General features: G+C 71.5%; 90 protein-coding genes, 1 pseudogene and 1 riboswitch (1 of these 92 only partly in view). Of the genes and pseudogenes, 58 read left to right on the forward strand and 33 right to left on the reverse strand.

Annotated features, from left to right (window positions below):
- The 12 genes from ACWEN6_RS18740 to ACWEN6_RS18795 form a co-directional block, all read left to right on the forward strand.
- Positions 1–146, forward strand: the 3' end of a protein-coding gene (locus ACWEN6_RS18740) for a type 2 lanthipeptide synthetase LanM family protein (protein WP_452571424.1). The gene continues 3,061 nt to the left of window position 1, outside the view; 146 of the gene's 3,207 nt are visible here — the last part of the coding sequence; its start codon lies beyond the left edge, outside the window; it ends in the stop codon at positions 144–146.
- The gene (locus ACWEN6_RS18745) at positions 136–381 is read left to right on the forward strand and encodes a hypothetical protein (RefSeq protein WP_452571328.1); all 246 of its coding nucleotides are present in this window, start codon (positions 136–138) and stop codon (positions 379–381) included. The genes ACWEN6_RS18740 and ACWEN6_RS18745 overlap by 11 nt, the downstream gene beginning before the upstream one ends.
- Before the next feature lie 41 nt (positions 382–422).
- Positions 423–3,386: a helix-turn-helix transcriptional regulator gene (locus ACWEN6_RS18750; RefSeq protein WP_452571329.1), complete on the forward strand. Its 2,964-nt coding sequence runs from the start codon at positions 423–425 to the stop codon at positions 3,384–3,386.
- An 86-nt stretch (positions 3,387–3,472) separates the two neighbouring features.
- Positions 3,473–6,787 carry a type 2 lanthipeptide synthetase LanM family protein gene (locus tag ACWEN6_RS18755; RefSeq protein ID WP_452571330.1) on the forward strand — a complete coding sequence of 1,105 codons (3,315 nt, stop codon included), beginning with the start codon at positions 3,473–3,475 and terminating at the stop codon, positions 6,785–6,787.
- 175 nt (positions 6,788–6,962) lie between these two features.
- Positions 6,963–9,128 carry a peptidase domain-containing ABC transporter gene (locus tag ACWEN6_RS18760; protein WP_452571331.1) on the forward strand — a complete coding sequence of 722 codons (2,166 nt, stop codon included), beginning with the start codon at positions 6,963–6,965 and terminating at the stop codon, positions 9,126–9,128.
- A gap of 58 nt (positions 9,129–9,186) precedes the next feature.
- The gene (locus tag ACWEN6_RS18765) at positions 9,187–9,369 is read left to right on the forward strand and encodes a hypothetical protein (protein ID WP_354841130.1); all 183 of its coding nucleotides are present in this window, start codon (positions 9,187–9,189) and stop codon (positions 9,367–9,369) included.
- A gap of 92 nt (positions 9,370–9,461) precedes the next feature.
- Complete coding sequence (locus tag ACWEN6_RS18770) at positions 9,462–9,647, forward strand: hypothetical protein (RefSeq protein WP_452571332.1); 186 nt, start codon at positions 9,462–9,464, stop codon at positions 9,645–9,647.
- 30 nt (positions 9,648–9,677) lie between these two features.
- Positions 9,678–9,848, forward strand: a complete 171-nt coding sequence (locus ACWEN6_RS18775) for a hypothetical protein (RefSeq protein ID WP_354919954.1) — start codon at positions 9,678–9,680, stop codon at positions 9,846–9,848.
- A gap of 24 nt (positions 9,849–9,872) precedes the next feature.
- Positions 9,873–10,055, forward strand: coding sequence for a hypothetical protein (locus tag ACWEN6_RS18780; protein WP_354841138.1), 183 nt, complete (start codon positions 9,873–9,875; stop codon positions 10,053–10,055).
- 51 nt (positions 10,056–10,106) lie between these two features.
- Positions 10,107–10,286, forward strand: a complete 180-nt coding sequence (locus ACWEN6_RS18785) for a hypothetical protein (RefSeq protein ID WP_354919960.1) — start codon at positions 10,107–10,109, stop codon at positions 10,284–10,286.
- A gap of 41 nt (positions 10,287–10,327) precedes the next feature.
- Positions 10,328–10,504, forward strand: coding sequence for a hypothetical protein (locus ACWEN6_RS18790; RefSeq protein WP_452571333.1), 177 nt, complete (start codon positions 10,328–10,330; stop codon positions 10,502–10,504).
- A gap of 132 nt (positions 10,505–10,636) precedes the next feature.
- Complete coding sequence (locus ACWEN6_RS18795; RefSeq protein ID WP_452571334.1) at positions 10,637–11,857, forward strand: cobalt-precorrin-5B (C(1))-methyltransferase; 1,221 nt, start codon at positions 10,637–10,639, stop codon at positions 11,855–11,857.
- A 277-nt stretch (positions 11,858–12,134) separates the two neighbouring features.
- On the opposite strand, the gene cobG is transcribed toward ACWEN6_RS18795, so the two are convergent.
- A complete protein-coding gene (gene cobG / locus ACWEN6_RS18800; RefSeq protein WP_452571335.1) occupies positions 12,135–13,640 on the reverse strand; it encodes a precorrin-3B synthase in 1,506 nt (501 codons plus the stop codon).
- 86 nt (positions 13,641–13,726) lie between these two features.
- A riboswitch (cobalamin riboswitch) is annotated at positions 13,727–13,852 on the forward strand.
- Positions 13,853–13,907: 55 nt separating this feature from the next.
- On the opposite strand from cobG, the gene cobN reads away from it, so the two are divergent.
- The 3 genes from cobN (at position 13,908) to ACWEN6_RS18815 (ending at position 20,393) form a co-directional block, all read left to right on the forward strand.
- A complete protein-coding gene (gene cobN, locus ACWEN6_RS18805) occupies positions 13,908–17,795 on the forward strand; it encodes a cobaltochelatase subunit CobN (RefSeq protein WP_452571336.1) in 3,888 nt (1,295 codons plus the stop codon).
- A 72-nt stretch (positions 17,796–17,867) separates the two neighbouring features.
- On the forward strand, positions 17,868–19,700 hold the full coding sequence (locus ACWEN6_RS18810) for a glycoside hydrolase family 15 protein (protein WP_452571337.1): 1,833 nt from the start codon (positions 17,868–17,870) through the stop codon (positions 19,698–19,700).
- A 117-nt stretch (positions 19,701–19,817) separates the two neighbouring features.
- Positions 19,818–20,393, forward strand: a complete 576-nt coding sequence (locus ACWEN6_RS18815) for a nucleotidyltransferase domain-containing protein (RefSeq protein WP_452571338.1) — start codon at positions 19,818–19,820, stop codon at positions 20,391–20,393.
- A gap of 71 nt (positions 20,394–20,464) precedes the next feature.
- On the opposite strand, the gene ACWEN6_RS18820 is transcribed toward ACWEN6_RS18815, so the two are convergent.
- From ACWEN6_RS18820 to ACWEN6_RS18835, 4 genes are all read right to left on the reverse strand, one after another.
- Positions 20,465–21,451, reverse strand: coding sequence for a cation diffusion facilitator family transporter (locus tag ACWEN6_RS18820; RefSeq protein ID WP_452571339.1), 987 nt, complete (start codon positions 21,449–21,451; stop codon positions 20,465–20,467).
- Positions 21,444–21,848, reverse strand: coding sequence for an ArsR/SmtB family transcription factor (locus ACWEN6_RS18825; RefSeq protein ID WP_452571340.1), 405 nt, complete (start codon positions 21,846–21,848; stop codon positions 21,444–21,446). Before ACWEN6_RS18825 ends, ACWEN6_RS18820 begins: the two co-directional genes overlap by 8 nt.
- 163 nt (positions 21,849–22,011) lie before the next feature.
- Entirely contained in the window at positions 22,012–22,596 is a 585-nt protein-coding gene (locus ACWEN6_RS18830; protein WP_452571341.1) for a carbonic anhydrase, read from the reverse strand.
- Between the two features lie 81 nt (positions 22,597–22,677).
- On the reverse strand, positions 22,678–23,085 hold the full coding sequence (locus tag ACWEN6_RS18835; protein WP_452571342.1) for a hypothetical protein: 408 nt from the start codon (positions 23,083–23,085) through the stop codon (positions 22,678–22,680).
- 238 nt (positions 23,086–23,323) lie between these two features.
- Between ACWEN6_RS18835 and ACWEN6_RS18840 the strand changes: the two genes are divergently transcribed.
- Complete coding sequence (locus ACWEN6_RS18840) at positions 23,324–24,550, forward strand: esterase-like activity of phytase family protein (RefSeq protein WP_452571343.1); 1,227 nt, start codon at positions 23,324–23,326, stop codon at positions 24,548–24,550.
- 146 nt (positions 24,551–24,696) lie between these two features.
- Here ACWEN6_RS18840 and ACWEN6_RS18845 read toward each other — a convergent pair whose 3' ends face one another.
- Positions 24,697–25,269 carry a TetR/AcrR family transcriptional regulator gene (locus ACWEN6_RS18845; protein ID WP_452571344.1) on the reverse strand — a complete coding sequence of 191 codons (573 nt, stop codon included), beginning with the start codon at positions 25,267–25,269 and terminating at the stop codon, positions 24,697–24,699.
- 122 nt (positions 25,270–25,391) lie between these two features.
- Between ACWEN6_RS18845 and ACWEN6_RS18850 the strand changes: the two genes are divergently transcribed.
- Positions 25,392–25,982 (forward strand): hypothetical protein, encoded by a 591-nt coding sequence (locus tag ACWEN6_RS18850; protein ID WP_354919989.1) that lies wholly within the window; start codon positions 25,392–25,394, stop codon positions 25,980–25,982.
- A 110-nt stretch (positions 25,983–26,092) separates the two neighbouring features.
- Here the strand turns inward: ACWEN6_RS18850 and ACWEN6_RS18855 are convergent, their stop codons facing one another.
- Together ACWEN6_RS18855 and ACWEN6_RS18860 are read right to left on the reverse strand one after the other, a co-directional pair.
- Complete coding sequence (locus ACWEN6_RS18855; RefSeq protein WP_452571345.1) at positions 26,093–28,390, reverse strand: sialidase family protein; 2,298 nt, start codon at positions 28,388–28,390, stop codon at positions 26,093–26,095.
- Positions 28,391–28,624: 234 nt separating this feature from the next.
- Positions 28,625–29,758 (reverse strand): lytic polysaccharide monooxygenase, encoded by a 1,134-nt coding sequence (locus ACWEN6_RS18860; protein ID WP_452571346.1) that lies wholly within the window; start codon positions 29,756–29,758, stop codon positions 28,625–28,627.
- 429 nt (positions 29,759–30,187) lie between these two features.
- Between ACWEN6_RS18860 and ACWEN6_RS18865 the strand changes: the two genes are divergently transcribed.
- Positions 30,188–30,823: a uridine kinase gene (locus tag ACWEN6_RS18865; RefSeq protein WP_452571347.1), complete on the forward strand. Its 636-nt coding sequence runs from the start codon at positions 30,188–30,190 to the stop codon at positions 30,821–30,823.
- A gap of 256 nt (positions 30,824–31,079) precedes the next feature.
- Positions 31,080–32,936 (forward strand): asparagine synthase (glutamine-hydrolyzing), encoded by a 1,857-nt coding sequence (gene asnB, locus ACWEN6_RS18870; protein ID WP_452571426.1) that lies wholly within the window; start codon positions 31,080–31,082, stop codon positions 32,934–32,936.
- Between the two features lie 4 nt (positions 32,937–32,940).
- Here asnB and ACWEN6_RS18875 read toward each other — a convergent pair whose 3' ends face one another.
- Positions 32,941–33,393, reverse strand: coding sequence for a Fur family transcriptional regulator (locus tag ACWEN6_RS18875; RefSeq protein ID WP_452571348.1), 453 nt, complete (start codon positions 33,391–33,393; stop codon positions 32,941–32,943).
- Positions 33,394–33,680: 287 nt separating this feature from the next.
- On the opposite strand from ACWEN6_RS18875, the gene ACWEN6_RS18880 reads away from it, so the two are divergent.
- Complete coding sequence (locus ACWEN6_RS18880; RefSeq protein WP_452571349.1) at positions 33,681–34,160, forward strand: hypothetical protein; 480 nt, start codon at positions 33,681–33,683, stop codon at positions 34,158–34,160.
- 193 nt (positions 34,161–34,353) lie between these two features.
- Here the strand turns inward: ACWEN6_RS18880 and ACWEN6_RS18885 are convergent, their stop codons facing one another.
- Positions 34,354–34,932, reverse strand: coding sequence for a DUF6461 domain-containing protein (locus ACWEN6_RS18885; protein ID WP_452571350.1), 579 nt, complete (start codon positions 34,930–34,932; stop codon positions 34,354–34,356).
- Positions 34,933–35,129: 197 nt separating this feature from the next.
- Between ACWEN6_RS18885 and lysS the strand changes: the two genes are divergently transcribed.
- The 11 genes from lysS (at position 35,130) to ACWEN6_RS18940 (ending at position 47,463) form a co-directional block, all read left to right on the forward strand.
- A complete protein-coding gene (gene lysS / locus ACWEN6_RS18890) occupies positions 35,130–36,848 on the forward strand; it encodes a lysine--tRNA ligase (protein WP_452571428.1) in 1,719 nt (572 codons plus the stop codon).
- Positions 36,849–37,115: 267 nt separating this feature from the next.
- Positions 37,116–37,922, forward strand: coding sequence for an SAM-dependent methyltransferase (locus ACWEN6_RS18895; RefSeq protein WP_452571351.1), 807 nt, complete (start codon positions 37,116–37,118; stop codon positions 37,920–37,922).
- Between the two features lie 358 nt (positions 37,923–38,280).
- A complete protein-coding gene (locus ACWEN6_RS18900) occupies positions 38,281–40,065 on the forward strand; it encodes an ABC transporter substrate-binding protein (protein WP_354920009.1) in 1,785 nt (594 codons plus the stop codon).
- 3 nt (positions 40,066–40,068) lie between these two features.
- Positions 40,069–41,106, forward strand: a complete 1,038-nt coding sequence (locus ACWEN6_RS18905; RefSeq protein WP_452571352.1) for an ABC transporter permease — start codon at positions 40,069–40,071, stop codon at positions 41,104–41,106.
- Complete coding sequence (locus ACWEN6_RS18910) at positions 41,103–42,011, forward strand: ABC transporter permease (protein WP_354841207.1); 909 nt, start codon at positions 41,103–41,105, stop codon at positions 42,009–42,011. The genes ACWEN6_RS18905 and ACWEN6_RS18910 overlap by 4 nt, the downstream gene beginning before the upstream one ends.
- 3 nt (positions 42,012–42,014) lie before the next feature.
- Positions 42,015–43,100, forward strand: a complete 1,086-nt coding sequence (locus ACWEN6_RS18915) for an ABC transporter ATP-binding protein (protein WP_452571353.1) — start codon at positions 42,015–42,017, stop codon at positions 43,098–43,100.
- The gene (locus tag ACWEN6_RS18920; protein WP_452571354.1) at positions 43,097–44,104 is read left to right on the forward strand and encodes an ABC transporter ATP-binding protein; all 1,008 of its coding nucleotides are present in this window, start codon (positions 43,097–43,099) and stop codon (positions 44,102–44,104) included. The genes ACWEN6_RS18915 and ACWEN6_RS18920 overlap by 4 nt, the downstream gene beginning before the upstream one ends.
- Positions 44,101–45,258 (forward strand): GNAT family N-acetyltransferase, encoded by a 1,158-nt coding sequence (locus ACWEN6_RS18925; protein WP_452571355.1) that lies wholly within the window; start codon positions 44,101–44,103, stop codon positions 45,256–45,258. Before ACWEN6_RS18920 ends, ACWEN6_RS18925 begins: the two co-directional genes overlap by 4 nt.
- Positions 45,259–45,325: 67 nt before the next feature.
- On the forward strand, positions 45,326–46,234 hold the full coding sequence (gene murQ / locus ACWEN6_RS18930; protein ID WP_354841219.1) for an N-acetylmuramic acid 6-phosphate etherase: 909 nt from the start codon (positions 45,326–45,328) through the stop codon (positions 46,232–46,234).
- A 143-nt stretch (positions 46,235–46,377) separates the two neighbouring features.
- A complete protein-coding gene (locus ACWEN6_RS18935) occupies positions 46,378–47,022 on the forward strand; it encodes an N-acetyltransferase family protein (RefSeq protein ID WP_452571356.1) in 645 nt (214 codons plus the stop codon).
- A 63-nt stretch (positions 47,023–47,085) separates the two neighbouring features.
- Positions 47,086–47,463, forward strand: a complete 378-nt coding sequence (locus ACWEN6_RS18940; RefSeq protein WP_452571357.1) for a DUF488 domain-containing protein — start codon at positions 47,086–47,088, stop codon at positions 47,461–47,463.
- A gap of 93 nt (positions 47,464–47,556) precedes the next feature.
- Here the strand turns inward: ACWEN6_RS18940 and ACWEN6_RS18945 are convergent, their stop codons facing one another.
- Together ACWEN6_RS18945 and ACWEN6_RS18950 are read right to left on the reverse strand one after the other, a co-directional pair.
- Positions 47,557–48,738 carry a zinc-dependent alcohol dehydrogenase gene (locus ACWEN6_RS18945; protein ID WP_354841226.1) on the reverse strand — a complete coding sequence of 394 codons (1,182 nt, stop codon included), beginning with the start codon at positions 48,736–48,738 and terminating at the stop codon, positions 47,557–47,559.
- A gap of 118 nt (positions 48,739–48,856) precedes the next feature.
- Positions 48,857–49,306, reverse strand: a complete 450-nt coding sequence (locus tag ACWEN6_RS18950) for a DUF4383 domain-containing protein (RefSeq protein WP_452571358.1) — start codon at positions 49,304–49,306, stop codon at positions 48,857–48,859.
- A 296-nt stretch (positions 49,307–49,602) separates the two neighbouring features.
- Between ACWEN6_RS18950 and ACWEN6_RS18955 the strand changes: the two genes are divergently transcribed.
- From ACWEN6_RS18955 to ACWEN6_RS18965, 3 genes are all read left to right on the forward strand, one after another.
- Positions 49,603–50,025 (forward strand): DUF2795 domain-containing protein, encoded by a 423-nt coding sequence (locus tag ACWEN6_RS18955; protein ID WP_452571359.1) that lies wholly within the window; start codon positions 49,603–49,605, stop codon positions 50,023–50,025.
- Positions 50,026–50,137: 112 nt separating this feature from the next.
- Positions 50,138–50,716: a hemerythrin domain-containing protein gene (locus ACWEN6_RS18960; RefSeq protein WP_452571360.1), complete on the forward strand. Its 579-nt coding sequence runs from the start codon at positions 50,138–50,140 to the stop codon at positions 50,714–50,716.
- Positions 50,717–50,804: 88 nt separating this feature from the next.
- Entirely contained in the window at positions 50,805–51,875 is a 1,071-nt protein-coding gene (locus tag ACWEN6_RS18965) for an NAD-dependent epimerase/dehydratase family protein (protein WP_452571361.1), read from the forward strand.
- Between the two features lie 119 nt (positions 51,876–51,994).
- Here the strand turns inward: ACWEN6_RS18965 and ACWEN6_RS18970 are convergent, their stop codons facing one another.
- Positions 51,995–52,969, reverse strand: coding sequence for a YbgA family protein (locus ACWEN6_RS18970; RefSeq protein ID WP_452571362.1), 975 nt, complete (start codon positions 52,967–52,969; stop codon positions 51,995–51,997).
- Positions 52,970–53,129: 160 nt separating this feature from the next.
- Between ACWEN6_RS18970 and ACWEN6_RS18975 the strand changes: the two genes are divergently transcribed.
- Complete coding sequence (locus tag ACWEN6_RS18975) at positions 53,130–53,774, forward strand: FMN-dependent NADH-azoreductase (protein ID WP_452571363.1); 645 nt, start codon at positions 53,130–53,132, stop codon at positions 53,772–53,774.
- Between the two features lie 109 nt (positions 53,775–53,883).
- Here the strand turns inward: ACWEN6_RS18975 and ACWEN6_RS18980 are convergent, their stop codons facing one another.
- Positions 53,884–54,915, reverse strand: coding sequence for an aldo/keto reductase (locus tag ACWEN6_RS18980; protein ID WP_452571364.1), 1,032 nt, complete (start codon positions 54,913–54,915; stop codon positions 53,884–53,886).
- A 182-nt stretch (positions 54,916–55,097) separates the two neighbouring features.
- Between ACWEN6_RS18980 and ACWEN6_RS18985 the strand changes: the two genes are divergently transcribed.
- From ACWEN6_RS18985 to ACWEN6_RS18995, 3 genes are all read left to right on the forward strand, one after another.
- On the forward strand, positions 55,098–55,961 hold the full coding sequence (locus tag ACWEN6_RS18985; protein ID WP_452571365.1) for a helix-turn-helix transcriptional regulator: 864 nt from the start codon (positions 55,098–55,100) through the stop codon (positions 55,959–55,961).
- A gap of 142 nt (positions 55,962–56,103) precedes the next feature.
- Positions 56,104–56,889: a hypothetical protein gene (locus ACWEN6_RS18990; protein WP_452571366.1), complete on the forward strand. Its 786-nt coding sequence runs from the start codon at positions 56,104–56,106 to the stop codon at positions 56,887–56,889.
- 214 nt (positions 56,890–57,103) lie between these two features.
- Positions 57,104–57,676, forward strand: a complete 573-nt coding sequence (locus ACWEN6_RS18995) for a Pycsar system effector family protein (RefSeq protein ID WP_452571367.1) — start codon at positions 57,104–57,106, stop codon at positions 57,674–57,676.
- Here the strand turns inward: ACWEN6_RS18995 and ACWEN6_RS19000 are convergent.
- The 5 genes from ACWEN6_RS19000 to ACWEN6_RS19020 form a co-directional block, all read right to left on the reverse strand.
- The gene (locus tag ACWEN6_RS19000; RefSeq protein ID WP_452571368.1) at positions 57,657–58,502 is read right to left on the reverse strand and encodes a hypothetical protein; all 846 of its coding nucleotides are present in this window, start codon (positions 58,500–58,502) and stop codon (positions 57,657–57,659) included. The two genes, ACWEN6_RS18995 and ACWEN6_RS19000, sit on opposite strands and share 20 nt — an antisense overlap.
- 2 nt (positions 58,503–58,504) lie before the next feature.
- Positions 58,505–60,559: a hypothetical protein gene (locus ACWEN6_RS19005; RefSeq protein ID WP_452571369.1), complete on the reverse strand. Its 2,055-nt coding sequence runs from the start codon at positions 60,557–60,559 to the stop codon at positions 58,505–58,507.
- Positions 60,556–61,329: a hypothetical protein gene (locus ACWEN6_RS19010; protein ID WP_452571370.1), complete on the reverse strand. Its 774-nt coding sequence runs from the start codon at positions 61,327–61,329 to the stop codon at positions 60,556–60,558. Before ACWEN6_RS19010 ends, ACWEN6_RS19005 begins: the two co-directional genes overlap by 4 nt.
- Positions 61,330–61,391: 62 nt before the next feature.
- On the reverse strand, positions 61,392–62,033 hold the full coding sequence (locus ACWEN6_RS19015) for a Crp/Fnr family transcriptional regulator (protein WP_452571371.1): 642 nt from the start codon (positions 62,031–62,033) through the stop codon (positions 61,392–61,394).
- A 229-nt stretch (positions 62,034–62,262) separates the two neighbouring features.
- Positions 62,263–62,481, reverse strand: a complete 219-nt coding sequence (locus ACWEN6_RS19020; protein ID WP_452571372.1) for a hypothetical protein — start codon at positions 62,479–62,481, stop codon at positions 62,263–62,265.
- Positions 62,482–62,544: 63 nt separating this feature from the next.
- Here ACWEN6_RS19020 and ACWEN6_RS19025 point away from each other — a divergent pair, with 63 nt between their 5' ends.
- On the forward strand, positions 62,545–63,450 hold the full coding sequence (locus ACWEN6_RS19025; protein WP_452571430.1) for a M23 family metallopeptidase: 906 nt from the start codon (positions 62,545–62,547) through the stop codon (positions 63,448–63,450).
- A gap of 174 nt (positions 63,451–63,624) precedes the next feature.
- On the opposite strand, the gene ACWEN6_RS19030 is transcribed toward ACWEN6_RS19025, so the two are convergent.
- The 5 genes from ACWEN6_RS19030 to ACWEN6_RS19050 form a co-directional block, all read right to left on the reverse strand.
- Positions 63,625–64,170 carry a hypothetical protein gene (locus tag ACWEN6_RS19030; protein WP_452571373.1) on the reverse strand — a complete coding sequence of 182 codons (546 nt, stop codon included), beginning with the start codon at positions 64,168–64,170 and terminating at the stop codon, positions 63,625–63,627.
- A 209-nt stretch (positions 64,171–64,379) separates the two neighbouring features.
- Positions 64,380–65,738, reverse strand: coding sequence for a glycosyltransferase (locus ACWEN6_RS19035; protein WP_452571374.1), 1,359 nt, complete (start codon positions 65,736–65,738; stop codon positions 64,380–64,382).
- A 230-nt stretch (positions 65,739–65,968) separates the two neighbouring features.
- Positions 65,969–68,200, reverse strand: coding sequence for a glycoside hydrolase domain-containing protein (locus tag ACWEN6_RS19040; RefSeq protein ID WP_452571432.1), 2,232 nt, complete (start codon positions 68,198–68,200; stop codon positions 65,969–65,971).
- Positions 68,201–68,291: 91 nt separating this feature from the next.
- The gene (locus ACWEN6_RS19045; protein WP_452571375.1) at positions 68,292–68,591 is read right to left on the reverse strand and encodes an antibiotic biosynthesis monooxygenase; all 300 of its coding nucleotides are present in this window, start codon (positions 68,589–68,591) and stop codon (positions 68,292–68,294) included.
- A 74-nt stretch (positions 68,592–68,665) separates the two neighbouring features.
- Positions 68,666–70,144 (reverse strand): MFS transporter, encoded by a 1,479-nt coding sequence (locus ACWEN6_RS19050; RefSeq protein ID WP_452571377.1) that lies wholly within the window; start codon positions 70,142–70,144, stop codon positions 68,666–68,668.
- 369 nt (positions 70,145–70,513) lie between these two features.
- Between ACWEN6_RS19050 and ACWEN6_RS19055 the strand changes: the two genes are divergently transcribed.
- Entirely contained in the window at positions 70,514–71,596 is a 1,083-nt protein-coding gene (locus ACWEN6_RS19055; protein ID WP_452571434.1) for a sigma-70 family RNA polymerase sigma factor, read from the forward strand.
- Here ACWEN6_RS19055 and ACWEN6_RS19060 read toward each other — a convergent pair.
- Positions 71,568–72,491, reverse strand: a complete 924-nt coding sequence (locus ACWEN6_RS19060) for a hypothetical protein (protein WP_452571379.1) — start codon at positions 72,489–72,491, stop codon at positions 71,568–71,570. The genes ACWEN6_RS19055 and ACWEN6_RS19060 overlap by 29 nt on opposite strands.
- A gap of 357 nt (positions 72,492–72,848) precedes the next feature.
- Between ACWEN6_RS19060 and ACWEN6_RS19065 the strand changes: the two genes are divergently transcribed.
- The 3 genes from ACWEN6_RS19065 to ACWEN6_RS19075 all read left to right on the forward strand — a co-directional run bounded on the left by ACWEN6_RS19065 (position 72,849) and on the right by ACWEN6_RS19075 (position 74,312).
- The gene (locus ACWEN6_RS19065; RefSeq protein ID WP_354841281.1) at positions 72,849–73,370 is read left to right on the forward strand and encodes a TrmH family RNA methyltransferase; all 522 of its coding nucleotides are present in this window, start codon (positions 72,849–72,851) and stop codon (positions 73,368–73,370) included.
- 178 nt (positions 73,371–73,548) lie between these two features.
- A complete protein-coding gene (locus ACWEN6_RS19070) occupies positions 73,549–73,989 on the forward strand; it encodes a cupin domain-containing protein (protein ID WP_380828522.1) in 441 nt (146 codons plus the stop codon).
- A complete protein-coding gene (locus ACWEN6_RS19075) occupies positions 73,986–74,312 on the forward strand; it encodes a cupin domain-containing protein (RefSeq protein ID WP_354841287.1) in 327 nt (108 codons plus the stop codon). The genes ACWEN6_RS19070 and ACWEN6_RS19075 overlap by 4 nt, the downstream gene beginning before the upstream one ends.
- Positions 74,313–74,404: 92 nt before the next feature.
- Here the strand turns inward: ACWEN6_RS19075 and ACWEN6_RS19080 are convergent, their stop codons facing one another.
- Positions 74,405–75,139 carry an SDR family oxidoreductase gene (locus tag ACWEN6_RS19080; RefSeq protein ID WP_452571381.1) on the reverse strand — a complete coding sequence of 245 codons (735 nt, stop codon included), beginning with the start codon at positions 75,137–75,139 and terminating at the stop codon, positions 74,405–74,407.
- A 359-nt stretch (positions 75,140–75,498) separates the two neighbouring features.
- Between ACWEN6_RS19080 and ACWEN6_RS19085 the strand changes: the two genes are divergently transcribed.
- Positions 75,499–75,984, forward strand: a complete 486-nt coding sequence (locus ACWEN6_RS19085) for a MarR family winged helix-turn-helix transcriptional regulator (RefSeq protein ID WP_452571383.1) — start codon at positions 75,499–75,501, stop codon at positions 75,982–75,984.
- 164 nt (positions 75,985–76,148) lie between these two features.
- On the opposite strand, the gene ACWEN6_RS19090 is transcribed toward ACWEN6_RS19085, so the two are convergent.
- Positions 76,149–76,604 (reverse strand): DUF4276 family protein, encoded by a 456-nt coding sequence (locus ACWEN6_RS19090; RefSeq protein ID WP_452571385.1) that lies wholly within the window; start codon positions 76,602–76,604, stop codon positions 76,149–76,151.
- Positions 76,605–77,335: 731 nt separating this feature from the next.
- Between ACWEN6_RS19090 and ACWEN6_RS19095 the strand changes: the two genes are divergently transcribed.
- The 4 genes from ACWEN6_RS19095 to ACWEN6_RS19110 all read left to right on the forward strand — a co-directional run bounded on the left by ACWEN6_RS19095 (position 77,336) and on the right by ACWEN6_RS19110 (position 83,800).
- Positions 77,336–77,926: a DUF6461 domain-containing protein gene (locus ACWEN6_RS19095; RefSeq protein ID WP_452571387.1), complete on the forward strand. Its 591-nt coding sequence runs from the start codon at positions 77,336–77,338 to the stop codon at positions 77,924–77,926.
- Between the two features lie 207 nt (positions 77,927–78,133).
- Positions 78,134–79,462: an SWIM zinc finger family protein gene (locus ACWEN6_RS19100; protein ID WP_452571389.1), complete on the forward strand. Its 1,329-nt coding sequence runs from the start codon at positions 78,134–78,136 to the stop codon at positions 79,460–79,462.
- A complete protein-coding gene (locus ACWEN6_RS19105) occupies positions 79,459–82,653 on the forward strand; it encodes a DUF7824 domain-containing protein (RefSeq protein WP_452571391.1) in 3,195 nt (1,064 codons plus the stop codon). The genes ACWEN6_RS19100 and ACWEN6_RS19105 overlap by 4 nt, the downstream gene beginning before the upstream one ends.
- A 637-nt stretch (positions 82,654–83,290) precedes the next feature.
- Positions 83,291–83,800: a GIY-YIG nuclease family protein gene (locus tag ACWEN6_RS19110; protein WP_452571393.1), complete on the forward strand. Its 510-nt coding sequence runs from the start codon at positions 83,291–83,293 to the stop codon at positions 83,798–83,800.
- 272 nt (positions 83,801–84,072) lie between these two features.
- On the opposite strand, the gene ACWEN6_RS19115 is transcribed toward ACWEN6_RS19110, so the two are convergent.
- Positions 84,073–84,498, reverse strand: coding sequence for a methyltransferase family protein (locus ACWEN6_RS19115; RefSeq protein WP_452571395.1), 426 nt, complete (start codon positions 84,496–84,498; stop codon positions 84,073–84,075).
- Between the two features lie 840 nt (positions 84,499–85,338).
- Here ACWEN6_RS19115 and ACWEN6_RS19120 point away from each other — a divergent pair.
- The 6 genes from ACWEN6_RS19120 (at position 85,339) to ACWEN6_RS19145 (ending at position 89,405) form a co-directional block, all read left to right on the forward strand.
- Complete coding sequence (locus tag ACWEN6_RS19120) at positions 85,339–85,845, forward strand: hypothetical protein (protein ID WP_452571397.1); 507 nt, start codon at positions 85,339–85,341, stop codon at positions 85,843–85,845.
- Positions 85,845–86,747 (forward strand): DUF4097 family beta strand repeat-containing protein, encoded by a 903-nt coding sequence (locus ACWEN6_RS19125; protein WP_452571399.1) that lies wholly within the window; start codon positions 85,845–85,847, stop codon positions 86,745–86,747. The genes ACWEN6_RS19120 and ACWEN6_RS19125 overlap by 1 nt, the downstream gene beginning before the upstream one ends.
- 11 nt (positions 86,748–86,758) lie before the next feature.
- Positions 86,759–87,724: an ATP-binding cassette domain-containing protein gene (locus ACWEN6_RS19130; RefSeq protein ID WP_452571401.1), complete on the forward strand. Its 966-nt coding sequence runs from the start codon at positions 86,759–86,761 to the stop codon at positions 87,722–87,724.
- A gap of 5 nt (positions 87,725–87,729) precedes the next feature.
- Entirely contained in the window at positions 87,730–88,524 is a 795-nt protein-coding gene (locus tag ACWEN6_RS19135; protein WP_452571436.1) for an ABC transporter permease, read from the forward strand.
- Positions 88,521–89,018: a DUF1707 SHOCT-like domain-containing protein gene (locus tag ACWEN6_RS19140; protein ID WP_452571403.1), complete on the forward strand. Its 498-nt coding sequence runs from the start codon at positions 88,521–88,523 to the stop codon at positions 89,016–89,018. The genes ACWEN6_RS19135 and ACWEN6_RS19140 overlap by 4 nt, the downstream gene beginning before the upstream one ends.
- Positions 89,019–89,267: 249 nt before the next feature.
- Entirely contained in the window at positions 89,268–89,405 is a 138-nt protein-coding gene (locus tag ACWEN6_RS19145; RefSeq protein ID WP_452571404.1) for a hypothetical protein, read from the forward strand.
- Positions 89,406–89,658: 253 nt separating this feature from the next.
- On the opposite strand, the gene ACWEN6_RS19150 is transcribed toward ACWEN6_RS19145, so the two are convergent.
- On the reverse strand, positions 89,659–92,505 hold the full coding sequence (locus ACWEN6_RS19150; protein WP_452571406.1) for a LuxR C-terminal-related transcriptional regulator: 2,847 nt from the start codon (positions 92,503–92,505) through the stop codon (positions 89,659–89,661).
- 350 nt (positions 92,506–92,855) lie between these two features.
- Here ACWEN6_RS19150 and ACWEN6_RS19155 point away from each other — a divergent pair, with 350 nt between their 5' ends.
- Positions 92,856–93,212, forward strand: a complete 357-nt coding sequence (locus ACWEN6_RS19155) for a VOC family protein (RefSeq protein WP_452571408.1) — start codon at positions 92,856–92,858, stop codon at positions 93,210–93,212.
- A 112-nt stretch (positions 93,213–93,324) separates the two neighbouring features.
- Positions 93,325–93,957 (forward strand): glyoxalase, encoded by a 633-nt coding sequence (locus ACWEN6_RS19160; protein WP_452571410.1) that lies wholly within the window; start codon positions 93,325–93,327, stop codon positions 93,955–93,957.
- A gap of 223 nt (positions 93,958–94,180) precedes the next feature.
- Here the strand turns inward: ACWEN6_RS19160 and ACWEN6_RS19165 are convergent, their stop codons facing one another.
- From ACWEN6_RS19165 to ACWEN6_RS19175, 3 genes are all read right to left on the reverse strand, one after another.
- The gene (locus ACWEN6_RS19165; protein ID WP_452571412.1) at positions 94,181–94,972 is read right to left on the reverse strand and encodes a ricin-type beta-trefoil lectin domain protein; all 792 of its coding nucleotides are present in this window, start codon (positions 94,970–94,972) and stop codon (positions 94,181–94,183) included.
- A gap of 187 nt (positions 94,973–95,159) precedes the next feature.
- Positions 95,160–95,714 (reverse strand): hypothetical protein, encoded by a 555-nt coding sequence (locus ACWEN6_RS19170; RefSeq protein WP_452571414.1) that lies wholly within the window; start codon positions 95,712–95,714, stop codon positions 95,160–95,162.
- Positions 95,715–95,948: 234 nt separating this feature from the next.
- Complete coding sequence (locus tag ACWEN6_RS19175; protein WP_452571416.1) at positions 95,949–96,122, reverse strand: hypothetical protein; 174 nt, start codon at positions 96,120–96,122, stop codon at positions 95,949–95,951.
- 241 nt (positions 96,123–96,363) lie between these two features.
- Between ACWEN6_RS19175 and ACWEN6_RS19180 the strand changes: the two genes are divergently transcribed.
- On the forward strand, positions 96,364–99,360 hold the full coding sequence (locus tag ACWEN6_RS19180; protein ID WP_452571418.1) for a tetratricopeptide repeat protein: 2,997 nt from the start codon (positions 96,364–96,366) through the stop codon (positions 99,358–99,360).
- Positions 99,361–100,264: 904 nt separating this feature from the next.
- Positions 100,265–101,428 (forward strand): hypothetical protein, encoded by a 1,164-nt coding sequence (locus ACWEN6_RS19185; RefSeq protein WP_452571420.1) that lies wholly within the window; start codon positions 100,265–100,267, stop codon positions 101,426–101,428.
- 316 nt (positions 101,429–101,744) lie between these two features.
- On the opposite strand, the pseudogene ACWEN6_RS19190 reads toward ACWEN6_RS19185, so the two are convergent.
- Positions 101,745–102,976: pseudogene (locus ACWEN6_RS19190) on the reverse strand (IS110 family transposase).
- Positions 102,977–103,529: the final 553 nt, after the last annotated feature.

Below are 103,529 nucleotides of genomic sequence, written 5' to 3' on the forward strand. Positions count from 1 at the left end.
GCACTCCCCGCCACGCTCCGACCCCGGGCCTGCTCGACGGCCTGGCCGGCATCGGCCATGGACTGCTCAGGCTGGCCCTTCCGGAAACAACGACGTCGGTGCTGCTGCTGCGGCCCGCTGATGAAGGAGAGATCCGTGGAATGTGACGACCGTGAGACCGCCGGGGGGCCGGCCTCGTCCTGGCAGGAGCGGGTGGGCCGTCCGGCCGGCTCGATCATGATCAGGCTGGCCGGGGTCTCCCCGGTGACCCGCGCTCTGGTGCTGGCCGGGCTGACGGCCGGGACGACGCTCGTGCTGGGCTCGCCCGACACGGCGGCGGGCGTCGTGCTGGCCGCCGGCGGGGACGACACCGTCCTTCCCGTCACCATCAGCACCTGCTAAAAGCCCATATTTCGTGACATGGCGGCAGATAATCTGTCGTCATGTCATTCACCTCCCCCATTCTGGTCGGGCGTGAGCGCGAAACCGAACAACTCGACCGGCGCCTGTCCGCCGCCCGTCAAGGGCGCGGCGGCGCGGTCTTTCTGCTCGGCGACCCCGGGATAGGCAAGTCCCGCCTTTCCGCCGAATGCGCGTACCGGGCATTCGACGCTGGAATGACCGTGTTACGGGGACGCGGTGGCAATGTCAGCGCGGACATCCCGTTCAAACCGTTATGCGAGGCGCTGCTCTCCTACAGCAGGACCAACCCCCCGCCCGACGACCCCGCGCTGGCGCCCTACCTGCCGGCGCTGACCCGGCTGGTCCCGGAGTGGCGGCGGGCGGGGATCGCCGGCCACCTGGAGTCGGTGGTGGTCCTGGCCGAGGCCATCCTGCGCCTGCTGGCGGTGATCGGGCGGGACGGCGGCTGCCTGCTCATCCTTGAGGACCTGCACGAGGCGGACGCCGACACGCTCGCCGTCGTGGAGTACCTGGCCGACAACCTCGCCGAGACGCCCGCCCTCCTGCTGGCCAACCTGCGCAGCCACGCGGGACCCGCCCGCGCCGTCGCGGAGTCGTGCCACCTGCGGCGCACCGCGGGCCTCATCGACCTGGCGCCGCTGCCGCCCGACCAGCTCGCACGCCTGACGGCCGCCTGCCTGGACGTCTCGCCGGAGGACCTGCCCCGCCAGTTGGTCGGCCGTTTGGAACGTGACACCGCGGGCGTCCCGTTCATCGTCGAGGAACTGCTCGCCGCGATGGCCGGCGTCGGCGCCCTGGAGCGCGACGGCCGGCGCTGGCGGCTGAACGGCGACCCAGCGATCGACGTGCCGACCACGCTCGTCCGTAGCATCACCCTGCGCGCCGCGCACCTGGGTCCCTCGGCCCGGGATCTGCTGCACACGGCGGCGATCTTCGGCTCCCGCTTCCCGGTCCCGGTGATCCAGGAGGTCGCCGGCCTGGACGACCGCGAGGTCATGGCCTTCCTGCGGTCGGCGACCGACGCGCGGCTCATCACACCGGACGACTCCGCCAGCGACTGGTACGCCTTCCGCCACGCCCTGATGGCCGAGGCCCTGCTGTCCGCGCTGATCCCGGCCGAGCGCAAGCTGATCGCGCGCAGCGCGGCCGACGCGCTGGAGCGCCTGCACCCCGGGCTGCCCGGGGAGTGGTGCCAGATGGCGGCCACCCTGCGCCTGAGCGCGGGGGACGCGCTCGGCGCGGCCGGTCTGCTGGCCGACGCCGGTCGCCGCCTGCTGGGCGACGGCGCCGCCGACCTCGCCGTCACGTTGCTGGACCGCGCCTACGGCATGCTCGGCTCCGCCCCCGCCGACCTGCGGGCGAGCGCCATCCAGGGGTTGTTGCACGCGCTGACCGAGAGCGGGGAGGCCGACCGCGCCTACGCGCTCGCCAAGGACCTGCCGATCACCGGCGACCTGGCGATGACCATCCCGCACGAGATCGACCTGCGCACCAAGCTGGCGTGGGTGGCCGCCGAGATCGGCCAGACCGCCGACGGCCTCGCGCACGTCGCCGCGGTCCGCAGGCTGCTCGACATCGGCCCCGACGAGGCCAGGGCCGCCGCCATCGACGTGATCGAGGCCCAGCTCATCGTCCCCGACCACGGCGTGCTGCAGCAGAGCCCCCAGCGGATGGCCGCCGCGGAGACCCTCGTGCGGCGGGCGGCCGAGGTCGCCGAGCGCGTCCCGCTCCCCGAGGTGGCCTGCCAGGCGTGGGAGCGGATGGCGCTGTTCTCCCGGGTCCGCGGGTTCGACGAGCCCGACCGATGCCTGACCCGGGTGCTGACCATCGCCGACGCCCACGGGCTGAGGCTGTGGAAGCTGCGGGCGATGGTGCGCCTGGCCGCCAACCACGCCCTGCGCACCGGCGAACGAGACCGGCTGGAGGAGGTCGGCAGGGCGGCGGAGCGGGCCGGCGCGATCAGCCTGGTCCACACCGCCCAGGCCTCCCTGGTGATGATGGCGGTCCTGCGCGGCGAGTACGGCGAGGCCCACGAGCTGGCCGTGCCGTGCGTCGAGACGACCATCCGCCTCGGCCACACCGCCTACACCCAGTACCTTCTGCTCGCCCAGGCCACGCTCGCCGCCCATCAGGCCAAGCGCGCGGACATGGAGCTGGCGCTGGAGCGGTTCCGCCGGTGGGGAGGGGAGAACAGCCTGCACATGCCGGTCGTCCACGGCCTGTGCCAGGCCACGTGCGCCCTGCTGGAGGAGGACCGCGACCTGTGCGCCGAGATGCTGGCCAAAGCTCGGGACTGGGAGGAGCGCAACCCCACCGTCTACTACCTGACCGGCAGGTACGGCATCGGCGTGCTCATGGAGGTGCTGGCCGGGAGGGCGGGCCGCGCCGAATGGCGGGCCGCGGACGCCACCTCGGCCGCCGAGCTGGCCTGGAACCGGCACTTCCTCCACCTGGCCGACGCGGTGTTGCTGGGCCGCGACGGCGACGCGGACGGCGCGCTCGCCGCGTTCGCGGCGGCCGCGGAGAACGGCCGGCCGTTCCCGCTCGCCCGGAACCTCGGGCTGCGGCTGGTGGCCGAGGCCGCCCTGGCCGACGGCTGGGGAGAGCCGCTGGTCTGGCTGCGCACCGCCGAGGAGTACTTCCACCAGGCCGGCATCCCCGCCGTCACCGGGGCCTGCCGGGCCATGTTGCGCCAGGCGGGGGCCGCGGTGTCGCAGCGTCGCACCGGACGCGAGCAGGTGCCGAGCCGGCTGCGCGGCCAGGGCGTCAGCGTTCGGGAGTACCAGGTGCTGACCCTGCTCGCCGAACGGCGCGGCAACGTCGACATCGGCAAGCGGCTGTTCATCTCACCCCGGACGGTGGAGAAGCACGTCGCGAGCCTGCTGCACAAGACGGGCCTGCCCGACCGCGCCGCCCTGTACGAGCACGCCGCCGAGCTCATGCGCCGGGCTGACGCGGCCGACGCCCCCATGACGCCCCCGTGAGCCCCCACCGCGCCCCCACGAGACCCCGGGAATTTGGGGGCGCCGCCCGCATGTGACGCGCGCCGCGGATCGGCACAGTGCTTGTCATGAGCGGACACGGAAAGACGTCGCGGGCGGCGCCCGCCGGGCTCGGCCCGGCGTGGTGGGCGGACGGCCTGACGCTGGCGGAGCGGCTGGACCAGGCCGGCGGGCACCTCCCCGCCGGCCGGCCACCGGAGACGACGGGGGAGACCGCGCGCTGGCGGCTGCGGGAGTGGCGCGACGCCCACGGGCCGCTGGACGACGGGCGGTTCGAGCGGCGGCTGGCCGCGGCCGGGCTGAGCGTCGAGGAACTGGCCGCGCTGCTCGACGAGGAGCCCGCCGCGCTGGCGGGCCGCGCCGGCCGTCCCGCCTGGGCCGGGCAGGCCGCCGAGGCGGTCGCCGCCGCGGACACGGCGCCGGCCGGGGAGGGGTTCACGGCGGTCGTGGCGCCGTTCGCCGAGGGCGCGCTGCGGCATTTGGCCGGCGCGCTGGCCGAATGCGGACCGGCCGTCGAAGCCGGGGCCCTGCTGGCGGGCTGGGGTGGGGAGCTGCGGCAGCGGCTGGCCGCGCTGGCGGCGCGGACGCTGGTCCTGGAGCTCAACGTCATGCGCGTCGCCCGGCGGCTGGCGGGTGAGACGCCCGAGGAGCGGTTCGCCGGGTTCGTCCGGCACTTCCGGCGGCCCGAGGCGCTGGCGGCGCTGTGCGAGGAGTACCCGGTGCTGGCCAGGCTGCTGGCCGAGACCGCCGACCGGTTCGCCGCCACCCGCGGCGAGATGCTCGCACGCTTCGCGGCCGACCGCGACGAGATCGTCCGCACGCTGCTGGGCGGGGCCGACCCCGGCCCGCTGACCACGGCCGCCGCCGGCGGTGACACCCACCAGGGCGGCCGGTCGGTGAGCGTCCTGGGCTTCGACGGCGGCGCGCGGGTGGTGTACAAGCCGCGCCCGCAGTCCGTCCACCGCCACTTCAACGACGCGCTGGGCCGGCTCAACGAACGCGTCCCCGGCCTCGGCCTCACCCGCCTGGCGGTGCTGGACCGCGGCGCGTACGGCTGGGTGGAGTTCGCACCGCACCTGCCGTGCCGCGACCAGGAGGAGGTCGGCCGCTACTACCACCGGCTCGGCGCGCTGCTCGCGCTGCTGCACGCGCTGGACGGCGCCGACTTCCACTGCGAGAACCTGATCGCCTGCGGGGACCAGCCCGTGCTGGTCGACCTGGAGGCGCTGCTGCACCCCGTGGTGCCGGGCGCCGGATTCGACGGCCTGATGGCGGACCCGGCGGCGCGGGCACTGGAGGCCTCGGTGAGCCGCAGCGGCCTGCTCCCGGACCTGATGCTCGGCGAGAACGGCGTGATCGACCTGTCCGGGATGGGCGGCGACAAGGACGCCACCATGCCCGTCAAGAGCCCCGCGTGGGCAGGCCAGGGCACCGACGAGATGCGGCTGGTCCGCGACCACGCGACCTTCCCGGGAGTGGGCAACCGCCCGCGCGTCGGCGACGACGAGACCGGCGCCGCCGACCCCGCCGACCATGTCGAGGACATCCTGGCCGGGTTCGGGCGGGCCTACGAGGCCATCGTCGCGGACGCCGCCGGCCTGACCGGGCTGCTGGCCGTCTTCGCCGACGACGAGGTGCGGGTCGTCCCGCGCGCCACCCGGACCTACGGCAAGCTGATGATGGAGTCCACCCACCCGGACGTGCTGCGTCACGGCCTCGACCGTGACCGCGTCCTGGACCACCTCTGGGCGCTGTCCGGCGGCGACCCGCTCCGCGAGCGGATGACCGAGTACGAGACCGCGGACCTCTGGGCCGGCGACATCCCGATCTTCACGACCCGGCCCGGCGGCCGCGACCTGTGGACCTCCGGCGGCGTCCGGCTCCGCGGCGTGCTGCCCGAGTCCGGCCTTAGCCGCGCCGTCCGCAAGATCCAGGGCATGGGCGAGGCCGACCGGCGCCGTCAGGAATGGGTGATCCGCGCGTCGATGGCCTCCCGCGACCGCACCGGCCTGGCCGGCGTCGTCACCGGCGTCGTCACCGGCGTCGCGTCCGCGGCGCCCGCCGGCGGTGGTCCGGCGGACCGGGACCGGCTGGTCGCCGCCGCCCAGGACATCGCCGACCTGATCGACCGGCACGCCTGCGCCGACGACGGCCGGGTCAACTGGCTCGGGCTGGACCTGGTGGAGGACAAGTACTGGATGCCCCGGCCGCTGTCCTGGGAGCTGTACGGCGGCTACACGGGGGTGGCGCTGTTCCTGGCGCAGTGCGCCGCCGTCACCGGCCGGGAGCGGTACGCCGGCCTGGCCCGCCGCGCGGTCGTCCCCCTCGCCCGGCTCGCGGAGGACCCGCCGAATCAGGGCGTCATGGGGGCGTTCACCGGGCTGGGCGGCGTGGCGTACGCGTTGCTGCACCTGGCCGGCCTGCTCGGCGAGCCCGGCCTGGCGGGACCGGTGGAGGACCTGGTGGAGGCGTGCGCCAAGGCGGCCGGCCACGACGAGGTCCTGGACGTCATCGGCGGCGCCGCCGGCACCCTGGCGACGATGCTCGCGATCCACCAGGCCACCGGATCGGACGCGGCCTGGCGGACGGCGGAGGCGTGCGCCGAGCGCCTGCTCACCACCGCGATCCCCACCGGAGCGGGCATGGCCTGGCGGACGCCCATGTGCGGTGACCTGCCGCTGACCGGGTTCTCGCACGGCGCGGCCGGCATCGGCTGGGCGCTGTGCCGCTACGCCGAGGCGGGCGGCGACCCGCGCGCCCGAGAGACAGCCCTGGCCGCCTTCGCCTACGAGAGCGAGCACTACCGGCCGGACCTGCGGGGCTGGCCCGACTTCCGCACGGGGCAGGGCCCCGACGACACCCTCCACGCCTGGTGCCACGGCGCCCCCGGCATCGGCCTGTCCCGGACCTCCGCCCTGAACCCCGCCTCCCGGACGTCCGTCCTGACCCCCGCCTCCCGGGCGCCCGGCGACCTGACCTCCGCCTCCCGGGCGTTCTCCGACCTGACGTCCGCCGGCGGGGTGTCCGCCGATCCGGCGCGCGTGGATCCGGTGCGGGCCGACCTCGGCCTCGCGCTGGCCGCCGAGGCGGCGCACGGGCCCATGGCCAACCACAGCCTCTGCCACGGCGAGCTGGGCAACCTCGAACTGCTGATCCGGACCCGCGACCGGCCGGAAGTGGCCGGCCTCCTGACGGCCCGCACGGCTCGCGTGCTCGACGACCTCGAGCGCCACGGCCCGCGCTGCGGCGCACCCGGCCCGCACACGCCCGGCCTGATGAACGGGCTGGCCGGAATCGGGCACGGGCTGCTCCGGCTCGCCCTGCCCGGCCAGATCCCCTCAGTGCTCCTGTTCGAGGCCCCCGCCGGAAAGGACCAGCGATGACCAGGTCGCCGTACGAGGCGCCCCGCCGGGAGCGGTCGCCGATGGCCGGGTCGCCCTCCGGGGTGCCGCGCCGAAAGGGACCGGTCATGACCAGGCCGCTGTACGAGGTCCCTCCCTGGGAGCGGGCGCCGATGGCCGGCACGCCGTGCGGATCGCCGGTCGGGAGGGATCGCTGATGGCCAGGGTTCCGCTGCGGCACCAGCTCACCTCGACCGAATGCGCCGCGGCCTGCCTGGCCATGATCGCCAGCTTCCACGGCCGCGACACCAAGGTCGCCGAATGCCGTGAACTGCTCGGCATCGGCCGCGACGGGGTGTCGGCCGCCCACCTGATCGCCGCCGCCCCCCGCATGGGCCTGCACGCGCGGACCGAGCGGGTGGCGCACCTGGACGGCACCGACGAGCCGGTCATCGCCTACCTCTCCGACCACCACTTCGTCGTCGTCGAACGGGTCACCGCGCGGCGCGTCCGCATCGCCGACCCGGGAGCCGGCCGCCTCTGGCAGAGCAGGGAGGACTTCGACCGGCGCTACGGCGGCGTGCTGGTCCGCGTGACGCCGGGACCGGACTTCACGCGGCGGCGCACGCCCATGCGCGAGTGGCTCATGCTGCGCTACCTGCGCGACTTCGTGGCGCTGCCCGGCAGCCGCGGCCTGCTCGGCGTCGTGCTGGCCTGCGCGGTCGTGCTGAAGACGCTCGCACTGGTGCTCCCGATCGCCACCCAGCAGGTCGTCGACACCTTCGTCCCCGACCGGCGGGCCGACATCCTGCCCGTGTTCGCCATCGTGGTGGCCGGCACCACGGTCCTGGCCGGCGCCATGACCCTGCTGCGCGAGCTGGTGGTGCTCGGCCTGCGCGTCCGGGCCGAGGCGACGCTCGGGCGGCGGCTGATCCGCCACATGCTGCGGCTGCCGCTGTCGTTCTTCATCCAGCGCCGCAGGGGCGACCTGCTCGCCCGGCTCGGCAGCGTCTCCACCACCCGCGAGACCGTCACCCAGCGGCTGCTGACGATGGTGCTGGACGCCGCGCTGCTCACCGGCTACCTGATCGGCCTGGCCGTGCTCGCCCCCGGGTACGTGCCGGTCGTCGTCGTGCTGGGCGGCGTCCACGTGCTGCTGGTGGTGCGGCTCTCCCCGCGGACGGCGGCGGTCTACCAGCGCGAGCTGTCGGCCAAGGCCGAGGAGCAGAGCTATCTCACCGAGACGCTGGAGGCCGTGATCCCGGTCAAGGCCAACGGGGTGGAGGAGCGGGCCGAGCAGCACTGGGCCGGCCTGTTCGACCGGTACCGCGCGGCCCTGGCCGTCCGCGGCCGGATCACCGCCGGCCTGGAGGCCCTGCACCAGGCCCTCACCACCGCGGCCCCCCTGCTCCTGCTGCTCACCGGGCTGGCGCTGGTCCTGAACGGGTCCATGACCATCGGCACGGCGCTCGCCGCCAGTACGGTGGCGCTCGCGGTGCTGGCCCCGATCCAGGGGCTGGCCGGCGCCGGCCAGAGCTATCCGATGCTGCGCAGCCAGATCGAGCGGGTGTACGACATCGTCGACGCCGACGAGGAGCCCAGCGGTCAGGTGCGCCTGGCTCCGGACGCCCCCAGCGGCGTCGAGGTCGAGGGGCTGGTCTTCCACTACCAGTCCGACGGCCCGCCGGTCCTGTCCGGCCTCGCCTTCGCCGTCCAGCCCGGCGACAAGCTCGGCATCGTCGGCCGCACGGGGTCGGGCAAGAGCACCATCGCCCTGCTGGTCCTCGGCCTGCTGCGCCCCACCGCGGGCACGGTGCGCCACGGCGGGCACGACCTTTCCGACCTGGACGTCCACGACCTGCGATCACGCTGCGGCGCCGTCCTGCAGGACCTCAACCTCTTCAACGGCTCGATCAGGGAGAACCTCACCCTGGGTCGGGAGGACGCCACCGAGGCGGAGGTGGTGCGCGCCGCCCGCATCGCCGGACTGCACGACGACGTGGTCGCCATGCCCATGGGATACGGCACGCTCGTCGGCGAGGCCGGAGCCGCGCTGTCCGCCGGGCAGCGGCAGCGGGTCGCCCTGGCCCGCGCCCTGGTCCACAAGCCCCGTCTGCTCATCCTCGACGAGGCCACCAGCCACCTCGACCCCGAGACCGAACGCCGCGTCGACGCGGCGCTGTCCGGGCTCGAGGTCACGCGGATCGTCATCTCGCACCGCCTGAGCGCGATCCGCGACGCCCACCAGATCCTCGTGCTCGACCGCGGCCGCGTCGTCGAGCGCGGCAGGCACGAGGAGCTCATCGCACGAGAGGGGACCTACCGGGAGCTGTTCGCACTGGACGCCGAGCCCCGTCCGCGGGTCGAGGCCCTGAACGCGTGAAGCGCGCCGGATGGCCCCGGCGCGCCCGTACACACACCAACGACAAGGAGAGTACGTCATGTCCGACAACGAGCTGATCCGTCAGTGGAAGAACCCGCAGGCCCGCACCGCCGGCCTCGACCACCCGGCCGGCGAGATCGCCCTCACCGAGGAGCAGGTGGTCGGCGGCCGGCCGCCGGTGACCGAGTGGATCGCCTCCCTGGGCTGCTGCCCCACCGGTCTGTGGTGCGGCGGAATCTGAGCCGCCCCGGGCCCGCGGTACCGCGGGCCCGTCCCGCCGGCACCGTCCGGCGGGGTCCCCCTCCACCGAAAACTCAACGAAGGAGACACACCATGTCCGACAACGAGCTGATCCGTCAGTGGAAGAACCCGCAGGCCCGCACCGCCGGCCTCGTCCACCCCGCCGGGGAGATCGCCCTGGACGACACCCGCGTGGTCGGCGGCCAGCCTCCGAGGACCGAGTACGCCTTCTCCCTGGGCTGCTGCCCCACCGACGCGTTCTGCGCCGGCGGCTTCTGATCGCCACGACGTAGCCGAAGGAGTCATGAGATGTCCGACAACGAGCTGATCCGTCAGTGGAAGAACCCGCAGGCCCGTACCGGTGACCTGGTCCACCCCGCGGGTGAGATCAGCCTGGACGAGCTGGTCGGCGGCATGCCGCCCGCGACGGAGGCGATCGCCTCCTGGGGCTGCTGCCCCACCGGCGTCTACTGCGGCTGACCCGAGTACCGAAGGAGTCGCGCGATGTCGTCCGACGACGAACTGATCCGTCAGTGGAAGGACCCCCGGGTCCGCACCAGGGGGATCGCGCACCCGGCCGGTGAGATCGACGTCGACGAGGGCCTCGCGCACGTCGTCGGCGGCATGCCGCAGGAGACCTGGCCGCCGGTGATCTCCCACAAATGCTGCACCGTGGACCTCTGCTAGCAGGCCCGCACCCCGTTCATCCCCACCGATTCATCGACAAGGAGTTCCCTCATGTCCGACAACGAGCTGATCCGTCAGTGGAAGAACCCGCAGGCCCGCGTCGCCGGCCTCGACCACCCGGCCGGCGAGATCGCCCTGCAGGAGGAGGTGGTCGGCGGGATGCCTCCGCAGACCGAGTTCTTCATCAGCATCGGCTGCTGCGCCACCCGCACTCTCTCCTGCCCCGTGTAGGCGTCACCGCATCTCGGCCTCGTCATCGAAGGAGTCATGAAATGCCCGACAACGAGCTGATCCGTCAGTGGAAGAACCCGCAGGCCCGCGTCGCCGGCCTCGACCACCCGGCCGGCGAGATCACGCTGGACGAGCGGATCGTCGGCGGCCGGGAACCCGCCACCGAGGGCGCGTTCACCTGGGGCTGCTGCAAGCCGACCTGGGGCTTCTGCATCTGACCCGACCCTGCGCCGATCCCGCCCGGTCCGCTCACCGGGCGGGATCCGGCCGTGTGCCCTGGCGAACCGGGAGAAGCCGGCCAGGGCGGCCCTGTGCGGCGGCCCCGCTCGTGGGATGTGCATTCTTGACCCATGAGCACTGGGCTGCGGTACGGGTGGACGACCGGCGCGTGCGCGACGGCGGCGGCCACTGCCGCCTACACCGCACTGCTCACCGGGACGTTTCCCGACCCGGTGGAGATCGTCCTGCCCCGAGGGCAGCGCCCGTCGTTCGCGCTGGCCACCGAGGAACTCATCCCCGCTCACGTGACACCCCCGCAGGACGGACGTCCTCCGCGGCACGATGAGGCGGCCAGGCGGGAGGAGACCGCCGGCCCTGGGAAGACGGCGGGGCGACATGGGACGGCGGAGCCTCGACGGACCGCGGAGGGTCAGGATGCCCGGCCGTATCGGGAGGCCAGGGCCGGGGTGGTCAAGGACGCGGGGGACGACCCGGACGTCACGCACGGCGCGCTGATCCGCGCCGCCGTGCGGCGAGGCGCCCCCGGAACCGGGGTCACCTTCCGCGCGGGGCCGGGCGTCGGCACCGTGACCAAGCCGGGCCTTCCACTGGAGGTGGGCGAGCCCGCCATCAATCCGGTGCCCCGGGAGATGATGCGCGCCCACGTGGCGCGCGTCGCCGCCGCGCACGGAGCCGCCGGCGACGTGGTCGTCGAGATCTCCGTGGACGGCGGCGAGGAACTGGCGCGCCGCACCTGGAACCCCCGGCTCGGCATCCTCGGCGGCTTGTCCATCCTCGGCACCACGGGCGTCGTGGTGCCCTACTCGTGCTCGGCGTGGATCGACAGCATCCGGCGGGGCGTGGACGTCGCCCGCGCCGCCGGGCGCCGCCACGTGGCGGCGTGCACCGGCAGCACCTCCGAGCGGGTCGCCGCCGAGCTGTACGGCCTGCCGGAGGACGCGCTGCTCGACATGGGGGACTTCGCGGGCGCCGTCCTGAAGTACCTGCGCCGCCACCCCGTCCCCCGGCTCACCGTGGCCGGCGGCGTCGGCAAGCTGTCCAAGCTCGCCGACGGGCATCTCGACCTGCACTCGGGCCGCTCGCAGGTCAGCACCGAGGCGCTGGCGGCGATGGTGCTCGGCGCGGGCGGCGACGAGGCGCTGGCGGCCGGGGTGCGGGACGCCAACACCGCCCTGCAGGCACTCACCCTCAGCCGGGAGGCGGGGGTGCCCCTCGGCGACCTGATCGCCGTCCGCGCCCGCGCCACCGCCCTGGACGTCCTGCGCGGCGCCCCGGTGGAGGTCGACGTCATCGTCATCGACAGAGCCGGCACCATCGTCGGCCGCACCTAGTGCGGTGACCACATGCGTTCGCCGGGCGCGGCTCTCCACCCCGGGCCGCACCTGGTGCGGTGACCACATGCGTTCGCCGGGCGCGGCTCTCCACCCCCGGCCGCACCTGGTGCGGTGACCACATGCGTTCGCCGGGCGCGGCTCTCCACCCCCGGCCACGTGCTGCACTGATCGGCGCCGGGTCGGCGAATCGTGGTACGGCGATGCCGGCGCCTGCTACGGAGCCCGAGCCGGTGAACGTTCGCGGACAGCCCATCAGGCGTCCCTCTGTCACGTGCTAGCGATGGTCGCCGGTGCGTGCTCCGGCGACCGCGGTGGCCGTGGCCGGGAGGGTGGTGTGGTGTCCGGACGTGCCTGGGGACTCGACGTGGTAGCCGTCGGGAGTGGCGGTCACCAGTACGGCCGGGCCGGCGGGGCGTCCGCAGCGACGCTCGCATCCCGCCCAGTGCACGGGGAGCGGCCGGTGTCCGGTCAGGACCGGTCCGGTGGCGGGGTGCGGGTGCGAGGTGGCCCGGGTCGCGTCGGACCGGACGTCGGCGAGCGATTTGGCGCAGCCCGGCAGGCCCGTGCAGGCCGTGACTCCGGCCCATGGGGATGCCGCGTCGGTCACCAGCCCGGCGGCCGCCAGGCGGGATGTCCACGCCGCGGCCTCGGCGGGCGCGATGCCGGGGATCACGAGGGTGCGCCACGGGGTCAGCCGGACCTCCGCGCTTCCCGCGTCGGCCGCCTCGGCCACCGCTTGCGCCTGGGCGGCGGTGAGCCGGCCCAGCGCGGCCAGGACGACCAGCGCCACCCGCCCGTCCGTCATGGCGACGACCCCGGGAGATTTCCCGGTGTCCGTACGCCCGGCCGTATCCGTCGTCGCGGTGTCCGGGCCGGTGCGGATGGCGGGGAAGACCTGGGGAGTGCCGGTGGTGAGGCGGGCGGTGATCGCGGCGGGGCCGTCGGTGAGTTCGGCGACGCGCCATGCGCCGGTGCCCTGGGCGGTCCGCTCGGCCAGGAACGCCTCGGCGGCGGCGATCATCACGGGCACCGCGTCGGCGAGGCGGAACCGTAGCCCGGTGTCCTGCCCGGCGAGCAGCAGCACGCATCCGGCGATGCCCGCCCCGTGCCCCGCGCCCCGAGCCTCTACGGACCCGCCCGGACCGGGTTCGTTCCCGGCCCGTGCGTAGCGGGCCACGGGGGAGGGCCGGGTGGGGAGGAGGGTGAGGTCGGCGTGGAGGGGGAGCAGGTCGCGGCGGCCGTCGTCGAGGGCGAACAGGAAACGGCCCGGCAGCTCCGCGAGGGCGGGCCGGGCGAGCACGGCGTCGTCCAGCGCGCGGACGAGGGGGATGACGTCGGCGAGGCCGCGCCCGTCGAGGCCGGACAGCGGGCCGGCGAGGATGTTGCGCACCCGCTCGTGGGTGGCCGAGGGCAGCAGCCCGGCGGCGGCCATCCGGTCCGCGAACGCCTGGCCGTCCGCCTCGCCGAGCCCGCGCACCTGCACGTTCGCGCGGGAGGTCAGCTCGATCACGCCCGATCCCCACGTGGTGGCGGCGTCCGCGATGACGCGCAGCCGGTCGGGGGTGAGCAGGCCGCCGGGCGTCCGGAGGCGGGCGACCGCGCCGTCCGCCGCCGTGTGGGTCTGCAGGGCCCCGGGGCATGCGTCCGGCCGCGACCGGGCCGGGGAACCGGCGCCGCCGGCCGGCCGGGACGAGGGGCCGGCGCCGCCGGGAGGAGTCTGGCCAGGCGGGCGGGTGGTTTCGTTCCCGCTCGCGGGGGCGGAGAAGTCGGCGGCGGCCACGGTGAGGATGGTAACCCCGGCTGATCGCAATAACGACATCTCGCAATAAGTCGGACGACATGATCTGATGGAGGGCGACGGTACTGGAGGAAGCCGGTGTGAGTCCGGCGCGGTCCCGCCACTGTCACCGGGGAGTCAACCCCACCAAGGCCACGGCCCGGCAACGGGCGGGAAGGCCGGGGTGATGCGTCGATCCGGAAGCCAGGAGACTCCAGGCCGCCGTGTGGACCCACGACCCGGGGCGCGGACCCCGAGTGAGGATGTGCCGTGCGCCATCTCCCCCTGCTCCTGCTGTCGACCTCCGACACCGACCTGCTCAGCGCCCGCGCGTGCGGCCTGCCGTACCGGCTCGGCAACCCCGCCCGGCTCACCGCCGCCGGCCTCCCCGAGCTGCTGGACGGCGTGGAACTGGTCGTCGTCCGCCTGCTCGGCGGGCGGCGGGTCTGGCAGGAGGGCCTGGACGCCCTGCTCGCCGGCCCCCGCCCGGTGGTGGTGCTCGGCGGCGAGCAGGCCCCCGACGCCGAGCTGATGGAGCTGTCCACCGTCCCCGGAGGAGTGTGCGCCGAGGCGCACGCCTACCTCGCGCACGGCGGTCCGGCGAACCTGGCCGAGCTGCACCGCTTCCTGTCCGACACCGTGCTGCTCACCGGCCACGGCTTCGCCCCGCCCGAGGCCACCCCCGCCTGGGGCGTCCTGGAACGCCCGGAGCCCGAACCTCCGGCGGGGCAGGACGCAGGCACAGGCGGGGAGGTGACGGCCGATCTTCCCGTCGAGGGGAGGCGGGAGGCGGCCGGTATCCCGGCCACGAACGGGAACCAGAGCGCCCCGGTCACGATCGCGGACGGACGGACCGGCACGCGGCCGGTGGTGGGGGTGTTGTACTACCGCGCCCACCACGTCGCGGGGAACACCGGGTTCGTGCACGCGCTGTGCGACGCCATCGAGGACGCGGGAGGCCGCCCGCTGCCCGTCTACTGCGCCTCGCTGCGCACGGCGGAGCCGGAGCTGCTCCAGGTGCTCGGCGAGGTGGACGCGCTGGTCGTCACCGTGCTCGCCGCCGGAGGGACGCGCCCGGCGACCGCCTCGGCCGGCGGGGACGACGAGGCGTGGGACGTGGGCGCGCTGGCCGGGCTCGACGTGCCGATCCTGCAGGGCCTGTGCCTGACGAGCGGCCGGCGGGCGTGGGAGGAGAGCGACGAGGGCCTTTCCCCGCTGGACGCGGCCTCCCAGGTGGCCATCCCCGAGTTCGACGGCCGGATCATCACCGTCCCGTTCTCCTTCAAGGAGGTCGACCAGGACGGGCTGACGGTCTACGTGGCCGACCCCGAGCGCGCCGCCCGCGTCGCCGGGATCGCCGTGCGGCACGCCGTCCTGCGGCACGTGCCCCGCGAGGAGCGGCGGATCGTCGTGATGCTGTCGGCCTACCCGACCAAGCACGCCCGGGTCGGCAACGCGGTCGGCCTGGACACCCCGGCCAGCGTCGTGCGCCTCCTGGCCGCTCTGCGCGCGGACGGGTACGACATCGGCCCCGACGGCGAGGACGGGCTTCCCGGCGTGGCCGACCTGGACGGCGACGCGCTGATCCACGCGTTGATCGCCGCCGGCGGCCAGGACCAGGACTGGCTCACCGAGGAGCAGCTCGCCGGCAACCCGGTGCGGATCTCCGCCGCCCGCTACCGCGCCTGGTACGCGACGCTCCCCGGGGACCTGCGCGCCCGCGTCGAGCGGCACTGGGGCCCGCCGCCCGGCGAGCTGTTCGTCGACCGCTCCCGCGACCCCGGCGGGGAGATCGTGCTGGCGGCGCTGCGCGCGGGCAACGTCGTGGTGATGGTCCAGCCGCCGCGCGGGTTCGGCGAGAACCCGATCGCGATCTACCACGACCCGGACCTGCCGCCGAGCCACCACTACCTGGCCGCCTACCGCTGGCTGCGGGACGAGGAGGGCTTCGGCGCGCACGCCGTCGTGCACGTCGGCAAGCACGGCAACCTGGAGTGGCTGCCCGGCAAGTCGGCCGGGATGTCGGCCTCCTGCGGCCCGGACGCCGCGCTCGGCGACCTGCCGCTGATCTACCCGTTCCTGGTGAACGACCCCGGGGAGGGCACCCAGGCCAAGCGCCGCGCCCACGCCACCCTGGTGGACCACCTGGTGCCGCCGATGGCACGGGCAGACACCTACGGCGACATGGCGCGGCTGGAGCAGTTGCTGGACGAGCACGCCTCGATCGCCGCCATGGACCCGGCCAAGCTGCCCGCGATCCGCGCGCAGATCTGGACGCTCATCCAGGCCGCCCGGCTGGACCACGACCTCGGCGTCGCCGACCGGCCGCACGACGCCGAGTTCGACGACTTCCTGCTGCACGTGGACGGCTGGCTGTGCGAGGTCAAGGACGTGCAGATCCGCGACGGCCTGCACGTGCTGGGCCAGGCACCCAGGGGACGGGCCCGGGTGGACCTGGTGCTGGCGATGCTGCGCGCCCGGCAGATGTGGGCGGGCAACGAGGCGCTGCCCGGCCTGCGCGAGGCGCTTGGCCTGGCCGAGGACGGCACCGCCGGGCGCACGGACACCGACGAGGCCGAGGAGATCGCCGCCGCGCTCGTCGAGGGCATGGAGGCCCGCGACTGGGACCCGGCCGCCGTCCCGGAGGTCTGCGCCGCCGTCTTCGCCGCCCGTCCGGCGCCCGCGACGACCGCCGGCACGGCGGACGGGGCGGCCGACGTCCCCCAGGACCCCCGGGCCGAACCGTCGGCGGAGCCGGAGGACGCCGGACGACCGGAGGCCGGGCAGGTGGCGGTGCCGCCGATGGTGGCGTCGATCCTCGGGTTCGCGGCCACGGAGATCGTGCCGCGGCTGGACAGGACGGGGAACGAGATCGGCGCCGTCCTGCACGCCCTGGATGGCGGGTACGTTCCGGCCGGGCCGAGCGGCTCACCGCTGCGCGGGCTGGTCAACGTGCTGCCGACCGGCCGGAACTTCTACTCGGTGGACCCCAAGGCGGTGCCGAGCCGGCTGGCCTGGGAGACCGGCCAGGCGATGGCCGCCTCGCTGCTCGCCCGCTACCGGGCCGACACCGGCGACTGGCCCCGCTCGGTGGGCCTGTCGATCTGGGGCACCAGCGCCATGCGGACGGCCGGGGACGACGTGGCCGAGGTGCTCGCCCTGCTGGGCGTCCGCCCGGTGTGGGACGAGGCGTCCCGCCGGGTCACCGGGCTCGCGCCGATCCCGCCCGACGAGCTGGGACGCCCCCGCGTGGACGTCACCGTCCGCATCAGCGGCTTCTTCCGCGACGCCTTCCCGCACGTCGTGGTCATGCTGGACGACGCGGTGCGACTGGTCGCCGCGCTGGAGGAGCCCGAGGAGGTGAACTATGTCCGGGCGCACGCCCAGGCCGACCTCGCCGCGCACGGGGACGAGCGGCGGGCCACCATGCGCGTGTTCGGCTCGCGGCCGGGCGCCTACGGGGCGGGGCTGCTGCCGCTGATCGACAGCCGCGACTGGCGCGACGACGCCGACCTCGCGGAGGTGTACGCGGTGTGGGGCGGCTTCGCCTACGGCAGGGACCTGGACGGCACGCCCGCCCGGACCGACATGGAGGCCGCCTACCGGCGCATCGCCGTGGCGGCCAAGAACGTCGACACCCGCGAGCACGACATCGCCGACTCCGACGACTACTTCCAGTACCACGGCGGCATGGTCGCCACCGTGCGGGCCCTGACCGGCCGCGCCCCCGCGGCCTACATCGGCGACAGCACGCGGCCGGACGCGGTGCGCACCCGCAGCCTGGCGGAGGAGACGGCGCGCGTCTTCCGCGCCCGGGTGGTGAACCCGCGCTGGGTGGAGGCCATGCGGCGCCACGGCTACAAGGGCGCGTTCGAGCTGGCCGCGACCGTCGACTACCTGTTCGGCTACGACGCGACGACCGGCGTGGTGGCCGACTGGATGTACGACACGCTGGCCGCGACGTACGTGCTGGACCCGGAGAACCGGCGTTTCCTCGCCGAGTCCAACCCGTGGGCGCTGCACGGCATGGCCGAACGCCTGCTGGAGGCCGCCGGCCGCGGCATGTGGGCCCGCCCCGACCCCGCGGTGCTGAACGCCCTGCAGGAGATCTACCTGAAGGTGGAGGGCGACATCGAGGCCGGCGCGGAGGACGGCTGATCGCTCGCCTCGCCCCGATGCGGGTATGGGCCTAGAAGCGAGGCCACCGGGGAGGGGCGGTGTGAGGCGACCATGACGAGGACACCCATCGCCGGATACGCGCTGCTGTCGGACCGGCACTCGGCCGCGCTGGTCGGCACGGGCGGATCGGTGGACTGGCTGTGCCTGCCCCGGTTCGACAGCCCGTCGCTGTTCGCGGCGATGCTCGACGACCGGGCGGGGTCGTGGTCGATCCGCCCGGCCGGCCCGTACGCGGTGACGCGCCGTTACCTGCCGCAGACCATGGTGCTGGAGACGACGTTCGAGACCGCCACCGGCGTCCTGGTGCTCACCGACGCGCTCCTGGTCGGCGAGGACCCCGACGTCCACCGGCTCGGCGCCGACGCCCCGCACGTGCTGGCCCGGTGCGCCACGTGCGCGCGCGGGTCGGTCGAGCTGGAGGTCCGCTGCGTGCCGAGGCCGGAGTACGGGCTGGTCATGCCGCTGCTGACGGCCGTACCCGGTGGCGTGCGCGCCCGGGGCGGGCCCGACCAGGTCGCGCTGTCCACGCCGATCCCGCACTCGGTCATGGCCGAGGAGGCCGCCGGCGCGGCGACGCTGGAGGAGGGCACGACGCTGCGCTTCGCCCTGCACTGGAGCATGGCGTCGGAGCCGCCGCCCGACCTGTGGGACGACCAGCGGATCGCCGCGGGCATGGAGAACACCGTGGCCCGCTGGCGGGAGTGGTCGCGGGCCCACCAGGCCTACGACGGGCCGTACCGCGAGCTGGTCGCGCACTCCGGCAGGGTGCTGTACGCGCTGTCCTACCAGCCCACCGGCGCGGTGGTGGCGGCGCCGACCACCTCGCTGCCGGAGGCGCCCGGCGGGGAGCGCAACTGGGACTACCGCTACTCGTGGGTGCGGGACGCGAGCTTCACGATGAACGCGCTGTGGGTCGCGGCCTGCCCGGACGAGGCCGACCAGTTCCTCGCCTGCATGACGACCGCCGCCGCGACCTACGAGCCGGCCCGGGCGTTGCAGATCGTCTTCGGCGTCGGCTGCGAGCACGACCTGTCCGAGCGGGAGCTGCCGCATCTGGGCGGGTGGCGCGGCAGCCGGCCGGTCCGGGTGGGCAACGACGCGTGGCGGCAGCAGCAGGTCGACGTCTACGGGGAACTGCTGGACGCCGTCCATTGCGTGTCCAGCCAGCTCGGGGACTTCGACCAGCCGGTGCGCGCGTTCCTGACCGCGCTCGCCGACGCGGCGATCGCGCAGTGGCGCGAGCCCGACCACGGCATCTGGGAGATCCGGGGCGAGCGCCGGCACTACCTGCATTCCAAGGCGATGTGCTGGGTCGCGGTCGACCGCGCCATCAGGCTGGCCGGGCGCCTCGGGGCCCGGCACCGCGTCGGCGAGTGGCGGGCGGCGGCCGAGGAGATCAGGGACACCATCCTGCGCGAGGGGTGGAGCCGGGAGGCCGGCGCCTACGCTCAGGCCTTCGGCTCCGCCGACCTGGACGCCTCGGTGCTGATGCTGCCGATCATCGGGCTGGTGCCGGCGGACCATCCGCGGATGCTCGCCACCATCGACGCCATCGCCGAGCGGCTGGTCGACGAGCACGGGCTGGTCTACCGCTACCTGATGGACGACGGGCTGCCGGGGGAGGAGGGGGCGTTCCTGCTGTGCACGTTCTGGCTGGCGCAGGCCCAGGCGCTGGCCGGACGGCACGAGGAGGCGCGGGCCGTCTTCGAGCGGGCGGGGATGTTCGTCAACGACGTCGGGCTGATGGCCGAGGAGGTCTGCCCGCGCACCGGGGAGTTCCTCGGCAACTTTCCTCAGGCGTTCAGTCACATCGGACTGATCAACGCCGCTTGGGCGCTGTCCCAGACCGAGCACGGCGGCCACTTCGAGCCTGCCTGCCGATAGGGGCCCCTGAGTTCGCGAAGAGTCCTACGGTGACGCTCCGCGCACGCGAAGATGACGGGCATGATGCGCCGGGAGACGCCGTGGGGCACATGGGACCCCGCGCCGTTGTCTGAAGTCGTGAACCTCTTCTCCGCCGCGGACGGCCGCTGGTGGATCGCCGGAGGCTACGCCATAGAACTCGCCGTGGGATACGGCTTCCGCGAGCACGGGGACATCGACGTCCTGCTGCTCCGCGACGACCAGCTCGCCGCCCAGCGGATCCTGCCCACCTGGGAGTGGTGGTGCGCCGACCCCCCGGGAGTGCTGCGCCCCTGGAAGCGGGAGGAGATCCTTCCCGCGACGGTGCACGACATCTGGTGCCGTCCCGGGGCCGACGCGCCGTGGCGCATCCAGGTGATGCTGGACGAGTCCGACGGCCCCGAGTGGGTGTCGCGCCGCGACTCCCGGGTGCGCCGCCCCGTGGAGCGGCTGGGGCTGGTGTCGCCGCAGGGCGTCCCCTACCTGCGCCCGGAGATCCAGCTGTTCTACAAGGCCAAACGCCCCCGCGCCAAGGACGAGCAGGACTTCGCGGAGGTCCTGCCGATGCTGGGCGGCGGCGAGCGGCGCTGGCTGGCCCGCACCATCGGCCTGGTGTACGGCGACCACCCGTGGCCTGACCGCCTGCTCGACGGAGAGCCCCGGAACGGCGGCTGACCGCGGGACGGCGGGGCGGCCGAGCGGAGGGCGGACCGGGCGGCCGACCGGACGGCCGGAGGGCGTCCAGGTCAGGAGCCGGAGGGGTCGTTGCGGTGGGCGGGGCCGTGCGGGTCGGCGCAGTGCGCCTCGGCCTGGCCGATGGTCAGCAGCTCGGGCGTCGCGTGGTCGACCTGCAGGGTGGTGTGGCCGATGTCGTACTCGTCGCGGACCAGGCGCTCGGCGGCCACCCGCACGGCGTGACAGTCGGCGCCCGGGGCCACCAGGATGTGCGCCGACAGCGCCGCGTACCCGGAGGTGACCTCCCAGATGTGCAGGTCGTGCACCTCCACGACGTGCTCCAGCGCGGCGGCCTTCCTGCCGATCTCCGCCGGGTTCATCCCGGCGGGGGCCGCCTCCATGAAGACCCTGCCGGAGTCGCGGACCAGCCCCCAGCCGGCCTTGAGCATCAGGCCGGCCACCACGAGCGCGGCGAGCGCGTCGGCGCGGTTCCAGCCGGTCAGCCAGATCACCAGTCCGGCGATCGTGGTGGCGACGAACGCGTAAAGGTCGCTGAGGATGTGCTGGAAGGCGCCCTCGACGTTCAGGCTCGTCCGGTTCGCCTTGCTGAGCAACCACGTCGCGGCGAGGTTGACGGCGATGCCGGCCACGCCGGTGGCGACGACGAAAGCCCCGTGCACGACCGGCGGCGCGATGAGCCGGCCGACGCCCTCGTAGATGAAGTAGGCGCTCAGCAGCAGCAGCGTGATGCCGTTGATCTGGGCTGAGATGATCTCGGCGCGCTTGAGCCCGTAGGTGAACCCGCCCTGCGGGGGACGCTGGGCGATGCGCATGGCCACCAGCGCGAACACGATGGCGATGGCGTCGGTCAGCATGTGCCCGGCGTCCGACACCAGGGCCAGCGAGCGGGCGAGGAAGCCGATGACCACCTCGACGGCCATGAACCCGACGATCAGCGCGAGCGCCCCCGTGAGGTAGCGGCGGTCGGCCTCGGCGGCGACCGCGCCGTGCCCGTGCCCGTGCCCGTGACCATGGCCGTGCCCGGCGCGCTCACCCATCGCCCAGCCCTCCTTCGGTGTGCCCGGCGTGGGCGATCGCCAGGTCGAACAGCATGCGCACGTGGGAGTCGGCGAGCTGGTAGTAGGCCATGCGCCCCGACCTGCGCACCTTGACCACCCGCCGCATCCGCAGCAACCGCAGGGCGTGCGAGGCCCCGGACATGCTCTGGCCGGTGGCGGCGGCCAGGTCGCACACGCACATCTCGCCCCCCTCCAGCAGCGCCGCCACCATGCGAAGCCGCCCCGGGTCGGCGAGCAGGCCGAACACCTGGGCCAGGTCCTCGATGGTTTCCTCGGAGGGCAGGGATCGGCGCACCGCGGAGACCCGTTCGGCGTCGACCATCGGCACCGAGCAGCCGTGCGGGTCGATCACGGCGACACTTGAACGATCCTTCATACATTGAAGTGTAGAAAGCGGGACCGGTCGCTGTCGACACCCGGGACCTCGCCGGTGGAGCCGGTGGGCGGCGGAGGCCGCGATCGGACGGACTCCCGCCCACCGGCCCGTCATGGACGTGCCCGGCCTGAACCGGTCACGGGGCGCCTGGTGGCGCAGGGGCTCAAAGGGGGGTGAAGGCGCCGGTGTCGGGCCGGTAGTTCGACACCACGCCGGTCTGGACCTCGTAGAACCAGCCGTGCAGGCGCAGGCGCCCGGCGGCCACCCGCCGGGCCACCCGGGGGTAGCGGCGCAGCTTGTCGAGCTGTGCGATCAGGTGGGCCCGCGCGGCGTCCTCGTCGGCGAGCACGGGGGCGTCCCGCCAGCGGTGGGTCTGCAGCAGCCACCACCGCGTGGTCGGCGCCGACCGCAGCGTCCAGGAACGCACCCGGCCCTGGACGGCGCCGCAGCAGGTGTGCCCGCACACGATGACGTCCTGGACGCCGAGGATGTTCACGGCGTACTCGATGGTGGCGGCCTCGGCCGTGAGCCGGCCCAGACGGTAGGGCGGGATGACGTTGCCCGCCGTGCGCAGCTCGAACAGCTCGCCGGGGCGGGCGCCGGTGATCAGGGACGGGATGACCTGCGCGTCGGAGCAGGTGACGAACATGGCCTGCGGCGAGACCCCGTCGCCCGGGCCGGCCGCCTGTTCTCGGCCGCCGCTGACCTTCTGGTGGAACGTGCGGGCATGGTCGATCAACGATTGCATGGGTGTGACTCCTTCGTGCTGATGAGGGCATGGAGCGTCGGCCGGGCGCGCGGCGCGCGGCCCGGCACCGGCGACCGGTGATCAGCAACGGAAGACGGGCAGCCGCGGCCCCGAGGGCCGCGTCCATCGCAGGGCGGAGGCTCCCGCTGCGGGAACGCCCGCCCGAAACGCCGTCTCGGTGACGGCCTTCGGCCGCTGCGAGGGATGCCCGCCGTGACGGGACGGCGGGAGGGGAGGCTTGACCCAGCCGGCGGCGCAGGGGTTCTCCCACGGTCGGGGACACCCGTCGTGGTCGGCGTCCTCGGGGCCCGGCATGGGAGCGGCCTCGGCGCGCGTCTCCGCGGCCGGCGCCACGACCGGGGTCACCGTGATCGCGGGCAGGGCGGGCGGGCTCTCGTGGGAGCCGACGCCGGTGACGAGCAGGATGACGGTGGCCGTGGCAAGCAAGAGGTGAACGGCCGCCCGCACCGCCGATCGTCGCTCCGTCAACGCATCGCCCCACTACCTGTAGCATGCAGTCGATTACCGATAGTAGTCGAGGTGTGCTGTCCAGTACATGGGGAGTTTGGCAAAGGTGCTGGTCACGCCATGGAGATGGGAGATCTATGACGCGCGGCGCCTCCACCGCCGGGGTTCGCGCCCCGGCGCCGCCCCGCTCACGGCCTGGGCACCCGCGGGTCATCCGGTGTTGTGCCGCGATTAATCGGGCATCCCTAACGTGACGGCCATGAGAAAAACCATGATCGGGTTGGGCGCCGTCGCGGTGGCGCTGAGCCTTTCCGCCCCCGCCCTCGCCGACGGGCACGACGGCCACGGCGGCCACCCATCCCACGACGGCGGGTACGGCCGGGCGACGCTCACCGGATGGGCCTCCCTTCCCGCGCAGACCTACGTGCCGGGCAGCGAGCCGTCGGGCGCCCAGCTCGGCACGGATCCGATCAACGGCGTCACCCCGCCGTTCCCGGGCCAGCCCGTGCAGGGCTTCAGCGGCGTCGTCCGCCGCCGCGACGGCAGCTATGACGTGCTGTCCGACAACGGCTACGGCAACAAGGCCAACAGCGGCGACTTCCTGCTGCGCATCCAGCGCGTCAAGCCCGACCTGCGCTCCGGCGTGGTCACGGCCGTGGGCGGGGTGGACCTGAGCGACCCGTTCAAGCGCGTGCCCTTCCCGCTGACCCGCGCCGACCGCAGGCTCACCGGCGCCGACTTCGACGTCGAGTCGATCGTCCGCCGGCCCGACGGCACCTACTGGATCGGCGACGAGTTCGGGCCGTGGCTGCTGCACTTCTCGGCCACGGGCGCGCTGCTGGACAAGCCGGTCGCGCTGCCCGGCGTCCAGGCGCCCGAGAACCCCTACCTCAACGGCGGCACGCCGAACCTGGGCGGCAGCAAGGGCTTCGAGGGCATGGCGAGCGGGCTCGACGGCCGCCACCTGTACCCGATGCTGGAGGGCACCGTCGCCGGCGACCCCGCGGGCAGCCTGCGCATCAACGAGTTCGACCTGCGCGACCGCGCCTACACCGGTCGCCGCTGGACCTACAAGCTCGAGGCGCCGGGCAACTCCATCGGCGACATGGTCTCGGTGGACCGCGACCGGTTCCTGATCATCGAGCGCGACAACGAGCAGGGCGACGCCGCCAAGCTCAAGCGCGTCTACCTGGCCGACACGCGCGACCGCGACAAGGACGGCGCCGTGGACAAGACGCAGGTGGCCGATCTGCTGGACCTGGCCAACCCCAAGGGCCTGGGCGGCTTCGGCGCGACGTTCAGGTTCCCGTTCCAGACGATCGAGGACGTCGTGATCCTCGACGACTCGACCATCGCCCTGCTGAACGACAACAACTTCCCGTTCTCCGCGGGCCGCACCCCCGGCAAGCCGGACAACGACGAGTTCATCACCGTGCGGCTGTCGCGTCCCTTGGACGCCGACCCGCGCGCCTACCGCCGCTACTGATCCGGCGCCGGCCGGCACCACCCGGCCGGCATCGCCGAACTCCGCCACCCCGACGCGGGCAGGTGGCACGCCGCGCCCCGGCGACCGTCCGGTCGCCGGGGCGCGGCGGCTTCGTCAGGCCACCGGCACGGTCGAAGGCGGCGGCCTCATCTCGGGGTCAGGCGGCCGGCGCCGATGACGGCCCGGCTTCCGCGCAGGAACGAGGCGGCGACGGTCGCCGGCCGGTCGAGGTATCCGGCGACCATGGCGCCGTCGCGGATCAGCATCAGGTCGTCGGCGACCTCGCCGGAATTGCTGATGCCGAGCGGGGCGATGAGCTGCTCGAAGGTCGTCTTGTTCCACTGGCGATGCGCGTCGACGGCCTTGCGGACTCGGCTGCCGGGGTCGGGGTACTCGGCCGCGGCGTTGATGAAGGGACAGCCGCGGAAGCCGGGTGCGCAGGCGATGGCCCCGACCGCCTCGGAGATCACCCGCAGGGTGGCGTCGACGTCGCCGTCGCCCTGCTTGATCGCCGCGCCGATGCCGTCCCGCTCGAGCGCGGCGCGGCGTTCGAGGTAGGCGAGGACGAGCTCGTCCTTGCTCTTGAAGTGGCGGTAGAACGTCACCTTCGTCGTACCGGCGAGGTCGATGACCTTGTCGACGCTCACCGCACGCAGCCCCTGCGCGTAGAACAGCTCGGTCGCCGCCTCAAGGACGCGCTCACGCATGGGGCTGCTCATGCTCGAGATCATACGCGTCCCTCCTGTTCACCCCTTGCGCCCGACTTCCTCGCGGGGCTACTGTCAGGCTCGGTAGAGTTACTAGTCATTCTACCTACATCCCCGCCGAGAAGAGGCAGACAATGACCACCGTCGCTGATCTGAACGCCGGTCGCACCGCCGTGGCGTTGCGGAACCTGTACCTGGTGCGCTTCGCGTTCGCCGTCATCTGGGCGGTCCTGCTGTTCCTGACCGGGGCCACTCCCGGCCCGGTGCGCGTGGCACTGCTCGTGATCTACCCGCTGTTCGACGTCGCCGCGGCCGTCGTCGACCTGCGCTCCTCGCGGACCGCGCGCCCCGCCGCGGCCCTGTACGTCAACCTGGCCCTCAGCCTGCTCGCCGCCGTCGGCCTGGCCGCCACGGCCGCCTCGGGCGTGCCCGCGGCGCTGCGCGTCTGGGGCGCCTGGGCGATCACCGCCGGAATCGTGCAGCTCATCGTGGCCGTCAGCCGCCGCCGGCTCGGCGGCCAATGGGCGATGATCTTCAGCGGAGGGCTCTCCGCGGTCGCCGGGACGGCGTTCGTCCTCCAGGCCGGCACGCCGGCCGCATCGCTGACCAACCTCGCCGGGTACGCGACCGTCGGCGGCGTCTTCTTCCTCATCTCCGCCCTGCGTCTGCGGCGCACCGCGAAGAGCACCCGCGTCCCGGCCACCGCCGAGACCGCCGGTCGCTGACCGCGGTGTACCCCGAACGGCGTGGCTGGGACGCTCAGGCGGTCTTCCCCGAACGGCGCGGGGGACGCTCAGGCCGGAGCGGTCTTGCCCGTACGGCGCGGCCGAGGCGCTCAGGCGGGCGGAGTGGCGGTGACGCGGGTCCACTCGACGCGGGCCGCCGCGGCGTTGCCGCCCGCCGTGCCGGTCACCCAGTGCGCCACCTGCGGGCTATCCCGGCTGTCCTGCACGACCCAGGTCGCCCCGGTGTCGGCGCCGTCGCGCCACAGCCGCGCCACCCCCGCGCTGTCCACCGTCACCCGCCACGTGGAGGGGGCCGCCGCGGTGGCCGAGGAGTAGACCTTCTCCCACACCGCCGACCCCTTGCGCATCGTCCACACCCCGCTCTTCTGGACGGCCAGCATCAGCCGGCGCTGCCCGTTGGCGACCTTGGCGCCCAGGCTGACGCCGTCGCCGGTGGCCGGGTTCAGGGCGCTGTCGTCCTCCACCCGCCCGCGGAACTCCAGGGTGAAGTCGCAGCCGCGCGTGACGTCCAGGCCGAGCGAGGCGCTGGAGGCCCGGCGGGAGGCGCTGCGGAGCAGCAGGTCGCCTCCGGACAGCAGGGCAGTGCCGCCCGCCCCGTCGAGCGTCCAGTCGCCGAAGGCGTCCCAGGTGCTGCCGGCGACGTCGTCGACCACCTCCAGCAGGTCCACCACGGCCTCGGCGGGGGCGGCGACCGTTCCCGAGCACCACAGCGCCACCTGCGGCGCCTCGCCGGAGGCGGCGACGACCCACGAGGCCCCGGTCTCGGCGCCGTCGAGCATGAGCGTCGCGGCGCCGTGCGCGCCGACGGCCACCCGCCACACATGGGCGGTCGCCGTGTCGCCGGGCGCGGGGTGCACCCGGGTCCACCCGCCCCTGCCCTGGACGAAGGAGTACACGCCGTCCGGCTGGAGCGCCAGCATGAGCCGCATGGCGCCGGTGGCGACCTTCAGCGCCAGGCCGGCGCCCGCCCCGGTGCCCGGATCCAGCCGGGAGTGGGCGGCCACCCTGGCCCCGAGGGTGACGACGAACCCGCCGGACGGGCCGTTGCGCTGGGTGACCCCGGAGAAGCCGGGCGGGCTCCCCGGGGTGGCGTCGGTGAGGCGCAGCCGGCCCGAGGCGTCGACCTCCACCGTGCCGTCGCCGGCCGTCACCGTCCACGCCGACAGATCGCCCCACCCGCCGCCGATCCCGGTGAACGACCGGGAGAGGTCCAGTTCGGCGACCTTGATGGCGGTCTGGTTGTGCTCCCAGACCACGAAGAACCGGCCGGGCGCGTATTCGTCGGCGCTCGCGTACACGTCCCAGCCGCGGGCCGCGCCCTCGGTCAGCCGCGCGCCGTCGGCGAACAGCCGGCCCGGACCCCACGGGGCGCCCGGCCGCTTGACCTTGTAGCACAGGACCTCGCGGTACTGGTCGGGCTTGCTCGCGCCCGAGCCGGTGAACGGCCCGGCGAGGGTGTTGTAGATCGTCAGATACCGCCCGCCGGAGTCCTTGGTGAACAGGCCCTTGACGTAGTAGTTCGGCAGCGCCGGGTCCAGTCGCATGGCCGACCAGGTCAGGCCGCCGTCGGTGCTGGCCGCCGTCGCGGCGTGGGCGGCGTGGGTGCGGTAGTAGGCGTCGCGGGCGGCGGCGGAGGCGCCCCCGGTGAGGTCGAGGGTGCGGGCCACCAGCACCAGCGTGCCGGGGTCGTCCTGCGAGACGGCGAGCTGCGGTTCCTCGATCGACACGCCGGGCGGGTTGGCGGCCAGGGCTCCGGGCGTCCAGGTGGACAGGTCCGACGAGCGGAGCACCCCCGCCTTGGTGGTGCCGCCGGAGGCCTGCCAGTAGGGGAGCAGCCAGACCCCTTCGTGCTTCAGCGGCTTGCCGGCGACGACCACGCCCCTGCTGTTGGCCGGGACGTTCACGGTGACCGGGAAGTCGGTCCAGGTGCGCCCGGCGTCGGTGCTGCGCCTGGCCACCATCGCCACCGGGAAGCCGTCCACCTCGCCCGCGCCGTCGCGGTCGGCGGAGACGGTGATCCGGCCGAGGAAGGCGTACAGCGTGCCGCCGTCGTTCAGGAAGATCACGTAGTGGTAGCGGTGCGTCGCGGTCGCCGGGGCCAGCGTGCGGGTCGTCCAGGTGGCGCCTCCGTCGGCGGAGGTGGCGCACATGATCGACCCCTGGTCGGTCGGCGCGGGGTCGCGGTCGTCGCGCGCCCCGGCACGCCAGCCCACCACCAGCCGGCGCGCGTCGAGCGCGGCGATGTCCGGCACGCGGTTGCCCTCGTGCGCCAGCTCTCCCCGCGCGTCCAGCTCGACCGTGCGGTAGACGGTCACGGGGGTGCCGACGGCGGCTCCGACGACGTCGGCCTGCGGCCAGGTGCGGACGCGGTCCGGGGTGGGGCTCATGGTCGAAGCGAACACGAGCGGGGCCCGCGCGCGCAGCCGATCCTCCGTCCCTTCACCCGGTGTTCATCCCGGGCGCCGCGGCGGCCCGGCGCCCGGTGATCCGCGTACGCCTGGCCGCCCGGACAGGGGAGCCTGTACGGCGAATGGGCGGCGCCGCGCCGCCGGCCTTCCGGCCGGTGCGCGCCGCCGCCCAGGGCAGTCGCCGTTACCCTCGATCGCCGCCGAGGTGTCCGGTTACGTGCTGGTGCAGGTCAGCGTCGGGCTGCCCGGTGTACCTTGCGCCACGTATCCGAAGGTCGTGGAGGCGCTGGCTCCGAGGCTGCCGTTGTAGTTGGCGTTCTTCACCGTGATGTTCGACCCGCTCACGGTGTAGGTGCCGCTCCACAGGCTGTTGATGGTCGTGCCGCTCTGCAGCGCCCAGTTGACCGTCCAGCCGTTGATCGCGCTGGAGCCGGAGTTGCGCACGGTCACCTCGGCCTGGTAGCCGCCGTTCCAGGTGCTGGTGGTGTGGAAGCTCGCGGCGCAGCCGCCGGGCCCGCTGGTCGGCGTCGGCGTCGGCGTCGGGGTCGGGGTGGGCTTCGGCGTGGGGGTCGGCGTCGGCGTCTGGTTGCCGGTCGGGGTGGGAGTCGGGGTCGGGGTCGGGTCGCCGCCGCCGCCCTCGCCGACGCCGGTCACCTGGCCGTTGCCGCCGTCGAAGACGACGTCGGAGCAGTTGTAGAAGGTCTCCTGGCTGTCGGACCGCTGCCACACCGAGTAGATGATGTGCCGGCCGCTCTTGCCGGACGGGAGCGTCGCGTTCCAGTAATAGTAGGAGTCGGCGTTACCCGGGCTGCCGACGCTCGGCGGGTCCTGGGCGGTGTAGAACGGGGTGCTCTCCAGGTCGCTCCAGGCGAGCGCGCGGGTGGGGCTCCAGCTGTCCTTGGTGATGTAGGTGCGGAACGACCCGGGGTGCGCGGCCCACTTGTTGTACCGGAACTGGATGTTCGCCCCGGAGGTCAGGTGGGTCACCGGCCAGTCGTTGCGGGCCAGGTCGAAGCCGCTGAAGTTGTACACGACGGCGCCGCCGCTGCACAGCTTGCCGTCCGGGATGAAGCCGGAGGTGCGGCCCCCGCCGTCCGAGCGCAGCACGGCGAACCAGTTGTAGATCGAGTTGGTGCCGCTCTGGGCTATCGCGGCGGCGCAGGCGGGGTTGTGCGGGGTGACGGCGCCGGTGGTGCCGACGCTGTCCTTCCAGCAGAGGTAGGTGCGGCTGCCGGGGATCATCATCGCGCCGTGGGCCGATGCCGACCCGGGTAGCAATGCGACCAACATGAGGGTCGCGATCGCGGCGGCGGCGCCGGCGATCGAGATCTTACGTCGCTTTCTCATGAAACACCTTTCGAGGGGTTACGACGTAGGTCCTCGGCGCAGCCGGGACGTCCATCGCGGCAGCGCGTCCGGCACGCTCGAGCAGGCACGGACGCTATGCACGTCAAGGAGTCACCAAGGACCTGGTGAAGTAACCGGTCGTCGCCGTGGGGCGAACAGCCGTCGACTGCCGACCAGCATGCGAAAGCGCTTACGCGTCAAGAACTGTAGGTCGCGGAGCGCCGCGCTGGGAAACGCCCGAAAGTATCGGCCGGACCCCTACCTGGTGATCACCTGTCCTGTCGCAGGTGGCGGCCATGACCGCGTGGGCGGGCGGCGGGCGGCCCGATGAAACACGATGAAACTTTCGCCTACTTCCGTGCGCCGGCCGCGGACCGGCGCGGCCGTCGCGGGGTCAGGTCGCGGCCCGGCGTCGGCGAGGATGAGGGGATGGACGTACGCCCCATCTCACCCTCGGCTCTGGTGGAGGAGCTCGCCGACCGCATCGCCGGCGCCCCCAGGTCCTCCTGGGTGCGCGTGGCCCTGGACGGCGCCCCGGCGGCGCGGCCGGGCGAGCTGGCCGACGCGCTGGCCGGCCCGCTGCGCCTGCGCGGACGCGAGGTCCTGCGGGTTCCGGCCGACGGCTTCCTGCGCCCGGCCTCGCTCCGCTACGAGTACGGCCGCACCGACCCCGACGCCTTCTACGACGGCTGGCTGGACTACGGGGCGCTGTCGCGCGAGGTGCTCGCCCCGCTGGACCCGGGAGGGCCGGGGAAGGTGTTGCCCAGCCTGTGGGACGCCGCCACCGACCGCGCCACGCGCGCCCCGTACGTGACCCTGCCGCCGGGCGCGGTGGTGCTCATGGACGGCGGCCTGCTGCTCGGCCGCTGGCTGCCGTTCGAGTTCACCGTGCACCTGTGGCTGTCACCCGGCGCGCTCGCCCGCCGCACCGCCGAGGAGTGGCGGTGGACCCTGCCCGCCTACGCCCGGTACGAGGAGGAGGTAGCACCGCGCGAGACCGCCGATGTCGTGGTCCGCGTGGACGACCCCCGCCACCCGGCGATCATCGCCGCCCTCGGCGCCTGATCTCCGGCCATCGGGTCGGCGGGACCGCACGAGAGGCGACCTCGCTCCTGTGGCCGCGGACGCCATGGGGTGTGCGTCGGAGGAGCGTGTCCGCGCGCCATGGAGCGCGTCAGCGGTAGGGGGGCGGGGCACACCCACCTTACGAGGGCATATGTGCCGGCCAGCGGCCGTTGACCTGGGAGAAATGCCGTTCCCTGCTGGGGGCAGGCGGGCGGTGTACCCGGTTCTGCTTCCGGTGAGACGTGGGGGCGTCGAGATGTGTGGAATCTGCGGATGGGTGGACTTCGAGGCTGACCTTCGGGAGTCACGCGACACGCTCAGGGACATGACCGAGACGATGGCCTGCCGCGGGCCCGACGACGAGGGGATGTGGATCTCCGAGCACGGGGCCGTGGGGCACCGGCGGCTGGCGATCATCGACCTCGCGGGGGGCCGCCAGCCCATGGTCGCGGACGAGGACGGCGAGGTGCTCGCCGCGCTCACCTACAGCGGGGAGGTCTACAACTTCCAGGAGCTGCGCGCCGAGCTCGCCGCCCGGGGCCACCGGTTCCGCACGCGCAGCGACACCGAGGTGGTGCTGCGCGCCTACCTCGAATGGGGCGAGGACCTCGCCGAACGCCTGAACGGCATGTACGCCTTCGGCATCTGGGACGCCCGCCGCGAAGAGCTCGTCCTCGTGCGCGACCGCCTCGGCATCAAGCCGCTCTACTACTACCCGACGCCGACGGGCGTGCTGTTCGGCTCCGAACCCAAGGCGATCCTCGCCAACCCCGTGCTGTCGGACCGCGCGGTGGACGCCGACGGCCTTCGTGAGCTGCTGGTGTTCGTCAAGACCCCCGAGTGCGGCATCTTCCGGGGCATGCACGAGGTGCGCCCCGGCGGCATCGTCAGGGTCGGCAGGGAGGGGATCACCAAGCGCCGGTACTGGCAGCTCGAGTCCCACGAGCACCCCGACGACCTGCCCACCACCATCCGCACCGTCCGCGACCTGCTGGACGACATCATCCAGCGCCAGCTGATCTCGGACGTGCCGCTGTGCACCCTGCTGTCCGGCGGCCTGGACTCCAGCGCGGTCACCGCCCTGGCCGGGGAGGCCCTGCGACGGCACGGTGAGGGCAAGCTGCGGTCGTTCGCCGTCGACTTCACCGGCTACACCGAGCACTTCAGTCCCGACGCGATGCGCGACACCCCCGACGCCCCCTTCGTCCACGACCTCGTCCGGCACCTGGAGCACCTGGGCGTCGAGCACAACGACATCGTGCTGGACTCGGCCGACCTGATGGACCCCGCGGTCCGCGCCTCGGTGCTGCGGGCGCGCGACCTGCCGACCGGGGTCGGCGACATGGACACCTCGCTGTACCTGCTGTTCCGTGCCGTGCGGGCGCACTCGACGGTCGCGCTGTCGGGGGAGTCGGCCGACGAGGTCTTCGGCGGGTACCGGTGGTTCCACGACCCCGCCGCCGTCAACGCCGGCACCTTCCCCTGGCTGGCCGCCGGCACCCGCCTGGTCGCCCTGGACCAGGTGCTGGCCCCCAACCTGCTGCGCCTGCTGGACGTCCCCGGCTACCGCGACGAGCGCTACCGGCAGGCCCTGGACGAGGTGCCGCGCCTGCCGGGCGAGACCGGCATGGAGGCCCGCATGCGCGAGGTGAGCTATCTGCACCTCACCCGGTTCGTTCAGATGCTCCTCGACCGCAAGGACCGCATGAGCATGGCCGTGGGACTGGAGGTGCGGGTGCCGTTCTGCGACCACCGGCTGGTGGAGTACGTGTTCAACGCGCCCTGGTCGATGAAGACCTTCGACGGGCGGGAGAAGAGCCTGCTGCGCGCCGCCGCCGCCGACGTGCTCCCCGAGTCGGTGCTGGCCCGCAGGAAGAGCCCCTACCCCTCCACGCAGGACCCCGCCTACGAGAAGGCGCTCAGGGACGAGACCGCCCGGCTGCTCGACAGCGCCGAGTTCCCGGCCGCGTCCATGATCGACGTCCCCAAGGTGCGGGAGATGATCGACCAGCCGCAGGAGACGGTCAGCCGCCACGACGTGCGCGCCGCGCTGGAGGGCCTGCTCCAGTTCAACGCCTGGCTGGACCGCTACCGGGTGCGGGTCGTCCTGTAGGTCGTCAGCTCTTCGCGGAGGCGCAGGGCGGGCACACGCCGAAGATCTCGACGGTGTGGTCGACGTCGACGAACCCGGCCTCGGCCGCGACGCGCTCGGCCCACCGCTCGACGTCCCTGCCCTCCACCTCGACGCTGCGCCCGCACGCACGGCAGGTGACGTGGTGGTGGTGCCCGCCGGTGGCGCAGCGGCGGTACAGCGTCTCGCCGCTCTCGTCGCGAATCGCGTCGACCGCCTCGTCCTGGCTGAGCACCTGCAGGTGGCGGTAGACCGTGGTCAGGCCGACGCGTTCTCCGCGGCGGCGCAGCTCGGCGTGGATCTCCTGGGCGCTGTGGAAGCCCGACAGCGTGCCGAGCACGACCATCAGCGCCTCAGCCTGCCGGGTGCCCCGGACGCGCGTGCCCCGGGACGGGGGCCGGTCGAGATGCGAGGACGGCTCGGCCGATCGCGACGTCATGCTGGACCCTCCCCGTCTCGGCGTCCCCCGCGCACGGCCGCCTTCCCGTCACCACGAAGACTAGCAACCGGCACGCCCGCCGCCCGCCTCATGCGCCATCCGCGTCCGCCGCCCGCTCATGCGGCGCCTGGCTCGTGCGCCATCCGCGTCCGCCGCCCGGCTCATGCGGCGCCCGCGTTGGGCGCGCATAATTGCCTGGCCCGCTGATTGCCCGCCCGTGCGGCCGGCAGGCCCCGACGCAGGGGGCCGTGGCCGGACGCCGGGCCCCGACGAAGGAGCCGACGAGCGTGTCCTGGCGTCACCTGCCCAAGCCCGCGCGTGCCGTCGCCGAGGCGGCCGAGGGGGCGGTGGAGGCCGCCCGCGCCCGCGACCTGCCGGCCTTCGAGCGCGCCGCCGCGGCGCTGGCCGCGCTGGACTCCGAGCACGTCGCCCTGGTGCTCGGCACCGTGACGCGGACGCTGCTGGAGGACCTGCACCCGGGCGGGCTCACCGCCGACGACGTGCGGGCGCTCGTCGGGCGCTGCGCGCGGGAGGCGGCGGGGTGGTTCCCCGCCGTGGACGCCGATGTCCTGGTGATGCTCGTGGCCGGCGCCCTGGGCGTCCACCAGTCGCAGGTCGAAGCGTTCCCGCTGGACGGGGAGGTCGTCGCGCGGCACGCCACGCTGCTGGTCACCGATCTGCTCGCGGTGTCCGGCCATCCGCTCGGCGCGTGCCTGGAGGCCGCGTTCTCCGACATCGCCCTGGTCCAGATCGCCGACACGCCATAGGCGGGAGGCTCAGTACGGCAGGGCCAATACGGGCGGTTCCGTACGGCAGGGTGTACGGATGGGCTCCATACGGCAGGGCCAATACGGGCGGTTCCGTACGGCAGGGTGTACGGATGGGCTCCATACGGTATGGCTCAGTACGGGCGGTTTTGTACGGCAGGGCTCGGTAGGGGCGGCCGAGGTTCGGGCGGGCTCAGTAGAGGTGCGCGGCCGAGCCGGCGAACGCGGGGCGGCGCAGGTGCTCGTGGGTGACCCGCACCCCGGTGGCGCGTTCGGCCAGGGCCATCACGGTGAGGATGGGGTCGTAGTCGTCATCGTCGAGCGCGGCGTCGGCCTCCTCATCCTTGGTGGGCATGCCCAGGTCGAGCATCTGGGGGAGCAGGCGGTCGGGGTCGTCGCCCCAGCGCGCGTCCGAGCCGTCGGGCTCGAAGCCGGTGACCAGACGGCCGTCGGCGGCGAAGACGAACTGCTGGTCGGCGTTGACGTTGAGGAACACCGCGGCCATGACGGTGCCGGGGGACAGCCGGCGGATCACCTCGGCCAGCGTCCCGGCGAAGCCGTTGTACTCCAGCAGGGCGGTGCCGCCGATGGCGGGGCAGGCGGCGATCGGGAAGTCGTGCACCTGCTCCAGTTCACTGCCAGGGAGGGGGGTGACGCCGATGCGGCGTAACGCCTCCTCGGGGTCGACGTCCTTCACCAGGGTCAGGCAGAAGGGCCACCCCTCGTACTCCTCGTCGAACCAGGCATAGTCGGCCGCCGTCGCACCGTTCATCGGGGGGGTCCTCTCACCAGTGCCGCTCCAGGAACATGATCTTGCCAGCGGGTACCGACAGAATCGGGGTTCTCCACAGACTTGGACGGACTGGAACCGGGTTTTCCACAGACCCGGTGTGACTGGCACGGGGTGCCGCGTGCGTCCGGGACAATGGAGGCGTCAGGCTTTCACGGAAGGAAGTACCGATCGTGGCTATGAGCGCTGAGGCCGACTGGGTCTCACGGTTCGCGGACGAGGTCATCGCCGAGGCTGAGCGTCGCGCGCCCGGCAAAGCGATCGTCTGCGCGTCGGGCCTCAGCCCTTCGGGCCCCATCCACCTGGGCAACCTGCGCGAGGTCATGACGCCCCACCTGGTCGCCGACGAGATCCGCCGCCGCGGCCACGAGGCCGTCCACATCATCTCCTGGGACGACTACGACCGCTTCCGCAAGGTGCCCGCGGGCATCGACTCCTCCTGGTCGGAGCACATCGGCAAGCCGCTGACCTCGGTGCCCGCGCCGCCCGGCAGCGCTCACTCCAACTGGGCCGAGCACTTCAAGGCGCAGATGATCGCCGCACTCGCCGAGCTCGGCGTGGAGTACCGCGGCATCAGCCAGACCGCGCAGTACACCTCGGGCGTCTACCGCGAGCAGATCCTGCTGGCGATGCGCGAGCGCGCCCGCATCGACGCGATCCTCGACCGCCACCGCACCAAGGGCAAGACCGCGAAGGGCCCCAAGCAGCAGGGCTCCCTGGACGAGGCCGACGCCGCGGCGGCGGAGGCCGCGGCCGAGGGCTCGGGCGCCGCCTCCGAGGACGACGGCTCGGCCGCGGGCGGCTACTTCCCCTACAAGCCCTACTGCTCGGTCTGTGAACGCGACACCACCACGGTCACCGCCTACGACGACGCCACCACCGAGCTGACCTACACCTGCGCGTGCGGCCACACCGAGACGGTGCTGCTGTCGGAGCACAACCGGGGCAAGCTGGTCTGGAAGGTCGACTGGCCGATGCGCTGGGCCTTCGAAGGGGTGATCTTCGAGCCGTCGGGCGTCGACCACCAGTCACCCGGCTCGTCCTGGACGGTGGGCGCCCCCATCGTCAAGGAGGTCTTCGGCGCCGAGCGCCCGATCGGGCCGATGTACGCCTTCGTCGGCATCAGCGGCATGGCCAAGATGAGCAGCTCCAAGGGCGCCGTGCCCACCCCGTCGGACGCCCTGGAGATCATGGAGGCGCCGCTGCTGCGCTGGCTGTACGCGCGGCGCAAGCCGAACCAGTCGTTCAAGGTCGCCTTCGACCAGGAGATCCAGCGGCTCTACGACGAGTGGGACGCCCTCGAGCGCAAGATCGATGACGGCACGGCGCTGCCCGCCGACGTCGCCGCCTACACCCGGGCGGTCGGCACCGCCTCCGGCGCGCTGCCCGAGACCCCGCGCCCGCTGCCCTACCGCACGCTGGCCTCGATCGTCGACATCACCACCGGGCACGACGAGCAGACGCTGCGCATCCTGCGCGATCTCGACCCCGGCCACCCGATCACCTCGCTGGAGGAGGCCCGGCCGCGGCTCGACCGCGCGGCACGGTGGGTCGCCACGCAGGTCCCGGCCGAGCAGCGCACCCGCGTCCGAGACGAGCCGGACACCGCCCTGCTGGCCTCGCTGAGCGAGCGCGACCGCGAGTCGCTGCGGCTGATGCTCGACGGCCTTTCCGAGCAGTGGTCGCTCGACGGGCTCACCACGCTGGTGTACGGCGTGCCGAAGGTTCAGGCCGGGCTGGCGCCGGACGCCAAGCCGACCCCCGAGCTGAAGGTCGCCCAGCGCGAGTTCTTCGCCCTGCTCTACACCCTGCTGGTCGGCCGGGACACCGGCCCGCGCCTGCCCACGCTGCTGCTGGCCGTGGGCGCCGAGCGCGTCCGCAAGCTGCTGGGAGGCTGACCGCCGGCCCACTCGCCCCGCCCCCGCCGCCACGGTCGGCGTCCGGCCGCCTGACCTCGTCACCACCGGTCGCCGCCGATCGTCCCGCTCGCCCGTCCTGGTCGCCGGCCGTTGGAGTCCCGGTCGCCTGACCTTGTCACCACCGGTCGGCGTCCTGATCGCTGAGGGCGCCTGTCCTGGTCGTCGACGGCCGCCGTTCCGCCTGGGGACGGCGGGCCTGAGATCGCCTACCATCCTGATCAGGACGAGTGAGCGGCAAGGAGCGGTGTGAGCGATATCAAGGCGCCAACGGGGGTCGATCCGTCGATCCCCAGCGTCGCGCGGATCTACGACTACTACCTGGGCGGCAAGGACAACTTCGCCTCCGACCGCGCGGCCGCCGAGAAGATCATCGAGCTTCTGCCCAACGTGCGCGACGTCGCCAGGGAGAACCGCGAGTTCCTGGTCCGCACGGTGACGCATCTCACCCGCCAGGGCGTGCGCCAGTTCCTCGACATCGGCGCGGGCCTGCCGACGCAGCGCAACGTGCACCAGGTCGCGCAGGAGCTCGCGCCCGAGTCGCGGGTGGTGTACGTCGACAACGACCCCATCGTGATGGCCCACGCCCGGGCGCTGCTCGCCGAGAACGACCGCGTGATCGCCGTCGGCGCCGACATGCGCGACACCAAGGCGCTCCTCGACCGCCTGGAGATCGTCGAGCATCTCGACTTCTCCCGGCCGGTGGCGATCCTGATGCTCGGCGTCCTGCACTTCATCCCGGACGACGACGAGGCCATGAAGATCGTCACGGTGCTGCGGTCGGCGCTCGTGCCGGGCGGTCATCTGGTCATCTCGCACGGTTCGGTGGGCGAGGTCGACGAGGACAAGGCCCGCGAGGGGCAGCGGGTGTTCAGCCGCACCGCCGCGCCCGGCGTCACCTCCCGCTCGCTTGAGCAGGTGCGGGCCTTCTTCGACGGCCTGGAGCTGGCCGAGCCCGGGGTGGTGCCGCTGCGCGAGTGGCGGCCGGACCAGGAGCCGGTGCTCGCGCTTCCGGGGGAGGCAGGCGCGGTCGGCGGCGTGGGCCGCGTGCGCTGACCCCCTGTAGGAAGCGACCTCGGCAGGAAGCGGCACAGGCAGGAAGCGGCACAGGCGGGAAGCGGCACAGGCGGGAAGCGGCACAGGCGGGAAGCGGCACAGGCACAGGGACGCCATGGAGCACGCGGCGACGTAGAGAGTGTCACAGGGGACGTACAGAGGGACACAGGGACGTAGAGAGGGCCCCGGCGCGACGCCGGGGCCCTCTCGCATGCCATGGGGTCCCTTTGCGGAAGTATCCGCAGGTAGAAGGGCGGTTAAAAAGAAACTTCATGCTAACCTGCATGGAGGAAAAAAATCGACCACCCTGCCCTCGAGCCCGTATGGTCCTGGCAATCGGGCCCCTGGAGACCACTACATGAAGCGACTCGCAGCGATCGCCGCCGTCGCGGCCCTCGCCGCCGTCACCGCCTGCGGCACTACGGAGACGGCCGGCACGGCCGGGGCGGGCGGTGTCTACACCACGATCGACGGTGCCAAGCAGATCGACGCCACCGCGCCGATCAATCCCTTCAACCCGCAGGGGAGCACGTTCGTCGGGTACGACGCCATGTCGCTGGCCTGGCCGAAGAACAGCCTGACCGATCCCAACCAGTTCTATCCGGGCATCGCCCGCAGCTGGACCGCCACGCCCGACCAGGGCGAGGTGGTGGTCCACCTGCAGCCGCAGGCCCGCTGGTCGGACGGCAAGCCCGTCACCAGCGAGGACATCCGCACCTCGATCGGCCTGGCCTACACCCAGGGCGGCAGCGCCTACACCGTCAACGCCGGCGCGGCGGGCGCGGCGGCCGACATCACGATCGTCGACGCCAAGACCGTCAAGGTCACCCAGGGGGCCAACCGCAGCAACGTGTTCCTGCGCAACGTCCTTTCCACGGTGGTCGTCCCCGCGCACGTCTACGGCAAGCTGCTCCCCGCCGGCTTCTGGACGACCCTCCAGGCGGCCAGGGGTACCGGGCCGGCCGCCGACAAGGCCAAGGCCGCGATCACCGGGCTGTCGCAGAAGGTCATCACCTTCGCCCCGCCCGAGGACGTCTCCGCCGGGCCGTTCGTCCTGGAAAGGGTCAACCCCGGCGCGGCGCTGCTGAAGAAGAACCCGTACTTCTACGACGCGGCCCGCATCGCGCCCGACAAGGTCAAGGTGCTCAACTACACCGGCAACGAGCAGATCTGGAACTACCTGGTCACCGGCACGCTGGACAGCGCGCCGTTCACCGCCGTGCCCGCCGCGGTCATGCGCAAGATCAAGCAGACCCCGGGCAACGCGATCCGCAAGGGTTACTCCCCGGTGGCGGCGTCGATGGCGTTCAACCAGGCGCGCAAGCCCTACGACAACGTGCACGTGCGCCGCGCGCTCGCCTACCTCGTCGACCGCGCCCAGGTCACCAAGATCGCCTCGCCGGAGGCGGGGACGCCGTCGCTCACCACCACCGGCATCCACGGCGACTCGGCCAAGGCGTGGCTCGGCGACCGGCTCGCCGCGCTGGACCCCTACAAGGTGGACCCGGCCAAGGCCGACGCCGAGCTCAAGGCCGCCGGCATGGTCAAAAAGGGCGGGGTGTGGGCGATGCCGGACGGCAGCCCGTGGAAGGTGGAGGTCCACGTGCCCGCGTCGTTCTCCGACTGGGTCGCCGCCGCGAAGTCGATCACCAGTCAGCTCAACGACCACGGCATCGAGGCGAGCGTCACCACTTCGGCGGACTACATCCTCTACCTCGACGAGCTGGCCTCGGGCAAGTTCGACATCGGCTTCTGGCTGATGGCGCTCGGGCCCTCGCCGTACAACATCTACCAGCGCCTTTACGGCTCGGCCAACGGCTGGTCGCTGCTCGCCGGGCGGCTGACGCACTCTCCGCCGGGCAAGGACGGAAACTGGATGGGGGGCCCCGAGACGATCGGCGGGGTGAACCCCGGCGAGCTCACCAACCGCCTCAACCTGGCCGCCCCGGACGAACAGAAGCGCATCGTCGCCACGCTGGCCACGCTGACCAACCAGCAGCTGCCGGTGATCCAGATCTACGACTACGTCAACACCCAGTTCATCAACACCGACCGCTACACCGGCTGGCCGCCGGCCGGGAGCGAGGCGCTGCGCCTGCCCGCGGGAGTGTGGATGCAACTCGGGATGATCAAGAAGAAGTAGCCTATGACGACTCTCACGACCCGGCGGACTCCCCGGGTGAACGCAGTGACACGACGGCTCACCGGGCACGTCGTCCGCGGCCTCGTCATGATCTGGGTGGTCACCACCATCAGCTTCGTGATCATCCGCAACATCCCCGGCAACCCGGTGCTCGGCCAGTACGAGACGCTGATCGAGAAGGGCATGTCACCGGACCAGGCCGAGCGGGCCACCGCCGCCCTGTACGGGTTCCTGCCCACGGGCAGCCTCTGGGAGCAGTACACCGGATACATGAAGGCGCTGCTCCACCTGGACCTCGGCCAGTCGATCAGCACGCCCGGCACCGAGGTGACGACCCTGCTCACCTCGGCCGCCAAGTGGACCATCCTGCCGGTGCTCGGCGGCACGCTGCTGAGCTTCCTGCTCGGCGTCACGCTCGGGGTGTACGCGGGCATCAAGCGGTCGGGCAAGCTCGGCGACCTGCTGTCGATCTCGGGCTCGCTGCTGCACGGCGTGCCGCAGTACGTCATCGGCCTGCTCATGCTGGCCATCTTCACGACGCTGTGGCCGGTCCTGCCCGCGGGCGGCCCGGTCGACGTCGAGTTCGTCCCTGGACTCAACGCCGGCTACCTGGCCTCGCTGGTTCAGCACGCCACGCTGCCGGTGCTGACCTACGCCCTGGCCAGCTACGGCGGCTGGGTGCTGGCGATGAAGTCCAGCGTGGCGACCGTGCTCGGCGACGACTTCATCCTCGCCGCCGAACTGCGCGGCCTCAGCCGGGGCGTGCTGTTCCGCTACATCGCCCGCAACGCGATTCTGCCGTTGTTCACGATCCTCGCGCTGTCGCTCGGCATGCTGTTCGGCGGCGCCATCTTCATCGAGCGGATCTTCAACTATCCGGGGCTCGGGCTGCTGCTGGTCAACAGCATCGGCGCCCGCGACTACGCGCTCATGGGAGGAACGTTCCTGGTGACCACGGTGGCCATCATCGTCGCCAACATCGCGGCCGACCTGCTGTACACCGTGATCGACCCGCGGGTGCGGACGGGAGGCGCGGCATGAGCGTGACGGTTCCCCAGACGGCGCTCGGCGACACCCGGGCGGCCCTGCGGCGCAACTTCTGGCGGGGCGTCGCGCGCGTGCTGCGCCGCAAGCCCAGCCGCCTGGCCGGCGTGGTGATCGTCGCCATGTTCCTGCTCATGGCGGCGTTCGGGCCGATGCTGTACCCGGCGCACCTGCCGCGCGACGACAACGCCCTCTACGCCCCGCCGAGCTTCGCCCACCCGTTCGGCACCGACTTCGAGGGCACCGACGTGCTCGCGCTGGTGGTCACCGGCGCCCGGTACGTCATCCTCACCGGCCTGGCCACGGCGGTCATCACCGTCGCGGCCGGCACGGTGCTCGGCCTGCTCGCCGGGTTCCACCGGGGACGGTGGGACACCGTGCTCATGCGGATCACCGACCTGCAGCTCACCATCCCCGGCCTGCCGCTGCTGCTGGTGCTGTCGACGGTCTGGAAGTTCCAGGGGCCGCTGGAGATGGGCCTGGTGCTCGGCCTGCTGGGCTGGGGCGGCATCGCCCGCGCCGTGCGCTCGCAGACGCTGTCCCTGCGCGAACGCGGGTTCATCGAGGCGGCCCGGGGGCTCGGGCTGTCCACCGCCCACATCGTCGGGCGTGAGCTGCTGCCCAGCATGGCGCCCTACATCGCGATGAACATGCTCATCGCCGTCACCGGCGCCATCTACGCCCAGGTCGGCCTGTTCTTCCTCGGCGTGCTGCCCTTCGACTCCAACAACTGGGGTGTGATGCTCAACCTGGCCGTCTTCGGCGGCGGGGCGCTGACCAGCACCGCCGCGCTGCCGTACCTGCTGGCGCCGCTGCTGGCGATCCTGCTGCTCACGCTCGGCATCGTGCTCATCGTCGACGCGATGGACGAGATCTTCAACCCGCGCTTGCGTGAGGAGTAACCGGTGACCACCATCTCCCACGGGGTCGGGGAGTCTCCCCGCCCCGAGTCATCCGCCGTCCCCGGCCTGGTCGTGGGCACCGCCGCGGCGACGGCGCCCGGGGTGCGGGTCCGCGACCTCACCGTGGTCTACCGGACGCCGCTCGGGGAGCTGCCCGCCCTCGGCGGCGTCAGCCTCACGATCGAGCCCGGCACCATCACCGGCATCGTGGGGGAGTCCGGCTCCGGCAAGTCCACGCTGGCGCTCTCGCTGCTCAACGCCGTCCAGCCGCCCGGCCGCATCGCCGGCGGCAGCGTGGAGATCGACGGGCTCGGCGACGTCGTGGACCTGGCGGGCGACCGGCTGCGCCGGGCGCGCGGCCGGCACCTCGGGTACGTCTTCCAGGCCGCCCAGAACTCCCTGAACCCGCTCAAGACGATCGGCAAGCAGCTGCTGGACCTCGGCCGTTCGCACGACGTGGACGACCTTCCCGTGCTCGTGCGGGACGCCAAGAGCCTGCTGGAGCGGATGGGCCTGGACGGCGCCCGCGTGCTGGACTCCCACCAGCACGAGCTGTCCGGCGGCATGCGCCAGCGGGTGGGCATCATGCTCGCGCTGGTGCTCAACGCCCGGCTGGTCATCCTCGACGAGCCCACCACCGCGCTCGACATGATCACCCAGGCGACCATCCTGCGCATCGTCCGCGAGATCCACCAGGAGCGCGGGCTGACCACGCTGATGGTCACCCACGACATGGGCGTGGCCGCCGAGGTCACCGACCGGCTCGCCGTCATGTACGGCGGGCGGGTGGTCGAGCACGGCCCGACCATGGAGGTGCTCGGCTCGCCCCGCCACCCCTACACCCGCGGGCTGATCCAGGCGATCCCCCGCCTGTCGGGCGACATCACCCAGTCGCGCGCGCTGCCCGGACGCCCGCCCACGCTCGGCACCGTGCCCAAGCGGGGATGCGTCTTCCAGGAGCGCTGCCCGCTCCGCATGGAGGTCTGCGAGACCGTGGAACCGCCGTCCGTCATCGAGAACGGCAGGACCGTCGCCTGTCACGCCGCCGAGGCGGCCAGGCCCGCCGAACGCCGGAAGGAGCACGCGTGATCACCGGGACCGGCATCACCAGGACCTACAAGCAGCGCGGCGACGTCCTCGGCGCTCGCGAGGTCAAGGCGCTGCGCGGCATCGACTTCACCGTCCCCAAGGGCGGCGCGGTGTCGTTCATCGGCGAGTCCGGATGCGGCAAGACCACTCTCGGCCGCATCGTCGCCGGGCTGGAGACCTACGACTCCGGCGAGATCGTCATCGACGGCACGCCGATGACGCCGCTCAGCCCGCGCCGCCGCCGGCCGTACTTCCGGCGCATCCAGCTCATCCACCAGGACCCCTACTCCGCGCTCAACCCGACCCGCACGATCCACCAGACCCTGCGGGCGCCGCTCGCGCTGCGCGCCTCGCAGACCGGCCGCTCCTCGTCCTGGATCGACGCCCGCGCGGAGGAACTGCTCGCGCTGGTGGGCATCGACCCGGGCTACGTGCTCGGCCGCTACCCCCACCAGCTCTCGGGCGGCATGCGCCAGCGCGTCGTCATCGCCCGCGCGCTCACCGTGGACCCCGAGATGCTGGTCGCCGACGAGTCGGTCTCCATGATCGACGTGTCGATGCGGCTGAGCATCCTCGCCCTGCTGAAGGACCTGCGCGAGCGGCTCGGGGTGAGCCTGCTGTTCATCACCCACGACATCGCCACCGCCCGGTACATCGGCGGCCAGGGGGAGCTGTACGTGCTCTACCGGGGGCAGGTGGTGGAGCGCGGGCTCACCGAGACCGTCATCACCGGGCCCGTCCACCCCTACACCCAGGCGCTGCTGTCGGCGATCCCCGTGCTGCACGGGCTGGAGCGGCCCGGGCGCGAGCGCGTCGTGCCGACCGAGGCGCTGAACGAGCGCCACGCCGACGAGGGGTGCCTGTTCGCTCCCCGATGCCCGTTCCGCACCGAGCGGTGCGAGAAGGAGCGGCCGGTCCTGGCCGGCTGCGTGGTGAGCACGCACGAGCACGCCTGCTTCCATCCGCAGCGCCGCGAGGTCATCCCCGTGGAGGCCGTGGCGTGAGCGGCGTCCCCGAGAGCCCCGGCCCCCCGAACGGCGCCCCGAACGGCCCCCCGAACGGCGCCCCGAACGGCCCCCCGAACGGCGCCCCGAACGGCGCCCCGAACGGCTCCGAGAACGGCTCTGTGCCCGGCTCCCCGGTCGCAGGTCTCGCGGGCGACTTCGAAGGCGCCGAGCTCGCGAACGGCCTGCACGGGGCCGGGCCCGCGCACGGGCCCGCGGGCGTCCGTCCCGTGCTGCCGGCCGAGCTGGCGATCGCCGGCGAGGTGGCCCGGGAGGCGCTCGTCTTCGACGCCGAGGACGCGTCGCTGATCGTGTCCCGGCTGGCCGCGCCGCCCGAGGGCCGCGAGTGGACGGCGCTCACCCTGCCGTGCCTGGACGGGGTCGTGTTCGCCTCGTTGTCGGCCACCGAGGGGGTCGGGCACGTGGACCTGCTGGCCGTGCGGCCCGCGGCGCGGGGACGCGGGCTCGGCAGGACTCTGCTGCGCGCCGCCGAGGAGTGGCTGCGCGAGCGCGGCGTGCGGGAGGTCCGGCTGGCCGGCAACCCGCCCTGCTACGCCTGGCCGGGCATCGACGTGCGTTACACCCCGGCGGTCTGCCTGGCCGAGAGCCTGGGCTACGAGCGCCACCGCACCGCCTGGAACATGACCGCCGGCCTGGCGCCGTTCGCGCCCGGCACCACAGAGGACCACGGCCGGGCGGCTCCCGCCGACCACCCCGGCGCCGGCGGCTCGGACCGCGCCGCCGAGGACCCCGAGGAGGCCGGGCGGCTCGCCGCGGCCGGGGTCGCGGTGCACACGGCCGCGCCGGGGGAGCGGGGCGAGGTGGCCGCGTTCGTCCGGCGGCACTGGAACGACGCCTGGGCCTGGGAGGTCGAGCAGGCGACCGGCTGCCACTACGCCGTCCGCGACGGCGAGATCCTCGGCTTCGCCGCCTGGGGCGCCCGGCCCGGGTGGTTCGGCCCGATGGGCACCGACGAAGCGGCCCGCGGGCTCGGCGTCGGCCGCGTCCTGCTGCGGCGCTGCCTGGCCGAACAGGCCGCCGCCGGCCTGCGCACCACCCAGATCGGCTGGGTGGGCCCGGTCCGCTTCTACGCCAGGGCCGTCGGCGCGCGCGTGGAGCGGGTGTTCTGGCTCTACCGCCGCCACCTCGACTGAACCTGCCGCGCCCGGGCCGCGGCCCGGCGAGCATCAGCACGACCCCCGGAAGATGAGGAGAGCCACGATGCGACCATTCGCCCCGCCGGCCACGACGGAGCAGATAGATCCGCGCTACCGCCAGATCGACCGCCTGCCGACCGACGAGATCGCGCGGCTGATGAACGCGGCCGACTCCACGGTGCCGGCGGCGGTGGCCAGGGCGGTGCCGGAGATCTCCGCCGCGATCGATGGCATCGTCGCCCGCATGCGCGGCGGCGGGCGGCTGCTGTACGTGGGCGCGGGGACCTCCGGGCGGCTCGCGGTGCTGGACGCCTCGGAGTGCCCGCCGACGTTCGGCACCGACCCCGGGACGGTGCGCGGGATCATCGCCGGAGGGACGCCCGCGCTGACCCGGTCGGTCGAGGGGGCCGAGGACGACGCGGAGGCGGGCGCCGCCGCCATGCGCGAGCACGGCGTCGGTCCGGCGGACGCGGTGGTGGGCCTGTCCGCCAGCGGGCGCGCGCCGTTCGTCGTCGCCGCCGTCGCGCAGGCCCGCCGGCTGGGCGCGCTGACGGCGGGGCTGTCGTGCAACGTCGGCACGCCGCTGTCGGAGGCGGCCGACCACGCGATCGAGGTCATCGTCGGCCCGGAGGTGGTGGCCGGCTCGACGCGCCTGAAGGCCGGCACGGCGCAGAAGCTCGTGCTCAACATGATCTCGACCATCTCCATGATCAAGTGCGGCCGGACCTTCGGGAACTACATGGTCGAGGTGTCGGCGAGCAACACCAAGCTCGTCGCGCGGGCGGCGCGCATCGTCGCCGAGATCACCGGCGCCGACATTGCCGTGGCCCGCCGGGCCCTGGAGGAGGCCGGGCACCAGGTCAAGACCGCCGTCGTCATGGTGCGCCGCGGCCTGGCCGCCGACGAGGCCCGCCTGCTGCTGGCCGCCTACGACGACCGCCTCGACCTCGTCCTGGACGCCCGCCCCGCGTGACCTCTCCGCACGCGGGCCGCCCTCAGAGGCCGGGCGCGACGGGGCGCGGCGGCCGCCCGGGCAAGGCCCGCGAAGCCCCGGTCCCGCTGGTCTCGCCGGGCTGCCGCGGGGCTGCCCGGCGTGGATGGGCATAATTCACAGACATGTCTCCCCGCATCGACCTGACCTGGCCGTCTGTGCCCGACGACGCGCTCCTCGAACAGGTGCACCGCGTGATCCACGCGGTCGTGGCGGCCGGCGGCGCGGTCGGCTACCTCACCCCGCCCGGCAGGCGGGAGACCGACCTGTTGGTGGAGGAGATCCTCGCCGACGCCCGGCACGGCCGGGCGGCCCTGACCCTGGCCCAGGTGGACGGCGTGGTCCAGGCGATGGGCCTGTGGAAGCGCGCCTCCGCGCAGGTCTTCGCGCACTCCGGCGAGATCGGCAAGGTCATGGCTCACCCGACGGCGCGCGGCCTCGGCCTCGGCCGCCTGGTCCTCGCCGGCCTGGTCGACAGCGCGCGCGCCGCCGGGCTGGAGACCCTGACCCTCGGGGCGCGCGGCAACAACCACGGGGCCATCGAGCTGTACGAGGAGATGGGCTTTCGCGAGTGGGGACGGCTGCCGAACGTCATCGAGGTCGGCATGGAGCGCTTCGACGAGGTCCGGATGTACCTCGACCTGGGCACCCGCGATCCCCGGGTCGTGCTGCGCGGCTCGCCTCCCGGCGGCGCGGGCTCCTCACCGCGGCGGCGGCTGCGCGCCGGCGGCCGGGGTGAGGACCACAGAAACGGGCATATCTCCCAGTGACCCGCGGCCGGCCCGGGCGTCCCTCCGGGCATCCGGCCGGGCTCCGGCGATGGGAGGGCGCGGATGCCGGTACAGGTGCGCCGCGTCTACGACGCCCCGGACCCCGAGGACGGCGCCCGCCTGCTGGTGGACCGCCTGTGGCCGCGCGGCGTGGCCAAGGACGCGGCCCACGTGGACGAGTGGCTCAAGGACGTCGCGCCGTCCGGCGAGCTGCGCACGTGGTACGGCCACGATCCAGCGAAGTTCGAGGCCTTCCGCGACCGCTACCTCACCGAGTTGGACGATCCGGTCCGCCGCCGCGCCCTGGACCGCATCGCGGAACTGGCGCGGGAAGGCCCGGTGACGCTGCTGACCGCTACCCGGGACGCCGGGCGCAGCCACGCCGCCGTCCTCGCCGGCCTGCTCGGCGAGGCCAGGAGCGGCGCGAGGGCGCCCCGGTGAGGGACGGGCCGGCTCAATGGTGGGTACCCCGTCCCTCACGTCGGGCGGCCGTGGGCCGTCACGGATGCTCGGCACCTGACGGCCCCGTGACCGTCAGGGGGTGAGCAGGACCTTCACGGCGCCGTCCCGCTTCTTCTGGAAGATCTCGTACCCGTGCGGGGCCTGGTCCAGCGGCAGGCGGTGGGTGGCCAGGTCCATGACGCCCAGAGGGTCGGTGTCGTCGCTCACCAGCGGCAGCACGTCGTCGATCCAGCGCCTGACGTGGGCCTGTCCCATGCGCAGGGTCACGCCCTTGTCGAACAGGCGCAGCATCGGCATCGGGTCGGCCATGCCTCCGTAGACGCCGGAGATCGAGATGGTCCCGGCGCGCCGCACGGTCTCGATGGCCTGGTTCAGCGCGGCCAGCCGGTCGACGCCCGCGTTGCGCATGAACGGGGCGGCCACCGCATCGGGCAGCAGCCCGGTGGCGCTCTGGGCCAGCTTGGCCAGCGGCGAGCCGTGCGCCTCCATGCCGACCGCGTCGATCACCGAGTCGGTGCCCCGCCCGCCGGTCAGCTCGCGGACCGCCTCGGGGACGTCGTCGCACTCGCGCGCGTCGATGACCTCGACGCCGTGGCGGCGGGCCATCGCCAGGCGCTCGGGCACGCCGTCCACCGCGATCACCCGGTGCCCGAGGTGCCGGGCCACGCGCGCGGACATCTGCCCGATCGGCCCGAGGCCGAACACCGTGACGCTGCCCCCTTCAGGGATGTCCGCCCAGGCCACGGCCTGCCAGGCCGTGGGCAGCACGTCCGACAGATAGACGAACCGCTCGTCGGGCGGGCCCTGCGGCACCTTGATCGGGCCGAACTGCGCCTGCGGCACCCGGAGGTACTCGGCCTGCCCGCCGGGCACCTGGCCGTACAGCTTGGTGTAGCCGAACAGCGCGGCGCCGGTGCCGTGCTCGCGCACCTGCGTCGTCTCACACTGCGCGTACAGCTTCATGCCGCACATGTGGCAGTGGCCGCAGGAGATGTTGAAGGGGATGACCACCCGGTCGCCGGGGGCGATGTGGGTCACCTCGGCGCCGACCTCCTGGACGATGCCCATGGGCTCATGGCCGAGGATGTCGCCCTCGGTCATGAACGGGCCCATGATCTCGTACAGGTGCAGGTCGGAGCCGCAGATGCCGGTGGAGGTCACCTTGATGACCGCGTCGGTCGGTTCCTTGATCGCCGGGTCGGGGACCTCCTCGACCCGTACGTCGCGCTTGCCGTGCCAGGTGACGGCTTTCATGGCCTGCTTCCTCCACCCCGATGGTCGCCGTTGCTGTCCGTTCCGTCATGGCCGCCCGTGGCGGCCGGTCCGCCGGCGGCCGTTCCGCGAGAGCCGTCCGCGATGCCCGCCGGGGCCGTCACAACCGGCCGGCGGTGACCGACCGGCGGCCGAGCGCGAAGCCCAGCGCGATCATGCCGAGACCGAGGAGCAGGTGCAGCCAGTTGTCGGCGCCGTTGACCGGGACGAAGTTGGCCGCGGTGTCGTGGCCGACGAGCATGCCGTACACCCACAGCAGCAGGTAGATCGCGCCGCCGCCGATGAGGAAGGCGCGCGCCCCCTGCCACGTGCGGGCCAGGACGATGCCGGCGACGCCGAACAGCAGGTGCACGATGTTGTGCAGGATCGACACCTCGAAGACGCCGAGGAGCATCGCGTCCGAGTGGTGGCCGGCGAACTGCAGGTCGTCCAGGTTCGTGGTGACACCGGGGATGAAGCCCAGCACGCCGACGACGAGGAACACCACTCCCACCACGAGCGAGGCCGCCTGCAGCGGCGTGCGCGCGGTTCGCGTGTGGATCGCGTTCATGGGTCCTCCAGTTGGAATACACGGGCGTGGTCGCCCAGACCCCCGCTACCCCTGTCCGCCGTGCATATACAAGGTCGTTCACCTGACGCTGACTTCGGCGGTCGCGGAGCCCGCGAATATCCTGCAAAAGGGCCTTTTATTTTTTTGGCGAATTCTTTTCCCGGCGCCGGATCGCCCGGCCGCCCCGGCTCTTCCGCCGAGGTCAGAGCGCATGCGGCGGGCGCCGGGCCGGGAAAGGGTGGTTCGCGCGCGCGTGACGGGGTACATGCCGCGGTCCACATCGAAAGGACACGTCAATGAACCTGGAACGCGGCAGCGACAAGCACGGTCCCCGCCTCGATGAGGAGATCAAGCACGAGACCGCCGGCCTCACGCGAGGGGGCGTCACCGGGCACGCCGAGGAATGGCGGGAGCCCGAGCCCGTGAGCGACGCCGAGGACGACCTGCGCCCGCAGGGGTACGCGCCCGGCCACGAGCCCGGGGTCGCGCCCGGGATGACGCAGAACGAGGTCGACCAGCGCAGCAACCTCGCCCGATGGCTCGTCGAGGTCCACTACCCGGCCGACCGCGACGAGATCCTCGCCCACGCGGAGGGGAACCCGGCGGTGCCGGACGCGGTGGTGCGGGCGCTGCGCGACCTGCCCGACGGCTCCTTCCGCAACATCGCGGACATGGCCGAGGCGCTGGGGCTGGGACGGGAGCGCCGCTCCGGCGACTAGGGGCGGGGCGCCCGTCCACCCGCGTTCTCCATGGCCATGGCGGTTTCCCGTCGTCCGCACCGGGTAACCGCCGACGACATTGGCAGAGTTCGGTGCAGTGCGAGGAGGAAGCATGATGAAGCACGGCGGTGACGCGATCACCGTCCTCACCATGGACCATCGGGAGGTGGAGGAGACCTTCGCGGAGCTGGAGCGCCTGCGCGGCAAGGGGCAGGACGACCGCCGCAGGGAGCTGACCGAGAAGGTGATCATCGAGCTGGTCGGGCACTCGGTCGCCGAGGAGGCCTACTTGTACCCGGCCGCCCGCGCGTTCATCCCGGACGGCGACCGGCTGGCCGACCGGGAGATCGCCGAGCACGCCCAGGCCGAGCGCCTGATGAAGCAGCTGGAGAAGGCCCTTGACGACGGGGTCGACGCCCCGGCCTTCGAAGGGCTGCTCGAGGACCTGATGGCCACCATCAGGGAGCACATCAAGGACGAGGAGGCGCACCTGTTCCCCGAGCTGGTGCGGTACGCCGACGCGGAGGAACTGGCCGCCCTGGGCAAGAAGATCACGATGATGAAGAAGCTCGCCCCTACCCGGCCGCATCCCGCCGCGCCGGACCGGCCGCCGGCCAACAAGCTGCTGGCTCCCGGCGCCGGCCTGGTGGACCGCATCCACGACCTGTTCACCGGCCGGGGCAAGACCTGACCCAACCCGGTCAAATGCCTGTCCCAACCGGGTCAGATGATCGCGTCTGCCCGCGTTTGGGCCGGTATGGCGGGGGCAGCAGCGTTCTATGAGAGTCATCGTGGTGGGCGCGACCGGCAATGTCGGAACGAGCGTGATCTCCGCGCTCGAGTCCGATCCCGACGTCACCTCGATCGTCGGGGTCGCCCGGCGGCTGCCCGCCCGCCGCCCCGGCGCCGGCGCGGACGTACCGGGCAGGACCCAGTGGCGCTCGGCCGACATCACCACGAGCGACCTCACCGGCCTGTTCGCCCGCGCCGACGCCGTGGTCAACCTCGCCTGGCTGTTCCAGCCGACCCGTGACCCGGTCACGACGTGGCGGGCGAACGTCCTGGGAGGCATGCGCCTCTTCCGCGCCGTGGCCGAGGCGGGGGTGCAGATCCTGGTGCACGCCTCCTCGGTCGGCGCGTACTCGCCGGGGCCGAAGGACGGCGCGGTGGACGAGAGCTGGCCGACCCACGGATGGCCGGGCGCCGCCTACTCGCGGGAGAAGGCCTACCTGGAGCGGGTCCTCGACGTGTTCGAGAACGATCACCCGAGCATCCGCGTCGTGCGGATGCGCCCGGGGTTCATCTTCAAGCGGGGAGCGGCCGCCGAGCAGCGCCGTCTGTTCGCCGGTCCCTTCCTGCCCGGCCGGCTGCTGCGCGCGGGCCGGATCCCGTTCGTGCCGGACATCCCGGGCCTGCGCGTGCAGGCGCTGCACTCCCTGGACGTGGGGCGGGCCTACCGGCTGGCCGTGACCCGCTCGGTCGTCGGCGCGTTCAACCTCGCCGCCGAGCCGGTGCTGGACGCCGCCGCCCTTGCCAGGCTGCTCGGCGCGCGCCTGGTGCCGGTCTCGCCGCTGATGGCGCGGACCGCGGTCGCGGCGGCCTGGCATCTGCGCCTGATCCCCGCCTCTCCCGGGCTGATGGAGATGGCGCTGCGCATCCCGGTCATGGACACCACGCGGGCGCGCACGGTCCTCGGCTGGCGGCCGGAACACACCGCGATCGAGGCGGTCGGCGAGCTGCTGGAGGGCCTGCGCACCGGGGCGGGCATGCCGACCCCCGTGCTGGACGCCCACGCCGGCGGCCCCGGCCGGGTCGGCGAACTCGCGACCGGCGTCGGCCGGCGTCCCTGACGCCTTCCGGCGGGGCTCCGCCTTCGCCGACGGCACGCTCGACGGCTCGTAGCGGCGACCGGCCGGATTCATGACCGCGACCGGCCGCCGGTCTCCTGAGGGGGGCGCGTGGGGGCCGGTCAGCGGGGGATGTGGTTGCGCAACCCCAGTTCGTCCGGGTAGAGCGAGAAGTAGGTCTGCTCGGCCAGGTACGCCATGCCCGTGCCCTTGACGTGGTGGCGCAGCAAGGCGAGCGGCACGCTCAGGGCGACCCGGTGCGCGCGGTAGGCGTCGATCACCTCGACCAGGTCGGCGCGCCGCGCCCCGTCCAGGTCGTCGCTCACCATGCCGAGGCAGTGTTGCAGCACGTTGACGTTGCGGCCGACGCTCGCCCGGGTGGTCAGTGCCACGCGGAAGGCTCGGCCGTAGGCGGCGGCGAGCCGTTCCGGCGCGTCGGTGCCCGCCTCGGCGACCAGCCGGCCCATCCGGCGGTACTCCGCCGGGTCGTGCGCGAGGATCTGCATCTTGTGCCGGGAGTGGAACGCCACCAGGTCGCCCGCCCGCCACTCGCCCTCCAGCAGCGCCCGCAGGCGGGCGTGGGCGAAAATCCGTTCCACGAACGCCTCGCGCAGCACGTCGTCGTGCAGCCGGCCCTCGTCCTCCACCGGCAGCAGCGGATGCGCCGCGATCATCGCCTCCGCGTACAGCCCCCGCCCGCGCCGTCCCGAGCCGTGGACGGGGACGCCGTGCAGGCCGCAGGTCGGGCTCTTGGCCTTGAAGAGGTAGCCGTCCACCCGCAGCGCCGCCGCGCGCGCCTTGGCCAGCGCGGTCATCGGCTCGGTGAGGTCCCTGCGCGAGGCGCGGGTCATCAGGCGCGTACCGCCGGGCGCCGCCTCCAGGTGAAGCGTCTCGCGGGGGGCGCCCAGGCCGATCTCGATCTCCGGGCAGATCGGTATCCAGTCGACCCAGGGGGCCAGGGCGCCGGACACGAAGCGGTCGCGGCTGTGGCCGCCGTTGAACCGCACGGGCTCCCCGAGCAGGCAGCTCGACACCGCGATCCGCGGCCGTGGCCGCCGCTCGGCGTTCACCGGAGGATTTGCGTTGTCTGTTGGCATTGGTCCGTTCGATCCTTTGGCGAGTGCCGCGTCCCTCACTGTCCCTTCGGCAGCGCTCCCCTCCGCGGATGCGTCCGACACATGTGGACGAGGTGTCCACATGTGGATAGGCTAGGCCCACTAACTGGACATGGTGTCCGGTTGGAGGGGACGGATCGTCATGAGCCATCTGCTGCACCTGGACGCCAGCGCCCGGAGCACCTCGGTCTCCCGAGACCTCTCCCGGGCGTTCGCCGAGGTCTGGCGCACCGCCCACCCGGAGGGCCGCTACACCTACCGCGACCTGGCGGCCGACCCCGTCCCGCACATCGGGCAGCCGTGGACCGAGCTGTGCGACTACGTGCTGGCACACGGGATCACCGACATCGCCCGCTACCGGGAGGCCGTGCGCACCCCCGCCCAGCAGGAGGCGTGGGCGACCCTCGCCCCGCTGCTGGGGGAGCTGACCGCCGCCGACGTGGTGCTGATCGGGACGCCGATGTACAACTTCTCCATCCCCTCGGCGCTCAAAGCCTGGCTCGACCAGGTCACCTTCCCCAAGATGTCGCTGGCCGGCCGCCGGTTCGTGGTCACCGGCGCTCGTGGCGGCGCGTACGGGCCGGGCACTCCGCGCGAGCCGTTCGACCACCAGGAGCGCTATCTGCGCGACTTCTTCGCGGGCCACTTCGGAGTCGAGGACGTCACCTTCGTCCACGCCGAGCTGACCAACGCGCGGGTCGACCCGGGCCTGGCGCACCTGCGCGAACGGCAGGCCGCCTCTCTGGCCGCGGCCCGGACACGCGTCCTCGCCGAGGCGGAGCGCTGACCGGCCGGGCGGACCGCCGGCCCTCCGGTGCGCCCTCCGCGGTCCGCGCCGCCGCGGACCGCAGGGTCGGCCGCGGCGGGGGTGGCCGCCCCCGCCGGGACCGAGCGGTTCACGCCCGCCGGCGCAGCGCCTTGTCCGCCAGGGCCGGCGGCACGTAGTAGCTGTCCGCCCGGTTGAGGTCGGTGCCCGGCGGCACGATCTCGTCGATCCGGTCCAGCACGTCCTCCGTCAGCACCGTGTCCGCGCCGGCCAGCAGGTCGTCGAGCTGCTCCATGGTGCGCGGGCCGATGATCACCGAGGTGATCGCCGGGTGGGCCAGGACGAACCCGACCGCCATGTGCGCCAGCGACAGGCCGGCCCCCGCCGCGAGCTTCGACAGCTCGCCGACGGCCTGGAGCTTGGCCGCGTTCCCGGGCAGCGAGGGGTCGAACTTGTGCCGTTCGACGGCCGCGCGGCCGGTGCTCGCCAGGTCGATGTCCGCGGCCTGGGTGTAGCGGCCGGACAGCCAGCCCGCCGACAGCGGACCCCAGCTCAGCACGCCCATCCCGTACTTCTGCGCCGTCGGCAGCACCGCCGCCTCCACGCCGCGCGCCAGGATCGAGTACGGCGGCTGCTCGGTGCGGAAGCGGACGTGGCCGCGCCGCTCGGAGACCCACTGCGCCTCCACGATCTGCTCCGCCGGGAAGGTGGAGCTTCCCACGGCCAGCACCTTGCCCGCCCGCACCAGGTCGGTGAGCGCGGAGAGGGTCTCGTCGATGTCGGTGGCCGGGTCGGGCCGGTGGATCTGGTAGAGATCGATGTGGTCGGTGCCCAGCCGGCGCAGGCTGTTCTCGACCTCACGGACGAGCCAGCGCCTGGAGTTCCCGCCGTGGTTGGCGTCCGGGCCCATCGAGCCGTGGGCTTTGGTCGCCAGGACGACGTCGTCGCGGCGTCCCTTGAGCGCCTTGCCGACGATCTCCTCCGACTCTCCCTGCGAGTAGATGTCGGCGGTGTCGACGAAGTTGACGCCGGCGTCGAGGGCGCGGTGGATGATGCGCACGCAGTCGTCGACGTCCTTGTTGGCGAGGGCGCCGAACATCATCGCGCCGAGTGCGTACCGGCTGACCGAGATGCCGGTCCCACCGAGGGTGCTGCGCTTCACGAGGTACCGCCTCCTGCGGATCGTTGCTGTCGACACGTCGTCTCGTGCCCGCATCCTTCGCGGACACGTCGTTTCGCGGATACGGAGTCCAGTCTCCGTTTCGCGCCGGGACGGCACCAGGTCAGGCGCAACCTGGGTCCGGCAGAACCCCCCAGCGACCCGGCCGCCGCATAATGACTGGCATGGGGCATGCCGAGGACGAGATCACTCCATTTCTGAAGGCACGACGGGCCGCGCTGGACGCCGCGTCCCTGGGGCTGCCGGACGGCCTCGCACGGCGGCGGGTGCGCGGGCTGCGCCGCGAGGAGGTCGCACGGCTCGCCGGGGTGAGCGTCGACTACTACACGCGCATCGAACAGGGGCGGGCGCACGCCGTCTCCGACGCGGTGATCGACGCGATCGCGCGGGCGCTGCGGCTGACCCCGGACGAGCACGCCTTCCTGCGCAACATCTCCCACGGCCGACGGGGCGCCCCCACCGGGGTCTGCGACGCCGGCGCCGGCGCACGCCCGCGCGTACGGCCGCAGCTCCTGGAACTGCTGGAGGCCATGGGGGACACCGTCCCCGCCGTCGTCTACGGCCCCGGCACCGACCTGCTGGCCTGGAACACGATCATCGGCCGCATCTGGTTCGACCTCGACGCGCTCCCGGAGGCGGAGCTCAACGGCGCCCGGCTGATGTTCCTGCACCCCGACGCCAAGGCGCTGCATCCCGACTGGGAGGCGGAGGCGGAGGAGACCGTCGCGAGCCTCCGGGCGCAGATCGGCCGCCGCGAGGACGAGTCCCGGGTGCAGCGGGTGGTCTGTGACCTGCGAGAACATAGCGAGGAGTTCCGGCACTACTGGGACGTCCAGGCGGTCAGAGAACGAACCCAGGGCATCAAGCGCATCCTCCACCCGCAGGTGGGCGAACTGGTGCTGACCTACGAGGCGTTCTCCCTGCCGACCGACCCCGGCCAGCGCCTGTGCACCTACACGGCCCCCAAAGGCTCCCCCACAGCGGCCAAACTCCGCACCCTCACCGAACCCGCCACCGCCGCCTTCTGACCCCTGGAACAGCGGCTCTGGACGAGTGGAAGCGTGCTCGGAACTCGGCTCGCGTCCTCGTCGTTGATCGACCGACCATTTCGTTCCGACATGGCGAGGACCCTTGACCAGGTCACGATTACTCCGCACGGCGACGTCATTGTTGGCGGTCGCCGCATGTGCCGCGTCGGCATGCAGTCCCGCCCGTAGTGAGTCCCCGGTTCCGTTCGACTCGCAGCCGGTTCCGGGAAGGCAATATGACGAGCCCGATGACACCGGCGAGGCGGCCACGGGCCACATAGAGATCTGCGTCACCACGAAGACGCGGACGCGGGTCAATTACCGGGGGTGTGACGACGCGCAGCCCGCGGTCACCTGGTACTACCTCCCGCTGAGCGCCCGGGTGCCGGCCGTCGGCTCGACGGCCAAGCGCGGCTCGTCCAAGCGGCCGAAGGGCGACCTCTACCGGGCGCCCGCGAAAGGCGGCGTCGGCACGAAGGTGATGATCACCGACGTCGAGGATCGTGTCGAGATATGCGTACTGAGGAGCACCCGGATCCGGTTCTCCGAGATCAGGTGCGACGACGGCGAGAAGGGCTACGGCTGGTACTACATCCGGATCGACGGCCGGGTGCCGCCGGTGGGGAAGAAGGCCGAGGACGGTTCCTTCCGCAAGCCGTACGGCGACACCTACCGCGCCCGCAGAAGAGGCGGGGACGCGGCCGAGGCGGCGATCGACTACGAGGACTCGGACACGGACGAGACCGAAGCCGGCGAGGAAGACGACGAGTACTGCACCTACACGATCAACGGAAGGTGCGTCGCCACCGACAAGTGCACCAGGACGTACAACGGCGTCTGCACCGACGGTGACGGTTCCGGATCATCGACCACCGAAACCTGCCACAGCGTCCACCCGAACAAACGATGGACCCGCCGCTGTCACTGACCATCGGCCACACCGGATCCGGTTGAGCGGAAAGAACCGTCGAGCCGATCAGGAACAGGGCGAAATGGCGGAGGGAGAGGACCACATGATGGGTCGGGAACTCCGCCCAGCCGATGGTCACGCTTGTGGAGGCGTGATATGGACCCCCTTGTAGGGCAGGTTCGGCCGACTTCCTCCGTGGGGGAGCCGATCGACTGGAGGCGACGGGTGGCTGATGTTCCGTAGGATCGCGCGAGCTTATTACTTGTCCGGCCAGAACCAGCAGCAGGCAGCCGAAGAGGACGCGTGTGCTTACGGAACCCAGCTGCTCCAGGAGACCCGCGAGGAGCTGAACCGGGCCGATACCAAGGCACAGGTACTCCTCGGGATCGTGGGAATCGGGCTCGGCGCCATCGCGGGCGGTCTGCTGGCCGGGAGCTGGTCGCCGTTCAGTTTGTCCAACGCCATTGAGTGGCTGTGGTGGGCAGGAGCGGCCACTGCTCTGACATCGGTGGTGGTGCTCGCCCGTGCGGTGTATCCGCGTCTGGATCGCAGGAAGGAGAGCGGCGCTGTCATGTACTACGCCGATGTGCTCCGCTTCGGGTCCGCTGCGGCCGTCTCCGGGGCGCTGATCCGTTCATCGACGCTGGACCTGGAACGCGTCGCCGATCAGCTCTACAGGATCAGCCGGATCGTCGGCCAGAAGTACCGCCTCATCCGGTGGGGATTCTGGCTCCTGCTCGGCGGGATGTCCGCCACCCTGGCGGCGGTCCTGATCAATGTCGTGCTCAGCGCGCCTCCTCCATGAGCGGGAAGGGGGAGTCGAGATCCGGCTCTGGCAACGGGACGCCCAACCGCTCGAACGCGGCCCGCAACGCCGACTCGCTGGCGATGACCAGCTCGAAGGCGTTCGCGTGCCGTTGTGCGTCCACGACCTTGGCCAAGGTCGCAAGGAGTCGCTCGGCCTTCTTCTCCCGTTCGTCGAGCATGCTGTCGGTGATGTCCGCCACCTTCTCGACCGCTTGTGTGAGCCGTACCGCATGCCGCGCCGTCGCGGTGTCCATCGCTTCGGTCAGGAATTGCTCGCAGAGCGTGCGGGACGCGCGCAGCTTGTTCACCTGGAGTGAGATCTCAGCGGCCTTCGCCTCGACCCGGAACAGCTCGCTTTCGTGCGCGCGACGAAGTCTCCTGACCTCCTCGGGTACGTCGACTTCGATGGTCGCGCGCCAGGTGCCCGTCACCGAGCCGGACGGTGGCTCCCTGAGCCAGCGCTGGAAGTGGTCGTTCGCGGCCTGCTCCGCCGCTGCCGCATCGAAGATGCTGTACTGTCGCAGCGAGTCACGGACGATCTCTCTCACGTAATCCTTGATCGAGTGTTCCTGGTCCTCTCTCAGCTCCTTCCAGGGACGGAAGACGAGGGAACCGGTCGCCGAACGCCGCCAGAGCCACACGCTGACCATGAACTTGAAGCCATCACCTCGGGACGGTGTGGTGAAGACATAAGAGGCGGGATCCTCGCGGGCCGCCACCGGTTCTTGCCCCGTCGCCGGATCGCCATTGGCCTTGGTCCCACCCGGAAGCCTCGTCCAGCGCTGTACGAGCATGGGTCGTCTGATGCATTTCGCGAACGGCATTGTCATCCTTCCTTGACCAGCCGGATATACCTGGTGAACTGGGCGGCGGTGATAGACCGCCGCTGGCGCCACAGGTGGAGATGGAAGACCCAGGAGGGCCGAAGCCTCTTCGTGGCTCCGGAGAGAACCTGCTCAAGGACGGCGCCTGCCGCCGGCACGGTCGCCGCTCGTTCCGCCCATTCCGCCATGAGGAGCCAGGCGGACGGCGTGTAGGCGGGCACTCGTGCGTCTCTGCGTGCCACGGACAGGCCGCAGCTGAGTGCATTGGTCCATAGCGCCGACAGGTCGCGAACCGTCCCGTGGCGCCATAGAGGCGGGTGGGAGTCATCTTTCTGCCCGGCGGTCGCCAGGCGCACGAATGCCAGAGCGGCGGCCACTTGTTCTCCCGCATGTTCTCCGGTCGCCCAACGCGCCAGCTCCCGCAGCACGGCCGGGGCTGTCTGCGGGGTGTAGACCTCGGCTACCGAACGGGCGACGCCGTCACAGGTGTCCAAGATCACCGTCGCCGCCGCGACGGTGTGCAGAGTGCTGAGTGCCTCATCGATGTGCCGGACGCCGAGGGCGGAGCCATAGCCCATCGCCGCGGAGAGACGCTGCAGGTAGGTGCCCGTCGTCCATTCCTTCAGTCGTCCGCGCACCAGCTTCCCCACATCGGGATCGGCGAGCGCGGCTGATTCTAGAGCCCATCCGAGGACCTTCGCCCGGCCTTTCTCTCTGCTCCAGCGTGTGAAGAACTGTTTGTCGATGACTCGGAAATCGCAGGTCGCGAGCCTGCCCACCGCATAGGCCGCTTTGAGCCGGACGCGCCAGTCGTCATGGCGGACGAGATCGGCGAGCCAGTCATAGAGCGCCGGTCGGACGGCGGGTAGCTGCTCCCAGATCGTGGTCAGAAGCCGATCGGCCATGCCGGGTCTCACCTCGATGCGCTGGCCCTCCCCGCCCCGGGGCGCTGCTGTCGCGTTCAGTCCCGGATGGTTGACCCACTCGCTGAGCCGCTCCCACACCGGCAGGCCTTGGTCTTCCTCGTCCACCGAATCCCGCTGCTCGTCCTGCCTGATCCGATGGGCAAGGGACAGCGCGGCCTCGGACACGACGGCTTCGGGAAGCCCATAAAGCACCGCGCTGCTGACCAGGAAGTGTCGGCCGAGGGCCGGATCCTCCTTCTTCGGGCTCATCGACAGCTGGGAAAGCGCCGTGTAGGGCAGCTCGTTGATCATGGAGGCAAGGGATCTTCCCTGCCGGCGGCCCTCCGCGAGTTGCCGGGCCGCGTCGACGGCCTCCCACGGGCGGCACCCGACAACGTGTTCGTCGAGTGATTCCCCTGCGGTGTCGAGCTCCTGCTCGACCCCGGGGGAGAGGTGGACGAGCCAACGGCGGATGATCTCGCTTGCCGTGGGGGCTTGGTGCGTGACGACGAACTTCGTGGTCGCGCTGTCGTGCGGGACCACCGCGACGATCATGCTCCCGCTGTCGCGAGCCACGGAGCAGAGCTGGTCCAGCACCGCCTCGGGACTACGAGGCCAGGGCTCGTCCTCAACGCGCAGCACGTATCCGTTGCCGGGTCGCAGATCGTCCGACCGGAGCTTCCTCGGATCTTTGAGTCGCAGATGGTTGCAGGTAAGGCCGAGCTGTAGCAACGCGTGCAGCGCCGTGGTGCCCCGTCCGGTGTGCGGGTCACCTCTCAACAGGGCCACGGGGGCATTCGCCAGCCGGGCCACCAGCTCCCGCTGTGACGATGTCTCGATCAAGCACAAGCGGGCCTCTTCGATCCTCTCGATGGCGACGGGGAGTGTGTGGACCGGAGGTTCTTCGCCGCCGAAATACTGAATGATGTCGCGCCCGGCCCCATTGAGCGTCCCGCCCTTGTCGACCTGGTAGGTCGAGCCGCCATACCAGTTCCGGCCCACGTCGATGATCTCGGAGCGTAGTCGGCGTTCCTTCCGCTCCTGTTCGATGCGCTCGGTCAAGGGCGGCGCCGGCTGCGGAGCCTCGTCCGTCCCGGATGCGTCGTCGCCGCTCGCGGCCGCTGGGATGCGGTAAGGCATCTCTTCGGTCATGGTCGGCGCTTCCGCCTCCTCTGGTCGATGGTGAGGTCGCGGCCGGCGAAGTTGTTGCCGTCTCCTGAGACCTGATAGTCGTTGCCGCCGTACCAGTCCCCGCCGACGCTGATCCGGCGGTCGGGAGTCCCTTCTGCCTCGGTCTTCTGGTGATCGCCTTCGGCATCGAAGTCACCCAGTTGCGGGATGGCGTGCACGTTGTGTCCTGGCAGATGGACGTAGGCGATGTACTCCTGCTGTTTGACCTTGGCTTTGACGCGCCGGAACTGGTCGGCGGGCGGCCCTCCGTAACCTTGACCGACGTAGTCGTCGTAGAAGGTGTCGGAGACGATCACACCGAGGCTCGCCTTCTTGACGGCTCGCAGAGCGGCCCGCAAGGCGTCGGCGTTGACCAGTCTTCCGCTCTCCACGGCACGCCTGCCCGGCGATCCGGCGGGCCCGTCCACGTGGATCGGGCCCGCGTGGACGGCCAGGCGCAGACGCAGGTGTGGCTGCGGGGAGGTGTTGTGAGCGTCGATGGCCTGGCTCAGCGTGTCCGTGAAGGAGCCGAGCAGCCGTGCGGGGTGGACGGCGGGTGGAAGGACGACGAATTCCCCATCGCCCTGTGGCTGCCGCTTCCACTCCAGCAGGCCCAGTCCGGCCGATCCGGCGGCAAGATCCAGTAGCCGGATCATGGCCGACTGCAGCGCGTACTGTTCGGTGTTGTTGCGAGTGCTGTAGTCCTCGATGTCGTAGGTCAACATCGCTCGGTACTGCGGGGTGTCGTGCATCTCGCTCCTGTCGTCGCCGTACGACAACGTTCGCGGGCCACGTCAGAGGACGACCGGGATTTTTATGGGTTTCGCCGAACGCAATCGGCGAACTTGGCCAGCCCGTCCAAGTCCTGGATGACCACACGGCGAGGGCCGCGTAAGACCAGGCCACGCGCCGCCAGTGAGCGCAGGGCCTTCTGTGCCGTGGGTTCCTTGGCGCCGATCAGACTGCCGAGTTCCGCCCGTGTCAGGGCGACTCCGATGTCCGTGCCCTCTCGTACGGTGCGGCCGTGCGTTGTGGCGAGCGCGAGGATGATTCTGGCGAGGCAGACCTCCGCGTCGTACCCGGCGAATTCGAGGCGTCGCTGGTTGGCCCACTGCAACCGGTCGCTGAGGAGCCCGGAAAGTGCCAATGCGGCGTTCGGATGGCGCTGTAAGTAGCCGGTGAAGGCATTGCCTTTGATCGCGCACAACGTGGTACGGCCGCAGGTCGTGACGTCTGCGCTCCGCCTGCCTTCCCGGAGGATCGCCATCTCTCCGATGATGTCACCGCTGACCCGAACGGCGAGAAGCGCCTGCTCGCCGTTCTCCGCCCAGCTGGTGATCTTCACCAGTCCATGGAGAATGAGATAGACCAGCGTGCCCGGTTCGCCCTGCCGAATGAGTCGTGTGTCACCCGACACGGTGAACATGGTGCCGAGTTCGATGAGCTGGGCGGGCATTGTCCCGGGCAGTCGAGCAAGGAACGTTCCCATCGGCCACTTCGCCACCGGAAGCCTCCAGTGACCGGTTCGATTTACTCCACTCGCAATATGACACCGATCACGAGGCGAGCCAACCGCCTCGTGGACATTCCTCTATCTCGGACCTTGTGCCTGGCACGCGAGGTAGCTGAAGGTTCGGGCTTTGTCCGCTACACGCCACTCTCGACCGGCGCTCGTGGGCGCGGATTCACTGTCCGGTCGCCGTGGCGACCCCGGGGCGGTAGGGGGCGTTAGAAAAATTTTCAGAAATTTGTATCTTGATGAAGGGAACTTTCAGGGTTATGTTCATGATCGTCCCGTCCTTCTCTACAGGCGGTGAGATGTCGAGACGTTTCCCTGACGGCGGCCTTCTTCGTGCGCCGAGGTCGAACTCGGTGTCGCCGGCGTAGTCCCGCCGCACGCTCATCGACATCAGGGAACCGGGCGTTTCGCCGTAACCCCCCGTACGCACCTGTTCAGAGAGGTGAGCATGCCCGTTCCCGGCAGGCCGACCTGGCCGAAGACCCTCCGATCCGCGCTCACTGCCCTCCTGGTCACCCTCGCGGCGGCGTCGCTTCCGCAGGCGGCCTCGGCGCAGGGCTCAAGCGTCCTGGCCCTGTCCCACAAGAGCCCGTTCAACTGCGGCAAGACCTTCTACGCCAACAACTGGTCCCCCGGCCACAGCCCGTCGGGCGCCATCGACTGGCAGGACTACGGGGGCGACGACATCAACGGTGAGACCGTGCGCGCCACCGCCGCGGGCACCGCGTACTTCAACGACGCGGGGAGCACGAGCTACGGCAAGTGGGTGGAGGTCCGGCACAGCGACGGCACCAGCACCCGCTACGCCCACCTGTCCACCATGGTGAAGGCGGCCGGCGGCTCCATGAGCGTCAGCCAGGGCACCACGATCGGCACCGTCGGCTCGACGGGCGGCTCTACGGCCCCGCACCTGCACTACGAACAGCGGACCTCCGGCGGCGCGGTGGACACCAGCCCCACCGTGGAGGGCGTGACCGTGTCCCTGGGCCAGAAGAAGGCCATCACCAGCACCAACACCTGCGGCGGAAGCAGCAACCCCTACACCCCCGAGGAGGTCTGCGGCAGCGGTTACGCGGTCATCGACTCGGCGGCCCTCACCGGCGGCCGCACTTACCTGCTCTACAACTCCGGCAATGGCTACAACTGCGTCACCACGCTGAAGACCACGAACCTCGGCTCGGCGTCGGCGGTGTCGGCCTTCCTGGAGCCGCAGGGCGAGAGCCGGACCACCGACTCGGGCAGCTACGGCTACTACGCGGGCCCCGTCAAACGCGACGCGGCGGCACAGTGCGTCAGGTGGGGCGGCTCGGTCGGCAGCAGCTCCTACACCAGCCCATTCGAACACTGCGGCTGACGGCGTCGGCATCCCCGCGGACCGGCCGGTGAGAAAGCCGTTCCCGCCGGCCGATCTCGCGGGTCCGTAAACGGTCGAAGGCCACTCCCCGGTGAGGAAAGTGGCCTTCGACCGGCGATGGAGCCCCGGCGCGGGCGGTTCTCGGACGTCGCGCCAGCGGCCGACGAGGCGTGGTCAGCCCTTGCGGATCCAGAACGCCTCGATGCGGTCGTTCATGAACGACCCGACCCAGCCCTGCAGGACGCACCCGCACGGGGCGTGCAGCGACCAGGTCTGCTCGTCACCGCTCCAGTCGAGGGTCGAGGGCCAGTTGAAGCCGGTAACCACGTTGCAGTGGCTGTAGGAGTTGAAGCCCGAGATGTTGTTGGCCCAGTCGTCCTTGACGATGATGCGGTAGCCGGCGGAGTCGCACTCCCCGTAGTCGCCGAGGACGCGGGTCAGGTCGGGCGGCTGGTTGTTGGCGTTCCAGAACCACTCCATCAGCAGCACCGAGGAGTCCGAGGCGCCGGCCTGGCGCCGGGCCGTGGCCTCGTCGGCGGCGCACGACGAGGAGCGGACGGGAGACACCTGCCCCGGCGGCGCCTTTCCGACGACGACCACGCAGTGCCGGACGGGCGAGGCCGCCTCTCCCGGCGCGGACGCGACCGCCGGCGCGGCCGACGCCACCACCAGGAGCAGCGCGGTGCCGAGCGTTCGCAGGAACTTTCGCGTTCTGATCATGGTGACCCCGTTCCGTACCGAGGGGCGCCGAGCCTCCGCAGCCGAGCGGCGGCACCGGTTCCCTCGTGAGGCGATGAACAGCCTTTTGGCTGCCAGAGCCGACTATTCGCCCGCGCCCTCCTCTCCGGAAGCGATCACCCCCCGGTTTGTCGGGAATCTTGGGCTTCGCGTCTGTTGCGCCGTGTCGCCGGCCCGGCGGCTCGCCGGGATCAGGAGACGCCGACGACGGGCGCCTCCCGGGGGGAGAGGCCGTCCTGGCCGGTCACCGCGTCCGGGTTACGGGGGAGCGGGGCATCTTGGCCGGCCGGGACGTTCGCGTGCCGGGGGAGCAGGGCGTCGAACACCGCGGCGCGGTCGAAGCGCATCGCCCGGGCGCGGGCGCGATGCTCCAGGTCCTGCCGCTCGGCGGCGGACATGTCCAGGACCACCCGGTCCACCGTCGCGGCCAGGCCCGCGACGTCCCCGGCCTCGACGATGACGGCGGTGTCGCCCACCGCCTCCGACGTCCCGCCCGTCAGGGTGGTGACGATCGGCCCGCCGCCCGCCAGCATCTTCTCGGCCAGCGCGATGCCGAACGTCTCGACGAAGTCGGGCTCGGGCTTGGTGGGCAGGACGTAGGCGGCGCAGCCGCGCATGAGCAGCGGCTTCTCGTTGTCGTCGACATCGGTGAGGAAGACCACCCGCTCGTCCTGCCGGGCCATCTCCCGCACCTGCTCCAGCGCCGGTCCCGTCCCGGCGACCACCAGTTTCACCCGCGACCGGCAGCGCATCTTGCCGAAGGCGTCCAGCAGGTCGTGGATCCCCTTGGCCGCGGTCACCCGGGACAGGAACAGGATGTACCCGTCGCGCTCCAGGCCGCGGCGCGCCAGCGCTGCGTCCACCTGCGCCGGATCCAGGTCGAGGAAGGCGGCGGAGTCGATCGGCGGGTAGCTGACCGTCACGCGGCGCCGGCACTGTTCGGCGAACGTGGTGCCGCAGTGGGCGTCCACCTGCTCGGCCGAGGCGACGATCTCCTCGCGGGTGTACTCGGAGACCGCGACGACCTCGTCGCCCGCCAGGAACGTGGTGAAGAGCACGGTCGCCGCGCCGAACCGCCCTTCGCGCAGACACGACCGGATCACGTTGGTCACGTCCGACCCGACCGCCTTGGCGATGGTGTGCACGTCCGGCGCGAACCCGGCCGCCCGCGCGGCGGCGACCGCGTCCATCACCACCGTGGTGTGCGGGACGAGGTACATCGACAGGCAGGTCGTGGGGACCGGTTCGGCGAGCAGTTCGACCAGGCGGCCGGTGAGGCCGGCCTGGTGGCGGCCGTCCGGCACCCGGTAGTCCCCGACCGGCTCCGGCCGTTCCACGGTGATGCCGGGGCTGTAGGGCAGCAGCCGGTCCAGCGGCTTCAGCGGCAGCCCGGCCGCCTGCAGCGCCGGAATCGGCCAGGTCAGCAGCCGTACGTCGTCGAAGCCGCGGGTCAGCGCCACCTCGGCGAGGTTGCGGGCCTCGCCTGAGTGCCCGCAGATGACCGGGTCGGCCCTGACCACGATGACGAGACGGCGACGGGGATGGGTCATCATGCTTCCTCTGGTGTCTCGGGACGATCGGAACAGAACGGCTGGCAGATCGGGACGGGACGGGCCGGCGGATCGTCAGGGGGGCGGGACCGCGGATCGGGACGGGATGGAACGACGGATCAACTACGGGCAATCGGGCGGATCGGCTGGGAACGAACGGGCGGTTCAGCTGGGGACGGTGGGCGTATCGGCTGGGGACGGCGGGGGATCAGCCGGGCGAGGGCGGCCGATCAGAGCGGGACTCCGGGCGGATCGGACAGCGACGGCGGGCGGATCCTGCGTCCCCACGCCGACGGCTCCGGGCCCAGCCGCAGGTGCAACCGGCCGCCGCGGTGCACGGTGGCGGCGCTCAGGTGCGTCGCGTGCAGCGGTTCGCCGTTGAGGGTGGCCGACTGGACGTACTGCGGCGGCGGCTCACGATCGACGCCGTCGACGCCGATCGGCGTCTCGCGGTGCCCGCTGGTCTCGATGACGAACTCCTCGCCGCCGGCCCGGAGAACGGCCCGGGGGAACGCGGGCGCGTTGACCAGGAACAGGTTCTGCCCGGCGATCGGGAACAGCCCGAGCGACGCCCACACGTACCACGAGCTGAGGCCACCGGAGTCGTCGTTGCCCGGCAGCCCGCCGGGGCCGGTGCCGAACTGCCAGGTCAGCGCCGCGTGCACCACCTCGGCCGTGCGGTCGGGCCGGCCCGCGTAGTGGTAGGCCCATGGGGCCTCCATGTCGGGCTCGTTGTTCAACCCCTCGAACCGGTTGAGGGCGTATCCGGCCGCCATCTCGGCCGCCCGAGGGCGGCGGCCGGGCTGCGTCACGGGGGCGGCGTCGAAGCCGAAGAACCTGTCCAGCTTGCCGGCGAAGGCCGCGTCACCGCCTGCCAGGGCGATGCGCGCGGCCATGTCGTGCAGCAGCCGGAAGGAGTAGTTCCACTTGCCGCCCTCGTAGAACTCCGAGTCGCGCAGCAGTCCGGTGCTGGAGTCGAAGGCGTTGGACCACTGGCGGCCGCGGTCCTCCAGGTCCTCGGCCAGGCGCCGGTCGTTCAGCGCCCGGGCGACCTGCGCCGTGCAGTGGTGGGCGTAGGCCAGGTCCAGGGTGTGGGTGATCGGGTGCACCACCCCGTGCTCGAAGAAGTCCTCGCCGTACAGCCGGCGCAGGTCGTCGACCATGTGCACCAGCGCCCAGTTCCAGTCCAGGCCCGTGCGGCCCAGAGCGTGGGCGTCCGCCAGCGCGGTGTGCGCGAGCGCGCTGGCCTGGCGGAAGAACCGGTCGGCGCCGCGGGCCATCCGGTACCCGATCGGGAAGTTGCCCTCCTCCTCGCACACCCGGATCAGCGACTCCAGCAGGTCCATGGCCCGGTCCGGCGCGATCACCGCGAGCAGCGGCAGCTGCGTCTTGTAGATGTCCCACATGGTGCACACGTCGAACGCGTACGGCCCAGGAGTCGGCCAGAACGGGCTCTCGTCGTCGGCGAAGCACGGCTTGATCAACGAATGGTAGAGCGCCGTCGCGAACACGGTGCGGCGCGCCGGCGTGCCCCCCTCGACCTGGACCCGGTCGAGGTGATCGCCCCAGCGGGCCCGAGTGCGCGAACGCACCTCGTCGAACGCCGGCCGCCCGTGCCCGCACTCGCGCTCCAGGTTCTCCCGCGCCTGGTCGCATCCGCGCAGCGAGAACCCCAGCCGCACCTCGATGGTCTGCCCCGCCGCGGCCGGGCCCATGAACAGCATGCCGAAGGGCCGCAGCGTGGTGTGCCGGATGCTGTCGAAGTCCAGGCGGGTGCCGCCGTCGATGAGCCGCCGGTCGTACCAGAGCATCTGCCGCCAGCCCGGACTGTCCACCTCCAGGTGCACCGACAGCGGGACGCCCTCCATCACGACCGTGCCCTGCGCCCGGCCGTGGCCGATGCTCTCGACCTGCGCCCGCAACGGCACGGTGCGGCCCAGCTCGATGGCCAGGCCGCCGCAGGACAGGTCGACCACGACGCGGGCGCTGCGGTGCTCGGGGAAGGTGTACCGGTGCACGGCCACCTTGGCCCCCACGGTGAGCTCGCAGCGCACCCCGGTGTCCAGGGTGGCCGCGTAGTACCCGGCCTCCGCCACCTCCTCGCGCAGCCCCCACGCCTCGCCGAGCGCGTCCAGCGGCTGCACCATCGGCGTGACCCGGACGTAGTTGTAGTACTTGCGGATCGCCCCGGTGCCCGACTGCTGGAAGTGGGTGAACCCGGACGCCTCCAGCCGCTCGAACATCTCCTCGGGGACGCCCTCGGTGTTCTTCGCGTATCGCCCGTACCCGGTCGGATACGCGCCGGAGTAGGCGCAGGCCGACACCATGCCGAGCGGCGAGGTGGCCCCCGGGTGGGTGTTGCCCACCTGCGGTTTCGGCCACCACCAAGTAGCGGCCAGACCGTGCCCTCGAGGCAGGTCGGTCGCCGCGGTGCCGATGAAGGGGTCGATGTCGTCGAGGATGGCCGGACTCTATCCGGCCATCCCCCACCTGCGGGTTTCGCGGAGATGAACTGCTTGTTCCAGACGTGTCAACCTGATCGCGGCGGCGCCCTCAGAAGCGGTACGACCCCACGATGGCCGCCGAGGTCCGTGCGAGGGTGCCGGGAACCACTCGCTCGCCGATGCCTCGCTGGAATGCCTTGAACGCGGCGGAGTCCGCCAGCGGCTCGCGGTCGTCCTCACTGACCACGATGTGGACGAAGCCGACCCCGTCGCCGAGCCGGAACGCGGCGTAGCGCAGCCCGCCCGGATCGTCGTGCGCGAGCTCGGACATGACGTCCTCGACCAGCCGCTGGTTCTCGTCGGCCGATTCGGGACGGGTCTCGTACCGTACGATCACTACCTTGCTCATCGTGCCTCCCATGTGCTGAAGATGGATTTTCGCTTCGCGTGGACCTGTCGGCGCCATGACGGCGTCCGGGCCGCCTATCCGGCGGCGTCGAGCCGCGTCGCGCGGCGCACGGTGCGGGCGAGTGCGAGCCCGCCGATGACGCCGACGAGGCTCAGCACCGCCATCCAGTCCGCCGACGCGGACATCGCGTGCGCCGACACGTGCTCCCGCAACGGCGGAAGCGACGGTAACGGCGTGGCCTGGGAAAGGTAGACGGCGCCGAACACGGCGACGCCGACGACCTGCCCGAGTTGCATCGTGGTGGTGAGCAGTCCGCTCGCGTCCGCCGCCCTGGCGGGCGGCACGTGGACCAGTGCCTGGGAGAGCAGCGGGCTGAGGGTCAGGCCCATCCCGGCCCCGCAGACGACCAGAGCCGTCCACATCAGCGGGCCGCCCTGAGTACCGTCCCGGAACCCGGCGGCGATACCCAGGTAGGCGACAGCGGAGATCACCATGCCGGCCGGCGACAGGAGGTGGTGGACGCGTGCGGGCAGCCTCCGCCAGAAGAAGCCGGCCACCCCGAACACCCCCGCGAGCGGGGCGAAGGTCAGCCCGGCACGCAGCGCGCCGTCGCCCAGCCCCTGCTGCAAGTGCAGCGCGAGGGTGAACATCAGACCGCCGTAGGCGACCTGCATGCAGATCAGGGCGCCGATCCCCGGCACCGTCCCCGGGGCCCGCAGCACCGCCAGGTCGAGCAACGGGTCGCCTCCGCGGGCCGCGACACCCCGTTCGACCAGGACGAAGACCCCGGCCAGCACGATGCCGGCGGCGACGCACCCGAACGTCCAGGCAGGCCGGCCGGTTTCGTGCCCGAGCACCAGCGGCAGCACGACCAGGACCACCGCCGGCACCGCGACGACCAGACCGGCGAAGTCGAGCCGCCGGGTACCGCGCGGCTCGTCCGCCGGCACCAGCCGGGGGACCAGCGCCACCAGCAGGATCCCCAGGGGCACGTTGACCAGGAAGACCGGCCGCCACGAGGCGCTCGCCAGGTTCGCCTCGACCAGCACGCCGCCCAGGACCAGCCCCGCCAGGGCCCCCACCGACAGGACGACCCCGTAGGCCGACAGCGCCCTGGCCCGCGCCGCGCCCTGGAACCGCATCTGGATGACGCTCATGATCTGCGGCACCATCACCGCCGCTCCGGCCCCCTGTACGGAACGGGCGACGACCAGCGTCGTACTGTCCGGCGCGATACCGCAGATCAGAGAGGCCAGGGTGAAGACGATGGCGCCGAGCAGATACATTCGCCGCCGGCCATGGAGATCACCGAGCCGGGCTCCGGTGATCAGCAGCATCGCGTACGCGACCGTGTACCCGCCGGCCACCAGTTGCAGGGACGCTCCGGAGGCGTGCAGATCCGCCCCGATCGACGGCAGTGCCACGTTGACGATGGTGACGTCGAGCAGGCCCATGAACTGACCGAGCAACAACACGGCCAGCATCAGCCAGAGCCGCCCTCCCCGCCGATCCGCCGAGCCTGCCGGCCTGGTCCTGACGTCCGGACTGACCATGTCGGTTCCTTTCGGCACCTTCGCCGCCCGGGAAGGGGAGCGTCGATGCGATAGCGCTGAGCCGTGCCGAGCCGAGGTCGTCCAGCACGACACCTCTCCGGACCACGGCGACATCCCGGCCGCGCGCGACCTGGGACGATCGTGCGCGGTCACCGGTACAGATCCGGCCGGCCACCGGAACTCATCGGCCGGTCATCCGGACCCTCAGGTACGCGGTGGTGCCGCGCAGGTACGCGGTGGTGCCGCGGGCCGGTCCCGCCTGGACGCGCCACGGCGGCGACCGATGATTTCCGGCCCCTGCCGGGATCTGTACCGGTGAAGGGTGACGCGGGTGCGACACACTTGTCCGACGACGGTTGGGAGAAGGCGATGGACCGCGTGGAGCCGATGACCTCGGGCGGCGAGGACTTCGCCCGTCTCACCGACCCGTTCCGTCACGAACTGCTGGCCTACTGCTATCGCATGTCCGGTTCGGTGCACGATGCCGAGGACCTCGTGCAGGAGACCCTGCTCCGTGCGTGGCGTTCGTACTCCGGCTTCCAGGGCCGGGCGTCGCTGCGTACCTGGCTGTACCGGATCGCGACCAACGTGTGCCTGAGAGCGCTCGAGAACCGCGGCCGGCGCCCGCTCCCGTCCGGCTTGAACGGCCCGGCCGAAGATCCGGACACGCCTGTGGCCATGGCGTCGCCCGAAGTGGCGTGGTTGCAGCCGATGCCCGACGTGCTGTTCGTCACCGCGGCACCCGACCCCGCCTCGGTCGTCGCCGCCCGCGCCGGGATGCGCCTGGCCCTGATCGCCGCCCTTCAGTACCTCCCCGCCAGGCAACGCGCCGTGCTGATCCTGCGCGACGTGCTGGAGTGGCGGGCTTCCGAGGTCGCCGAGCTCTTCGAGGTCTCGGTCGCGGCGGTCAACAGCCTGCTGCAACGCGCCCGGGTACGCCTCGAACAGGACACCCCGGGCGAGGACGAGCTCTTCGAGCCGACCGACCCCGGCCGGCGCGCGCTGCTCGACCGGTACGCCACCGCGTTCCAGAACGCCGACGTCGCCGAGCTCATGCGACTCCTCACGGCCGACGCGGTGTTCGAGATGCCCCCGATCCCCACCTGGTTCACCGGCCGCCGGACGATCGGGCGCTTTCTGGCCTCCCGGGTTCCCGCGACGCCCGCCGACCTCCGTATGATCCCTGCCGCCGCCAACGGCCAGCCGGCGCTCGCCACCTACCGGCGCCACGATGACGGCCTGCACCACGCGCACTCGATCCAGGTCTTCACCCTCGCCGCGGAACACATCGCCCGAGTGGCCTCTTTTCATGACCTAACCCTGTTCGCGACGTTCGGCCTGCCCGTCACATTGCCCGAAGCGGGTCCTGTCGCGCCGACCGGGGCCGGGAACCGGACGAGCAGCCGCCCGGTGCGGCCGTGCGTCATCGCTTCGTCAGAGCGCCGACGCTGAGCAGGAAGTCTCCGCCGTTCTCGTCGGCTCCGGCCATGACCGACGCCTGGCGCCGGCCGTCGCTCGCGATCGCCCAGAAGGTGAGCTTGGCCGTACCCTTGGCGGTCCGGCAGGTCTGGACGGCCGGGTCGAGTTCAGCCGTGTTGCCGCGCGCGGTCAGCGTCCAGCGGCACCCGTCGGCGGTGCGGGCCGTCACGGTGTTCCTTCGGCCGCTCGTGAACGTGACGAGCCCCTGCTGCGGCGTCTGCACGGATCGCACCTGGCCGCCGGGGTCGGTGTAGCGCGTGGTGAGGACATTCACGCGCGACTGCGGGTCGGACGCGTCGTACTGCCAGGATCCCGGGAAGACCTTCCGCGCCTGCGCCCACGCGTGGCCCCCGACCTTGGTGCGGCTGCCCTGGTCGAGGCGGAACTCGTAGTCGCCGGTGGGCTGGTGGCTGACGGCCACGATGGTCTCCCGCTCACGGTCCCCGGACAGGGTGACCGACCACTTGGTGATGGTGTACGCCGAGCCGATGACGTGGTTGAAGCAGTACTGGGACGGGGAGTCGAGCTCCAGCGAGGTGGGGAGCACCGCGAACCTCCACGTGCACCCCTGGTCGGTGTGGCCCGTGATCCTGCCGCCGGCCGCCTCGGAGAACACGATGGTCCCGATCTGCGGGACCTGGATCGGCGGGCCCGGACGGCAGGTCGTGCTCGTGTCCGGGCAGCTGATGACCGCGATGTTCCGCATGCTCTCGCGTACGGGCTGGTCGTAGTTCCACGTTCCCAGGTACTCGCGCCCGCTCCGCGCCTGCGCCTGCGCCGGCCCGGGCGCCGCCACGCCGATCGCGGTCCATGCCGCCAAGCCCAGGGCCATCAGCGGTGCCAGGGCGGTGAAACGCCTGATGAGCATGAATTCCTCCTCTGTGTTCGTGGCTGCCGTGTTCGGGGCTGCCCAGGAACCTACGACCGGCCGGTGATGTGCTTCGTCGCCCCTGCGTCCCCTTCGGAGCTACTCCCGGCGTCGTAGATCCGCCGATCCTCATCCCCGCGACGTACGCACCCACCGAGCCTGGCCCGCCGTCACCCGGGGTCATCCGCCGATCCTCATCCCCGCGACGTACGCACCTGCCGTCGCCCGGGGCCATCCGCTACTTTGGGAGGCGGACCGATTCGTCGATGGCCCGGGCGTGCCGCTGAAAGCGCCCATCGTGATGTGCCTTCATCTCCTCCGCCATCTCCTCCGCGCCGGAGCGTTCCGCACCCTGCGGTGAGCGGGCGCGCCGTACGGGTCCGCACCCGTGAAGACCTGCGAACCGAGCGGCGGCGACGCCCGCCGCGCTGCCTGGGACATCTGACCGCCGCGCCCCTCTGGCCGCTGCACGGGGTCAATCTCGGGACCCTGCTCCGCACGTGTGACGCCGTCGGCGCCTGCCTGGCCGTACCGCGCCTGCCCTGGGTGCCCGAGGCGCTCCGCCGCGGGAACACGCTGCGCCACCCGGCCTGCGTGCACTGGGTGGGCGACCCGCTGGACTGGCTCGCCCGGCAGCGGTCGGCCGGAACCCGAGTGCTCGGGGTCGAACTGGCCGAAGACGCGATACGGCTGGCGGACCTGCCCATGTCACGTCAGCCGACCATCGCGCTCCTCGGCCACGAGAGCGACGGCATCCCGCCCGAGGCGCTCGACCTGCTCGACCAGGTGGTGGAGATCCCGATGATCGGCACCGGAGCCAGCCTCAACGTCGCGGTCGCCGCCTCCCTCGTCCTGTACAAACTGGCCGGTTTCGCCTGATACGCCCCCGATCGGTTCGTCTGGTGGTCGGCGCCAGGTCGTCAGCGTCGAGTCATCGCGGACCCGCTGAAGGGGGAAGGCGCACTGACCAGGGGGTCTGTCACATATCGCGGGGCTGTCCGGTCTGAGCTGGTGCACGGCCGGAAGGAGCCGGCCACCGTCACGCGAAGGAAGCCTGATGAGCACCGATCACGCCCACGCCCACCACCTCGAGAACCCCGACAAGAGCGGCCCGCCGCCGAAGATCGACGTGGTCGCCACCGTGCCGGGGGCGCCCCCCGCGCCGGAGGGGGCCGAGGCGATGACGATCCTGGTCACGTTGCCGCCGAACAGCCCCGGCGCGCCGCCGCACCGGCACTCCGGGCCCGCCTTCGGATACGTGGTCAAGGGAGCCATCAACTTCGAGCTCGAAGGCGAGCCCGTGCGGGTCGTGCCGGCCGGCGAGGCGTTCTGGGAGCCCGGTGGGGACGTGATCCACTACCAGGACGGCAACCACCTGGCCGAGGAGGAGTCGGCGTTCGTGGTGACGATGTTCTGCGCGCCCGGGCAGCCGATGCTGACCGTGGTCGAGCCGGAGGAACTGGAAGCGCGGCGCGACCGCCGCGCGCCGCGGCCATGACGAAGATCTCGCTCAACGCGGTCGTCCGCGACCTGCTCACCCACGCCCGTGCGGCCGGCAGCGGTCGCGACGCCACCACCGTCCACGGCGGGCGCGACCGTTCGCTGCGGCAGACCGTCATCGCACTGCGGCAGGGCGAACACATCCACGAGCACGAGCATCCCGGCGAGGTCACCGTGCACGTGCTGTACGGATGGGCGCGGCTCGTGGCCGGGCCCATCTCGTGGGACGGGCAGCCGGGCGACCTGCTGGTCATGCCCCGACGCCGCCACCGCGTGGAGGCCGTACAGGACTGCGCGCTCCTGTTCACCACCGCACGCTGACATCGGAGAGGGCGGGAACCGGTCGCGGTTCCCGCCTTCGGAATTCTCGAGCGGTCAGGCCCTCAGCGGCGGCGGTGTGAGGCAGAGGATGGTCAGCGCGCGAGCCACTCCCGGTAGGTGGTCGTGGCGATCACGGCGCCGTCCTTGGCGAGAAGAGCGTCGCCACGCGCGGCGGCGTACATGCCGGCGCTGTCGTCGATGACGACGGCGCGGCGGTCGCCACGGGCGGCGAGGGCGATCCGGCCCAGCTCGTCGAGCGGGAAGACCTCCGGGCCGGCGATGTCCCGGGTGCCGTGCAGCGGTGCGTTCACGCTGACGTCGGCCACGACCCGGGCGACGTCGTCCGCGGCGATGGGCTGCATGAGCGTGGCGGGCAGGCGGACGGTGTGCTCGTCGGAGGTCCAGGACATCACCGTGTCGATGAACTCGAAGAACTGCGTGGCACGCACGATCGAGTACGGCACGGGGCCGGCCTTCAGGATGTCCTCCTCCAGCACCTTCGCCCGGTAGTAGATCAGCTCGGGCACCAGGTCGACGCCCACGATGGACAGGATGACCGCGTGCCCGACACCGGCCGCCTCGGCGGCCTTCAGCAGGTTGTCCATGGTCGCCTGGAAGAAGTCGGGGGAGGCGTTGCCGAAGGTCCGCGGCTTGGTCAGGTTGACCACGACGTCAGCGCCGGCCAGCGCATCCGCCAGGCCCTGCCCGCTGAGCAGGTCCACCCCGCTGGACCTCGCGTGCGACACCGCCTCATGCCCGTCCGCGTTCAGGATCTTGACCACCCGGGCCCCGATGAGGCCGGTCCCCCCGATGACAGCGATCTTCATTTCCCCCGGCCTTCCTCTGGCTCTCAAACTTCCCGTACCCAACTGCCCACACCGGCCCGCGTACGCGCTCGAACCCGAAGTGCTCCTGTTACCCGATGACCCCCGTCGGATCCGCGTACGCGATCGTCCGCGAAGTGCTCCTGGTAGCCGACGACCCCACGTCCGACCCGCGTACGCGCTCGGACGTGCAGGGTCGTCCCGTCCGCAGAACCGGACGTGCAGTGCCGTCTCGCCCGCGGAACCGGACGTGCAGGGTCGTCTCGTCCCCCCCAACCGGACGATCATGCGGTCGATAACGGTTTCGATCTAGTATCAATCGATACCGTATCGAACGAAGAGATACCAGATAGTGTTCTCCCATGGCCGCCGACAAGCCCCACGGTCCCACCGCCCCGCGTGCCACCGGCCGTCCTGGGGACGCCTCGCCTTTCGCCCTCGGCCTGCTGCTGCGCCGTGCGCACTGGCGCGCCGCCGCGGCGGCCACGGAGGCGCTCCGGCCGCTCGGCATCGAGCTGCGGCATTTCGCCGTCCTGCTGGTGCTGGTCGACCACGGGCCCACCCTGCAGAAGGACCTGGTGACGGCGACCGGCTCGGACAAGGCGGGCATCATGCGCGTGGTGGACGACCTTGAGCAAAGGGGACTGGCCGTACGCAAAACCGTCCCGGGCGACCGGCGGGTACGAGCCGTCGAGATCACCCCCCAGGGCCTCGAACTCTTCGACGCAGCCCACGTGGCGGCGCAGTCCCTGACCGAACGCCTGGTCGCCGAGCTGACCCCCGAAGAGGCCGACCAACTCAAGCACCTGCTCACCCGCATCGCCTACCCTGGCGGCGACCAGACCTGAGCGCGCCACGCGGGTGACCTGCTCGAGGGCGCACGCACCACAGGCTCACCGACCTGGCCTGAAAGCCCAAGATCCTGCGAGGGTTTTGCCCATGAGGGAGTGTCTCCGCGTCAGGGAAGGGCCTCAGCGAAGCCGCGACTGTTGCCTCGGCCGAGTTGGAACGGTCATCCTTGCTTTGCGAGAGTGGCGTTCACCGCTTCGAACCAGGCATCGGCGTGGGGGCAGGCATTCCTGATGTCGTCGATGCCGATTTCGGCGATGACCAGTGGGCCGTCGGATGTCTTGCGGTAGCGCGGGTAGAGGCGCAGGAGCCGTTTGGACGGGGCGGTGGCGGCTCCGTCATTGACAAGTTCAGCGCCCTGGGCGTCGATCACGATCGCCTTTGCGGCGTTTGCCAAGGCGGCATCGCCGGTGAGTTCGCCGAGGGCCTCATGGCCGAGGAGCACCCATGCTTCGATCTCGTGTAGGACCAGGTGAGGCACGAAACGATGGTCACCGACGGCTTCGGTCATGGCACGCTCGACGTAGCACACCCGGTCGTATGGCGAACCGGGCGGGCGTGTCGCCATCCCGGGAACGTCGGCAGGGAGCCCGTAGTAGTCCAGCAGGGTCGTCAGCACGGTGATGGGAGGAGTCGCGCAAGAGCAGGCGGATCTCCGCATCGAGCTTGCCCCATGTGGACGATCCACCCTTGTGGGAAGCGCCACCCGCGGGGCGTTTGGTGGTGAAGATGGATCGCGTGACGAAGAGGTCAGTGCGCTGCAGGTAAGGTTCGATGACCTCGCGGGTGACGGTCTCTTCGGTCTGGCCCTCGCACAGGATGTGCAGCCGGCGGATCCCGCTCACAGGGACTCGGCCTGTGGCCTGCCGCCGAGCAGGTTCTTCTCCCACAACTCGCCCAGGGAGTAGTCGGCCAGCCAGTCGCGCAGTCGCTCTGGATCAGGGCGGTCGAACTCCCGCCCGGCAGGAACGAGGTAGTCCAGACCATAGGCAGACGATCGTGTGGACAGTGGCTGCCGCGAGTATCGGCTTCATCGTCGTCCGCCTCCCCCTCGGGCAGGGACGTCGGCGTTTCCCGGCAGGTGCGGAGTCGTCGTAGGCGCAGTGGAGCGCTTCCGCGACTCGTGCGCGTCGACGTCCCCGAGGCAAGGGGCGAGTGAGTGGTGGCCAGGTACACCGATGAGCAGGTGGACTGACCGGGAACCGCGGATGTTCAGCGGGATACCGCATCGGGCGTTAGTCCGGCAGATTTTGCCTGATTAACATCACTCGGCATTCATAATCTGAGCTCGCCGGGGCCTGTGAGCGTTACATGACGGTGTCGCCCATCCCGGCATAGCGATGAGGGTCTGTGAACGCCAGAGAAGTGGCAGACATGCTGGAGAACGTGGGACTGTTCGAGCAGTTCTGCGGGACGTGGGTCCGTAATCTTCAGAGCGACGACGTAGCCCGCCTTCTCGGTGCGGATGCGTCGTCCGTGACTCTCCACACCATGCATGAGCTCAACGCCGAACGCTGGCGCGTACCCGGTGACCAGCCCATCCTCCTCGTCGGGCCCATCGGCGACGCTCACACCCTCGTCGTCGAACCACAGAGCTATCTAGGAGCGGAGCCAAATAGGCTCCGCTCCTTGTCCTCCGGCGGAGGGCAGGCGATGAACATCCACTGGACCGTCAATCTCGACAGCGGCGTGACCTTAGCTCGAGATGGCGTGATTGTGACGGCATTGTCGCTGACCGCCCCACATCTCGATCGAGAGGGAATCGACCCAGCACATCTGGATCACGACTTGCAGGTGGCCGGACTCACCACCGGGCAGAACTTCGACGAGCGCGTGGCGGTGGCCTTCACCGTGGCGGCCCGGCTGAGTGGCGCGACGGTTGACGATGATTGGTTCGGCATCCCGCAGAGGGAGTATCTCGCGGTCAGACGTCGCCGTTGAGTTCAGACGTCTCTTGGCGGACGATCCGGCTTGATTGTTTCACCGCATCACACAGACGCCGTCACGTTCGGCTTCGGAAACGGCGAGGTGCTTCACTTTGCCCCTCCCCACCCGGGCACCATCGGTGACGTGGACGTTCACAGGAACCTCCATCTCCTCGACATCCGCCGCGCCGGTTTGTCGGTGCGGGGATCTACTGTCCCGGCCATGACCTCAGCGACGCAGGCGTACACCTACGCTGCGCCTTCCTCTCTTGTCGACGGTCGTCTCGGGTTGGCGACCTCCGGTGGGCGTGCCCTGTCCGGCGCGGCCGTGGCGCCCCGGTTCTTCAGCGGCGTGGTGACCCAGGCGGCGCCCGCCGCGGCGGGCCTGCTCGGCGTCGCCGATGTGGCGCTGGCCCGCTACCACCAGCCCCAGGCGCGGCCCGGTTGGGTGCGGGACCCGGTGGTGACGTGCGACGGAGGCCGGTTGCGCTTGGAGTCCTTCTCGGCCTGCGGCGGGGTGTACGCCCGGCTCGATCTGCTGAACGGCGCGCTCGACGGCGAGGTGTTCGACCGGGGCACCACCAACGTCGACGTGAACGCGCCGCTCCGCGAGGCGCTGGCGCGCATCGGCGCACGCGACCCGCTACACCTGGGGGTGGGCCTCGACGAGTTGGTCGTGACCACGATGGACGGCGCGGTGGTGGAGAAGAAGGTTCCGCTGCCCGAGCGCTGGCTACGCGGATTCGCCGAGGTGCAGGTCATCGCCTCGGGCATGGACCAGCGCGGCGAGCTGACCGGCATGGCGGCCGTACGGTTCCTGCGCGGCCTGCCCAAGAAGGGCACGGTGTGGGTGGCGCAGTCGGGCCGTGACCTGAAGGTCTCCGACCGTCAGCTCCCGGGCTCGGTCCAGCTCGCCGGCCCCAACCGGCTCGGCACCCTGCTGCCGCTGCTCCGCTTCGCGAAGTCCCTCCGGGTGTACGGCCCGGCCGACGCGGCCTCCAGCGCCTGGGAGCTGGAGCTTCCCGGGATGCGGTACACCCTCACCCTCTCGCCCGAGCGCTGGCGCGGCTTCTCCGGCGAGGGCGCGGTGCTCGACGACCTGGCCACCGACGAGGCCGAGAACGACGCTGACGTGGTCGGCATGCTGCTGAACTTCGAGCCCGAAGTCGAGATCGGCCTGCTGGCCGCCCGGGCGGGCATCCCCGCCGCCCGGGTGCGGGCCGCGCTGACCCGGCTCGGCGCCGCCGGCCGGGTCGGCTACGACTTGGCCGAGGCCGCCCACTTCCACCGTGAGCTGCCCTACGACAAGGACAACGTGATCCTGCTCAACCCGCGGCTGGCCAAGGCGCGCAAGCTCGTCGACGCGGGCGCCGTTCGCCTCGAAGGCGAGTCGGCCACCGTCCACACTTCGGGCGGCGCGCGCCGGGTCTCGCTGGCCGACGGCTCGTGCACCTGCGAGTGGTGGTGGGACCATCGCGGCTCCCGCGGGCCGTGCAAACACGTGCTCGCCGCCCGCATCGTCGCCCGCGCCGCCGTGGAGGTCTCCCGATGACCCTCTGGACGGAGATCTGCGAGCTGGTCACGCGCAACCAGGTCACCCGCCTGGCCGACCGGCTGGTCACGCTCACCGAGGAGGAACGCGCGGAGCTGGGCGGGCGGTTGCCCGGCCTGGTCAAGGAGCTGCGCCGCGCCCGCACCGAGCAGGTGCGCGCCGAGCATCCCGACGACTTCGAGGAGATGGCCTCCTGGGAGGTCGGCGACCTGCTCGACGAACTGGCCGGCGGGCTGCTGCTGACCGGCGTCGGCGTCATCACCGGCCCGGCGGCCGCGGTGACCTGGATGATGAGCCGCGACGTCAACCGCCGCTGGGCCGAGGACATCGACGTCGCCCAGGTGTGCCGGGTGGCGGCCACCCGCCCCCTGGAGTGGCGTCGTGACGTCGCGATCCGGCTCGCCCAGCGGGTGCGCCGTTCCGCCGACCGCATCGCGCCGCCGGCCGTGGCGCTGCTGCGTGCCTCCGGCGCCGTGCCGCCCGACCACGACCCGCTGGTGGCCGCCTGGCTGGCCGCGCCGAGCGTGGCCGCCGACCCGCTGACCCCCGTGCTGCTGCCCCGGATCTTCACCGCCGACGGCGCGGGCCGCGCCCTCCGTGACGAGCGGCTGGAGCCGCGGCCGACCCGCTGGCTGGCCGCCGCTGCCCGCGAGCTGCCCAGAGACCAGGTACTCGACGGTTGCGTGAGCCGCTTCCTGCGCGGCGGCGAGGCGCAGGACCTGCGGTTCTTCGTCCGGCTGCACACGCTCCTCGACCCCACGCCGGCGGAGTCCGCTTCCCGCCTGCGCGACTACCTGCGGTTGTTGCCGTCGGCTCCGGGCACGGTGGCCGAGCTGGCCGCCGGGCAGGTGCGCGGAGCGATGCCGCTCGACCAGGCCGACCTGGTCGAGGCGGTCGACGCGCTCACCTTCCGGGAGGAGGCCAAGCTCGCCGCCACGGGCCTGCGCTGGCTCGACCAGGCCATCAAGGCCACGCCCGAGACGGCCGCCGACTTCGTGACCGCGCTGACCACGGCGTACGCGCACAAGTCCTTCGACGTGCGCAACCGCGCGGCCGAGCTGACCTTGAAATACGCCGACCGGCTCGCCGGCCACGCCGAGACCATCCTCGACGGCGCCCGCCACCTCCCCGCCCACCTGGGCGCGAAGCTGGCCGAGCGGTTCGGCGGGGAGACCCCGGTCGAGGAAGCGCCGGCGCGGAAGGAGTTCCCGCCGCTGCCCGAGCTTCCGGAGGCGCGGCGCTTCCCGGAGCCGTCGATCTCCCCGAACTACCACGAGCGCTGGGTCGGCCAGGAGCGCTGGCTGGCGGCCTTCGTCGCCGGCATCGCCGACGACCGGGCGGAACTGCGGCGCAGGCTCAGGCCCCACGTCGAGCACGACCACGGCCGCTGGCGGTCCAGGCAGGTGCGCGTCAACCCCGCCGACTGGCAGTCCGCGCTGTCCGCCGAGCTCGTCACCCCCGGCAGCGCGCCGGAGGAACCGCCGATCGCGCCGGAGAAGTTCTGGGACGGCGCTCACCACTCCGTGCGCGTGCGCGCCCTCACCCGTGTCGAGGAGCCCGACCCCGAGCCGTCGCCCCAGCGGATCACGATGATCGGCGCCTACCGGCAGGGCCGCTATCTCGACGACGACGCCCCGCTCCGCGCGTTCTCCATCACCTGGACCAGCGACGACGGCCCGGACAAGGCGGTGGCCCACGAGGGTGACCGGCAGGTCCCCTTCGCCCGGGGCCGCATCCACCTATATGACGCCCCCACCGACGCCGAGCAACCGCGGCACCACGGCGCCGAGGGATGGATACGCGGACTGCCGGACAGCCCCCATCCGGTGCGGACGAGGCCCGGCGTCCTGTACGACGACTCCGTGGAGGCCATGCCGTCGTTCGTCCTCGACGGCGCCTACGAGCGCATGGCCGAGCTCGGTGTGGACTCCGCGCGGATCGCGGCGATGCGGGCGGGGGAGCAGGTGCCTGCGCCGAAGCCAGGCGAGCCGCTCGTGCAGGTGACCGTCGTCTTCGTCCCGCCCCGGCTGCGTTCCTACATGCCCAGGGAACTGCCCGAGCACGACGAGTGGGGGCGGCGCAACCACCTGCCCCACCCCAATCGCGTCTCTCCGCCGCACGAGTTCCTGCTGCACCGCTACGCCGAACTCGCCGATGCCCTCCGCGACGGCGCCCTCCCGCCGGTGCTGCTGGCCACCCCGACCTGGATGAGCGGCCACCTCGACCCCGACGTGCTGGTCGACCGGCTGGAGACCTGCGCCGCCGCCGGCGTGGAGCCACTCCCGGCCGACCTGGCCCAAGCACTGCTGCGGCTGCCCCGAGGCGCCCACCCCGCCGCGGCCGACCGGGCGGCCAAGGTCGACTCGGACGCGGCGCGCTCGGCCGCCCGCTGGCTCGCCGGCGACGGCATGGCCGACCCCGACTGCGGCCACGTGTGGCGCCACATGGTCGGCGCGTCCATGGTCGAGTTCGGCGACGACGAACCTGAGCACTTCACCGAGGTCAGCCTGACGCCCATGCTGCGGATGACGGCCCCGACCGGTCATCGGCTGATCGACGAGGTGCTGCTGCGCCGGCCGTCCGACTGGGCGCTCGACGAGTCCGGCGGCACGCTCAGCGCATGGCCCGCCATGCTGCCCTCGCACCGTGAGGTCGTGGCCGTCAACTTCCTGCCCTTCCTGCTGCGCGGCCACTGGGGCGATTGGGTGAGGCCGACGGAGATCGCCGGCCTGGAGACCGCCCAGGGCCCGATGGGCGAGTCCACGGGGGTGATCCTCGCCTTCCTCCTGGCCGGCGGCGTGCCCGGCGTCATCCCGCTCATCCTGAGCATGGCCGCGAGGGGCGAGCTCCCCGCGGAGGCGATCGGCCGCCAGCTCGCCCTGGTCCTACGCCGCACCTGGCGCGAGACCCGCCCCGCCATCACGGCCTTGACCGAGCTCGCCGAAGCCGGCGGCCACCACGAGGTGTGGCGCATCCTCCGCGCCCTACTGCCCGAAATGCTCCCGCGCGAGGGCCAGCGCATCACCGTAACCCACACCGACCTCGTAGCCTTCGCCACCGACGTGGCCCACTGGACCAACGCCCGCGACGAGATCCCGATAATCGCCGACTTCGCGAAGAGCCGCCGAACAATCCGCTTCATCCACGAATGCAAGCGCCTCCACACTCACCTCACGCGCTCCACCCCATGACCCCCGCCGGGACCAGGACGCTCATACTCGCCCACGACACCGAAGTACCAGCCTCACGGCAACCGAAGTTCACCGACCGCGAGCGGCCCGTCGGCACCACCGAGCCGTCGGCCCGCCCGCCGAGGTTCACGAGCCCTCTCCTCCGGCCGCGACCCATCCCGGCTTCGTCGTATGACCAGATTCTTTGCGGCACGGCCAGGGCACGTCCTCCGGCTTACCCCGCTGTCGGGATGAACGCATCCCGAGGAGCCGACCGGTCGGCGGCCCGTTCGTCCGCATCTGGCAACGGTCCCTCAGATCGTCTGTGTAGGTAGGGCCTGCCCACGGTTCGCCGACGGACCCCGGGTCGTGGACGTGCTTGCCGCAAACGTCTACTACGACCGATGATCATCTCGGTCGTCCCCAGGCCGTCGCCGACTTGCGGCTCTTCGAGAAGGAAGATCACCGCGTATATCCCGTAGCGGACCTTGCGCGTACTCTTCCAATTTGTGCTGAAACTCTCCTCATATCGGGCAAAGCGGCGTCTCGCCGGCAGGACTGGTGGGACCTTCCTGTGACGCCGGAAGACGCCCTGCTTCGTCCTGCCCGGCTTCACAGCGCGGAGGAGATCCGGGCACGGGACTGCCCAATGCCGGCGGTGGCCGGTGTCTATGCCTGGTATTTCACGTCGCCACCGCCGGGGGTGCCGCTCGACGGCTGTCACGAGCGGCATGGTGCCGTGCTGCTCTACGTCGGCATTTCGCCGAAAGCGCCACCAACGAACGGGCGTGCTCCGAGTCGGCAGACCATCCGCAGCCGGGTCCGGTACCACTACCGCGGCAACGCGGAGGGTTCCACCTTGCGCCTCACCCTCGGCTGTCTCCTCGCGGACGAGCTGGGGATCGGCCTGCGTCGGGTGCGCAGCGGCAAGACCATGACCTTCGGACATGAGGGAGAGGCTCGGCTTACCGACTGGATGGCTCGGCACGCCCAGGTCGTCTGGGCCGCCGTGGACAGCCCTTGGACGCTTGAGGCGGAGCTCATCAGGTCGTTGGTACTGCCGCTCAACCTCGACCAGAACCGCCACAGCCCTTTCCACCAGCGTCTCTCAGAGGTACGCACCGAACAACGGGCACTGGCCCGCTCGCTGCCGGTAGAAGGAGGCTGAGTAGAGCTTCAGGCACCCAACACCAACAACCAGCGGACCATCACCACCGTGTGACCCGCTTGGCCGGCCCTTCCCTGCCGGGCCTGACGATCACACCGAACGGGGTCCCAGCCCCCGCCGCGCCACGTACCGACCATCCACCGGTCGCGGCGCACCCGAGCCAGTCGTCGCATTCACCGAACATCACTGACGTGTGCCCTCGTCCGTTCCGGAAGGCGGCACGACCGTGTCGCTTCTACCCGAATGAGCAGCGTCTCGCCCTTGAGGGCCGGTCACCCGCTGGATGTCCTGGCCCACGGGTGCAGCCGAGGCCACCAGCCGGGTACGGCCGCGCGGTACTCCTCGTACTCGGCGCCGAAGCTCCTGCGCAGAGACGGCTCCTCGTACAGTCGCACGAAGCAGAAGACCGCGACGAACGCGATGGCGGCGTACCAGAGCAGCCCAGACCGGGCGAGCAGGAGCGCCTGGCCGACGATGGCCGCGAGCACTCCCACGTACATCGGGTTGCGGACATACCGGTACAGCCCGCCGACCACCAGGTGCTCGGGAGGCGCGACGGGCGCGGGCGTCCCGAACCCTTCGGTCACGAAGCGCACGAAGGCGTCGACCAGCACGGCGCCCCCCGCCAGGATGAGCATCACCCCGACCACCCGGAGCGGGACGGTGGCCCACGAGAGTCCGTCGGGCAGATCCGCCATCCGCCAGCGAGTGACCCACCACGGCCCGAACCCAGCCACACCGCCGGGCGCCACGGCAAAGAACACCGCACTCCCGACGGTCGCAGGCGTCCTGCGCATGTCTCACCGCGCCCCTTCGCAGATAACTCATCAGGTGATGAAATAATCATCCCGAGCTTACCCCGCGGATGATCGGCGGGGGAGAGGTAAGGCCTCATTCAAAGGGACGGCGATAGCGAGGTGGACATCACCGGTCCAGGGCGTCGGCCGGTTCTTCGGGTCGGCTGAGCGCGACGAGATGACCTTCGGGCAGGGTCTCGGGAGTGACACCGAGGCGCTGCTGGGCGACGCAGGGTCTGAAACTCGACCGGGAACAGCCGGTCCGCACGGCTGCTCAGCACCACGGCCGGCAGCACGCACGCGCCGACGGCGGATGGCCGGCGACCGTCGGATCAAGCGCCTTGGCTTCGTCGTACGCGGTCCACCTTCTCGGAGTTCGGCAGGGATCACCCGGTTGATGTCACCCTGTCGAGCCACAGTCGCCGGCTGAAGCCGCCGCGTTCGGCCGCTTGTGACTCGCCGCCTTCTGGAGCCATCGGTGAAGGGCCCGTGTCGGGATGAAGATCGATGCCGTCGCCCGTAGGCCGTAGGCCGTAGCGACTGTAAGAGCGGACCGAGCCACTTCACGTGCCGTGTCAGCCAGGTTCCGCCTCCAAAGCGTCCCCGAGCAGGACGTGCGGGTGTCTTTCGCCGATTGCCGGGCACCGCCACCAGGCAAAATACTATCTGACGTCTAGGTGGCGTCATCAGGATGACCTTCACTCGCTTGTGATGACGCCATGATGGTGTCATATTGGCGTCATGGACCTTGCGCCGTATGTCGATCACCTTCGTCGGGAGCTCGCGATCGCCGCGGGTGCGGGCGGGGAGGAAGCGCGCGCGCTGGCGGAGCGGCTTGCCGCCGCGCTGGAGTCGGCCACGCGGCTCGCGCTGCTCGAAGCCCTGTCGGCCGCCGCCGATGAGATCACCCAGGACCTCGCGCCGGGCTCGGTCGAGGTGCGCCTGCGTGGCCGCGACCCCGCGTTCGTCGTGACGTCACCGCCCACCACCCCCGCGTACGAGGACGAACGGCCGTCCGCGCCGCCGCCCCCAGAGGTCGATGACGGCGGTACGTCCCGCATCTCCCTGCGCGTCCCCGAGCATCTCAAGCCGCGCATCGACGAGGCGGCCGCCCGCGACGGGCTGTCGGTCAACGCCTGGCTGGTGCGCGCGATCTCCACCGCGCTCGACCCCGGCGACGCCCGCCGGAGCGGAGCCCGGCGTCCGCCTCAGCAGTCCGGCAACCGTTACAGCGGCTGGGTGCGCTGATGTCCACGCCGACCTACGACCAGGGAAGCGGAATGCCGACCTTCGACACCCCCGAACCGATCTCCGCCATCTTCGAGATGCCGCACGGCACCTTCCGGGTCGAGGCGAGTGCCCGTGAAGACACCGTCGTCGAGATCCGTCCTACCGACGAGCACAATGACGCCGACGTAAGGACCGCCGAGCACACCGAGGTCGAGTTCGCCGACGGCAGGCTCGTGGTGCGCGGCGAGAGCGAGCAGCGCCCCGGCTCGGGGCTCGCGTCCTGGGCGCGTTCGCTGCTGGTGGGCCCTGGCTCGGTGGACGTGACGGTCAGCCTGCCGGCGGGTTCCAGCATCGACGCCACCGCAGTGGGGAGCCTGCGTTGCCGGGGTCCGCTCGGCGAGGTGGCGTGCACCACGTCCTACGGCGCCATCCGGGTCGAGCAGGCTCGCGCGCTGCGGCTGAAGAGCACCTACGGCGACATCTCCGTCACCGCCGCGTCCGGCCACGCCGAGGTGATCACGACGCATGGCGACATCCTCATCGGCCGCGTCGACGGCACCGCGGCCGTCAGGACCGCCCACGGCAGCGTCCGCATCCGCGAGGTGACCGGCGAGCTGCGGCTGAACAGCGGGCACGGCGACCTCGCCGTGGACCGCGCCCTGGCCGGGGTCACCGCCAAGACCGCGTACGCCGGCCTGCAGATCGGCGAGGTGAGTCGCGGCTCGGTCGTCCTGGAGACCAACGGCGGCGGGCTGGACCTCGGCGTCGCCGAAGGCACCGCCGCCTGGCTGGACGTGAGCTCCAAGTACGGCACCGTGGACGTCTCCCTCGACCCCAGCGATGCCCCCAGTGGAACAGACCGGACCGTCGAGGTGCGGGCCCACACCACCTATGGCGACATTCTCGTCCACCGTTCCTGAGGAGATCTCCGATGACAGACGCGATCGTGGCCGAGGGCCTGGTCAAGAAGTACGGCGCCGTCACCGCCCTCGACGGCATGGACCTGCGCGTCCCCGAGGGGACGGTGCTGGGGCTGCTCGGCCCGAACGGCGCCGGCAAGACCACCACCGTGCGCATCCTCACCACGCTGCTCGTCCCGGACGCCGGGCACGCCAGCGTCGCCGGGTTCGACGTCGTCCGCGACGCCGGCCGGCTGCGCGCGCACATCGGCGCCTCCGGCCAGTACGCCGCCGTGGACGACCACCTCACCGGCGCCGAGAACCTGGAGATGGTCGGCCGCCTCTACCACCTCGGCGCCAAGCGCAGCCGGGAGCGCGCCCGCGAGCTGCTGGAGCGCTTCGACCTCACCGGCGCGGCCGACCGTCCCGTGCAGGGCTACTCGGGCGGCATGCGGCGCCGGCTCGACCTGGCCGGCGCGCTGGTCGCCGACCCGCCCGTGCTGTTCCTGGACGAGCCCACCACCGGCCTGGACCCGCGGGCCCGCATCGGCCTGTGGGAGGTCATCGGCGAGCTCGTCGCGGCAGGTACGACCGTGCTACTGACCACCCAGTACCTGGAGGAGGCCGACCGGCTCGCCGACCGCATCGCCGTGGTCGACGGCGGGCGGGTGATCGCGCTCGGCACCGCCGACGAGCTGAAGGGCCAGGTCGGCGGCGACCGCATCGAGCTGTCGGTCGCCACGGCGGCGGGCCTTGCGACCGCCGCGCGGACGCTGGCGCCGCTGGCCGCCGGTGACCTGCAGGTCGACGACGCCGCGCTGCGGGTGACCATCCCGGTGTCCGACGGCCCCGCCACGCTGACCAGCGCGCTCGGCCGGCTGGCCGCCGAGCGGATCACCGTGCGCGACGTCGGCCTGCGCCGGCCGACTCTGGACGACGTGTTCCTCACCCTCACCGGACACCAGGCCGGCCACAAGACCAAGGAGACCAGCCGTTGAACGCCATGCAGCTGGCCGTCGCCGACGGCCTGACGATCGCCAAGCGCAATGCCCTGAAGATCCGCAGAGCGCCCGACCTGCTGGGCGGCGTGGTCATGCTCCCGATCGTGTTCGTCCTGCTGTTCACCTATGTCTTCGGCAGCATGATCAGTTTGCCTGGCATGTCGTACGGCGAGTACATGCTGCCGGGCATCTTCGTACTGACCATCGTGTCCAGCGCGCAGATCACCGGCTACACCCTCACCCAGGACCTGCGGAAGGGCATCTTCGACCGGTTCCGCACGCTGCCGATGTCCCCCTCGGCGGTGCTGACCGGCCAGACCATCAGCGACATCATCATGAACCTGACCAGCATCGTCACCATGTCGCTCGTCGGCCTGCTCGTCGGCTGGCGCATCCGCACCTCGCCGCTGGAGGCGCTGCTCGGGTTCGTGATGCTGCTGCTGTTCGCCTACGCGTTCTCCTGGGTGACGGCGACCGTGGCGCTGGCGCTGCGCACGCCCGAGGTGTTCAACAACATCGTGACCATCGTGTCGTTCCCACTGGTCTTCCTGTCCAACGCGTTCGCCGACAGCAGCCGCCTGCCCGGCCCGCTCGGGGCGATCGCCGAATGGAACCCGGTGTCCACGCTGGTCCAGGCCGCGCGCGAGCTGTTCGGCAACACCAGCCCGGCCATGCCCACGCCGAGCGCCTGGCCGCTGCGGCACGCGGTGCCGGTCTCGCTGCTGTGGTCGGTCGTGCTCCTGGTCGTGTTCGTGCCGCTGGCCACCCGGCTGTACAAGAAGGCCGTGAGCCGGTGAACGAGGCCGATCGGGACAGGGCGGTGGAGCTGGTCCAGCAGGCCTACGCGGAGGGCCGGCTCGGCTCGACCGAGCTGGAGTCGCGGCTCGAACGGGCGCTCACCGCCACCTGTGCGGACGAACTGCGGCCGGTCGTCGCCGACCTGCCGGACGAGACGGTCCGGCTGTGGTCCGTCGGCGGGCACCTCACCCGGACGGGTGACTGGCCGGTCCCGCGCCGGCTACGGGTCGACTCCCAGTACGGCAGGGTGCGCCTCGACCTGTCCCGCGCCCACATCCCGCACCGGCGTGTCGACATCGAACTCCGGCTGACCTACGGCCACGCCACGATCATCCTGCCCCCGGGCGCCGGCGCGAACACCAACGGAGTCCACGCCGCCTGGGCCCGCGTGACCTGCAAGACCCCGGCCCGCCCACGCCTGGGCGGCCTCGACGTCCACGTCACCGGCAATCTCCCCTATGGCCGCCTGACCATCCGCACCTCACGTAAGTGACAGGGCGGATCTCGCTGGGACTGCGATGTCGCTCAAGGACGCACGTTCGCAGGGCGCCGGCCGAAGAGGCCGTGATTCACGTGGCGGTGCTGCAGTACGGTCTCGGGTGGAGCGCTGAGCTCGATTCATGCCACCGCAGGCCGCATACTGGCACAAATGAGACGCAACCTAGCCGCGGTCCGGCGAGTCCTGCCTGGAAGTCCCTTCAACGTTCCTGTGCCCCCTACGCCTCCTCTTGAGTGTTTCGTCGTGCAGGACCTCGTGAGCCACGACAGACACGGCCTCGGCCGGGTCGTCGGCGTCGATGACGATGTCGCCGTTATCGTCAACTTCGGGGTGAAGACGTATCGCATCAACGCTCCCTACGCCAAGCTCGTCAAGCTCTGAACCCTTCCATCGGTTCCGCGGGGCTGTGCCGTGTTCCGCTCGGTCACACCACGACAGGGACGCGGTCGTCCCTGAAGGTCTTGACTCGGATATAGGTCTTGACCGAGGTGGTCGCCTGATCGCGCGTCCGGAGACCGCGGGCCATCGCCCCCGCACAGAAGGTCTTCGCCACCGCCTCCCTCTCAGCCGGCTTGGCGTCCGGCCCCATGCGGCCGCCTGGTCGGGGACCTGAGGTCAGGTAGCGGCCGAGGCGTCACAGGACCAAGAGGGAGAGGCCGAGGGCGGACAGGGCGGTGGCGCCGCGGGGGGCGCCGGCGAGGAGGAAGGTTCGGGCGGACTGGTAGCGGCAGCCGGCGGTGTCGAAGGCGTCCACCGCGGCGAGCAGCCGTTCCTGGTCATGGTCGAGCAGCGCCTGGGCCCGGTCCACGAGAGCTTCGGCGACCGGGTTGCCGGCCACGACGGTCCGGGCCTCGGCCAGGCGGTCGCGTGCGTCGGGGCTGCCGGCGAGCACGGCGGCCTCGGTGCGCAGGGCGACGTACCAGTGGTGCCAGATCCAGGTGACCCACTTCCACACCTGCCTGGGCTCGGGGGCCGTCCGCTCCAGCGCCTCCGCCGCCTGCCCGCGGTGCAGCAGGAGGATCGCGTCGAAGACCGCCCCGTAGCCGTAAGTGTGCTCGGGCGGGGTGTCGAGTTCGTCCAGGATTCCCAGCCATTCGCGCTGCGCGTCCCCGTCGTCGCGCAGGCCGTGGATCATCGCGACGGCGGCCACCGCCGGACGGAGGAGCGTCCGCGAGGGGCTGCCGGCCCGCCGCCACGCGTCGAGGAACCGGACGCTGCCGGTGAGCACCTCGTCGACGTCGCCCGCGAGCGCGTCGACCATCAGCAGCCGGCACATGGCGCGATGACCGACCTCTGCCAGCGACGGATGGTCGGCCAGTTGGCGTGCCCAGCGGCGGGCGGCCGGTACGTCGCCCGCGCCGAGGGCGGCCTCGGTGGCGATGGCGAGCGCGTCGATCAGCTCGTGGGTGCCGGCCGGAGAGATCGGCAGAGATGACAGGAGCGTGATGCGGCGCCGGGCCGTGGCCGCGGTGGCGAAGGTGTCGCCGGCCCAGCTCTGCGCGCCGGTGAGCGCGTCGAGTGCGGCCGACTCGGCGAGCGGGTCGCCGGTCCGGCGGGCGAGCTCGACCGCGTGCTCGGCGCGCGCGATCGTCTCGGGTACGGCGTTGCCGGGCGGGCCCTGGGCGGCGCCGAACGCGTCGGTGAGCACCGCCGCCTCGGCCAGTGCCACCGCGGCCCGCGCGGCCGGATCGTCGCCGGCCGCCTCCTGCGCCTCGGTGAGCAGCGCGAGCGCCTCCTCATGGGACGGCAGCCGGACGAACATGGTCGAAAACCGGAACGCGATGGTGGCGGCGCCCGCCAGGTCGGCGGCGGCGCCGGCGGTGTCGCCGGCCGCGTGGGCGGCGTCGGCGGCGGCGCGGCGCAACCGGTACATGTCATCGCCGATCGTCCGGCAGCCGGCCACCGCCGCGGCCTGCCGGAGCATCGAGGCGCCGGCGGCGGGGTCGGTCGCGAGCGCGGCCGCCTGCTCGTAGCGCCGCTGGGACTCGCCGGTCAGGTTGCGGGTGAAGGTCAGCTCCGCCAGGTGCCGGGCGAGCTCATAGGCGTCCGCGCGCTGCTCCGGCCGGTCGGCCGCCCACGCCAGGGCCGCGCGGAGGTCGTCGGCCACCAGGTCGAACCGGGCCCGCCACTCCTGCCCGGTCACCGCGAGGTCGGCGGCCCTGGCCAGGCACCAGCGAAGGTGCCGGGATCGGGTGTCGGCCAGTTCGCCGGCCTCGTCGAGCCGCTCGGTGCCGTACTGGCGGATGGTCTCCAGCGCTCGGTACTCGGTGCCGCCCGGAGACGCGGTCACCGCCAGCAGGCTCTGTTCGGCGAGCCGGGCCAGTCCGTCGGCGACGATGCCTTCCTGGCCTCCGGCCACCTCCGCGGCCGCGGCGGCGGTGAACGGCGCCACGAACACCGACACCCGGCGCAGCAGCGCTCGGTCGGCCGGCTCCAGCAGGGCGTGGCTCCAGTCCAGCGCCGCTCGTACCGAACGGTGCCGCTCGTCGGCGCGGGAGCCGCCGGTGAGCATCCGCAGCGGGTGGGACAGTGCGGCGGTGATGCCGTCCAGGCCGAGCGTGGGACAGCGGGCGGCGGCCAGCTCGATCGCCAGCGCCATCCCGTCCAGGCGTTCGCAGATCGCGGCGATCTGGCCGCGCGGCGCGGGACCCAGCGGGCGGCCGGCCGCCGCGGCCCGCTCCATGAACAACGCGACCGCGTCCGACTCGCCGTCAAGCGAGAGCGGCGGGACCGGATACACCCGTTCGAACGGCACCATCAGCCGGGTCCGGCTGGTCGCCAGCACCGTCACCCGGGGGCATGCCGTCAGCAGCCTCCCGAGGAACAGCGCGACGCCGTCCACGACCTGCTCGCAGTTGTCCAGGACCAGCAGCGCGTGGCGGTCGGCCAGCGCGGCGACCACGGAGGCGGTCATGTCGCGGCCGGGCTGCTCGCCGAGGCCGAGCGCCCCGGCGACCGCGGTCGCGATCATGCCCGCGTCGGTGACCGGGACCAGGTCGACGAACCACACCCCGTCGGCGTACGCGCCGGCCGCCTCGGCGGCCACCGCCGACGCGAGCCTTGTCTTGCCCACTCCGCCGGGACCGACGGCCGTGACCTGGCGGCACGCAGTGATCAGCTCGATCAGCTCGGCCCGCTCGCTCACGCGTCCGATGAACGAGGTCAGCGGGGCGGGCAGTACGGGCGCCTGCCGCGACGGTCCGGCGCCTACCGGTCCGGCGCCTACCGGCCAGCCGCTCATCGGTCCGGCGCCCATTGGACCGGCGCCCATCGGTCCGCCGCCTACCGGCTCGACGCCCACCGGCCCGGGTGCGCGCCGGGCGAGCGCCCGCCGATCCGGCGCCTCCAGCTTGCGCAGCAGCGAGGAGACGTGGCTCTCCACGGTACGCACCGAGATGCAGAGCCGGGTCGCGATCTCGGCGTTGGTCAGATGGGCCCCGACGAGCTCCAGCACCTCGGACTCCCGAGGCGAGATCTCCACTTCCGCCACCACTGTCCCAGTCTGCCGCATTCCCTCCGTGCCGTATCCGTGGTGTCGATCCGTGGTGCGATTCCGTGGCCACCACGGATGTGAGCCGGCGGGGCCGCGAGAGAGGCTGTGACCACGCGAACAACGCGACACGCGAACAACGAACCCACCGGAACCAGGACCCACCGGAACGAGGGGACCCACTGGAACGAGGGGAGCCACCGGAACGAGGGGACCCACCCGGAACGAGGGGACCCACAGGAACAGCGGGACCCACCGGAACAGCGGGACCCGCCGAGCAAGCGACCTACGCGAACAACGCACCCACGCGAACAACATGACCACGACCACAGGAGTTGACCATGACCGGCTCTTCCATCCCGACGATCAAGACCGTGCTGCACCCCGTGTCCGACCTGGCCAAGGCCAAGGCGGTGTACGCCGCACTGCTCGGCATCCCGCCGCAGGCCGACTCGCCCTACTACGTCGGCTTCGAGGCCGAGGGCCAGCACATCGGGCTGGTGCCGGGCGGCGGCCCTCAGGGCATGACCTCGCCGGTGGCCTACTGGCACGTACCGGACATCGAGGCGAAGCTGGCCGAACTGACCGCCGCCGGGGCCACCGTGAAGGAGGCCGCGCACGACGTCGGCGGCGGCCGCCTGGTGGCCACCGTCACCGATTTCGACGGCAACGTCCTCGGCCTTCTTCAGGACCAGTGAGCACGCCCTTCCGCTTTTCCGTGGCCGCCGGCCGCAGGCCGCAGGACCGACTTTCCCGCCTTCCTGTGGCCGCCGGCCGCACGACCGACTCATCTCGCGCAAAGGACCTGTCATGACCTTCTTCGAATCCGTCACCCTGGAAGTCTCCGACCCCACGGCCGCGGACGCCTTCTACCAGGCCGTCGGCCTGGGCCCCTACGTGGACGTACGCGCCTCCGACGCGCCGACGACGGGGTTCCGCGGGTTCGCGCTGTCCCTCGTGACCTCCCAGCCGGGTAACGTCGACGCCCTCATCGCCGCCGCCCTCGACGCCGGCGCCACGACGCTGAAGCCGGCCACGAAGAGCTTCTGGGGCTACGGCGGCGTCGTGCGCGCGCCGGACGGGACGATTTGCAAGATCGCGTCCTCGGCGAAGAAGGACACCGGCCCCGCGACCCGGCACGTCGACCAGGTCGCCCTCCTGCTGGGCGTGGTGGACGTCAAGGCGAGCAAGCGGTTCTACGTCGAGCGTGGCCTGGCCGTGGCCAAGAGCTTCGGCGGCAAGTACGTGGAGTTCAACACCCCGTCGTCGGCCGTCACCCTGGCCCTCTACCCGCGCCGCGCCCTCGCCAGGGACACCGGCGTCCCCCAAGAGGGCACAGGAGCCCACGGCATCGTGCTCGCCGGCGCCGCCGGCCCCTTCACCGACCCCGACGGCTTCACCTGGCACGCGCGATCAGGCGACCGGACCCACATCGTTCAGTGACCACCCACTCTTCGTCGGTGTCAGGCGTAGAGCACCCAGCGGTTCCCGCCCAGCCACCCGAGTATTCGTATGTACGGGATAGAAGATCGCGTGTCCATGCCTGCCGTGTTCGCACGACGGAGCGCGCCCTCGCCGTGACGATGCGAGCCTCGTGAGTGGCTTCGTCGGTGCGGGCACGCTGCGGTCGGATGCTTCAGATATCGCGGAAGAGGAGGTCGGCCGGCTACCAGTTGATGCGCTGGCTCGGCCCTCCGGTGCAGGGGACCGATATGACGGGTGTCCCGTTGGCGTAGCTGCTCACGTCCACACACGCTCCACTTGAGCTGACGGTTTCGCTGCTGAAATAGCGAAATGCGGACGCGAAGTTGCATGAGATGAGGAAAAGGTGGCCGTCGTCTCCGAGACACTTTCCGCTGGCGACATTGCGGATGGCGCCGCCAAGGTCCCACCGGAACCGCTGGCTCGGCTGACCGGCGCAATCCCACAGGATGACCGGCGTATAGTCCGCATAGGAGGACACGTCCCAGCACTTGTCTCCGGCGACATGACGGAAGTTCCAACTGAACTGCTGGCTGGGCTGCCCCAGGCAGTCCGCGAGAATCAATTGCGATCCTGCGGCGTAGCTACGCACATCGAGACAGCGGGCGCTGGCGGTGCTGCGGAGCACGCCATCCCACCACTCCCAGCGCTGGCTGGCCCGGCCATGGCAATCCCACAGGACGACCGGCGTGCCTGCGGCGTAGCTGCTGACGTCGAGGCACCGGTTGCCGGCGATGGACCTGATCGTGCCGTCGGTCGCGCGACGAAATTGCTGGCTGTCCCGGCCGTGACAGTCCCACAGGACAACAGGCGTCCCGTTGGCGTAGGAGCTCACATCCAGGCATCGGCCGCCGATCACGCTGTAGATCGCTTTGGGCGAGATCGTCGCCGCATGAGCAGGAGAGATGGGCCCGGTCACTGAGAGAAGAGCGGCAACAGCCACCACAGCTCGCAGAAGACGGCTTTTCCACATCATCCCTTCCCCTTTCGTGGTAGACGCAAGCGTTGTCGGAATGTAGGCGGTAGACGCATCGGGTGCCCCGCGGCCTTCCGAGTGGCACCCGAACGTAGGGGAATCCGGTATGGCGGGAAGCGGGCATGGGCATCCTGAAAACCTCTGACGCCACGCCGTGGCAGATACCGGAAAGCCGAGCGGGCATGGGTCAGGGGCGGCGGAAGATGAGGACGGTGATGTTCTCCTGGCCGCCGTTGTCGTCCCGCTTGGGATCATTGACCTGGAATCGGAGGCGACCGCTCGACGAGCCGCGATAGGTGTAGCAAGGGCTGTTGGATCCGACAGGCCGCCACGCGGTCGTGCTGAGCTCCCCGTCGTCGAGCCGGATCGGCCGCTTCGTGACCTGCGAGAACGCCTTCACCATCAGCATGTACGGTGCGAGCGTCGGCGCCGGCCAGCCGGGCCCGGCGATCTGGCCCTCGTCGCCGTCCGGCTCCTTCGTGGTGCCCCACCAGTTGATGCGCAGGATGGAGAAGTCGTCGGTGCGCGCGGAGAAGACGTCGCCTGGGATGAGCGTGCCGACGCTCACCCCCCGCGCGTCCTCCCCGTCGAGAGTGGCGCGCAGGACGCGGTCGGGGGAGTCCCCGCCGTCGCAGTGGTCGAGCGGGGTGCGGACGGTCGCGCTCGCCGGCACCGTGGTGAACCCGGCCGCCAAGGGCAGCGCGAGGGCTACCGCGGCGGCGAGAAGTCGGCGTGCTTTCATGGTGATCTCCTTGTCTGCCATAGAGAAGTGGATAAGTGGTACGACCGGGACTCCAATACGACCGCATGCCAAAACAGGTCCAAGCGCGTCGATCGGCGCATCACGCCTCACCCGCCGACCGCTGCTGAGGACGGCATCGTCGCGCGGGGACACGCAGCGGACCGAGACGTCGACCGGGTTGGAGGAGTGGACGCCGTCGTCGTAGTAGACGGCCGCGCTGATCCGCCGGACGCTCTAGTGGCTCTGCCGCGCCATGCGCTGACTGCCGCCTGGCAGGGTGAAGTCGACCTGGTGCGACCGGTAGGCGTGGTTGGCCGCGTAGAGCCGCCGGCGTAGCGAGAGCGGCACCCGCCCCACGTCGACCGAGAGCGTGAACCGGAACGGCACGCGCCGTCCGGTCTTGTCCATCGCGTGGCCATTGACGCAGCGGCCGGCGAAAAAGCTGCGGTCGGCGCTGAGCCAAGCCGGCTGATCAGGCTCAAGGCGGCCTGCGCCTGCGCCGGTACGACAGGCAGGAGCACGCTCGTTGCGACGGCTGCCACCATCTTCGTCCTTCGTCGTTTCATGGTCCCCCTTACGGAGCGAGGTGATACGACGATGAGTGAGAGGCGGGCGAAAAACCTTGAGCAATCCTTGAATGGGAGAACGCGTGGAATTCAGGCTGCTCGGCTGGGTCGGACTGGAGGACGGTGGCCGCGAGGTCGACACCGGGCACAGCCGGCAGCGCTGCGTTCTCGCCGCACTGCTGATCGACGCTCGTGAGCCGGTGATGACCGCCGAACTGGTGTCCCGCGTGTGGGGCGGCGACCCGCCCGACTCGGCGCTCAACGTGCTCTACGGCTACGTCACCCGGTTGCGCAAGGTCCTCGCACCCTCCGGTGTCCGGCTCCTGCGCCGCGGCGGTGGCTACCTCATCGACGTCGACCCCGCCCTCGTCGACGCGCTGCGCTTCAAGCGCTTACAGGCCACGGACCCGGCTGCGGCGCTGGAGGCATGGCGCGGCAAGCCACTACCCGGCATCGAGAGCGAGTGGGCGGATCAGGTCCGTGCCGATCTGATCGCGCTCCACCTGTCGGCGCAGGTCCGGCTCGCCGAGGAGGAGACGGCCCATGGCCGTCACACCGCCGCCGTGGACAGGCTGAACGGCGTGCTCGCCGAGCATCCACTTGAGGAGCGAGTCGTGGCGGTGCTGATGACCGCGCTGTTCCGCGCCGGGAACACGCCGCAGGCCCTGGACTGCTACCTGACCTTCCGCCGGCGTCTGTCCGACGAGCTGGGTATCGAGCCAGGATCGCGGTTGCGCCTGCTCCACCAGCGCATACTCGAAGGTGACAGCGCCCTGGACCGGCAGGAGGCCGCGCCCGTTCCCGCCGGCCTGCCGTACGACGTGCCGGCATTCGTCGGGCGCGCCACGGAGTTGGCGGAGATGAACCGGGTGCTGGGCAGCCGGACGCCGCTGGTGATCTCCGCGATCGAGGGCATGGCGGGCGTCGGCAAGTCGGCGCTCGCCGTACGCTGGGCGCACCGAGTGCGCGAGCGTTTTCCCGACGGCAGCCTCTACGCTGATCTCGGCGGCCACGCACCGACCGGCCCCGCGGACCCGGCCCGCGTGCTCGGCGACTTCCTCGCCGCACTCGGCACCGCTCCGGCCCGCGTCCCCGGCGGGCTCGAGGCCCGCTCGGCGCTCTTCCGCGCCCTGCTCGACCAGCGCAGGATTCTCGTCATCCTCGACAACGCCCGCTCCGAGCAGCAGGTAAGGCCGCTGCTCCCGACGGCGGACGGCTGCGCCACGGTGATCACCAGCCGCGTGCCGCTCCATGGCTTGGTCGTCCGCGAGCGCGCACAACGCATCGTCATCGGTACGCTCACCCCGGCCGAGGCCGAGTCACTGCTACGCACCTTCGTCCCGTACGGCGACGCTACGTCGTTACGAGAGCTGGCGCGGCTGTGCGCCCACCTGCCGGTGGCGCTGTGCGTCGCGGGCGAGAAGGCGGCGCGTGGCGACCGCCCCCTGCCCGAACTGGTGGCCGAGCTCCGAACGGCGAGCAACAGGCTGGACCTGCTCGAGGTGGCGGGCGATCCGCTCAGCAGCGTGCGGGCCGTGTTCTCCTGGTCCTACCGCACGCTGCCAGAGCCGGTGGCCTCGATGTTCCGGCGACTGGGCGCGCACCCGGGTCCCGACATCGAGCCCGGCGCCGCGGCGGTACTGACAGGCTGCTCGACCGGCGAGGCCGCCGAACTGCTCGGAGCGCTCGCCGAGGCGCGGCTGATCGAGCCGTACCGGCCCGGCCGCTGGCGCATGCACGATCTCCTGCGCGCCTACTCCGTCGAGTGCGGCGGCGAACAGGACCAGGCCGTGGCGCGACTGCTCGACCATTACCTCGACCGCCTGTCCTCCGCCATCGGTCTCGCCCTGCCGGGAGAGGTCGTCATCCGGCCCGACGCCGAACCGTTCCCCGACCCAGCGCAGGCGCAGGCGTGGATGGAGGCCGAGCGCTCCAACCTGGTGGCAGCCGCCGACATGGCGCTCACCCGTTCACCCGCGCTCGGCAGGGACCTGGGCCGGATGCTGGTGCGGCACCTCGACATGGCCGGGCAGCAGGAGGAGGCCCGGCGTCTCTACCGCAGTGCGGCAGATGCCGCGCGCCGCGCGGGGGACTTGATGGGAGAAGCATCGGCGCTCACCGCGCTCAGCGTGGCGCTGATCCGCAATGGCGAACTGGACGAGGCGCACGACGGCTTGCGCCGTGCCGTGGAGCTCTGGGAAACCCTGGATGATCCACGCAGCCAGGGGAGCGCGCTGGGCAACATCGCGTTGGTCCAGGTGCACCGGGGGCAGTACGCTGCCGCGCTGGCGGATCTCGAGCGCGCGGCCGCCCTGTTCGAGCGCAGCGGCCACCTGTCCGGCCAGGCCAACGTGCTCAACCACATCGGCGAGATCCACTGGCGCACCGGCGCCTATCGGCTCGCCGTCCCTCTGCACGAGAGGGCGATGGAGATCACCGCCGAGATCGGAGACCGGGCGGGCGTGGCGGTCTCCCGCGGCGACATCGGCAATGCCCTGTTCAGGCTCGGCGAGTACAGCCAAGCCCTGGAACACCTGGAAGCCTCTCGGGAACTGGCCAGATCGATCTCCTACGTCTACGCCGAGCTGACCTCCATGGTCAACATTGGCCGCGTCCATGCCGCGACCGGCGACCTCCAGGCGGCCTACGACCTGTACCAGGACGTGCTCGCGGCGCTACGCGAGACGGAGGACCGTGACATGGAGGCGGAGACGCTCGACTGTCTCGGCGAGATCCACCTGGCCCGGGGGGAACACGAACGCGCACTCGACCACCATCGACGCGCCCTGGAGCTGTTCCGCGCGTCCGGCAGCCACACGTTCGAGGCCAGCGCCCTCAACGGGCTGGGCGAGGTACAGCGCGCGCTCGGGCATCCGAAGGAGGCGAGTGCCCGGCACCAGGAAGCGCTGGAGCTCACGCTGACCATGGGCGACCGATTCCAGCAGGCCCGCGCCCTGGTCGGCCTGGCCCGCCTCCGCGCCGACCAGGCACTGCCGGCGAAGGAGTGGGGAGAGGCTCTGCGGCTCATGGACGACATGGAGGTCCCCGAAGCAGCCCAGCTACGAGAGGAGCTGAGGTGAGGGAAGGGCAGCAGCCCATGTGAGGCGATGGACCAAAACGTCGAAGCGCTTCACCGTGCAACCGCCGCGCCCAGGTGCGGCGCAGGTACGGTGCCGTCGACATCATTGCCCGGCACACCGTCGCAGCCCGGCCCCTGTCCCCCACCTGCCAGCAGGCAACGAGGCTCCGACCACCGGATTAGAAGTGGAACGCCGACCTGCACGGGTACTCTTCGGCAACCGGCCGGCCGTCGGTATCATCCCGCGCATATCCCGCAACGGCGCCCAGCCCCCTCACCCGGTGGGCCGGGCCGAGGAACGAGGCCCGGCCCGTCGATCGCCCCCAACCCCGCACGACGGCCGACCACCGCAGGGCGATCGTACGGGGGATGCGACACAACAGCCCCCATCCAAACGCCGGTGGCTTTACGAGGCGTTACCGTTTCGGGCTCAAACAAGTCCATCGATCTGCGGCTAAGCCATACCGTAGGCCTGCCCAACGGAAGTGCGTTCCGAAATATTCCGGATCTTGAAGCTACCCCTCCTCGTACGATCTCTCTCGCGGAATGCTGCAGGCAAGGCCACGCTGCAACATATCGAAACGCAGACCTCCGATCCTCGATCTTGCGTGTGCGCTTCCGCGCACTGCCTAGCGGCTTGCCCTCACAGGTAGTCGCGCCAGAACGCGACCCGACTTGGCAAGGGCCGCGCCCTTCACGCTATGGCTCAGACCGCGTTCTCGCCACGCATGGCGAAGGCTGGACTCCTGCCATGAGATGCGGCCTCTTTGGTCACACCGAGAACGACCATCATGTCGGACCGTATTGCCTTCGAGAGCAGGTCTCGCAGGTAGCTAATACGGGCGAAGTCGCACAATCAAACATTTGAGACACAAGGCCCATAGGGCTTGTTGTACGATCATCCCATGGGTCTTATCAACTTCTCAAGATACGAATGGATCCCCACCTCTCAAGGAGATCACAAGGTTACGCTTTGCGAAAAGATAGATCTCACAGTCAGCCTAGCTCGCGTTGTACTCACTAACGGGCTCGCATCTATCAACGGAAACATATATGGATCATACGATTCATTACGGCTAGAGTCGCAACTATTAGCCACAATGCTCGCATACGGTCACAAGCGGGGAACTGGCCCCCTTCACCGGGTGAAGGCCTTCGATTGCTCATCCCTGCATATTCAGTCCTTCACGATCACGAGCGCTGGCCTGGGACTTCTGACGGCAAGCATCGAGAGCCTGCTGATCCAGGGCAGACTCAATTCCTATCAGATAGACCACTTTGACCTGATGCCAGCCACAACACGACAGGGATCAGGTGCGAATACAAGGCCCGACTTGCTCATCAATTTACCTTCCGGTCGACTCATGATAGGCGAGGCCAAAGGAAGACGGCGGGGATCAGCAAAAATCACTAAAGACAAGCTAAATGCTCTAACCAGGTTGCATCGATGGTCGTCTGGAAGCCTCCATCAAGGAAGCCCGCTCCTCCTGAGCTGGGCATCGATATTGACCAATAGGACGACTGTAGAGTTCTTTCATACCCCGCCAGACGAAGAGGTAGAACCACTCATCGAGGAGCAGGATCGCAACGAGGATCACTATGCCCGTGATCTATACTACCCCAGTGAGGAGTTCTACAATGTAGGCGAGTCTGCGTCCTCCCGACCAACCAGCCAGGCCACTAGGGGCGATGAAATCGACCCAGATATCTGGGACGATATCGCCGAACATCTCACAGAGCCGCTTCCTTCGGACCTAATTGAAGACGTACTCTTTCTGAGCGCGCCCGAACCTCCCGTCGAATACCCGGTTTTCGCAGATGTTCCCATTCGCGGAACATGGTCGTCTCTTAACGCCAACTCGACGGATAACCGCTCCATATTCGTCGGCATCCTTCGCGAAGAACTCAGCGAAACATATGCGTCACGAGTCCGAGAACGCGGCGCCGGATACTTCGCGAATAATAGGGTCCCACCTCTTGATATTGCAACACAAGGCCGCATCGTCTGCGCAATAGCCCAGAACCCAGAAGTGGCCACTTGGCGCGCACTACAGAGAAGCGTCGATTGATCAAAGGCGAAGAGTTACTTCTATGGATATAGCGCTGCACGCAAATGACTCGACAAGATCATCATGGGCCTAGCGAAAGGCACGTTGCATCGATCTTGACGCGCCTGACTACGGCAGTCTCACGGTGAGCACTTCGATTTCGGTGGGCCGGGGCTGAGACATCCGATGGTCGGGGCGTGTCAAGTCGGTCCGGAGTGACCGCCGACGCGTGCGGCGGGATGTAGGCACGGTGAAGGGCGCGTCGGTGGTTGTTCCGGCGCGCGGGGGTCTGGGGGCTGCGAAGCCCCCAGCGGTATCGGCGGTCAGCTGGTGTGGTTCAGGCCGCTGGGGGTTGCTGGGCCGTGGGGAAGGCTGTGTGTTCTTGGTAGGTCTGGCGGGTGGTCAGGCAGTGGAACAGGCAGCCCAGGAATCGGTTGTAGAGGTGGCGTAGGGCGGAGGCGTGGCGGTCGCCGTGGTGTTTGCGCCGGTCGTAGTGGGCGCGAGCGCCGGGGGAGGCGGTCAGGGCGGCGAATGCCCACACATAGCCGACCGCGGCCAGGCGGCGGTTCTTCACTCGGCGGTGGACCACGGCGTGGTGGCGTCCGCTGGAGCGGGTGATGGGGGCGGCGCCGGCGTAGGCCTTCAGTGCCCGGGCGTCGGCGAAGCGGCTGCGGTCGTCACCGATTTCGCCGAGCAGTCGGGCGCCGGCCAGGTCTCCGAGGCCGGGGAAGCTGGTGATGATGGCGTAGTCGGGGTGGGCGCGGAAGGCGGTGACGGCTGCGTCCTGCAGGGCGGCGGCAGCGGTGCAGGTGGCGTCGAGGACGGCCAGCAGGGCTAAGGCCTGGTGGCCGAAGGCTTCTTCGACCGGGGCGGGCTGGCGCAGCTGCTCGGCGCGTAGCCCGGTGTGGATCTTCTCGGTCCAGGTGTCGAGGTGGTGGACGCGTCCGCTGCGTTTGAGGGCGGCGCGGATCTGCGGCCGGGTCAGCTTGGCGGCTGTGGCGGGGTGGGGGCGATGGCCAAGATGGCGCGTGCTTCCCGGCAGGTCACCCCGCCGTTTTGACCGGCGAACAGCTCCAGGAACGCCGGGTAGTACTCGCGCAGCATCGAGCGCAGCTCGTTGCCGGTGCGGTGCATCCGCCAGATGGCGTCCTGCTGGGCGCGGGCCAGTACCGCCAACGCCTGGGCCTGCTGGCTGTCGGCCGGTAGTGGCCGGTGCAGGGCCATGTCGGTGCGCAGAATGCCGGCCAGCACGATGGCGTCCTGGCGGTCGGACTTCTTGCGGGAGACCGCGTGCCGTTCCCGGTAGCGGGAGGCGCTGATCGGGTTGATGGCGAACACCGGACGGCCCGCGGCTCGCAGGCAGGCCACCAGCAGGCCGCGGGTCGTTTCGATCGCGACCGGGATCATGTTCTCTGGGTCGTCGCCGGCTTGGGCGAGCATGTCCAGCAGTTGCTGGTAGCCCTGCACGGTTTCGGTGATCCGCCGTTGCGCGATCACTTTCCCGCTGTCGTCCACCAGCGCGACGTCGTGGTGGTGCTCGGCCCAATCGATTCCGCAGAAGACTCCCACGCCTCACCTCCGCTGATCAGAGCGTCCTTCTGCCCGTGGCGGAGTCACCCGGCGCCCTAATGACAAGGCTCGACGGCCTACCATCCGATCAGCCGTTCGTGACCCCAGCAACCTGCACAGGCCCCGGTCTTGCTTTTAGAGCTCGAAGCTCACCAACGAACAGAAGGGGTACGCCCTGCACAGGCGGGCTCAGACCACGAACTACCAGTGCGGGCACGTCCCTGTCCGTCCGTTCGAGGCGACAGCGCCAGTCTCAGCAAGAAGGACTCGAAGTACCGGGAACGAAGAAGGCATCCGCCACCCCGACCAGATCGGCGAACGCGCCCGCACCGCCATTAGGAACGAAGTCCCGGACCTTCGATCGCCCCCGGCCCCGTGCGATGGCCGGCGAAAGCATGGCGATCGTCGTGCTGTATCTGTGCGGTGGCGGCGCGCCCTGATCGGTGGGTGCGGCTTGGTGCGGCGAGTGCTGAGTGCGGCGGGCGGCCCGCGTTCCCGCCGCCGGCCGGGACCGGCGCCCACGCCGCACGCCCGCTCCGCCGGCCGGGCGTGC

The sequence above is a fragment of the Sphaerisporangium sp. NPDC004334 genome (assembly GCF_053602655.1).

Bases quoted from the DNA above. Each gene is read 5' to 3' on its own strand.
- ACWEN6_RS18795 (WP_452571334.1), top strand. From the start codon at position 10,637: ATGAGCACTGGGCTGCGGTACGGGTGGACGACCGGCGCGTGCGCGACG.
- ACWEN6_RS19120 (WP_452571397.1), top strand. From the start codon at position 85,339: ATGGACCTTGCGCCGTATGTCGATCACCTTCGTCGGGAGCTCGCGATC.
- ACWEN6_RS18940 (WP_452571357.1), top strand. From the start codon at position 47,086: ATGCCGGTACAGGTGCGCCGCGTCTACGACGCCCCGGACCCCGAGGAC.
- ACWEN6_RS18845 (WP_452571344.1), bottom strand. From the start codon at position 25,269: ATGAGCAGCCCCATGCGTGAGCGCGTCCTTGAGGCGGCGACCGAGCTG.
- ACWEN6_RS19125 (WP_452571399.1), top strand. From the start codon at position 85,845: ATGTCCACGCCGACCTACGACCAGGGAAGCGGAATGCCGACCTTCGAC.
- murQ (WP_354841219.1), top strand. From the start codon at position 45,326: ATGCGACCATTCGCCCCGCCGGCCACGACGGAGCAGATAGATCCGCGC.
- ACWEN6_RS19085 (WP_452571383.1), top strand. From the start codon at position 75,499: ATGGCCGCCGACAAGCCCCACGGTCCCACCGCCCCGCGTGCCACCGGC.
- ACWEN6_RS19005 (WP_452571369.1), bottom strand. From the start codon at position 60,559: ATGACCGAAGAGATGCCTTACCGCATCCCAGCGGCCGCGAGCGGCGAC.
- ACWEN6_RS18785 (WP_354919960.1), top strand. From the start codon at position 10,107: ATGTCCGACAACGAGCTGATCCGTCAGTGGAAGAACCCGCAGGCCCGC.
- ACWEN6_RS18865 (WP_452571347.1), top strand. From the start codon at position 30,188: ATGGACGTACGCCCCATCTCACCCTCGGCTCTGGTGGAGGAGCTCGCC.
- ACWEN6_RS19130 (WP_452571401.1), top strand. From the start codon at position 86,759: ATGACAGACGCGATCGTGGCCGAGGGCCTGGTCAAGAAGTACGGCGCC.
- ACWEN6_RS18910 (WP_354841207.1), top strand. From the start codon at position 41,103: ATGAGCGTGACGGTTCCCCAGACGGCGCTCGGCGACACCCGGGCGGCC.
- ACWEN6_RS18855 (WP_452571345.1), bottom strand. From the start codon at position 28,390: ATGAGCCCCACCCCGGACCGCGTCCGCACCTGGCCGCAGGCCGACGTC.
- ACWEN6_RS18955 (WP_452571359.1), top strand. From the start codon at position 49,603: ATGAACCTGGAACGCGGCAGCGACAAGCACGGTCCCCGCCTCGATGAG.
- ACWEN6_RS19135 (WP_452571436.1), top strand. From the start codon at position 87,730: ATGCAGCTGGCCGTCGCCGACGGCCTGACGATCGCCAAGCGCAATGCC.
- ACWEN6_RS18810 (WP_452571337.1), top strand. From the start codon at position 17,868: ATGACGAGGACACCCATCGCCGGATACGCGCTGCTGTCGGACCGGCAC.
- ACWEN6_RS18760 (WP_452571331.1), top strand. From the start codon at position 6,963: ATGGCCAGGGTTCCGCTGCGGCACCAGCTCACCTCGACCGAATGCGCC.
- ACWEN6_RS19015 (WP_452571371.1), bottom strand. From the start codon at position 62,033: ATGCCCGCCCAGCTCATCGAACTCGGCACCATGTTCACCGTGTCGGGT.
- ACWEN6_RS18790 (WP_452571333.1), top strand. From the start codon at position 10,328: ATGCCCGACAACGAGCTGATCCGTCAGTGGAAGAACCCGCAGGCCCGC.
- ACWEN6_RS19185 (WP_452571420.1), top strand. From the start codon at position 100,265: ATGGGTCTTATCAACTTCTCAAGATACGAATGGATCCCCACCTCTCAA.
- ACWEN6_RS19060 (WP_452571379.1), bottom strand. From the start codon at position 72,491: ATGCTCATCAGGCGTTTCACCGCCCTGGCACCGCTGATGGCCCTGGGC.
- ACWEN6_RS19155 (WP_452571408.1), top strand. From the start codon at position 92,856: ATGACCGGCTCTTCCATCCCGACGATCAAGACCGTGCTGCACCCCGTG.
- ACWEN6_RS18995 (WP_452571367.1), top strand. From the start codon at position 57,104: ATGTTCCGTAGGATCGCGCGAGCTTATTACTTGTCCGGCCAGAACCAG.
- ACWEN6_RS18750 (WP_452571329.1), top strand. From the start codon at position 423: ATGTCATTCACCTCCCCCATTCTGGTCGGGCGTGAGCGCGAAACCGAA.
- ACWEN6_RS18780 (WP_354841138.1), top strand. From the start codon at position 9,873: ATGTCGTCCGACGACGAACTGATCCGTCAGTGGAAGGACCCCCGGGTC.
- ACWEN6_RS18820 (WP_452571339.1), bottom strand. From the start codon at position 21,451: ATGGGTGAGCGCGCCGGGCACGGCCATGGTCACGGGCACGGGCACGGG.
- ACWEN6_RS19175 (WP_452571416.1), bottom strand. From the start codon at position 96,122: ATGGACAAGACCGGACGGCGCGTGCCGTTCCGGTTCACGCTCTCGGTC.
- ACWEN6_RS18825 (WP_452571340.1), bottom strand. From the start codon at position 21,848: ATGAAGGATCGTTCAAGTGTCGCCGTGATCGACCCGCACGGCTGCTCG.
- ACWEN6_RS18950 (WP_452571358.1), bottom strand. From the start codon at position 49,306: ATGAACGCGATCCACACGCGAACCGCGCGCACGCCGCTGCAGGCGGCC.
- ACWEN6_RS19025 (WP_452571430.1), top strand. From the start codon at position 62,545: ATGCCCGTTCCCGGCAGGCCGACCTGGCCGAAGACCCTCCGATCCGCG.
- ACWEN6_RS19105 (WP_452571391.1), top strand. From the start codon at position 79,459: ATGACCCTCTGGACGGAGATCTGCGAGCTGGTCACGCGCAACCAGGTC.
- ACWEN6_RS18900 (WP_354920009.1), top strand. From the start codon at position 38,281: ATGAAGCGACTCGCAGCGATCGCCGCCGTCGCGGCCCTCGCCGCCGTC.
- ACWEN6_RS18945 (WP_354841226.1), bottom strand. From the start codon at position 48,738: ATGAAAGCCGTCACCTGGCACGGCAAGCGCGACGTACGGGTCGAGGAG.
- ACWEN6_RS18875 (WP_452571348.1), bottom strand. From the start codon at position 33,393: ATGACGTCGCGATCGGCCGAGCCGTCCTCGCATCTCGACCGGCCCCCG.
- ACWEN6_RS18975 (WP_452571363.1), top strand. From the start codon at position 53,130: ATGAGCCATCTGCTGCACCTGGACGCCAGCGCCCGGAGCACCTCGGTC.
- ACWEN6_RS19160 (WP_452571410.1), top strand. From the start codon at position 93,325: ATGACCTTCTTCGAATCCGTCACCCTGGAAGTCTCCGACCCCACGGCC.
- ACWEN6_RS19030 (WP_452571373.1), bottom strand. From the start codon at position 64,170: ATGATCAGAACGCGAAAGTTCCTGCGAACGCTCGGCACCGCGCTGCTC.
- ACWEN6_RS18905 (WP_452571352.1), top strand. From the start codon at position 40,069: ATGACGACTCTCACGACCCGGCGGACTCCCCGGGTGAACGCAGTGACA.
- ACWEN6_RS19045 (WP_452571375.1), bottom strand. From the start codon at position 68,591: ATGAGCAAGGTAGTGATCGTACGGTACGAGACCCGTCCCGAATCGGCC.
- ACWEN6_RS18860 (WP_452571346.1), bottom strand. From the start codon at position 29,758: ATGAGAAAGCGACGTAAGATCTCGATCGCCGGCGCCGCCGCCGCGATC.
- ACWEN6_RS18935 (WP_452571356.1), top strand. From the start codon at position 46,378: ATGTCTCCCCGCATCGACCTGACCTGGCCGTCTGTGCCCGACGACGCG.
- ACWEN6_RS19020 (WP_452571372.1), bottom strand. From the start codon at position 62,481: ATGAGCGTGCGGCGGGACTACGCCGGCGACACCGAGTTCGACCTCGGC.
- ACWEN6_RS18770 (WP_452571332.1), top strand. From the start codon at position 9,462: ATGTCCGACAACGAGCTGATCCGTCAGTGGAAGAACCCGCAGGCCCGC.
- ACWEN6_RS19055 (WP_452571434.1), top strand. From the start codon at position 70,514: ATGGACCGCGTGGAGCCGATGACCTCGGGCGGCGAGGACTTCGCCCGT.
- ACWEN6_RS18850 (WP_354919989.1), top strand. From the start codon at position 25,392: ATGACCACCGTCGCTGATCTGAACGCCGGTCGCACCGCCGTGGCGTTG.
- ACWEN6_RS18960 (WP_452571360.1), top strand. From the start codon at position 50,138: ATGATGAAGCACGGCGGTGACGCGATCACCGTCCTCACCATGGACCAT.
- ACWEN6_RS19075 (WP_354841287.1), top strand. From the start codon at position 73,986: ATGACGAAGATCTCGCTCAACGCGGTCGTCCGCGACCTGCTCACCCAC.
- ACWEN6_RS18965 (WP_452571361.1), top strand. From the start codon at position 50,805: ATGAGAGTCATCGTGGTGGGCGCGACCGGCAATGTCGGAACGAGCGTG.
- ACWEN6_RS18970 (WP_452571362.1), bottom strand. From the start codon at position 52,969: ATGCCAACAGACAACGCAAATCCTCCGGTGAACGCCGAGCGGCGGCCA.
- ACWEN6_RS19000 (WP_452571368.1), bottom strand. From the start codon at position 58,502: ATGCCGTTCGCGAAATGCATCAGACGACCCATGCTCGTACAGCGCTGG.
- ACWEN6_RS18840 (WP_452571343.1), top strand. From the start codon at position 23,324: ATGAGAAAAACCATGATCGGGTTGGGCGCCGTCGCGGTGGCGCTGAGC.
- ACWEN6_RS19115 (WP_452571395.1), bottom strand. From the start codon at position 84,498: ATGGCGGATCTGCCCGACGGACTCTCGTGGGCCACCGTCCCGCTCCGG.
- ACWEN6_RS19100 (WP_452571389.1), top strand. From the start codon at position 78,134: ATGACCTCAGCGACGCAGGCGTACACCTACGCTGCGCCTTCCTCTCTT.
- ACWEN6_RS18885 (WP_452571350.1), bottom strand. From the start codon at position 34,932: ATGAACGGTGCGACGGCGGCCGACTATGCCTGGTTCGACGAGGAGTAC.
- asnB (WP_452571426.1), top strand. From the start codon at position 31,080: ATGTGTGGAATCTGCGGATGGGTGGACTTCGAGGCTGACCTTCGGGAG.
- ACWEN6_RS19080 (WP_452571381.1), bottom strand. From the start codon at position 75,139: ATGAAGATCGCTGTCATCGGGGGGACCGGCCTCATCGGGGCCCGGGTG.
- lysS (WP_452571428.1), top strand. From the start codon at position 35,130: ATGAGCGCTGAGGCCGACTGGGTCTCACGGTTCGCGGACGAGGTCATC.
- ACWEN6_RS19170 (WP_452571414.1), bottom strand. From the start codon at position 95,714: ATGAAAGCACGCCGACTTCTCGCCGCCGCGGTAGCCCTCGCGCTGCCC.
- ACWEN6_RS18765 (WP_354841130.1), top strand. From the start codon at position 9,187: ATGTCCGACAACGAGCTGATCCGTCAGTGGAAGAACCCGCAGGCCCGC.
- ACWEN6_RS18755 (WP_452571330.1), top strand. From the start codon at position 3,473: ATGAGCGGACACGGAAAGACGTCGCGGGCGGCGCCCGCCGGGCTCGGC.
- ACWEN6_RS19165 (WP_452571412.1), bottom strand. From the start codon at position 94,972: ATGATGTGGAAAAGCCGTCTTCTGCGAGCTGTGGTGGCTGTTGCCGCT.
- ACWEN6_RS19050 (WP_452571377.1), bottom strand. From the start codon at position 70,144: ATGGTCAGTCCGGACGTCAGGACCAGGCCGGCAGGCTCGGCGGATCGG.
- ACWEN6_RS19010 (WP_452571370.1), bottom strand. From the start codon at position 61,329: ATGCACGACACCCCGCAGTACCGAGCGATGTTGACCTACGACATCGAG.
- ACWEN6_RS19070 (WP_380828522.1), top strand. From the start codon at position 73,549: ATGAGCACCGATCACGCCCACGCCCACCACCTCGAGAACCCCGACAAG.
- ACWEN6_RS18830 (WP_452571341.1), bottom strand. From the start codon at position 22,596: ATGCAATCGTTGATCGACCATGCCCGCACGTTCCACCAGAAGGTCAGC.
- ACWEN6_RS18985 (WP_452571365.1), top strand. From the start codon at position 55,098: ATGGGGCATGCCGAGGACGAGATCACTCCATTTCTGAAGGCACGACGG.
- ACWEN6_RS19035 (WP_452571374.1), bottom strand. From the start codon at position 65,738: ATGACCCATCCCCGTCGCCGTCTCGTCATCGTGGTCAGGGCCGACCCG.
- ACWEN6_RS18775 (WP_354919954.1), top strand. From the start codon at position 9,678: ATGTCCGACAACGAGCTGATCCGTCAGTGGAAGAACCCGCAGGCCCGT.